General features: G+C 52.5%; 117 protein-coding genes, 1 other RNA gene, 1 riboswitch and 1 other annotated feature (2 of these 120 cut by a window edge). Of the genes, 48 read left to right on the forward strand and 70 right to left on the reverse strand.

Translation table 11 applies throughout. From position 1 onward, the window contains the following. A protein-coding gene (locus tag ACOQPM_RS22520) for a hypothetical protein (protein WP_420630637.1) crosses the window boundary here: on the forward strand, positions 1–126 show its final stretch. It extends 750 nt beyond the left edge of the window; the window shows 126 of its 876 coding nt (coding positions 751–876); its start codon lies off the left edge, out of view; the stop codon is at positions 124–126. Positions 127–184: 58 nt separating this feature from the next. On the opposite strand, the gene ACOQPM_RS22525 is transcribed toward ACOQPM_RS22520, so the two are convergent. Both ACOQPM_RS22525 and ACOQPM_RS22530 read right to left on the reverse strand, forming a co-directional pair. Then, positions 185–1,201: an SAM-dependent methyltransferase gene (locus ACOQPM_RS22525; protein ID WP_420630638.1), complete on the reverse strand. Its 1,017-nt coding sequence runs from the start codon at positions 1,199–1,201 to the stop codon at positions 185–187. Next, positions 1,198–1,878 (reverse strand): histidine phosphatase family protein, encoded by a 681-nt coding sequence (locus tag ACOQPM_RS22530; RefSeq protein WP_420630639.1) that lies wholly within the window; start codon positions 1,876–1,878, stop codon positions 1,198–1,200. The genes ACOQPM_RS22525 and ACOQPM_RS22530 overlap by 4 nt, the downstream gene beginning before the upstream one ends. Positions 1,879–2,100: 222 nt before the next feature. On the opposite strand from ACOQPM_RS22530, the gene ACOQPM_RS22535 reads away from it, so the two are divergent. Beyond that, complete coding sequence (locus tag ACOQPM_RS22535; RefSeq protein WP_420630640.1) at positions 2,101–2,748, forward strand: V4R domain-containing protein; 648 nt, start codon at positions 2,101–2,103, stop codon at positions 2,746–2,748. Between the two features lie 56 nt (positions 2,749–2,804). Here the strand turns inward: ACOQPM_RS22535 and ACOQPM_RS22540 are convergent, their stop codons facing one another. Both ACOQPM_RS22540 and ACOQPM_RS22545 read right to left on the reverse strand, forming a co-directional pair. Then, entirely contained in the window at positions 2,805–2,933 is a 129-nt protein-coding gene (locus ACOQPM_RS22540) for a hypothetical protein (RefSeq protein ID WP_420630641.1), read from the reverse strand. Positions 2,934–2,997: 64 nt separating this feature from the next. Continuing rightward, positions 2,998–3,681: a hypothetical protein gene (locus ACOQPM_RS22545; protein ID WP_420630642.1), complete on the reverse strand. Its 684-nt coding sequence runs from the start codon at positions 3,679–3,681 to the stop codon at positions 2,998–3,000. Positions 3,682–3,905: 224 nt separating this feature from the next. Here ACOQPM_RS22545 and ACOQPM_RS22550 point away from each other — a divergent pair, with 224 nt between their 5' ends. Further along, positions 3,906–4,274: a VOC family protein gene (locus tag ACOQPM_RS22550; protein WP_420630643.1), complete on the forward strand. Its 369-nt coding sequence runs from the start codon at positions 3,906–3,908 to the stop codon at positions 4,272–4,274. 122 nt (positions 4,275–4,396) lie between these two features. Here the strand turns inward: ACOQPM_RS22550 and ACOQPM_RS22555 are convergent, their stop codons facing one another. Genes ACOQPM_RS22555 through ACOQPM_RS22565 form a run of 3 tightly spaced genes read right to left on the reverse strand, consistent with a single transcriptional unit; the run spans position 4,397 to position 7,717 of the window. Further along, on the reverse strand, positions 4,397–5,395 hold the full coding sequence (locus ACOQPM_RS22555; protein ID WP_420630644.1) for a hypothetical protein: 999 nt from the start codon (positions 5,393–5,395) through the stop codon (positions 4,397–4,399). Then, entirely contained in the window at positions 5,392–6,939 is a 1,548-nt protein-coding gene (locus tag ACOQPM_RS22560) for an ABC transporter substrate-binding protein (RefSeq protein WP_420630645.1), read from the reverse strand. Before ACOQPM_RS22560 ends, ACOQPM_RS22555 begins: the two co-directional genes overlap by 4 nt. 4 nt (positions 6,940–6,943) lie before the next feature. Further along, a complete protein-coding gene (locus tag ACOQPM_RS22565) occupies positions 6,944–7,717 on the reverse strand; it encodes a type III pantothenate kinase (RefSeq protein WP_420630646.1) in 774 nt (257 codons plus the stop codon). A 209-nt stretch (positions 7,718–7,926) separates the two neighbouring features. Between ACOQPM_RS22565 and ACOQPM_RS22570 the strand changes: the two genes are divergently transcribed. The 5 genes from ACOQPM_RS22570 (at position 7,927) to ACOQPM_RS22590 (ending at position 11,704) form a co-directional block, all read left to right on the forward strand. Further along, positions 7,927–9,072: a histidine kinase gene (locus ACOQPM_RS22570; protein ID WP_420630647.1), complete on the forward strand. Its 1,146-nt coding sequence runs from the start codon at positions 7,927–7,929 to the stop codon at positions 9,070–9,072. A gap of 81 nt (positions 9,073–9,153) precedes the next feature. After that, positions 9,154–10,458: a hemolysin family protein gene (locus tag ACOQPM_RS22575; RefSeq protein WP_420630648.1), complete on the forward strand. Its 1,305-nt coding sequence runs from the start codon at positions 9,154–9,156 to the stop codon at positions 10,456–10,458. Positions 10,459–10,462: 4 nt separating this feature from the next. Then, positions 10,463–11,113, forward strand: coding sequence for a response regulator (locus tag ACOQPM_RS22580; protein ID WP_420630649.1), 651 nt, complete (start codon positions 10,463–10,465; stop codon positions 11,111–11,113). 89 nt (positions 11,114–11,202) lie between these two features. After that, entirely contained in the window at positions 11,203–11,343 is a 141-nt protein-coding gene (locus tag ACOQPM_RS22585) for a hypothetical protein (protein WP_420630650.1), read from the forward strand. Beyond that, entirely contained in the window at positions 11,294–11,704 is a 411-nt protein-coding gene (locus ACOQPM_RS22590; protein ID WP_420630651.1) for a CARDB domain-containing protein, read from the forward strand. Before ACOQPM_RS22585 ends, ACOQPM_RS22590 begins: the two co-directional genes overlap by 50 nt. Before the next feature lie 34 nt (positions 11,705–11,738). Here the strand turns inward: ACOQPM_RS22590 and ACOQPM_RS22595 are convergent, their stop codons facing one another. Continuing rightward, positions 11,739–12,365, reverse strand: a complete 627-nt coding sequence (locus ACOQPM_RS22595; RefSeq protein ID WP_420630652.1) for a GIY-YIG nuclease family protein — start codon at positions 12,363–12,365, stop codon at positions 11,739–11,741. A gap of 156 nt (positions 12,366–12,521) precedes the next feature. On the opposite strand from ACOQPM_RS22595, the gene ACOQPM_RS22600 reads away from it, so the two are divergent. Continuing rightward, positions 12,522–13,829 (forward strand): MerR family transcriptional regulator, encoded by a 1,308-nt coding sequence (locus ACOQPM_RS22600; protein WP_420630653.1) that lies wholly within the window; start codon positions 12,522–12,524, stop codon positions 13,827–13,829. Here ACOQPM_RS22600 and ACOQPM_RS22605 read toward each other — a convergent pair. The 3 genes from ACOQPM_RS22605 to ACOQPM_RS22615 form a co-directional block, all read right to left on the reverse strand. Next, positions 13,826–14,869: an ABC transporter ATP-binding protein gene (locus ACOQPM_RS22605; protein ID WP_420630654.1), complete on the reverse strand. Its 1,044-nt coding sequence runs from the start codon at positions 14,867–14,869 to the stop codon at positions 13,826–13,828. The two genes, ACOQPM_RS22600 and ACOQPM_RS22605, sit on opposite strands and share 4 nt — an antisense overlap. Positions 14,870–14,958: 89 nt before the next feature. Further along, complete coding sequence (locus tag ACOQPM_RS22610) at positions 14,959–16,023, reverse strand: iron chelate uptake ABC transporter family permease subunit (protein WP_420630655.1); 1,065 nt, start codon at positions 16,021–16,023, stop codon at positions 14,959–14,961. 57 nt (positions 16,024–16,080) lie between these two features. Further along, entirely contained in the window at positions 16,081–17,373 is a 1,293-nt protein-coding gene (locus ACOQPM_RS22615; RefSeq protein WP_420630656.1) for an ABC transporter substrate-binding protein, read from the reverse strand. Between the two features lie 174 nt (positions 17,374–17,547). Beyond that, positions 17,548–17,776, reverse strand: a riboswitch (cobalamin riboswitch). A 154-nt stretch (positions 17,777–17,930) separates the two neighbouring features. On the opposite strand from ACOQPM_RS22615, the gene ACOQPM_RS22620 reads away from it, so the two are divergent. Together ACOQPM_RS22620 and ACOQPM_RS22625 are read left to right on the forward strand one after the other, a co-directional pair. Continuing rightward, complete coding sequence (locus tag ACOQPM_RS22620) at positions 17,931–18,842, forward strand: alpha/beta hydrolase (protein WP_420630657.1); 912 nt, start codon at positions 17,931–17,933, stop codon at positions 18,840–18,842. Positions 18,843–18,845: 3 nt separating this feature from the next. Continuing rightward, complete coding sequence (locus tag ACOQPM_RS22625) at positions 18,846–19,409, forward strand: DUF3267 domain-containing protein (protein WP_420630658.1); 564 nt, start codon at positions 18,846–18,848, stop codon at positions 19,407–19,409. Positions 19,410–19,421: 12 nt separating this feature from the next. Here the strand turns inward: ACOQPM_RS22625 and ACOQPM_RS22630 are convergent, their stop codons facing one another. The 3 genes from ACOQPM_RS22630 to ACOQPM_RS22640 form a co-directional block, all read right to left on the reverse strand. Next, positions 19,422–20,039: a GAF domain-containing protein gene (locus ACOQPM_RS22630; protein WP_420630659.1), complete on the reverse strand. Its 618-nt coding sequence runs from the start codon at positions 20,037–20,039 to the stop codon at positions 19,422–19,424. Between the two features lie 255 nt (positions 20,040–20,294). Beyond that, complete coding sequence (locus tag ACOQPM_RS22635; RefSeq protein WP_420630660.1) at positions 20,295–20,936, reverse strand: deoxynucleoside kinase; 642 nt, start codon at positions 20,934–20,936, stop codon at positions 20,295–20,297. Next, the gene (locus ACOQPM_RS22640) at positions 20,937–21,107 is read right to left on the reverse strand and encodes a hypothetical protein (protein WP_420630661.1); all 171 of its coding nucleotides are present in this window, start codon (positions 21,105–21,107) and stop codon (positions 20,937–20,939) included. Between the two features lie 79 nt (positions 21,108–21,186). Here ACOQPM_RS22640 and ACOQPM_RS22645 point away from each other — a divergent pair, with 79 nt between their 5' ends. The 6 genes from ACOQPM_RS22645 to ACOQPM_RS22670 all read left to right on the forward strand — a co-directional run bounded on the left by ACOQPM_RS22645 (position 21,187) and on the right by ACOQPM_RS22670 (position 27,285). Continuing rightward, the gene (locus tag ACOQPM_RS22645; protein ID WP_420630662.1) at positions 21,187–23,826 is read left to right on the forward strand and encodes a LuxR C-terminal-related transcriptional regulator; all 2,640 of its coding nucleotides are present in this window, start codon (positions 21,187–21,189) and stop codon (positions 23,824–23,826) included. 94 nt (positions 23,827–23,920) lie between these two features. After that, positions 23,921–24,346, forward strand: a complete 426-nt coding sequence (locus tag ACOQPM_RS22650; RefSeq protein WP_420630663.1) for a hypothetical protein — start codon at positions 23,921–23,923, stop codon at positions 24,344–24,346. Positions 24,347–24,592: 246 nt separating this feature from the next. Next, positions 24,593–24,808 (forward strand): hypothetical protein, encoded by a 216-nt coding sequence (locus ACOQPM_RS22655; RefSeq protein ID WP_420630664.1) that lies wholly within the window; start codon positions 24,593–24,595, stop codon positions 24,806–24,808. A gap of 71 nt (positions 24,809–24,879) precedes the next feature. Beyond that, positions 24,880–25,734: an ATP-binding cassette domain-containing protein gene (locus ACOQPM_RS22660; RefSeq protein ID WP_420630665.1), complete on the forward strand. Its 855-nt coding sequence runs from the start codon at positions 24,880–24,882 to the stop codon at positions 25,732–25,734. Continuing rightward, positions 25,731–26,429 (forward strand): ABC transporter permease, encoded by a 699-nt coding sequence (locus ACOQPM_RS22665; RefSeq protein WP_420630666.1) that lies wholly within the window; start codon positions 25,731–25,733, stop codon positions 26,427–26,429. Before ACOQPM_RS22660 ends, ACOQPM_RS22665 begins: the two co-directional genes overlap by 4 nt. Positions 26,430–26,547: 118 nt before the next feature. Continuing rightward, positions 26,548–27,285 carry a hypothetical protein gene (locus ACOQPM_RS22670; protein ID WP_420630667.1) on the forward strand — a complete coding sequence of 246 codons (738 nt, stop codon included), beginning with the start codon at positions 26,548–26,550 and terminating at the stop codon, positions 27,283–27,285. A gap of 115 nt (positions 27,286–27,400) precedes the next feature. Here ACOQPM_RS22670 and add read toward each other — a convergent pair whose 3' ends face one another. The 7 genes from add to ACOQPM_RS22705 form a co-directional block, all read right to left on the reverse strand. Further along, on the reverse strand, positions 27,401–28,474 hold the full coding sequence (add, locus tag ACOQPM_RS22675; RefSeq protein ID WP_420630668.1) for an adenosine deaminase: 1,074 nt from the start codon (positions 28,472–28,474) through the stop codon (positions 27,401–27,403). Then, on the reverse strand, positions 28,471–29,331 hold the full coding sequence (rsmA, locus tag ACOQPM_RS22680) for a 16S rRNA (adenine(1518)-N(6)/adenine(1519)-N(6))-dimethyltransferase RsmA (protein WP_420630669.1): 861 nt from the start codon (positions 29,329–29,331) through the stop codon (positions 28,471–28,473). Before rsmA ends, add begins: the two co-directional genes overlap by 4 nt. A 15-nt stretch (positions 29,332–29,346) precedes the next feature. After that, on the reverse strand, positions 29,347–30,810 hold the full coding sequence (locus ACOQPM_RS22685; RefSeq protein ID WP_420630670.1) for a ubiquitin-like domain-containing protein: 1,464 nt from the start codon (positions 30,808–30,810) through the stop codon (positions 29,347–29,349). A 52-nt stretch (positions 30,811–30,862) separates the two neighbouring features. Continuing rightward, positions 30,863–30,961, reverse strand: an RNA gene (gene ffs, locus ACOQPM_RS22690) — signal recognition particle sRNA small type. A gap of 254 nt (positions 30,962–31,215) precedes the next feature. Beyond that, positions 31,216–31,443: a TlpA family protein disulfide reductase gene (locus tag ACOQPM_RS22695; protein ID WP_420630671.1), complete on the reverse strand. Its 228-nt coding sequence runs from the start codon at positions 31,441–31,443 to the stop codon at positions 31,216–31,218. A 15-nt stretch (positions 31,444–31,458) separates the two neighbouring features. Beyond that, the gene (locus tag ACOQPM_RS22700) at positions 31,459–31,632 is read right to left on the reverse strand and encodes a hypothetical protein (RefSeq protein WP_420630672.1); all 174 of its coding nucleotides are present in this window, start codon (positions 31,630–31,632) and stop codon (positions 31,459–31,461) included. 61 nt (positions 31,633–31,693) lie between these two features. Continuing rightward, entirely contained in the window at positions 31,694–32,905 is a 1,212-nt protein-coding gene (locus ACOQPM_RS22705; protein ID WP_420630673.1) for a DUF7133 domain-containing protein, read from the reverse strand. Positions 32,906–33,135: 230 nt separating this feature from the next. Between ACOQPM_RS22705 and ACOQPM_RS22710 the strand changes: the two genes are divergently transcribed. From ACOQPM_RS22710 to ACOQPM_RS22725, 4 genes are all read left to right on the forward strand, one after another. Next, on the forward strand, positions 33,136–33,858 hold the full coding sequence (locus ACOQPM_RS22710; protein WP_420630674.1) for a response regulator transcription factor: 723 nt from the start codon (positions 33,136–33,138) through the stop codon (positions 33,856–33,858). Positions 33,859–33,863: 5 nt separating this feature from the next. Continuing rightward, the gene (locus tag ACOQPM_RS22715; RefSeq protein ID WP_420630675.1) at positions 33,864–35,132 is read left to right on the forward strand and encodes a sensor histidine kinase; all 1,269 of its coding nucleotides are present in this window, start codon (positions 33,864–33,866) and stop codon (positions 35,130–35,132) included. A gap of 44 nt (positions 35,133–35,176) precedes the next feature. Continuing rightward, a complete protein-coding gene (locus ACOQPM_RS22720) occupies positions 35,177–35,440 on the forward strand; it encodes a hypothetical protein (protein ID WP_420630676.1) in 264 nt (87 codons plus the stop codon). Positions 35,441–35,599: 159 nt separating this feature from the next. After that, positions 35,600–36,283 (forward strand): Crp/Fnr family transcriptional regulator, encoded by a 684-nt coding sequence (locus ACOQPM_RS22725; protein WP_420630677.1) that lies wholly within the window; start codon positions 35,600–35,602, stop codon positions 36,281–36,283. Positions 36,284–36,287: 4 nt separating this feature from the next. Here ACOQPM_RS22725 and ACOQPM_RS22730 read toward each other — a convergent pair whose 3' ends face one another. Then, complete coding sequence (locus ACOQPM_RS22730; RefSeq protein ID WP_420630678.1) at positions 36,288–36,830, reverse strand: PH domain-containing protein; 543 nt, start codon at positions 36,828–36,830, stop codon at positions 36,288–36,290. A 163-nt stretch (positions 36,831–36,993) separates the two neighbouring features. On the opposite strand from ACOQPM_RS22730, the gene ACOQPM_RS22735 reads away from it, so the two are divergent. Continuing rightward, complete coding sequence (locus tag ACOQPM_RS22735) at positions 36,994–37,335, forward strand: FmdB family zinc ribbon protein (protein ID WP_420630679.1); 342 nt, start codon at positions 36,994–36,996, stop codon at positions 37,333–37,335. 53 nt (positions 37,336–37,388) lie between these two features. On the opposite strand, the gene ACOQPM_RS22740 is transcribed toward ACOQPM_RS22735, so the two are convergent. Beyond that, a complete protein-coding gene (locus ACOQPM_RS22740) occupies positions 37,389–37,691 on the reverse strand; it encodes a hypothetical protein (RefSeq protein WP_420630680.1) in 303 nt (100 codons plus the stop codon). Between the two features lie 9 nt (positions 37,692–37,700). After that, entirely contained in the window at positions 37,701–38,330 is a 630-nt protein-coding gene (locus tag ACOQPM_RS22745; protein WP_420630681.1) for an MBL fold metallo-hydrolase, read from the reverse strand. Between the two features lie 55 nt (positions 38,331–38,385). Here ACOQPM_RS22745 and ACOQPM_RS22750 point away from each other — a divergent pair, with 55 nt between their 5' ends. The 6 genes from ACOQPM_RS22750 (at position 38,386) to ACOQPM_RS22775 (ending at position 42,866) form a co-directional block, all read left to right on the forward strand. Continuing rightward, positions 38,386–39,162 carry a hypothetical protein gene (locus ACOQPM_RS22750; RefSeq protein WP_420630682.1) on the forward strand — a complete coding sequence of 259 codons (777 nt, stop codon included), beginning with the start codon at positions 38,386–38,388 and terminating at the stop codon, positions 39,160–39,162. 62 nt (positions 39,163–39,224) lie between these two features. Continuing rightward, positions 39,225–40,073: a MerR family transcriptional regulator gene (locus tag ACOQPM_RS22755; RefSeq protein ID WP_420630683.1), complete on the forward strand. Its 849-nt coding sequence runs from the start codon at positions 39,225–39,227 to the stop codon at positions 40,071–40,073. Between the two features lie 68 nt (positions 40,074–40,141). After that, complete coding sequence (locus ACOQPM_RS22760) at positions 40,142–40,762, forward strand: SRPBCC family protein (protein WP_420630684.1); 621 nt, start codon at positions 40,142–40,144, stop codon at positions 40,760–40,762. A 100-nt stretch (positions 40,763–40,862) separates the two neighbouring features. After that, positions 40,863–41,255 carry a DUF4345 family protein gene (locus ACOQPM_RS22765; RefSeq protein WP_420630685.1) on the forward strand — a complete coding sequence of 131 codons (393 nt, stop codon included), beginning with the start codon at positions 40,863–40,865 and terminating at the stop codon, positions 41,253–41,255. Between the two features lie 166 nt (positions 41,256–41,421). Beyond that, a complete protein-coding gene (locus ACOQPM_RS22770; protein ID WP_420630686.1) occupies positions 41,422–42,282 on the forward strand; it encodes a MerR family transcriptional regulator in 861 nt (286 codons plus the stop codon). Between the two features lie 185 nt (positions 42,283–42,467). After that, complete coding sequence (locus tag ACOQPM_RS22775) at positions 42,468–42,866, forward strand: hypothetical protein (protein WP_420630687.1); 399 nt, start codon at positions 42,468–42,470, stop codon at positions 42,864–42,866. 76 nt (positions 42,867–42,942) lie between these two features. Here ACOQPM_RS22775 and ACOQPM_RS22780 read toward each other — a convergent pair whose 3' ends face one another. The 6 genes from ACOQPM_RS22780 to ACOQPM_RS22805 form a co-directional block, all read right to left on the reverse strand. Continuing rightward, positions 42,943–43,968: a deoxynucleoside kinase gene (locus ACOQPM_RS22780; protein WP_420630688.1), complete on the reverse strand. Its 1,026-nt coding sequence runs from the start codon at positions 43,966–43,968 to the stop codon at positions 42,943–42,945. After that, positions 43,958–44,749: a nucleotidyltransferase family protein gene (locus ACOQPM_RS22785; RefSeq protein WP_420630689.1), complete on the reverse strand. Its 792-nt coding sequence runs from the start codon at positions 44,747–44,749 to the stop codon at positions 43,958–43,960. Before ACOQPM_RS22785 ends, ACOQPM_RS22780 begins: the two co-directional genes overlap by 11 nt. 94 nt (positions 44,750–44,843) lie before the next feature. Then, on the reverse strand, positions 44,844–45,752 hold the full coding sequence (locus ACOQPM_RS22790) for a quinate 5-dehydrogenase (RefSeq protein WP_420630690.1): 909 nt from the start codon (positions 45,750–45,752) through the stop codon (positions 44,844–44,846). Between the two features lie 123 nt (positions 45,753–45,875). Then, complete coding sequence (locus ACOQPM_RS22795; RefSeq protein WP_420630691.1) at positions 45,876–47,465, reverse strand: S8 family serine peptidase; 1,590 nt, start codon at positions 47,463–47,465, stop codon at positions 45,876–45,878. A 30-nt stretch (positions 47,466–47,495) separates the two neighbouring features. Beyond that, complete coding sequence (locus ACOQPM_RS22800) at positions 47,496–48,350, reverse strand: NAD+ synthase (RefSeq protein WP_420630692.1); 855 nt, start codon at positions 48,348–48,350, stop codon at positions 47,496–47,498. A 175-nt stretch (positions 48,351–48,525) separates the two neighbouring features. Beyond that, positions 48,526–49,230 carry an SDR family oxidoreductase gene (locus ACOQPM_RS22805; RefSeq protein ID WP_420630693.1) on the reverse strand — a complete coding sequence of 235 codons (705 nt, stop codon included), beginning with the start codon at positions 49,228–49,230 and terminating at the stop codon, positions 48,526–48,528. A 353-nt stretch (positions 49,231–49,583) separates the two neighbouring features. Between ACOQPM_RS22805 and ACOQPM_RS22810 the strand changes: the two genes are divergently transcribed. Then, positions 49,584–50,981 (forward strand): BCD family MFS transporter, encoded by a 1,398-nt coding sequence (locus tag ACOQPM_RS22810; protein WP_420630694.1) that lies wholly within the window; start codon positions 49,584–49,586, stop codon positions 50,979–50,981. Between the two features lie 2 nt (positions 50,982–50,983). Here ACOQPM_RS22810 and ACOQPM_RS22815 read toward each other — a convergent pair whose 3' ends face one another. The 10 genes from ACOQPM_RS22815 to ACOQPM_RS22860 form a co-directional block, all read right to left on the reverse strand. Then, on the reverse strand, positions 50,984–51,400 hold the full coding sequence (locus tag ACOQPM_RS22815) for a type II toxin-antitoxin system VapC family toxin (protein WP_420630695.1): 417 nt from the start codon (positions 51,398–51,400) through the stop codon (positions 50,984–50,986). Positions 51,401–51,510: 110 nt separating this feature from the next. Then, positions 51,511–51,687, reverse strand: coding sequence for a type II toxin-antitoxin system Phd/YefM family antitoxin (locus ACOQPM_RS22820; RefSeq protein ID WP_420630696.1), 177 nt, complete (start codon positions 51,685–51,687; stop codon positions 51,511–51,513). Between the two features lie 90 nt (positions 51,688–51,777). Next, positions 51,778–52,845 (reverse strand): DNA polymerase IV, encoded by a 1,068-nt coding sequence (gene dinB / locus ACOQPM_RS22825; RefSeq protein WP_420630697.1) that lies wholly within the window; start codon positions 52,843–52,845, stop codon positions 51,778–51,780. A gap of 179 nt (positions 52,846–53,024) precedes the next feature. Beyond that, complete coding sequence (locus ACOQPM_RS22830; RefSeq protein ID WP_420630698.1) at positions 53,025–54,317, reverse strand: hypothetical protein; 1,293 nt, start codon at positions 54,315–54,317, stop codon at positions 53,025–53,027. A gap of 94 nt (positions 54,318–54,411) precedes the next feature. Beyond that, on the reverse strand, positions 54,412–55,515 hold the full coding sequence (locus tag ACOQPM_RS22835; RefSeq protein WP_420630699.1) for a M24 family metallopeptidase: 1,104 nt from the start codon (positions 55,513–55,515) through the stop codon (positions 54,412–54,414). An 87-nt stretch (positions 55,516–55,602) separates the two neighbouring features. Next, positions 55,603–56,103 carry a biotin/lipoyl-containing protein gene (locus tag ACOQPM_RS22840; protein ID WP_420630700.1) on the reverse strand — a complete coding sequence of 167 codons (501 nt, stop codon included), beginning with the start codon at positions 56,101–56,103 and terminating at the stop codon, positions 55,603–55,605. Then, positions 56,100–57,458, reverse strand: a complete 1,359-nt coding sequence (locus ACOQPM_RS22845) for an NfeD family protein (protein WP_420630701.1) — start codon at positions 57,456–57,458, stop codon at positions 56,100–56,102. Before ACOQPM_RS22845 ends, ACOQPM_RS22840 begins: the two co-directional genes overlap by 4 nt. 31 nt (positions 57,459–57,489) lie before the next feature. Beyond that, on the reverse strand, positions 57,490–58,257 hold the full coding sequence (locus ACOQPM_RS22850; RefSeq protein ID WP_420630702.1) for a GNAT family N-acetyltransferase: 768 nt from the start codon (positions 58,255–58,257) through the stop codon (positions 57,490–57,492). A 109-nt stretch (positions 58,258–58,366) separates the two neighbouring features. Further along, a complete protein-coding gene (locus ACOQPM_RS22855; protein ID WP_420630703.1) occupies positions 58,367–58,843 on the reverse strand; it encodes an NUDIX domain-containing protein in 477 nt (158 codons plus the stop codon). Beyond that, positions 58,840–60,096 carry an ATP-binding protein gene (locus tag ACOQPM_RS22860; RefSeq protein ID WP_420630704.1) on the reverse strand — a complete coding sequence of 419 codons (1,257 nt, stop codon included), beginning with the start codon at positions 60,094–60,096 and terminating at the stop codon, positions 58,840–58,842. The genes ACOQPM_RS22855 and ACOQPM_RS22860 overlap by 4 nt, the downstream gene beginning before the upstream one ends. Positions 60,097–60,280: 184 nt before the next feature. Between ACOQPM_RS22860 and hemW the strand changes: the two genes are divergently transcribed. After that, complete coding sequence (hemW, locus tag ACOQPM_RS22865) at positions 60,281–61,456, forward strand: radical SAM family heme chaperone HemW (protein ID WP_420630705.1); 1,176 nt, start codon at positions 60,281–60,283, stop codon at positions 61,454–61,456. Between the two features lie 108 nt (positions 61,457–61,564). Next, a complete protein-coding gene (gene mobA / locus ACOQPM_RS22870; protein ID WP_420630706.1) occupies positions 61,565–62,164 on the forward strand; it encodes a molybdenum cofactor guanylyltransferase in 600 nt (199 codons plus the stop codon). A 42-nt stretch (positions 62,165–62,206) separates the two neighbouring features. Here the strand turns inward: mobA and folD are convergent, their stop codons facing one another. The 5 genes from folD to ACOQPM_RS22895 form a co-directional block, all read right to left on the reverse strand. Next, positions 62,207–63,091: a bifunctional methylenetetrahydrofolate dehydrogenase/methenyltetrahydrofolate cyclohydrolase FolD gene (folD, locus tag ACOQPM_RS22875; RefSeq protein ID WP_420630707.1), complete on the reverse strand. Its 885-nt coding sequence runs from the start codon at positions 63,089–63,091 to the stop codon at positions 62,207–62,209. Between the two features lie 166 nt (positions 63,092–63,257). Next, positions 63,258–63,455: a hypothetical protein gene (locus tag ACOQPM_RS22880; RefSeq protein ID WP_420630708.1), complete on the reverse strand. Its 198-nt coding sequence runs from the start codon at positions 63,453–63,455 to the stop codon at positions 63,258–63,260. 70 nt (positions 63,456–63,525) lie between these two features. Continuing rightward, positions 63,526–63,972 carry a response regulator gene (locus ACOQPM_RS22885; protein WP_420630709.1) on the reverse strand — a complete coding sequence of 149 codons (447 nt, stop codon included), beginning with the start codon at positions 63,970–63,972 and terminating at the stop codon, positions 63,526–63,528. 392 nt (positions 63,973–64,364) lie between these two features. Beyond that, complete coding sequence (locus tag ACOQPM_RS22890) at positions 64,365–65,210, reverse strand: MBL fold metallo-hydrolase (protein ID WP_420630710.1); 846 nt, start codon at positions 65,208–65,210, stop codon at positions 64,365–64,367. Positions 65,211–65,374: 164 nt separating this feature from the next. Further along, positions 65,375–65,785, reverse strand: a complete 411-nt coding sequence (locus ACOQPM_RS22895; protein ID WP_420630711.1) for a response regulator transcription factor — start codon at positions 65,783–65,785, stop codon at positions 65,375–65,377. A 258-nt stretch (positions 65,786–66,043) separates the two neighbouring features. Beyond that, positions 66,044–66,307, forward strand: a binding site (T-box leader). Positions 66,308–66,345: 38 nt separating this feature from the next. On the opposite strand from ACOQPM_RS22895, the gene ACOQPM_RS22900 reads away from it, so the two are divergent. From ACOQPM_RS22900 to ACOQPM_RS22925, 6 genes are all read left to right on the forward strand, one after another. Beyond that, positions 66,346–67,053: an alanyl-tRNA editing protein gene (locus tag ACOQPM_RS22900; RefSeq protein ID WP_420630712.1), complete on the forward strand. Its 708-nt coding sequence runs from the start codon at positions 66,346–66,348 to the stop codon at positions 67,051–67,053. Positions 67,054–67,069: 16 nt separating this feature from the next. Further along, positions 67,070–67,774, forward strand: a complete 705-nt coding sequence (locus tag ACOQPM_RS22905; protein ID WP_420630713.1) for a hypothetical protein — start codon at positions 67,070–67,072, stop codon at positions 67,772–67,774. An 18-nt stretch (positions 67,775–67,792) separates the two neighbouring features. Further along, complete coding sequence (locus ACOQPM_RS22910) at positions 67,793–68,575, forward strand: protein NO VEIN domain-containing protein (RefSeq protein WP_420630714.1); 783 nt, start codon at positions 67,793–67,795, stop codon at positions 68,573–68,575. 158 nt (positions 68,576–68,733) lie between these two features. Continuing rightward, complete coding sequence (locus ACOQPM_RS22915; RefSeq protein ID WP_420630715.1) at positions 68,734–72,147, forward strand: isoleucine--tRNA ligase; 3,414 nt, start codon at positions 68,734–68,736, stop codon at positions 72,145–72,147. Positions 72,148–72,269: 122 nt separating this feature from the next. Beyond that, the gene (locus ACOQPM_RS22920; RefSeq protein WP_420630716.1) at positions 72,270–74,270 is read left to right on the forward strand and encodes an NACHT domain-containing protein; all 2,001 of its coding nucleotides are present in this window, start codon (positions 72,270–72,272) and stop codon (positions 74,268–74,270) included. Positions 74,271–74,324: 54 nt separating this feature from the next. After that, positions 74,325–74,618, forward strand: a complete 294-nt coding sequence (locus ACOQPM_RS22925) for an NACHT C-terminal helical domain 2-containing protein (RefSeq protein ID WP_420630717.1) — start codon at positions 74,325–74,327, stop codon at positions 74,616–74,618. Positions 74,619–74,676: 58 nt separating this feature from the next. On the opposite strand, the gene ACOQPM_RS22930 is transcribed toward ACOQPM_RS22925, so the two are convergent. From ACOQPM_RS22930 to ACOQPM_RS22990, 13 genes are all read right to left on the reverse strand, one after another. Then, positions 74,677–75,768 (reverse strand): transposase, encoded by a 1,092-nt coding sequence (locus ACOQPM_RS22930; RefSeq protein ID WP_420628758.1) that lies wholly within the window; start codon positions 75,766–75,768, stop codon positions 74,677–74,679. Between the two features lie 135 nt (positions 75,769–75,903). Further along, positions 75,904–76,284 carry an endonuclease domain-containing protein gene (locus ACOQPM_RS22935; protein WP_420630718.1) on the reverse strand — a complete coding sequence of 127 codons (381 nt, stop codon included), beginning with the start codon at positions 76,282–76,284 and terminating at the stop codon, positions 75,904–75,906. A 36-nt stretch (positions 76,285–76,320) separates the two neighbouring features. Then, entirely contained in the window at positions 76,321–77,802 is a 1,482-nt protein-coding gene (locus tag ACOQPM_RS22940) for a phytoene desaturase family protein (RefSeq protein WP_420630719.1), read from the reverse strand. A gap of 35 nt (positions 77,803–77,837) precedes the next feature. Continuing rightward, a complete protein-coding gene (locus ACOQPM_RS22945) occupies positions 77,838–78,950 on the reverse strand; it encodes a glycosyltransferase (protein ID WP_420630720.1) in 1,113 nt (370 codons plus the stop codon). 72 nt (positions 78,951–79,022) lie between these two features. Further along, positions 79,023–79,634, reverse strand: a complete 612-nt coding sequence (locus ACOQPM_RS22950) for a glycerol-3-phosphate acyltransferase (protein ID WP_420630721.1) — start codon at positions 79,632–79,634, stop codon at positions 79,023–79,025. A gap of 39 nt (positions 79,635–79,673) precedes the next feature. Beyond that, positions 79,674–80,519, reverse strand: coding sequence for a carotenoid biosynthesis protein (locus tag ACOQPM_RS22955; protein ID WP_420630722.1), 846 nt, complete (start codon positions 80,517–80,519; stop codon positions 79,674–79,676). Next, on the reverse strand, positions 80,519–81,343 hold the full coding sequence (locus ACOQPM_RS22960; protein WP_420630723.1) for a lycopene cyclase domain-containing protein: 825 nt from the start codon (positions 81,341–81,343) through the stop codon (positions 80,519–80,521). The genes ACOQPM_RS22955 and ACOQPM_RS22960 overlap by 1 nt, the downstream gene beginning before the upstream one ends. Positions 81,344–81,515: 172 nt before the next feature. After that, complete coding sequence (gene crtI, locus ACOQPM_RS22965; RefSeq protein WP_420630724.1) at positions 81,516–83,015, reverse strand: phytoene desaturase family protein; 1,500 nt, start codon at positions 83,013–83,015, stop codon at positions 81,516–81,518. 146 nt (positions 83,016–83,161) lie between these two features. Continuing rightward, positions 83,162–84,220: a phytoene/squalene synthase family protein gene (locus tag ACOQPM_RS22970; RefSeq protein WP_420630725.1), complete on the reverse strand. Its 1,059-nt coding sequence runs from the start codon at positions 84,218–84,220 to the stop codon at positions 83,162–83,164. Positions 84,221–84,521: 301 nt separating this feature from the next. Further along, a complete protein-coding gene (locus ACOQPM_RS22975) occupies positions 84,522–86,642 on the reverse strand; it encodes a Tex family protein (protein ID WP_420630726.1) in 2,121 nt (706 codons plus the stop codon). 98 nt (positions 86,643–86,740) lie between these two features. Further along, entirely contained in the window at positions 86,741–87,673 is a 933-nt protein-coding gene (locus ACOQPM_RS22980; protein WP_420630727.1) for an aminoglycoside phosphotransferase family protein, read from the reverse strand. 21 nt (positions 87,674–87,694) lie between these two features. Next, positions 87,695–89,785 carry a Gldg family protein gene (locus tag ACOQPM_RS22985; RefSeq protein ID WP_420630728.1) on the reverse strand — a complete coding sequence of 697 codons (2,091 nt, stop codon included), beginning with the start codon at positions 89,783–89,785 and terminating at the stop codon, positions 87,695–87,697. After that, positions 89,775–90,737, reverse strand: a complete 963-nt coding sequence (locus tag ACOQPM_RS22990; RefSeq protein ID WP_420630729.1) for an ABC transporter ATP-binding protein — start codon at positions 90,735–90,737, stop codon at positions 89,775–89,777. Before ACOQPM_RS22990 ends, ACOQPM_RS22985 begins: the two co-directional genes overlap by 11 nt. Positions 90,738–90,922: 185 nt before the next feature. On the opposite strand from ACOQPM_RS22990, the gene ACOQPM_RS22995 reads away from it, so the two are divergent. The 5 genes from ACOQPM_RS22995 (at position 90,923) to ACOQPM_RS23015 (ending at position 95,329) form a co-directional block, all read left to right on the forward strand. After that, complete coding sequence (locus ACOQPM_RS22995) at positions 90,923–91,702, forward strand: hypothetical protein (RefSeq protein WP_420630730.1); 780 nt, start codon at positions 90,923–90,925, stop codon at positions 91,700–91,702. Between the two features lie 153 nt (positions 91,703–91,855). After that, positions 91,856–92,110, forward strand: coding sequence for a preprotein translocase subunit SecG (gene secG, locus ACOQPM_RS23000; RefSeq protein WP_420630731.1), 255 nt, complete (start codon positions 91,856–91,858; stop codon positions 92,108–92,110). 118 nt (positions 92,111–92,228) lie between these two features. After that, entirely contained in the window at positions 92,229–93,911 is a 1,683-nt protein-coding gene (locus ACOQPM_RS23005) for a peptide ABC transporter substrate-binding protein (RefSeq protein ID WP_420630732.1), read from the forward strand. A gap of 19 nt (positions 93,912–93,930) precedes the next feature. Then, entirely contained in the window at positions 93,931–94,365 is a 435-nt protein-coding gene (locus ACOQPM_RS23010) for a hypothetical protein (RefSeq protein ID WP_420630733.1), read from the forward strand. Further along, positions 94,349–95,329, forward strand: a complete 981-nt coding sequence (locus ACOQPM_RS23015; RefSeq protein WP_420630734.1) for an alpha/beta hydrolase — start codon at positions 94,349–94,351, stop codon at positions 95,327–95,329. The genes ACOQPM_RS23010 and ACOQPM_RS23015 overlap by 17 nt, the downstream gene beginning before the upstream one ends. A gap of 125 nt (positions 95,330–95,454) precedes the next feature. Here ACOQPM_RS23015 and ACOQPM_RS23020 read toward each other — a convergent pair whose 3' ends face one another. The 3 genes from ACOQPM_RS23020 to upp form a co-directional block, all read right to left on the reverse strand. Continuing rightward, positions 95,455–95,631, reverse strand: a complete 177-nt coding sequence (locus tag ACOQPM_RS23020; RefSeq protein ID WP_420630735.1) for a hypothetical protein — start codon at positions 95,629–95,631, stop codon at positions 95,455–95,457. A gap of 139 nt (positions 95,632–95,770) precedes the next feature. Then, positions 95,771–96,919, reverse strand: coding sequence for a glycosyltransferase family 4 protein (locus ACOQPM_RS23025; RefSeq protein WP_420630736.1), 1,149 nt, complete (start codon positions 96,917–96,919; stop codon positions 95,771–95,773). A 40-nt stretch (positions 96,920–96,959) separates the two neighbouring features. Next, on the reverse strand, positions 96,960–97,580 hold the full coding sequence (gene upp, locus ACOQPM_RS23030) for a uracil phosphoribosyltransferase (RefSeq protein ID WP_420630737.1): 621 nt from the start codon (positions 97,578–97,580) through the stop codon (positions 96,960–96,962). A 158-nt stretch (positions 97,581–97,738) separates the two neighbouring features. Here upp and ruvB point away from each other — a divergent pair, with 158 nt between their 5' ends. From ruvB to ACOQPM_RS23055, 5 genes are all read left to right on the forward strand, one after another. Further along, positions 97,739–98,824 carry a Holliday junction branch migration DNA helicase RuvB gene (ruvB, locus tag ACOQPM_RS23035; RefSeq protein ID WP_420630738.1) on the forward strand — a complete coding sequence of 362 codons (1,086 nt, stop codon included), beginning with the start codon at positions 97,739–97,741 and terminating at the stop codon, positions 98,822–98,824. A gap of 2 nt (positions 98,825–98,826) precedes the next feature. After that, positions 98,827–99,054 (forward strand): DUF2905 domain-containing protein, encoded by a 228-nt coding sequence (locus ACOQPM_RS23040; protein WP_420630739.1) that lies wholly within the window; start codon positions 98,827–98,829, stop codon positions 99,052–99,054. A 363-nt stretch (positions 99,055–99,417) separates the two neighbouring features. Next, positions 99,418–100,827 carry a hemolysin family protein gene (locus tag ACOQPM_RS23045; protein WP_420630740.1) on the forward strand — a complete coding sequence of 470 codons (1,410 nt, stop codon included), beginning with the start codon at positions 99,418–99,420 and terminating at the stop codon, positions 100,825–100,827. Continuing rightward, on the forward strand, positions 100,820–102,277 hold the full coding sequence (locus ACOQPM_RS23050; protein WP_420630741.1) for a hemolysin family protein: 1,458 nt from the start codon (positions 100,820–100,822) through the stop codon (positions 102,275–102,277). The genes ACOQPM_RS23045 and ACOQPM_RS23050 overlap by 8 nt, the downstream gene beginning before the upstream one ends. Before the next feature lie 77 nt (positions 102,278–102,354). Then, complete coding sequence (locus ACOQPM_RS23055) at positions 102,355–102,741, forward strand: hypothetical protein (protein WP_420630742.1); 387 nt, start codon at positions 102,355–102,357, stop codon at positions 102,739–102,741. An 80-nt stretch (positions 102,742–102,821) separates the two neighbouring features. Here the strand turns inward: ACOQPM_RS23055 and ACOQPM_RS23060 are convergent, their stop codons facing one another. Next, positions 102,822–104,327: a carboxypeptidase M32 gene (locus ACOQPM_RS23060; RefSeq protein WP_420630743.1), complete on the reverse strand. Its 1,506-nt coding sequence runs from the start codon at positions 104,325–104,327 to the stop codon at positions 102,822–102,824. A 75-nt stretch (positions 104,328–104,402) separates the two neighbouring features. Between ACOQPM_RS23060 and ACOQPM_RS23065 the strand changes: the two genes are divergently transcribed. Continuing rightward, entirely contained in the window at positions 104,403–105,833 is a 1,431-nt protein-coding gene (locus ACOQPM_RS23065) for a cryptochrome/photolyase family protein (RefSeq protein WP_420630744.1), read from the forward strand. 81 nt (positions 105,834–105,914) lie between these two features. Here the strand turns inward: ACOQPM_RS23065 and ACOQPM_RS23070 are convergent, their stop codons facing one another. The 8 genes from ACOQPM_RS23070 to ACOQPM_RS23105 form a co-directional block, all read right to left on the reverse strand. Next, positions 105,915–106,385 (reverse strand): RING finger protein, encoded by a 471-nt coding sequence (locus ACOQPM_RS23070; RefSeq protein WP_420630745.1) that lies wholly within the window; start codon positions 106,383–106,385, stop codon positions 105,915–105,917. A 38-nt stretch (positions 106,386–106,423) separates the two neighbouring features. Then, positions 106,424–106,846, reverse strand: a complete 423-nt coding sequence (locus ACOQPM_RS23075) for an RING finger protein (RefSeq protein ID WP_420630746.1) — start codon at positions 106,844–106,846, stop codon at positions 106,424–106,426. Between the two features lie 81 nt (positions 106,847–106,927). After that, positions 106,928–108,064 (reverse strand): Mov34/MPN/PAD-1 family protein, encoded by a 1,137-nt coding sequence (locus ACOQPM_RS23080; protein ID WP_420630747.1) that lies wholly within the window; start codon positions 108,062–108,064, stop codon positions 106,928–106,930. Positions 108,065–108,125: 61 nt separating this feature from the next. Further along, positions 108,126–109,346 (reverse strand): Mov34/MPN/PAD-1 family protein, encoded by a 1,221-nt coding sequence (locus ACOQPM_RS23085; protein ID WP_420630748.1) that lies wholly within the window; start codon positions 109,344–109,346, stop codon positions 108,126–108,128. After that, positions 109,321–109,854 (reverse strand): ubiquitin-conjugating enzyme E2, encoded by a 534-nt coding sequence (locus ACOQPM_RS23090; RefSeq protein WP_420630749.1) that lies wholly within the window; start codon positions 109,852–109,854, stop codon positions 109,321–109,323. The genes ACOQPM_RS23085 and ACOQPM_RS23090 overlap by 26 nt, the downstream gene beginning before the upstream one ends. Positions 109,855–109,960: 106 nt before the next feature. Continuing rightward, positions 109,961–110,227 carry an EsaB/YukD family protein gene (locus ACOQPM_RS23095; protein ID WP_420630750.1) on the reverse strand — a complete coding sequence of 89 codons (267 nt, stop codon included), beginning with the start codon at positions 110,225–110,227 and terminating at the stop codon, positions 109,961–109,963. A 132-nt stretch (positions 110,228–110,359) separates the two neighbouring features. Next, positions 110,360–111,550: a ThiF family adenylyltransferase gene (locus ACOQPM_RS23100; RefSeq protein ID WP_420630751.1), complete on the reverse strand. Its 1,191-nt coding sequence runs from the start codon at positions 111,548–111,550 to the stop codon at positions 110,360–110,362. A gap of 113 nt (positions 111,551–111,663) precedes the next feature. Then, a protein-coding gene (locus tag ACOQPM_RS23105) for a hypothetical protein (protein WP_420630752.1) crosses the window boundary here: on the reverse strand, positions 111,664–111,945 show its end. Its footprint extends 915 nt past the window's final position; 282 of the gene's 1,197 nt are visible here — the last part of the coding sequence; its start codon lies off the right edge, out of view; the stop codon is at positions 111,664–111,666.

Below are 111,945 nucleotides of genomic sequence, written 5' to 3' on the forward strand. Positions count from 1 at the left end.
CAAATTTTGTTTGTTTCGCTACGTGATGGAAATCGTGAAATTTACATCATGAATTCAGATGGCTCAGAACAGATTAATTTAACAAAGAATTCAGCAGAAGATGACAGGCCTGTTTTTCAACCTTGAAAAAACAAAGAGGTTGTAAGATTTGCAGTGCTTCTTTGCGTTCTTTGCATTGAAAAAGTTAGCCAGATTTTGGTGTTAGATAAACCGTCACTTCGCTGCGGTTGTGGAAAAGTTGACGGGCTCCGGCAATGGTGAATTTTTGTCGCAGGATGTTGAGGCCGTGATCCAGGGCGGATTCGTACCCTTTTTCGGGCAGTTTGAGGGTGATGATGGCCATGCCGTAGGGGTAGAGGTAACGGCCGTATTCCCCCATCAATCGCGCCGAATCCCGTGCATCCAGCCGCATGTCGTTGACAATGATGTCGTAGGTGTCGGGGTAATCTTCTAAATATTCCTCGGCGGTAAGGCGTAGGTGGCGGACGGCTTTGTCTTTTTGCAGGGTGGGGTGGAGCCAGGCGGGATCAACGGCCGTTACATACTGTTCTTTTTGCCGCAATACTCGCGTCCAACCGCCGGGGGCCGCGCCCAAATCGAGTGCACGGCCACGTGGGGGCAGATCAATCTTGAAAATTTCTAATGCCTCCAGCAGCTTAAACTCGGCGCGGCTAATTTGCCCTTTTTCGCGGGCGAAGCGGCGCACGCCACCGGCCCAATCGGACAAATTATTCACCGCCAGCGACAAACCGATGTAGGCCGAATCGCCAGCCAACACAACCGACAAGATTTGGAACGGCCGTCGCACGTCCAGCGGCGCGCCAGAGGCAGCAGCTAGCCCCTCAGAGAGCGGTTTGTTGATGTCGAATGGCTTGATGGGAAGTTTGCCGAGAATGCGGGTTTGGACGGAAAAGGGCCACTCTGGTTCGAGCAGGTGGGTGAAGGTGGTTACGGCCGTTTCTACCACATCATCCAATCCATCTGCTAGCGAAAAAATGGTTTGCACAGGGCAAATGTGCCGCACAAAGATGGGAGGATTTTGTCGCCACAGTTCTGCCAGCGCAAAAAAGTCCCCCGACGCCTGGACTGACCAGATGCCAGGAGCCAGTTCATCCACAATTTGTCCGTTTGCTTTTTTGAGTTCTGCTACAGCCGCAGAAGCAAAGTGGGGATCGGCCGTAGCGATGAGAGAGGGCGTCATGCGTCCTCGCGGGGGCTTTCTGGGCCACGCCCGTCGGTGTGCAGCTGCACATCTACCAAATGCTCCACGCGGCTTTGGTAATACAGTCGCCACGTTTCGCGGGAGGGATGTTCGACATATTCAAAGTGGGTGATGCCTGTGTTTTTGCTCCACACTTCGCACCGTCGCCAGGGGCCAACGTTAAACATGTGGTCAAATGCCAGCTCGATGACGCCGCCATGACAAACAGCCACGACGGTTTCTTCGCGATGTTTTTCCAACATTTCTTCAATAAATTGGCCGATGCGAATGCGAAAGTGCATCATGGATTCACCGTTGGGGCGTTTGGGGGTGATGGTGGAAAACGGCCGTTCGCTGCCCCAAAATGTGCCGTACTCAGGCAAATCATCGCTGGGCCAGGGGGTATGATCTAGTCGGTTATTGCCAATTTCCCGAATGCGGTCGTCGTTGATGATGGGGACGTTGTAGGCGGCTGAGATGGGAGCGGCCGTTTCTTGGGCGCGTTTCATCGTGCTGGCGTACAGCGCATCAATTTTTCTGATTTCTCGTGGTAGCCAGCGTCCCAGGGCGTCTGCCTGGGCCTGCCCCAGATTGGTGAGTCCTTCGTCAGAGTTCCCCCCTTTCCAATCGTGGAGGTTGACATAACTTTGACCGTGACGAATCATGTAGAGGTGCATATTGATAAATTCCTTCTTGTAAAAATGTTCGTGAATTATGCCACAACATGCTCGTTTGCCGTAGCGTTAAGAAAAAGAAATTTGGATGTGGATGGGCAGGGCTTGCTTATTTGTCAATGGTTAGACGGCCGTAATCCACCCATAGACATTCCTGTAATAATCATTATGATTACCTACAAACATAAAGCAGTTTGTGGTTCCAAAAGACTAGGGAGACAAAAAATGAGCGATCTGAAGCGGGTTGACATTCCTATAGAGGCACCTTATGTAAATGCACTGTTTTGGCAAATGCTGCAAGGCGTTGAAGAAGTGCTGGGGGAAAATGGCCTGAACGCAGTGTTGCGGTCAAGCGGTTTGGAAAGATATGTCGGCAATCCTCCTGAAAATAATTTAGAAAGTGGTGTTTTGGCGCGGGAGTATGCGCGTTTAAATGAGGCTATCGAGCAATTTACGGGCCGTGCAGGCAAAGGGATGTTACAGCGCATTGGTCGCGCTTCGTTTCGCTGGGGGATTAAAGAGCAGGCTGCTTTAATGGGATTGGCAAATATTGCCCTAAAAGCGTTGCCGCAGCGGTTACGCAAGCGTGCTATTTTGTTGGGATTACGCAAAGGGTTAATGGATCTGGTTGATTTCGGGCAGGTGGATGTACAAGATCAAGGTGGCGTCATGGTGTATACCGATTATGCCTGTACGATTTGCCACACCAGGCACAGTGATGATCTGTCAATATGTCATCTCTACGTGGGCACGTTGGGCGAAGCGATGGCGTATGCGACGGGTAAGGATTTCCGTGAATTTGAAATTATCGAAACCCATTGCCGGGCGCGGGGACATGATTATTGTCGGTTTGAGATTAGGGATCGGGTGTAGGCACGCTCGGCGAATGTGCTGCTGAGGCATAGCCATTAGAGAAATGGCCAAGATTGTTAGTGAACGGCCGTTAGCACCATTACCCCGTCTTTCACCAGCAAGGCCCCAAACGGATGATCTTCATTGGCGATAGCTTCGTTGGCCAAAGCAATCGCCTGGCGCATGTACAATTCTTCATTTCCCATCGTTGAGACCTCTTCTACGAGCCGCCAGCCTTGATTTGATGCGAGAGCGAACCTGCCCTTTGTATTATTCATTGAGCTTTTCTTGTAATTGCATTATCAGTTTATCGAGATTGTTAGCAATGACGCTTTCTTTATCCCAGTCTTCAATAAAACTTATGACGGATTCCTCACTACTTTGTTCATTTATCTCTTCTAATTCTGCTTTCTGATCTCTTTTTGACATTTTTAGAGAAGTTACAATTGCATCCAGAATATTCGAGCGATATTCATTAGCCCATTGTTCCCCCATAATTCGTTGCAATGCTGGGGTGTTATCAAAGGCTTCAGTAGCTCGTATCTTCAGGTCTTTCAGCCGATGCTCTTCCGTAGAAGGTGGCCGAAACTTCTGAATAAGTACGTTGCGTATCTGCATGAGTAAGTCATGACTTTGAGATAGAATTTCAAAATCTATATCGCGTAGCCTCTTCCCCGGTGTTATCTCTATATTCCCATCTTTAGTTTGGAAAATGAAGCTACTGTCTCCAGCGACAGCGGCTTGTGATCCCTTACCAATAGCGACGCCTTTTACATCGCTGATATTTTCGATAGATGTTTTGTCACCACCAACCTTATCACGCTCAACTGTTTCGCCGCGAAGCCCCAGATCACGTGTATGATCGTCCAACCACTCACCACAAAAGCGGCATTTCATTGCTGCCGTCTTGATTGTCTCGGCACAGAATGGGCATTCTTTAGTATCTGCTATCATTGTTTTCTTTCTATATTCTTAGGCAATCTATCCGATTCATAGGGTAATATCGTAGGCGTTTTTGGGCAAGCAAAACGTAAGTTTTCTTGCTTGATTGTGGGCGAAGCGGCCGTTCATGTCTGTTGCTATCTTTTAATTTTGGATAATCTCCGTATTTTTTTCGGGAAGAGCATATAATACAAAGAACATTCGTTCTGAGACTGAAAGCAAATTGGAGGCATTAAATGAACATAAATGGTTTAGTCGAAATTATTGTGTATGTGGCAGACATGGACGCCCAGGTTCAATTTTATCGGGATGTTTTTGAGCTTGCGGTGATTTATCCCGCCGGACTCGACAGTTACGCAGACCAATATTGGGTGACGCTGGATGCAGGTGGGGTGATCCTGGCGCTGCACGGTGGTGGCCAGGGGCGGCTGGGGGCGGATGCGCCCAAAATTGTGTTTGGCGTGGACGATATTCACGCGGCGCGGGCGGAGTTGGTAGCCAAAGGCGTGCAGGTTGATGAGGTGCGCTCGGCTGCGCCTGGGGTGTGGGTGTGCGACGGCTGTGACCCGGAAGGGAACCCGTTTTCAATTGAAAGCCATGACTGACGAGAATTTTTAGCGTAACTATTCACGTCCCGGAGGTGACAGTCACTTTGTTATGGTCTTCAATTTGCCAAAGCCTCTGAAAAAAGTGACTGTCACCTGTATAGTTACTTTTTAGCAGAAGATTACGGCCGTTGCACCCAGTCTAATAGCTCTAGCAAAAGCTCCGTAGACAGACCTTTAACTTGCTCCATCCGGTGCGGCATCTTGCTGCTTTGCATCAAGGTGGCTAGCTCGTCCTCGTCGCCGCCCAACGGGTTGCCTTGTAGCTGCACCAACGCCAACGGCCGTGGCGCAATATCGCCCACCTGACGATGCAACAAGTAAGTGTACGGATTGCTATTCTGGAAAATATGGCTGGGAGAAAGCCCCACTTGGGCACGACCAATAGCAATCACACCCGCCACCTTGTTCACCTGGCTGGTCCACAGTAACCCTAGCCCTGCTGCCAGCGGCTGCCCAATGATAATTGGCTTGCTGGGCAACATTTGAATGAGAATTTGCAAATCGGCAGCCAGATCATCTGGCTTGAGACGGTGATTGGCGCTAGCGTGGAGCAGGTAGCGCAGCGGGTCTAGCCCATACACATGGTAGCCTGCTTCTGCCAACTCGGTGCAAATTGCGTTATCGCGTCGGCTGAAATTGCCGTAGGTTGAAAGGTAAAGGATTGTGGGGGGCAGCAGCGCGCCTGTGGGGGGGAAATGGTAACTTTCCATCACAGACCCCGCACGAAGCGGCCAGAGGTGGACACGGCCGTTTTCTGAATCCGGCGTACCCAAAAGCCCATAACTAATACGGCCGAATCGCTCCTTGGCCCACTCAGATATGGCATGTAAATCCTGCTTAAAATCATGATCCCCAAGAGGGCCTTCGCTGTCTCCCGTGCCGCGCAAATCGAAGACCAGATGGGCCACTTTGCGTTTGGCTCCGTGAGAGCGCACCTCCTGTCGGGCGCAGGTAATCACGCTCGATTTGGTGAGCGGATATTTTGGCACCCAGACGCGAATGGCGCGTAGCTCCTCATCGGTGAGACCCGTCGGTTTTACAAGGACGCAATCCAGATATAAGTTGTCATCGGTCAGAATGCCAAAAGGTTCTTCTGTGAAGGGCAAGGTAGAAGTCATGGTTCATCAGTCAAGTTTGGAAAAGGGTAGTTTGGAATGAGTTCAATAATGCGATTATACGCCTCTATTATAGAGGTATCGGTAGAGAAATAGCCACTTAACATTTCCTGCAAAACAATGGAGAGTGTCAACTCCTCGTACAGCGTGGTAATTAACTCGCCTTGGCCTTGAGGTAAGCCCCAACGTCCGGTGGTAGCAATGCCATCTCGCAGGCTGGCGACGACATCTTCACCGTACAGGGTGATCAATGTTTGGTTACTGTTTGCCAGCGGTTGGCTGCCCCAGCTATCAATAAAGTGGCGCGGCTCAGATTGTGTCCCCAGGCGCATCGGCACTTTGCGTTCTGGCTCAACCGAGAGCCACTGTTCGTATCCCTCGTTGAACCAGAACGTTGTGAAGAGAACGGCCGTTTCCCTATCTGCCGCACTCGTAATCCCCAGCAAATTAATATTGCCAAACTCCGCCCCGTTGAGCGACGTGACAAAGCCGCTGTTTTGCGCCAAAAAGTTTGGCGTGGCGGCACATTCCGGGCAGCGGGGTGGGGCAGCCGGGTCTAAACCCGCAATTTGCGAGAGCAAGCTGGGTGGCCCCATGATCAGCCCGGTGCGCCCGGCTAGGTAGGCATTGCGGGTGCTGGTATCCGTCTGCACCCCAATCGGGCTGTTTTGGTTGATAATGGTGTAGTAGAAATTGAGTGCCTCGGCGCAGGCTGGTTCTAGCAGCTTTAGTTCGCCTGCTTCATCCACCAACTGGCAGCCATTGGCTAGAGCCATATGCTCAAAAATTTGCTGGGTCGTTACCAGATTGGCCTCGGTTGGCACCACAAAACCGGCAATGAGATTTTCTCGATCCGTCGTGGCTTCGGCGGCAGCGGAGAGGGTGGCGAAGCCGTTTGGCACGGCCAGATTGCGTTGGGCAAACCAGTCGGTGCGGTAGATGATGAGCTGATGGTAGCTGCTGTTGGGTAGTGCGGCTGGCTGCCTCAGGCTGGTTTGCACCAGTGCCAACGCATCCTGGTTGAAGGTTTCTGAACCAAGCTGGGACAATACTTCGGCGTTGGCGTTGACATCAAAAATGCCTTGCTCTGCCCAGCCCACGCTGTACTCCAGCGGGTGCAGAATGATGTCGGGAAGCGTGTCGGAGAGAACGGCCGTATTCACCAAATCAGGCAATATCTGTGGGGAAACCAACACCATCTCCACATCCACGCTGTATTCTGCCGAGAAATCAGCTGCCATCTCGTCCAGCATCGCCTCATGCCCCTCAGACGTCTCATTAACCCAAACGGTGATGGACGGATTGGGTTCTGCCTGAACAGTTTCTGCTTCTGGATTGTTGCCGGGAACGGCCGTTGGCGTCGCCACCGACAAAATGAGCGGCTCCAGGCTAGGCGTGGGCGTGAAGGCTGCTTGGGCTGTGGCGGTTGCTAGACGGGGCGGGTTTGCCAGGCCGCAGGCAGTAATCAGTAAGCAGTAAACGGTAATCAGTAGCAGATTACTCGCCACTTGCCACTTGCCCACTTGCCCACTTAAAAACTTGCTCACCTTATCACCCTTTCACCTTGTCATGAATGACGCGCAAGCCTGTCAACGTTAGCCAGGGGTCAATGTGGTCAAGTACGGCCGTATGCGGTGCCATTAAATCAATTAGCCCACCCGTGCCCAGAATGTGAATCTTTTGCGCGTTGTCGGGATGTTCGGCCTTGAGCCGTGCTACCAACCCCTCGATGAGGGACAGATAGCCAAACACCAGGCCAGACTGCATAGCGTGTACCGTGTTTTTGCCGATGGTTTGCGGCGGGGCTTCTAGCGCCACTTGACTTAGCTTGGCGGCGCGGCGAGCCAAGGCTTCTGCCGCCAGCCCCAGGCCGGGGGCAATTACCCCGCCCAAAAATTCCTGCCGGGCAGAGACCAAATCAAATTTGGTGGCCGTCCCCATATCTATGATGATGCAGGGTGCCTGGAACAGATCAAAGGCAGCTACCGCGTTTACCAAGCGGTCTGCGCCAACGGCCGTCGGCACATCGGCCAAAATGGTGAGACCCATGGGTGTACTTGAATTTACGTTCAGCAGGGGAACATTTAGCTGTTCCTGGCAAATTTGGGCGAAGGTTTGGCTGAGTGCTGGCACGACGCTGGCCATAATTGCTTGCGTAACGGCCGTTAACACCCCCGCCTCCTTTAGCAACATTTTCAAAATAACGCCGTACTCATCGGCCGTTTGGGATGGGTTGGTGAGCAGTCGCCAGGTGTGCTGCCAGGAACGGCCGTTCCACACCCCCAGCGTAATATTTGTGTTGCCAATATCCAGTGCCAATAACATGAGGCAGAATTGTATAGTAGGGGCGAGGCGGTGGCGAATAATGTGTGATATAACGAACGATCTACTCTAGCCACCGCCTCGCCCTAAATTGCGGCAAACAGGGTGAGGCAATCGGAGAAACGGCCGTTTGCTAGATAAAGATCGTGGCCGATTGCCTCGCCCCTACCCGTGGACTTGCCACCCAGGCACTTTCACAGTTAAATACACTCATGTCCATAGATGAACACGCCCGGCAGTTGCAAAGGCGCAACGCCGAGCTTTCCATCATCAATAGCATGGCCCAGGCACTCAACCGCTCAGTTGATTTGGAGCAGACGCTGCGCGCCATTTTGGCACAGGTGGCCGAACTGCTCGATCTGCAAACCGGCTGGGTTTGGCTGCTGCGGGAAGATGACAACCAATCGTATTTAGCGGCTTCCCAAAATTTGCCGCCTGCGCTGGGGCTGCATCCCCACAAAATGGAAGGGAGCTGCTACTGTCTGGATACTTACCGCGACGGCGATTTGGATGGTGCTGCCAACGTGAATGTGGTGGCGTGCAGCCGCCTGAAAAATTTGGTGGATGGCACCGACGGACTGCGTTACCATGCCAGCATCCCCCTGTACGCTCATGGCAAAAAGTTGGGCGTACTCAACGTGGCCAGCACCGATTGGCGGCAGCTCTCCGCCGACGATTTGCAGCTTTTGTACACCATCGGCGACATGCTGGGCATTGCCGTGGAGCGGGCGCGCCTGTTTGAGCGCAGCGCCGAGGTCGGCGCAGTGGAGGAGCGCAACCGGCTAGCGCGGGAAATTCATGATACCTTGGCGCAAGGGTTAACGGCCGTTTCTCTCCAACTAGAATCCGCCGATGCCCTGCTGGAAGCAGAAGCCGATCCGGTACGCATTCGCCAGATGGTGCAGCAAGCATTGGCGCTTACGCGAGCCAATCTGGAAGAAGCACGCCGCTCCGTGTTAGATTTGCGGGCTGCACCGCTAGCTGGGCATACGCTGGTAGAGGCGTTGGCACTGCTGGCGGAAGCCGCCTCCTTGCCAGTTGATTTGCTGGTGACGGGTGGCAACCAGCCGCTACCGCCCCGCGTGGAAACTGGCATTTACCGCATAGCGCAGGAGGCGATTAACAATGCCTGCCAACACGCCCAGGCCAACCAAATCACGGTAAAATTGGTGGCAACCCCGCAAATGGTCACGCTTGCGGTTGAGGACGATGGTCGTGGCTTTGAATTGGAAGATGTAAGCCAAGGTCGGTTTGGGCTTATGGGGTTGAATGAGCGGGTGAAGTTGTTGAACGGCCGTTTCCACATCGAAAGTACGCCCGGACAAGGGACAAAACTAGAGGCTCAAATTCCTTTATGAGACATCAACCTCGCGCAGGCCAGCAAATGAATGAAAATCAGCCAACCTCCCGCAGGTTTGTTCTCGAACACAGGTAGCTAAATGTTAATTGTATTGCTTTTAATTATCGCCAACGGCATCTTTGCGATGGCAGAAATCTCTGTTGTGTCTGCCAAGAAAGCGCGGCTGATTCAGCAAGCCAACGAGGGTAAGCGTGGCGCACAGCAAGCGCTGAATTTGGCCAATGATTCAGGAGATTTCCTTTCGACGGTTCAAATTGGCATTACCCTCATTGGCATTTTGGCAGGCGTGTTTGGTGGCCAAACCATTGCCGCCGATTTGGCTCCCTTACTAGAAGATTTGCCCCTCATCGGCCCGTACAGCCAAAGCGTTAGCCTGGGCATTGTGGTGGTGCTCATCACCTACCTCTCTTTGGTCATTGGCGAGCTAGTGCCCAAGCAAATTGGCCTGAACAATCCAGAACGCATCGCCAGCCTGATGGCTCGGCCGATGAACGTGTTGGCCAAAATGACATCGCCGCTGGTGCGCCTGTTGAGCTTCTCCACCAGAGTGGTGTTGCGCTTATTGCGCGTTAAACCTACCAAGGCACCTCCGGTTACCGTAGAGGAGTTGCAAATATTGGTGCAGCAAGGGGCTGAAAGCGGCGTGATCAACCCCAAAAAGGAGGAAATGGTCGAGCAGGTGCTGCGTCTGGGCGGCCAGCGGGTCAATGCGCTCATGACTGACCGCACCGATATTGTCTGGCTCGATCTGGACGATCCGCTGGAGGTTAACCAGCAAAAAATCATCGAAAGTGGCCATTCACGCTTTCCCGTCTCACGGGATGAGGCGGATAATTTGCTAGGCATCGTATTTGTGAAAGATTTGTTGGCGCAAAGCTTGTCTGGCAAGTCACTTGATCTTGAAGCCGCTATTAAACCGGCGCTTTTTGTTCCAGAGGGGCTACCTGTGCTTGAACTTCTGGATCGATTCAAAGAGGAAAAAGCGCAAATCGCCTTTGTGTTGGATGAGCATGGCGGTGTGGATGGGTTGCTCACCTTTAACGATTTGATCGAAACGATTGTGGGTGACGTGCCGGAACTGCACGATCCGGAAGACCCGACAGCGACCAAGCGTGAAGACGGTACCTGGTTGGTAGATGGCAAGATGTTGATTGATGATTTCAAGATGTTGTTCAATATTGAGGAGATGCCGGAAGAGGACACAAATTATTACCAGACGCTGGGTGGCTTTGTGATGTTCCAGCTAGGGCGCATTCCAAAGGCGGGGGACCGTTTTGAGTGGGATGGCTTTGGTTTTGAGGTGCTGGATATGGATTGGCGACGGGTGGACAAAGTGCTGCTGACGCCTCGCGCCGTTCGGCAGGGTGAAAAAGCAGATGAGTAAGCAGATGAGTAAGCAAATTCGTATCTTTTTGGCAGATGATCATCCGGTGGTGCGGGATGGCTTGGAGGCAATTTTGAGTACGCAGCCAGATTTTGAGATTGTGGGGCAGGCGGGCAACGGCCGTTCCACAATCCAACAGGTCGCCGAGATAAAGCCAGACGTGGTGCTGCTAGACATCGAGATGCCGGAGATGGACGGGGTAGAGACGCTACGCCAGCTTCGCGCCGCCAACCCCAATGAGCGGGTAATCATGTTTACCGCTTTTGACACTGATGAGCGGATTGTAACGGCCGTTCAAGCCGGGGCTCAAGGCTACTTGCTCAAAGGCGCGCCGCGTAACGAGCTGTTCAACGCCATCCGCGTGGTGCATGAGGGCGGCTCGCTGCTGCAACCTATTGTGGCTCACAAGCTGATGCTGCGGGTGGCTCAGCCGCCGGAACCGCCGCTGGAGCAGCTCACCCCCCGCGAGCTAGAGGTGCTGCAAGAGCTGGCGCAGGGCTTACAAAACAAGGAGATTGCTGCCAAGCTCGTCATCAGTGAGCGCACGGTGAAGTTCCACGTAAGTGCAATTTTGAGCAAGCTGAACGTGGGCAACCGCACCGAGGCGGTGACCGTAGCGGCACAGCGAGGATTGATTTCGTTAGACGGCCGTTGAATATGCCTAGATTATTGTAATTTCCAGGGGTAGGGGCGCACACGGAGGTGCGCCCAAAGCGGGCAGACACGGGGGTCTGCCCCTACAAAATGGACAAAAGGAATTTTGGCGATGAAGATGATGCGTTTGAAGAAATTATTGGTTTTTGGTTTGGTGGCTTTTCTTTGCGGATTGATTTTGGTGGCTTGTGGCGAAACACCACCCACCGCAACGGCCGTTCCACCAACTGAACCACCCACCATTCCGCCCACGCTAGCTACCCAGCTGCCAGACCTGGAAATTGGCAGCTACACCGTTACCTACGACGATTGCCCCTGGGGCGGTCCCGGCACCGTGTCTGTGAGTGTAGATAACTTTGGCGTGGGGGATGCTGGCCCATTTGAAGTAACCATCAACAACTCAACCACCAACGTGGATAGCCTCGGGTCACTCGGCGAAACAACCGCCTCGATTAACTTTGACGCTGGCCCAGTGGCTGGCGTTAACGCCGAAGCGGATTCAGCGCAACAAGTGGTGGAAGTGGACGAAACCAACAATAGCTACTCGATTGTCTTCACCCCGCCGCCGCCATGCCCTACGCCGACCCCGTGATAATTGTGAATGAAGCCCTGTTCACAATTCACAATTAAAGTTTTGGTAGTTTGCCTGCTTGCCGGTAGGGAGCCATTTCTGCTTCGGTGAGGGTTTTGCCGCTCGTGTGCCGCCAAATGGTGTGGCTGCCGACTGTTTCACGTACCCAGCCCTGTAAGCTCATGCGGTTGAGCCAGATGCGGTCTTGGGGGGACGTTGTGGGGGAAACGGCCGTGCTGAGCGTCGCCGAAGTAGCCGTGCTTGGCTTGAGCAAAAACAGGGCGGCATGTCCCCGATAGCGGACTGGCAACGGCGTTGGCCTCTCGTTGAAATCCTGATTCAGCACGGGGTGCATGGCCTCAATCATTGCTTTTTCTGCCATGTCCATGTCAAAATGTTGCCACTCTTGCAGGGCAAACAGCGATTTTTGCCGCACAAACGCTGCACAATCCGCCAGCGCATAAAACGCTACCGACCATTCATGTGAAGCGGGCGCATTAAGCTGAATGAGTTGACCCAGCCGGCTCGGCTTTTGCAGATGCTCGCCAAAGCGCGTCGGCACATCCCGCCGCGACTGCCCGACATAAAAAACCAGGTTGGCATCCCGCACCACATAAATCAGATGCCCCAGCGTGTTTGTTGCCTTTTTGGCCAATAGTTGCCCCACCGTGAAATGAATCATAACTTGAATTGTATCTTGCCTCTTCAAAAAACGAAGTCGTTAAGGAAAATAGCCAGTGCCGGGGCAAAAATATTGAATCAAGCCAAAATGTGGACAAAAGCTAAACAATTGTGTTAACATAGCTCCACAAATAAGTCACAAGTTTCAGGAAGCACTATGTCTGCAAATAAACGTATTCCCACATTCAATATGAAAGTTGTTGTTCAAGAAACCGGGCTCAAACCGGATACTTTGCGGGCTTGGGAGCGTCGCTACGGCATGCCAAATCCGCAGCGCACACGCGGGGGACACCGCCTTTACTCTCAGCACGAAATTGAAATGCTCAAATGGCTGGTTGCTCGCCAGGAGGAGGGCATGAGCATTAGCCATGCCGTCGAGCTGTGGCAACAGTTGGAAAAGGATGGTCAAAATCCATTACTGCCGCCTGACAAAGGCACAATAGAACCCGCTTTTCCCCATATTGACGGGGAGCGGGTGAATGATTTGCGTGCTGCTTGGGTTGCTGCGTGTCTGGCGTTTGATGAATATCAGGCGCAACATCTGTTGGCCCGTGCGTTTGCTTTGTTTCCGCTGGAAACAGTTTGCTACCGAGTATTGCAGCAGGGGTTAACCGAGATTGGCAAAGGGTGGTATGAGGGTCGAGTAACGGTGCAGCAGGAGCATTTTGCGTCGGCGTTGGCATTGCGTCAATTAGAGGCATTATTGGCTGCCTTGCCCGCACCCACGAAGAACGGCCGTATCCTTGTTGCCTGCCCCCCTCATGAGCTTCACACTTTCTCCCCCCTCATCATCAGCCTCATGCTGCGCCGCCAGGGGCGGGATGTAGTTTATTTGGGAGCCAACGTGCCGCTAGACCGTATGGAAGCGTCTGTCACCCAAATTAAACCCCTGATGGTTATTATGTCAGCCCAGACCTTAATTACTGCGGCCAACTTGTTGCCAATGGCGCACAAGTTGCAGGAGATGAATATCCCGCTTGCATTTGGCGGTGCCGTTTTTAACCACATTCCCCAACTGGTAACTATTATTCCTGGGCATTTTTTGGGTAAATCTTTAGACCAAGTGCCCCAAGTGGTAGAAGAACTGTTGCAATCCAACCCGCCGATTGGCAAGGTGAAGAAAGCGACGCAGAACTATTTAGATGCCTACCAACGTTTTGTTGCGGCGCGTTCTGCCGTCGAGGCGCGGCTGCACCAGCTACCAGAGCTTTCTAACATGCCAACAGCGTTATTGAACAACACCAACGAAGAGTTTGGCAACAATATTGAGGCGGCTTTGCAATTGGGCGATCTAGCAATGATTCGCTCAAACCTGGACTGGGTAGAAGGGCTGCTGCTCAACAACCATGAACGGCTGACGAAACTATCGCTTTGGGAATATTTGGATGCGTACCATAAGGTAGTGAAGGACGTGATGGATCAACGGGCGGCACCATTGCTGGATTGGTTTGCAAATCTAAATTAAGGATTTTCTGCTGAGACTTTTAGATCATCCACTAAATCGGTAAGGCTGTGGTGGATGACAGTTTGTCGGGATTTGATGAGTTGCCACTCGATACGGCCGTTCCGCACATCCCTCCCATCTCCCAATACCTGAACCCGCATAGCAGCACCATTCGACCCTTCATGCACGGCAAAGCCAACCCGCTCCAACGCCCGCTTCGTCCACACTGCCGACAAACCCTCTCCCACCAAATCAATTTGCCCCGCTTGCTGCATTGCTATCCTGAAAGAGCCAGTCTGCTGGTCAAACTGCACGCCATCTGCCTGAAACGCCGCTTCAAAGCTACCGTTTAGCACCAGCTCCTCTGGCGAACCCACTTGCAGTGCGCTTCCCTTTGGTAACAGCCAAATCTTATCGGCATTCCGCAGAGCCAAATCCAGGTCGTGCGTGGAGAGCAAAATGGCCCGCTGCGAATCGCGGGCGAGTTGGCGCAAAATGTGCATTATCTCCACCCGACGCGGCAGATCCAGGTAGGCTGTTGGCTCATCCAGCAGCATCACCTTTGGTTCCTGGGCCAATGCGCGGGCGATCATAATCTTTTGCCGCTCGCCGTCGCTGAGGGTGTGAATGTGCCGCTGGGCCAACGGTGTGGCTCCTACGGCAGCGATGGCTTGGTTTACGGCCGTTTCATCCACCGCCGTCAATCTCCCCGCCCAATTTGTATACGGGTGCCGCCCCAAAGCCACCAAATCCCACCCGGTCAGCATCCCCGCGTTGATAGGCTCCGTCAGCACCACGCTCAGTTGGCGAGCCAGTTGGCGGGCTGTGAGCTGGTTGAGATTTTGCTGATTGAGGAGGATACGGCCGTGCAGTGGTGTTTGCATGCCTGCCAACGTTCGCATGAGGGTACTTTTGCCCGCCCCATTTGGCCCCAACAGGCAAACCAGCTCCCCAGGTTGCAAACCCACCTCAATTTTTTCCGCCACCACGAATGGCGGCTCATTCCGTTTTGGGTAGCCAATTGCCAAGTTCTCACTGTGCAAAATTGGTTTAGGCATCATTTTTCCTCTACCTCAAGCTACGGATTGCGCGGATTTTGTGAATTGGCTGTTCAAAAATCTGTGCAATCCGTGAAATCTGTGGCTAATTTTTACCCTGCGAAGGACGAGCGCAGATTGCGCTGCCGCAAAATGACCCAGGTGACCACCGGCGCACCAATCAGCGCAGTAACAGCATTAAGTGGCAGGGTGGTTTGGCTACCCGGTAGCTGCGCCAGCAAATCGGCCAGCAGCGCCACAATGCCGCCCAGCAAAATGGTGGCTGGAATGAGCAGCCGGTGGTTCGAGGTGCTAAACAGGCTGCGGCACAGGTGCGGCACGGCCACGCCTACAAAACCAATTGGCCCACAAAAAGCTGTGATTGCCCCGGCCATCAGCGACGCGCTGACCAAAACCGTGAAGCGGGCACGCCGCACAGACAGCCCCAGGCTTTGCGCGTAGGTTTCGCCCAGCAGCAGCGCATTGAGCGGCTTGGCAGACAGCCAGGCGATGATCAAGCCCAGCAGCACCGCTGGTGCCATCACCTGCATCTGCCGCCAGGTGACGCCACCAAAGCTGCCAAAGGTCCAGGCGATATACGCCTGAATGCGCTCGGCGATGCTAAAGTAAAGCAGCACGCTTACCAGGGCGCTGGTGGCATAGCCAAACATCAGTCCGAGGATGAGTAGGGTCATCGTTTCTACGCGGCGAGCTACCGCTAGCACCAAAAAGAGCACCAGTCCCGCACCTAGGCTAGCGGCCACCACAATGCCAAAATCGCTCAGAAGCCCCAGCCCGGCCAGCAAGGTGCTGCCCGTACCCACGGCCAACACCACCAAGGCCACGCCCAGGCTGGCGCCAGAGTTGATGCCCAGCACAAATGGCCCTGCCAACGGATTGCGGAACATGGTTTGCATTTGCAAGCCACTTACGCTTAGGGCTGATCCGGCGAGGACGGCCGTTACCGCCTTAGGCAACCGAAATTTGAGCACAATCGTGGTCCAGGTTTCCCGTTCGGCCGCGCCGCCCAGCAAAATCCGCAAGATTTCATCGAGCGGAATGCGTACCGAACCAACAAACAAACTCAGCAAAAATGCACCCAGCAAAGCCAGCAGCAGCAGGCTCATGGCCCAGTGCTGCCGGTTTTTGGGGGATATGGCCGTTGGATCGTGACGCATACAAAATCCATACACTGTCGGTAGGGGGCAGGTCTTAGGCCTGCCCCTACAAATGAATTACTCTACCAATCGGTAATACACAAATTCGTGGTCTGGCAAAAGCTCAGGATGGAATATCTTGATCAAATCAGCCAGAACCCAGTGCGGATTGGCAGCGGCACTCTCGAAAAAGTCATTGCCGCCAAATTCGTTGGTACGTAAATCGTAGTTGTACACGGTGCCATTTTGGAAGGCAGCAAAATCGGCAAATCGCGCATCGGTGGTTTCTAAATCTGCCAACGAAGAGACAAAACCAAGGTTGATCCAGTAAGTGCCGTCAGCTGCCTGGTCAAAGACTGATTCAAAATCAAGGAATAGCGTGCTGGTAGATTCATCCGCTCCCCAGAGGTAGTTAGCGCCAGCGTTGTTGAGCAGCAGTGCCGTGTAGCTTTGGCCGCCGGGCATGTACCAGGTGCCTTCAAAGGGGGTGTTGGTAAACACAGACGGCCGTTCTTCCACGTTAGCAGTTAAGGCAGCTAACGCTTCATATTCCACCGCCACTTCATCAAACCAGGTGTCGGCTTGGGCTTCTTCATTGTAGAAAACGGCGATGAATTTGCCCCACTCGGCGCGACCCAGGGGCGTGACATCCAGATAGTCGGCATTGAGCACCACCGTCAGCCCCACTTCCTGCAGTTTGGGATGGGTGTCAAAGTCAGCCGAGCCGCTGGCGGAGGTCATGATGACGTGTGGTTCTAGTGCCAGAGCTGCTTCCACATCTACCGTTGCACCGCTGCCAAGCTCTACCAACTCGCCTGCGGCGTATTTTTCTTGCACGGTGGGGTTGTAGGCGTAGCTGGCAAAATCTACGCCAACCAGGCTGTCTAGCAAGCCAAACTGTTCCAAATGGGGCAGGTAGGTGGTGGACATGGAGACAAAGCTGCTGATGGGCACGTCTAGCATCACGGCATCGTCATAGCCAGGGGGATTGGGCGTGCCGCACTGCACCAGCACATACGTAGCGGAATCTTCTGCGCCCAGCCAGGGGGCAGCAACGGTAACAACTTTGTAGTTGTTGAAATATTCAATGATGAACCCGTCGGCGTGGGAAACGGCCGTTTTCTCTGGAAAATAGTCCACTGTTTCATCATAATTTTCCACGCAGCCATCAGTGAGATTGCTGGTAGGGGCTTCAACCATCGGTTCTTCGGTTGATTCCTGTTCTGGTTCTGCCGTTGCTTCTTCGGCTGTACTTGGCTCTTCTGCTGTGGTTGTGTTGTCGGCAGGCGCTTCGCTAGCCGTGCCGCCGCAAGCTGCTAGCAGCAACATCGCCAGCAAAAGCAGTAAAATAAGGGGATTGAACTTTTTCATCTGTTGTCTCCTTTTGGAAAAATGATCTTCTCAGGCACAAGGCAAGCGGCCAGACTCATTACTGTTTTGTGACTTTGACGAACCGGAGGACAACAAAAAAGCTCACCCAGAGGTGAGCTAGTAATGTTGCAATGGCAAAAATCCATAATCACTCGCTTACCTTTGTCCACGAAGGTTACGAGCAAGAAAACAGGCAGGTATTCGGACTTGGTAATTGTAAATTGTGAATAATTAGCCGTTAATTGTTAACTATTCACAATTTACAATTACGTTACCGTTGCGGGACAGTGCCGGACTCCCTGTTTAAATATTATAAACAGGCCACCGGGCTTCCCCTTCACAGCATATTGCTATGTGCGCCGCGCATCCGGGCGTTAGGCGCACCTGAGTTCGTTGCTGGTAGATTGTTAATAGTTTGCCGAGTTGAGCAAACTTGCGCGTATCATACAGTGCATGGATGCTGGCGTCAATGCACCAGAAAGCAGATTTTTCTCTAATTCCACATTCCAATAGTCTCCAGATCGGTCTTTTGGCGCAGATTGGGATAGAATCTCCTGGTGAGTGATGGTTTTCCTGTAGAGTTGCTGTTTGTTGTTCCCCTGCTGATTTTTTACTATTTCTTTCGGCCATATTATGCTGCCTATCTTTTTGTACGCCCCCCGCGCATGAAGATTGCTTACTTCACGCCAACCAATTTAGGGGTTACTTACGAAGATGTGGTGCTGACCAGCCAGGACGGGGTGAAGCTGGCGGGTTGGTATATCCCCTCGCGCAATCAAGCGGCCGTTATTTTGCTGCATGGTCACAGTGGCAACCGACTGGGGGTGGTTCACCAGGCAGAAGCGTTGCTGCAAGCCGGGTACGGCATCCTCATGTACGATTTGCGGGCACACGGCAGCAGCGGCGGGCGGCGTTTTGCCAGGGGCCAATCCAGCGTGGATGATGTGTTGGCGGCCGTTGCTTACCTGAGTAAACGCCCCGATGTGCAGCCAGGAGGCATCGGCGCGATGGGGGTTTCTGTGGGAGGAATGTTTGCACTACAGGCGGCAGCCCAAACGGTAGCGATTCGCGCCGTGGGTGGGGAAGGCACCAGCCCGGCTGTTTTGGCTGATGTTCCCGCACCAACTGCCTGGTGGCGGCAGTTTGCTTATAGGCAGCAGAAATTGTATATGCGCTTTATTTTGCGCTTTGCCCGACAAAAATCATTGCCGTCTAATGCGGCGGCGGCAGCACGTTTGGGGCAACGGCCGTTGCTACTCATCGCAACCGGTGCTGGGGACGAAGCGAAGATGCTGCAAAATTTGGCGGATAAGGTGGAAACGGCCGTCTTTTGGCAAATTCCCGAAGCACGACACGGTCAAGGGTGGCACACCCGCCAGAATGAATACAATCATCGGCTAGTTGCTTTTTTTAATGAAGCACTGTCTCGTCAGGAACAAACTCAAAGTGTGCCGCCAGAAGAAGAATAATCCATGTCTGAAGAGCCAGAAAAAGATGTCGCTTACGATGCCACCGTACCTATGAACTGGGCCAATTTGATGGCTCTTTTGATGCTGCCATTGGCCTTTCTGTTCTTTTGGCTGCCCTATTGGGCAATTTGGCATGTCTGGCCTTTCGCTGCGTTCTTTGATGGTTCGTTAGGGGGCATTAGCACGTTGATTGTGGTATTAGTGGTGAGCGTGGTTGTGCATGAACTGCTGCACGCGGCGGGCTTTTGGCTGGTGGGAGGCGTCCCGTGGCGGCGCATCAAGTTTGGCGTTAGCTGGCAAGGGTTTGCGCCATACGCCCATTGCCGCGATCCGCTGCAAACGACTGCTTACCGCATTTCTGTCGCGTTGCCTGGTTTGTTTTTGGGGGTGCTGCCAGGCTTCGCTGGCGTGGCGGTGCAGCAGCCGCTGCTAGTGATGTGGGCAACGTTAATGTTGCTGGCGGCTGGGGGGGATGCGGCCGTACTGTGGGCAGTGCGCGGTGTGCCTAGCCGAGCCAAAGTGCAGGATCATCCCACGCAAGTTGGTTGCCAGGTGCTGGCCGAGTAAATGCAGCAGCGGTTACTCTTCGCTTAGCAAAACGCTTTCGGCGCGGGCAATTGCAGCCGCAGCTAGCTGTGCGACCACATTGAGCATAAGCAAATCGGGATTAGTGAACTCTTTGCGGTTGCTTTTGTTGAGTGCCTGAATAACGCCCAAAACCCGACCAGAGAAAACAATTGGCACACAGACCAGCGAGCGTGTTTTGAAATGGAACGCTTGGTCCACGCGGGAAGAGAAGCGGGGGTCTGATTGCACATTGGGCACCACAACAGATTCGGCATGTTGGGCAACCCAGCCAGCAATGCCCATGCCCAGCGGAATGCGATGCCCCACAAGTCGCGTGCGTACCGCGCCGTGTACCACCACAAAAGAGAGTTCTTCTGTTTCTTCATCTACCAGCAGCAGGGAACCATCTTCTGCTTGAATACTGTCTAGTGCCGCCTGCAAGATTTGATCTAGCAGGACAAGAATGTCGGTTTCTGGGTGGATGGAGAGAGCCATCTGGTTCAGATTGCCCAAATTGCGTAAGATGAGGCGCAGGCGCACAATTTCTTGCTGCAGCTGCTCATTTTCTTTTTGAAGGCGGATATTTTCTTGTTGGATAAAATGGGCTGTGCCGCGAATTTCCGTGCTCATTTTGACCTCCGAATACTACGCTGTGGTCGCCGACACGGGGAGTCGGACGGTATTGGTCGTTTCACAGCATCGTTTGCCTTGCTCACTTCTGGCCAACCTTAGGACACAATAACTTGTTGCAAAGTATAGCATGGACCTCAGACTGTGTCATACCCGCGCAGGCGGTATCTATCCTGACCGCCAGAGGGGGTTCCCGCATTCGCGGGAATGACAATTGAAAAATGCAAACATAGTGTGTCACATCTAGGCAGGGAGTTAATCTGGGAAGACGACACTTTCCTGGCCAGACAGCTTGTCCTGAATACGCTGTACCACAATGTCTAGATGCTTTGGCTTATTAACGAAATCCAAATCCTGGCTAGGAATCATCAGCACGGGGCAAATATCGAATGAGCGTAGCCAGTCGTCGTAGAAGGTGTCTAGCAGGCTGAGGTAATCGGCGGTGATGCCGCTTTCCATAGCGCGGCCACGCTGCTGAATGCGCTCTAGCAGCACAGGCACAGGTGCTTTTAAATAAAGCAGCAAATCTGGTTTGGGTAGGCCATTAACCACCAAATCGAAGGCGCGGCGGTAAGCATGGTAATCGCGCTCACTGAGGTTGCCCATGTGGTGCAAGGCGCGGGCAAAGATGAAGGCATCTTCAAAAATGCTGCGGTCAGCAATGGCCGATTCTGGGCTGTGGGCGAGTTGCAAATATTGCTCGGCGCGGTGGCCGATGTAGAACACTTGCAAATGGAAGGCCCATTGCCGCATGTCGGCATAAAAATCGGACAAGTATGGATTGTCTATGACGGATTCATAGGCGGTGCGCCAGCCTAGGCGGTCACCGATGCGCTCGGTGAGTGTGGTTTTGCCAGCCCCAATGTTGCCTGCGACGATAACGAGATGTTTACTCATTTAGATAACCCAGGTTCCCAAAATTAGCAGACTGGCAGCTAAAAGCATCAAATAATAGGCCAAATCGCTTAGAATCGGAACGCCTAGAAAGAAGCCAGCCAAACTCAGTAAAAATAAAACAACGGTGACGTTCCAGACGGCGCGTCGGGGGCGGTGCAATTTAATCTTCACGTTTACCTCCATTTTGGGGGCGATTATCTGGCAAATGAGGTGTTGTGCCAAACACGGCCGTCCTGCCTATAATTGCGCTATGTCTGAAACTGGGGTTTTGCTGCACACGAAGCTGTTTATGCCGTCGCTACGGCCGTTTCTCATCCCACGCCCCCATCTTGTAAAAAAACTCAACGACCAACTATGGCTGGCTGGCCGTTTCTTGCGACCTCTCACGCTCATCTCTGCGCCCGCTGGCTTCGGCAAAACCTCACTGGCAGTGGCTTGGCTGGCCCAGCTACCTGCCGGACTGCCGCCAGAATCTGTTGCCTGGCTGTCGCTGGATGAGGCAGACAACGACCCGGCGCGTTTTGCCGCCTACTGGCTGGCAGCGGTGCAGCAAGTGGCTCCTGCGCTGGGTGACGGACTGCTGGCCAGCTTGCCCACGCCGCTGGCGACGCTCCAGCCGTTGGCAACTCAACTGCTAAACCAGCTTGCCCGCCAGAAACAGCCGTTGCTGCTCGTTCTGGATGATTTTCATTTGATTACCAACGATTTGGTGCAAGCGGCCATTGCCCTTTTTGTGGAGCATTTGCCACCCAACACCCACTTGTTGCTTACCAGTCGCGAAGACCCACCGCTGCCGCTGCCCCGCCTCCGGGCGCAACGTCAACTGGTAGAGTTGCGCCAGCGAGAGCTGCAATTTTCTGCCGAAGAAACGGCCGCTTTTTTGCGCCAAACGATGCAGGTAAAGTTGCCAGAAACGGCCGTTTCTACCCTCAATCGCCGTACCGAGGGCTGGGCAGCGGGCTTGCAGCTGGCTGCGCTGGCGTTGGTAAGCGTTGCCGCTGAGGAAGAAGCGTTGGCGGCACGGCTGGCGGATTTTGGTGGCAGCAATCGGTACGTGCTGGACTATTTTATGGCGGAAGTGCTTCAGCAGCAGCCAGATGATCGCCGCACATTTTTGCAGGAAACGGCCGTGCTCAACCGCTTTACCCCCGACCTGGCAGATGCCGTCACTGGGCGAGACGACAGTGCCGACTTGCTGCGCCAACTAGAGCAGGCCAATCTATTTTTGATTCCGCTGGACGGCCGTCGTCGCTGGTACCGCTACCACCGCCTCTTTGCCGATTTGCTTCGTACAGAACTGCCGGAGGCGGCGCAGGCGACCATCCAAAGCCGCGCTGCCTGCTGGTTGGCAGAACAAGATTTTCTGCCAGAAGCCATTGGCTACGCCCTGGCCGCTGATGATTTTGACCTGGCGGCTAAATTTATTAAGCAGGCGGCTCCGGCAGCATTTAAGCAGGGAGAGTTGACTACGCTGCACGCCTGGCTCGCTGCGCTGCCTGCCACCCAGGTGGCGGCAGATGCGGAACTGGCGGCCAACGCGGGTTGGCTGCACTGGCTGATGGGGCAGGGCGACGAGGCGACGCGCTATGCCGCGCTGGCGGCTCAGGCGGGCGGGGGCGCTTTGCCCCGCTTGCTGTCCTTGCAGGCTTGTTTGACCCTGACCCAAACTGCCAGCCAAACGGCCGTTGCCCAGGTGCAGGCCGTGCTTGATCAGCTAGATGCGTCTGAGCAATTTTTCCGCAACATGGTGTTGCTCATTTTGGCAGAAGCGCAAAATACCCAGGGGGATGTGGCTGGCTCGGTGGCGACGCTGCATCAGGCAGTGGCAGCAGGTCGCGCCAGCCACGATCCGTTTATGACGGTGGGGGCAACGGTGAATTTGGCACAAGCGTTGAACGCGCAGGCTCTCCGGCGCGAAGCGGAGCGGCTGTGCCGTGATTTGATTGCTGAGCTGCAGGGCAGTCAGTCGCCGCCGCCGATGATTGGGCTGGCGTTGGCAATGTTGGGGGAGCTGGTTTACCAGAAAAATGAATTGGTTGAGGCCGAGCAACTCATTCAGCAGGGCATTATGGCTGTTGAGCCGCTGGCACTGCTGGGGGCGGATATTTCGGCGCAGTTGGCTTTGGCGCGGCTGCGGCAGGCGCAAGGAGCAGGAGCGGAAGCGCGCCACATTTTGGCCGAGGTGCAGCAGCGGCTGCGCCAGGCTCGGTTTGATGCCTACACGCCGATGCTGGCGGCGGTGGAGGCAGAGCTTTTGCTGCGGCAGGGGGCGGTTGAACCGGTGGAACGATGGGCGGAAACGGCCGTTGCTACGCTCAACAAGGTCAACATTTATCAGCAGGAATTGGATTTGTTGGTGCTGGCGCGGCTGCGGCTGACGCAGAGCCAACCGGCAGAGGCCCTGGATTTTCTAGAACAGCTTACCCGACGGGTGCGGCAAACCGGGCGCAAGTTGGTGCAGATGCACGGGGCATTGCTGCAAGCACAGGTGCATCATCAGCTTGGGCAAGAGGAGCAGGCAGAGGTGGCTTTGGTGACGGCTGTTCGCCTGGCGGCCCCCGAAAATTACCGACGGCTGTTTTTGGACGAAGGCGAGCGCCTCATTGCCTTGCTCCCCACGGTGCGCCAGGTGGCTCCCAACTTTGTAGATGCCGTTTTGGCGGAATTTGGGCAGGGCCATGCAACCCAGCCGCTGCTGGAGCCATTGAGTGAACGAGAGTTGGAGGTGTTGCGGTTGGTGGCAGACGGCCGTTCCAATCGGGAAATTGCTGAGCAACTGTTTGTGACGGTGGGGACGGTGAAAAAGCATCTCAACAATGTGTTCGGCAAGCTGGGCGTGGCACGCCGCACTGAAGCAGTGGCAAAGGCTCGGGCGTTGGATCTGCTATAAAATTAAAAGTTACGCACCGCTTTAGAAGTTCAACTTTTTCAAAAAGTTGGACTTCTTCCGTCGTGAGATTTACCTTTCAAATAAAAGGATTTCGATGAAAAATTTGTTTCGTTTTAACTTGATTTGGCTGCCAATCCTGCTGGTGCTGTTCACTGGTGTTGGCTGTGGTGCCGGGAGCAATGCGCCTGACCCTACACAACCGGAAACGGCCGTAGAATCGGAAGAATCTGAATATATTTTAGGCAAGTGGGAAGTGAATGACGGTATTTTTGGCCACAAGATTTTCGATTTTCAGGCGGACGGCCGTTTGCAAATTGATGACGTTGAGACTGGTGAAATCATCGAGATGCGCTATCAGTTTGTGACCGACACCTCGTTATTGTTGACAGGCTATGACGAATTCAGCGGCTCGGCAACGATTGCTTTTTTCGCTGACAAGATGGATTTAACGATCACTTTGGATGGCAATATCTTTGCCGAACTGTACGTCTTTACGCGGGTGCCCGAAGGCGTCAGATAATTTTTACCCCGAATCAACCCCCAAAATTCACCTTTGGATGAATGACGGCCGTAGGTGAACGGCCGTATCATATTCCCATCTTCACGCTCAAGAAGATAATGAAACCTCATTGTGTAGGGCGAATTTCGTTTTGCATGACGTGGCAAAAGCCACAATCAAAAATTGGACGCAGATAAACGCGGATGAACGCAGATTTTTTCATAATTCATCCTTCACAATTCATAAATTTTTACTGGAGAAACCATTGTGATTGTCACCGATGTTGTCAGATACCAAATTCGGGTGCGGGGGCGGCTGGATGGTGTCAGATTGGCGCGGTATGCGGCCGTATCGGTGTGTTATGTAAACAATGAGACGGTGATTACGGCCGTGTTGGCTGACCAAAGCGCCCTCTACGGCTTCCTCAACCGCCTGCGCGATTTGGGCGTGACGCTCCTCTCTGTGCAACTTGAAGAAAATTAGCCACGGATTGCAGGATTTTACGGATTAAAAATCTGCGTAAATCCGCGAAATCCGCGGCAAAGGGAAAAATCATGATTCGTGTAGCCAATTTGAGTTTTACCTATGCTGGCAGCCAGAAAACGGCCGTTCGCAACCTCAACTTCCGCGTAGCCAAAGGCGAAATCTTTGGCTTCCTGGGGCCTAGCGGCGCGGGTAAATCCACCACGCAAAAGATTTTGAACGGGCTGCTGCGCGGGTTTGCAGGGGAGGTAACGGTGCTGGAACGGCCGTTAACCAGTTGGGGCTCCGATTATTACGAACAGATTGGCGTCTCCTTCGAACTGCCCAACCATTACCTAAAGCTCACCGCCACTGAAAACCTCACCTACTACGCGGCACTGTATGAAGCAGAAACGCGCTCGCCAGAAGAACTTTTGGCGCTGGTGGGGCTGGAAAATGACGGCGATTTGCTGGTGGGACAATATTCCAAAGGGATGAAAAATCGCCTCAGCGTGGCGCGGGCGCTGCTGCACAGCCCACAGCTTCTCTTTTTGGATGAGCCCACAGCCGGATTAGACCCGGTGAATGCGCGGCGCATCAAGGAGCTAATCCGGCAGCAGCAGGCGGCTGGCACCACGATTTTCCTGACCACCCACGACATGAACGTGGCCGGTGAGCTGTGTGACCGGGTGGCGTTCATTGTGGAAGGCGAAATCAAGCTGATTGACGCGCCGGATGCGCTGCGCTTGCAGTACGGCCGTCCGCAGGTGCAGGTTGGGTTTCAGCAAAATGGGCATGTGGCTCAGGCAGAGTTTGCGCTGGCAGGGCTGGCCGAGAACGGCCGTTTCCAGCAGTTGCTGCGTGAGGGCAGCATCAAAACGATGCACACGCAGGAGGCGACGCTCGAAGAGATTTTCATCGAGGTCACCGGGAGGCAGTTGGCATGACACGTTTGCAAACGGCCGTGCGCTGGGAGATGCGCTTGCAATTCCGGCACGGTTTTTACTACGCGGCGGCGTTCATCGCCGTCATCATGACAATTGTGCTGTGGCAATTTCCCCGTGCTGAACTGCCAACTATTTTGCCCCTGTTTGTGCTGGGCAACATGACCATCGGCACATTTTACTTTTTGGCTGGGTTGGTTTTGCTGGAAAAGGGGGATGGCGTGCTGGAAGGGCTCATCGTCTCGCCGCTGCGCCAAAGCGAATATTTGGCCGCAAAGGTGATTAGCCTGACTTTGTTGACGCTAATGGAGAATGTGGTGATTGTAACGGCCGTTTACGGTCTCAACTATAACCTTCTGCTGCTCCTGCTGGGTTTGGGGCTGATGGCCAGCTTCAACGTGCTGTTTGGCTTTATTGCCGTGGCCCGCTACGACAGCATCAACCGCTTCCTCATGCCCTCCGTACTTATAACGATGGCCCTGACGCTGCCGCTGCTGGATTATCTGGGGCTGTGGCACTCGCCGCTGCTTTACCTGCATCCGGTGCAGGCCACGCTGCTGCTGCTCAAGGGAGCGTTCCAGCCCATTGCTGGTTGGCAAATGGTGTACGGCGTGCTGTACGCGGCGCTGTGGATTGGCTTGCTGTTCAAATTTAGCCAGCGCATCTTTTATCGGTTTATTATTGTGAAGCAAGCGTGATCGTGATTTAAACCTGTCAGGTTTACGAAGTAGATTGCTCGAGGAGTAGCTGTGTTAGGCAAAACTTTTTGCAAACAAGGTAGCTCCAAAACCTGACAGGTTTTTAGGAGATGTGGTTATGAAAGGAACGGCCGTATTCAAAGCCCTCGGCCCCATTGATGTGCGAAACGTGGGACGCGATGAGATGCTGCGCTGGATGGTTTTTATCCCTCTGCTGCTTGCTCTGCTGGCACGCTTTGGTTGGCCCTGGCTGGTGACTGAACTACAAGCACACGCCCAGTTCGATTTGTCGCCTTACGTGGTGATGCTGATGAGCTATCTGGTGATTGGTGCGCCCGCCGTGTTTGGCGTTGTTATTGGCTTTTTACTGCTAGACGAGCGGGACGAGGGCAGCCTGATTGCCCTGCAAGTAACCCCGCTTTCACTAAACAACTACATGGCTTACCGTCTGGGAATGCCTGTTTTGCTGACTGTGCTGCTTTTAATCATTTCCCTGCCGCTCGCGGGGGTGACGCGTTTTGCCTTTTGGGAACTGCTGCTGTTGGGCTTTGTCGCCGCGCCATTGGCTCCGCTGCTGGCCATTTTTATGGCAGCATTTGCCAACAACAAAGTGCAAGGCTTTGCCCTGATGAAAGGCGCAGGCATCTTTTTTGTGGTGCCGTTTGCAGCCTACTTTATTGGGGGAAATTGGCAGTGGCTGTTTGGATTGCTGCCCACTTATTGGCCGCCCAAGCTCTACTGGATGATCGAAGCGGGTGAATCAGGTATTTGGCCAGTGGCGCTGGTGGGGTTTGTTTACCAACTGCTGTGGATTTTCGCCCTCAACCGCCGCTTTAACCGCATTTTGCATCAATGATTTGACACGCATTTGAGATTAATCGCTGCTAAAAAAGCGGAACACGGAGTTTCACGGAGAAAGCGCAGAGACTCACAGAGAAAAAGAGACTGTTTACTGATTACGGATGACTGACCTACCGATTCTCACGCACCCAGGCGTCAAATTCACGCAGCAGGCGTTCTTTCACTTCTGTTTCCACACCAGCGGCGATGAAGGCGTTGCGGGCGATGCGGGCTAATCCAGCGGTGCTGTAGCCAAACTCGCGGGCGAGGATATTGTATTCTTCCACTAGATTGGTGTTGAATTGCGGTGGGTCGTCGCTGTTGATGGTGATAAACAGGCCGCGATCATCTAGCTGACGGACGGGGTGGGCAGCTAGGCTGGGGAATATGTTTAGGCAAATGTTGCTGGTGATATTCACTTCTAAGGGGATTTGCTGTACTTTGAGGGTGGCTAGCAACGCAGGGTCTTCGATGGCGCGTACGCCGTGCCCAATGCGGTCTGCCTGTAAAGCCCTAAGGCTGCCCCAGATGCTTTCTGGCCCCACTGTTTCCCCGGCGTGGGGCACGCTGAGTAAGCCAGCCGCTTTTGCTTTTTCAAAGGCGTGGGCGAAGCGTTCGGGCGGGTAGCCTACTTCATAGCCTCCTAAACCAAAGCCCACGACGCCCCCACTTTTCTTGCCTTCCAGGGCGTATGCTAATGTTTTTTCGGCGGGGGTAGGGTTGTAGCTGCCGTCTTCATTGTCGGTGAGGTTGCGGGCAACATCAAACACCCAGCGCATCTCCACACCGAACGCTTCTTTGGCTTTGACACGGCCGTTTTCCAGCCCCCGGTACAGTTCAGCAAAATCTAGCCCTTTGTTTTGGTAATCTGTGTGAGTGTAGGGGGTAACGGTGATTTCGCGGTAGCGGATATTCTGCGCGGCCATGTCGGCCCCGTTTTCGTACACAATCAGGGCAAAATCATCGGCCGAACGGATTAAATCCTGAATGGTGAGATAAATTTCTACGAAGTGGGGGAAGTCAGTAAACGTAAACCAGCGACGCAGACCTTCTTCGGTGTCGCTGGGCAGGGTGCCGACTTTGTTGTGCCTTTTGGCCAGCTCCAGCACGGTTTTGGGTTGGATAGAGCCTTCCAGGTGAATGTGAATCTCCGCCTTGGGCATCTGCTGGATAAAGTTGGTCAATTTGTCGGAGAGTTGAGTCATAAATTTAGGGTTTGGTAAATGGCGAGCCATTCGGTTAAGGTTAGCGTTTCGGCGCGACGACGGCCGTCTACTTCTGCGGCCTGTAACAGAGCCGAAACCTCGTCTTGATTATACCCCAATTGGCGCAGATTGTTTTTTAACTGTTTCCGTTTTTGACTGAAACCGGCCTTCACAATTGTGAAGAATTTCTTTTCTTCGGCAAAGGGGATCTGTGGTTCTGGGAACAAGGTCAGGCGCAGTACGGCCGAATCCACATCGGGGCGGGGCCAAAAAGCGCCTGCTTTAATGGTGCTAATCAGTTCTGGCGTGCCGTAAAGCTGGGTGCTGATGGCAAGCAGGCTCATTTTTGGGGGAACGGCCGTTATCCGCTCGGCCACCTCTTTTTGCACGGTCATGACGACGCTGGCTGGTTTTTGTTTGGCAGAAAGCAGATGGCGCAAAATGGCTCCGGTGATGTAGTACGGGACATTGGCTACCACTTTGTAAGGTTGGTCAAACAGGGCATCCAGATTTTGCTCTAAAATGTCGCCATGAATGATGTGGACATTCTCAAAGTAGGCCAGTTCGGTTTGCAGGATGGGTAGGAAGCGCTGGTCTAGCTCAACGGCCGTTACGGAAGCGGCCGTTCGCGCCAGAAACCGCGTTAGGCTACCCAGCCCCGGCCCTATCTCCAGCACTGGCTCAAAAGGTGTCAGCTCTGCTGCCTCCACAATCCGCGCCAGCACGTTTTCATCGAACAAAAAGTTTTGCCCCAGGCTCTTTTTTGGCTCAATTTGGTAGCGGGTGAGGAGTTGTTTGGGGTGCATGGTGAGTAACTGAGTAATTGGTAATTGAGCGACCACTAAAAAATCACCCAATTACTAATCACATGTCTATGGCAGTGCCGTCGGTAGCAAGTAGTTAATATCTTCTGGTGGCGGCACGGGAGTAAGATAATACACATCCACATAGCCAGACCAGGCGACGTACTCATCTTCATCGTAGCCCAGATCGATCCAACGGCCGCGCACGCCGCCGCCTGTATCCCCCGCAAACCCCACGCCATAGCCGGGCACGTACACCTCAGAGCGGAAAGGCACCACGCTGCGATCTATGGCCACAATGCCGGTGCCAGCAGGCAGGCCGCTGGCAGTGATGCCATATTGCGGATGGTCTGGCGGCTTGCCGGAACTGGCGGCCGTGTACGACGTGACGCGCATCCGCACCACACGCCAATATTCCAGCGGGCCTTGCGGCGTGTTCACCGTGCGGATGGTGATCTTTGTGCCGTAGCCGATAACCTGATTGACCGGCTGCTGGGCGACCCATTCACCATCTACCGTTTGGCTCACTTCCACGCCATTTTCATAGCGCACCCGCACCCGCTGCCGCAAAATACCGGGCTGGCCGACGCTAACGACGGCCGTTGTGTCCAAATCTAGCTGGTCAGACGCTTGCCACAGGGTTTGGTAGGGAATCGGTTCATCCACCAGGCGAAAATCTTCCGTCACGCGGATCACCTGGATGGTGTCGTTGGCTTTCAGCGGCGTGTCTGGGCCAGGGACGGTGTAATCGAACCCCACCAGGCCAATACCTGCCTCGGCCAGCACGTCTAAAACGTTGCTGTGGTGGCTGCGAATTTGGGTGATACGGCCGTCCACAGAAATAGTTAGCGGGAAGGAGCGGCGTACCTGGATGCTCATGTTGGGCTGCAGCCATGCGCCCAAGGGCGGCTCCACGCCGTCGCTACCGTACACGTCAATGCCCGCTTCTGCCAATGCCTCGCCAACGGTTTGAACGGCCGTGCGGAGCGTTTGCTGGTTTGCGCCATCTAAAATGGTGACGGTGACAAAACGGCCGATTTCCAGCGTTTGGGGCAGGGGCGTTTGGTCTAGCATGGCAAAAGAAACGGGCTGATCATCAGCAATAAGCTGATCGGTGCGCTGGGGCAGCAGCCCAAATTCGGCCAAAAATGCGCCCAGGGTGGGCTGGCGCGTCCAGTAGGTTTGCGTGCCTGCTTCAGAACGGACAGTAATTGGCTGGGCGCGGATAATTTGGATGGCGGTTTGGGAAACGGCCGTTTCTTCCAAACTTGGCAGTACCAAATCTTCCGGACGAATTTCCAGCCCGACGGCAGCTAGGACTTCACTGACTGTGGCGTGCCGTCCAGTAACTGTTTGTGGCGGTTGGTCATCTATGTAGATGGTGTAGGTTTCTTGCGTGGCAGCATATCCGGCCGCAATGACACCGCCCAACGCCAGCAAAATTACCAGCCCAACAAGTAACCGTTTTCCGCCTGTCAAAAAAGCACCCATCATAAAAAAAGAGATTGGAGGGCGACCATTGTGAATCTCCAATCTCTAATCTCCAAATTATGCACATAATCATAATTATGTACATGAGACCGATGACCACCAGGTGATCCTGGGCACCCGAAAGTGTTGCCTTAGCGCTGCTTCCTTCCGGACCTGACGCGGTTCGACAGCTTTCGCCGCCAGGGACCCAATGATCACCGGTCTCATGCACACAAATTTTTAACCAACAGTCGGGATCGTAACAAATCTGTTGGGGAAGGGCAAACTCATCGGTTTGGCGGTTCATTCTGCCAAAATTTATATAAAATAGGACTTATCTAGTCGCTCTGGCCGGTTTCCTAACCGAGCCAGGCAGGTGGCACGGCTGCACATGTATGTGCCGACGCCGGCCACAGCTCGCAAATTGCGGAAGACCAATAAAAATGAACCGCCAAACAGTTAGAAATGCTAATTTTCCAAAACAGTGGCGAAGGTTTGTTCAAAGAAGGCGGCGTCCGTGTAGCCAAGCCACTCTTCGATCACATCACCGTTTGCATCAATCAACAAAAAGTGGGGCTGGTAGCGGAAGCCATACTGCTGCTTTAGCTCGGCAGATTCCGGATCATCAATGTTGACGGGTACAAATTCAATTTGCGTGCCATATTCAGTTGCTAGCTCATTCACGATGGGCTTCATTCGTTGGCAGGTCGGTCACCAGTCTGCATAAAATTCAATGAGCTGCGGTTTAGCCGCCACAGATTGCACATCGGCTTCGTTTTCTGTGGCGGTGTTTGGCTGTGCGGGCACGGCCGTTTCTGCCCCACCACATCCCACCGCCAGCAAAAGCAGCAAGAGCGTTCCTAATAAACTCAAAATTCTTCGCATAATCATCTCCTTTGAAAATTATGAATTAGGAAGGATGAATTATGAAATACTTGACAACTTGTCAATTCCCATAACTAATCCTGTAAATCACACTATTTAGATAATCTCCTACGTAAATAGCACCGTCTGGCCCTATGATGAGCGGCAGCGGGCGAGCCTCTGGCCATTGGGCAAACCAGCTTACGCTGCCTTCATAGCTTTCGCCGGATGGCGAAAGCTGCACACGGACAATGCCTGTGGGGACGCCATCGGTTAAAAATGTGCCAAAGATAGCAACGAAGGCGTCGTTTTGGTATTCAGCGGGGAATTGGTTGGCGGCGTAAAAGTCCAGCCCGTTGGCAGAGGCGTGGGGATCGAAGAAGGCAACGGCCGTTTCTGTCCCGACACAATCATCCCCTTCGCCATCATTCCAGCAGCCCGGCCAGCCATAATCACTGCCCACGATGATGTGGTTTAGCTCTTCCAATGGATTGCCCAGGCCGAGATCGTCACGGCCGTTGTCGGTGGCAAACAGATCGCCTGTGACGGGATGGAAGGCCAAGTCGTAGGGGTTTCGCAGGCCAGTGGCGATGATTTCGCTCTCGCCTGTATCTACGTTGAAGCGCATGATGGTGGCACTGCGGCTGTCGGCCTCAACGCAGACATCGCAGGTGGAGCCAACGCCCATGTACAGCCAGCCATCGGCCCCAAATTTGAGGTTGTCGTTTTGATGCAGCCCGGTGGGGATGCCGCTGACAACTGTTTCGCGCAGGTCAGCCACATCATCCCCGTTTTCGTCGCGCAGCAGGGTGATTTGGCCGTTGCTGCTTACATAGACGTCGTTGGTGCTGGGGCGCAGGGTGATGCCCAGCGGGATGTTAAAGCCGCTGGCGAATAGCTGGTCGCTGTCGGAACGGCCGTCACCATCTAAATCGGCCAAAATATGCACCGTACCATCAAAGGAGGTAACAAACAGCCGCCCAGAGGCATCAAAGGTGAGACCTGTCGGGCGGTAAATGTCGGCAAATTTGATGAAGCTGAAGCCGGGCGGCACGGTTGCGCCGGGTATATCAATGATGCTAACGGGGGTGGGGGCTGGTTCGGTGGGTACGGCCGTATCCGTCACGGTTGGTTCTGGCGGTAAGTTTGTGGCGGGAACGACTGTGCCTTCTGCAATGGTGCTGCGGGTTGGTGTGGGGTTGGGAACGGCCGTGAGGGTCGGTGGCGCTTCGCCAGTTTCGCTATTGGAGCAGGCAGCCACCGTCAGCAAAAAGGCCAAGAAAAAAATGGTCAATCGAATGTGTCCTCGCCGCAAAATCATACTCTCAGGGTTATTTTGTTCGACTGAGTCAAGTTGGCAAGCAATCATCCAGTCGGCATAATATCTAAACTGTAGAATAACAGATCGGTTCGACAAATGCGCGCCTGGTTTCTTACAAAAGCATTAACCGCTCATGCCCTCAGTGGCCTGTAAGAGTGTCGTAATAAATTTGGGTTAAAAAATTAGGTAGGAGTACATACATAATGACGCTTAATCAATCATTTAGCGACTATGGCGATATTTTGGTGGTGGATGATGAAGCTTCCGTTGTGGAAGTGGTGGCTCTCTACCTGAAGCGAGAAGGGTTTACGGTGCGCGTGGCGCGAGACGGCCGTTCCGCCCTAAACGCCATTCGTGACCAACTGCCTGCTTTGGTGGTGTTAGACCTGATGTTGCCAGAAATTGACGGCCTGGAAATTGTGCGCCGTTTGCGAGACGATGCGGGCTCTGACGTGCCCGTCATTATGCTAACTGCCCGGCGGCAAGAAACCGACCGTATTTACGGCCTGGAACTGGGTGCTGATGATTACGTGACCAAACCGTTTTCCCCGGCAGAGCTTGTTTCTCGTGTGAAGGCCGTCTTGCGGCGGACGCGGGGTAGCAACGGGAATGAGAAGGGAGAACGGCCGTTGCAGTACAACCAGCTCTCTATTGACCCCAAAACGCGCATTGTCACCGTGCGCGGCGAGACCATTGATCTCACCGCTACCGAGTTTAATCTGCTCTGGTTTATGGTTAGCCATCCCCGCCAAGTGTTTAAGCGCGACCAGCTACTTGAAAACGTGTGGGGATTTTCGGAGTACGTTGATCCCAGCACAGTTACCGTTCACATTCGCCGCTTACGCGAAAAAATTGAAGTCGATCCCAGCGATCCATCTCACCTACTCACGGTTTGGGGCGTTGGCTATAAATTTGATCCCGGATAAATCAGATGGTAAACAGCATTCCCCAAAATAATTACGCCGATGCCCTCAGCCGCGCTCCCTGGCGCATTTTTGCAGTGGGCATTGTGGCGGCACTGGCGGTGGTGGCCATCCTCATGGCGGCGCTCATGCAGGCTCCTGTGCAGGAAATTACTACCCTCATGTATTGGTTGAGCATCTCTTCCCTCATTTCGCTGGCGCTTGGGTACATTTTGTACCGGCGTGGGTTGGCGCGGTCTCCTTCATTGAGTCTGACACTGGTGCTAACGTATGGCTGGGCTGGTTTGCTGACGCTGGCCAACGTCTGGCTCATGTCTGAGCAAATGTTTTTTAGCAAAGATCATGATCTAATTTTAAGCGGCATTTTGCTGCTGTTTGCGGCGATTATTGCCACCACCTTTGGCATTTTTGTGGCCGCCAGCGTCACGGATGGCTTGCGCCAGCTGGCACGCACCGCACAGCAAATTGCCGAGGGCAATCTGAAAGCGCGGGTCTCCATTTCCGGGCGGGATGAGGTGGCGATGGTTGGCAGCACCTTCAACGAGATGGCAGCCCAACTTCAGCAGACGGCGCAGGAGCGAGAAGAGCTAGAGCAAATGCGTAAAGACCTCATCGCCTGGACGTCGCACGATTTACGCACGCCGCTCACCAGCATTCGCGCCATGATCGAGGCACTGCACGACGGCGTGGTGGATGATCCAGAAACGGTGACGCGCTACTACAAAACGATTCGCAGCGACATTATTGCGTTGAACGACATCATTGATGATCTGTTTGAGCTGGCACAGCTAGATGCAGGCGGTTTAAGTATGCAGATGGCCGATCATGCGCTGGGTGATTTGGTGTCTGACACATTGGAGATGTTCCAGGCACTAGCGCTGGAACATGAGGTGACACTGCGCGGTACGGTTGCCCCGGACTTAGGCTTGGTGCGGATGTGTGCGCCTAAAATTGGTCGGGTCATTGCCAATTTGGTGAACAATGCGCTGCGCTACACGCCTGCCGGTGGGACGGTAGTGGTTACGGCCGTGCGCCAAAAAAGTGAAGTCATCGTCACCGTACAAGATTCTGGCTCTGGCTTTGCCAAACAAGATTTGGAGCGCGTGTTTGAGCAATTTTACCGTGGCGAACAGGCGCGAAGCCGGGCGGAGGGCATCGGGGCGGGCCTGGGTTTGGCCATTGCGAAGGGAATTGTGACAGCCCACAACGGCCGTATCTGGGCAGAAAATGCACCTGAGGGCGGGGCTATCGTAGGGTTTAGCTTGCCAGATGTGTAACTGGGGTTACGTAAACGGCCGTTTGCCCATGTTACGATGCCTGCATGGCACACACACTCACCGTTTACATCTCTGATGATTGCTGGTCTTGTGAAGAGACGCAGCGCATTTTGGCAGACGTCATGCCTCATTTTCCAGACCTGCTGCTGCGCTGTGTAGACACCCAGGAGGAGCCAATGCCAGATGGCGTTTTCGCCGTTCCCACATACCTTCTTGATGGGAAGGTAATCTCGTTAGGGAACCCAACTAGAGAATCATTGCGGCGGCGGTTGGCGGCTTTGTTTGTGGTAAACGGTGAGATGGGGTAAGAACGGCCGTTTCCAAACCATCAACCAAAATAAAAGAAAACATAAGCAAAAGGCGTAACTATCAGGTGACAGTCACCTCGATCAGAAGTTTGCTACATCGAGGCCGTTTTTAGGTGACTGTCACCTCTGGGACTGAACGCTTATCAAAAGGTCAAAAAGATGCCCCAACTAAACAGTGCAAAGGTAGATTATCTTTCCAACATTCAGGTATTTCGTGACTTAACCCCCAACGAGCTAGCACAAATGGATCGGCAAGTAACCATGTCCACCTGCAAGCCCGGCAAGATTTTTTACATGCCAGAAGACAGTGGCGAAGTGCTATTTTTGCTCAAAAAGGGGCGCGTGCAGCTTTACCGCATTGCGCCGAATGGCAAGAAATTGGTTGTCGCCACGCTTGGCCCTGGCGCAATCTTTGGCGAAATGTCATTGGTGGGGCAGGGGATGCACAATACCTTTGCTGAATCGGTTGATGAGTGCGTACTGTGCGTGATGAGCCGCTCAGACGTAGAGCGGCTGGTGCAAGAAAAGCCGGAGGTGGCGTTTCGCTTTGTAGAAGCGTTGGGGAATCGTCTAACGCAACTGGAAGCACATCTTGAAGATATTGCATTCAAAAGCATTCCCACACGGCTGGCAGCGTTGTTGCTCAAGCTGCAGGAAGAACAAGGCGGGCGGCAAACTGTCACCGGCTACACCCACCAGGATTTAAGCGAGATGCTTGGCACTTACCGCGAAACCGTTACCCAGACCTTAAACGACCTCAAAGCCGACGGACTTATCAGCATTGCCCGCAAGCAGGTAGTGCTGAAGGATATGCCCCGCCTGCGGCAGCTTGCCGACGCTTAACCGTCTACATCTCTTCCCGGTAGCTAAAGTTGTGCCGCTTGCGGGCATTGAGTACGGCGCGGCGCAGGATTTCATAAACGCCGCTGGGGTTTTGCACGTTTCGTAGCACAATTTCGGGGTGGCTGGGGTCGTGGCTGCGAATGGTGATGTCGCCAATTTTCAGCATACGCTCGCCAAAGGTTTGGCTGTGGTCAATGTCCTGCACGCGAATGAGCTCCACATTTTCGTGTGTTTTGCCCAGCAAACCAGAGGTAATTTTGATGCGTTCGTTGGTGACGGTGTAGTAAAACACAAGTGAGAGCAACGGCCGTCCTTGCCAAAGTATCTCCTCACCAAATTCGTCATCATCCTCATCGGCCTGTTGTGGGGACATTTTTAGATTGGACACATCCAGCTCACTATCAATTTCTAGCAGAGCAGATTCTGTGACTAGCTCTACGAACGAATTCAATGTTTCTTTATCGAGAGCCGACAGGTCTAATTCGGTCTGAGCCACAGCTTGCCACACACGGGCTTTAATACGGGCTTGTGCTTCTTTTATTGTCATGGGAGTCTCCCTTAAAATTGGGTGATTGTGCTAATAAAAAATTAACAAAATGGTTGTAGCATAGTCGCCGTCTGGTTGTCAAATGAGAGAACGGCCGTTAAAATAAAAAGTCGCCCGGATTTTGACAAATTAAGAAAAAATTAGCTTGCTGGAAGAAAGAAAAATGCCAACTTATACGTACCGATGCAATCATTGTGAATACCAATTTGATATTAAGCAGCGCATGTCTGATGATCCTTTGGCAGACTGCCCGAAATGTGAAACGGACAGTTCCCTACGCAAAGTGATGAATTCTGTGGGGATTGTGTTTAAGGGGAGCGGCTTTTACGTGACCGATAGTCGGGGCAAGAAGAGTTCTGCTAAGCCATCGGCCAATGGCGCAACAAGCGAAAATGGTAGCACCGCGCCAGCAGACAAAAAAGCGAAAGAGGGTAGCGACAGCAAAGCCAGCGATACGGCCGCTACTACCGAGAGTAAAAAGAAAAGTGAGAAAACGGCCGTTTAGTCAACAAAAAAAGCCCGCTCTCATCGGCGGGCTTTTTGTTTGCCAAAATTGCGTTAGACTTGAAAGCCAGCAGTCGCAGATATTACTTTCTGACTGAAATTTTCTACAAAGCCTTGCAGCTTGTCACTGAGCTGGTTCCAGCCAGGACTTGCTAACGCTGTCTGCATCTTTTCTGTGGAGCTGGCAATACCGGTGGCTAATTTTTGCTCACAATCGCCATATTGTGTATACCAGACCTGTATATCATCAATGCCCAATTTATTGAGTCCTGGGATAAATTCATGAACCAGAAATTCAAAATATTCAGACTCGGTTTCAGGACGCACATCCCAGCGCATTAAAATTTTTGCACCCATGCTCCCTCCCTATATTTTTGGCTTCAGGATGACAGTTTCTGTTTCTTCTGGCAAATTTGAGAGCGAAATCTTCAAACTATCTTCTTCAGTGGGGTCAGTAACACCCATTTCTTTTAGAAACCGGTCAATTTCTTCCAGCTCCAGCTTGAGACCAGGCAGTTTGTAGTGCATAGGTATCACAATGTTTGGTTCTAGCATCGAGACGAGCTCTGACGCTTGGGCAGCATTGAGACTATTGCCACCCCCTACAGGCAGCAGCAAAACGCTCACCTCTTCCAAAGCTTCGATTTCTGTCTGGGAGGGAACTCTGTCCAAATCGCCCAGATGAGCCACTTTGAGGCCAGCATAATCGAAGAGAAAGATGACGTTGCTGTTGGCGTGGGCAGCGCTTTTGGTGATGATGCCAGTGATGAACACATTGCCAATTTCATATTCGCCAGGCCCGTTCAGCTTATGTTGCGTCCCGCTAACGGCCGCACCATAATTATGCCCTTGTGCATCATGGCTCACCGTTACAACATCTGCCTTCAGCTTTAGGCCGGGCAGCCCCAATTTGCCATTGTACGGGTCTGTGACCACCGAGGCGTGTTTGCGTTCAGTTAAGCGAAAACAGCTTAATCCATACCAGGTAATTTCCATAAAAAATAATCTCCTTGCAAGCTGCAATTATACCTGATTATTACCCAACCGGATAATGCGACAACCTGAATTTATGTGCCAATTTCGTGTTTTAGAGATGAATGGAGGAACGGTGCGGGGGGAACGGCCGTTTGCCACCACACTGCTTCAATTTCATTTGCCAATTACCCAGGCTGGCTATGCCAATGCCCAGATTGACGACTGTGTTGGCCGCCGCAAGGCATACCCGTGGCGACCAGGAACGCAGCTAACCTTGCGTGCCCGCTTCTCGCATGAGGCAAACGAATTGGTGGGAACGGCCGGATTTGGTTTCTGGAACGCGCCGTTTGGCGACCCGACGGTGCCCTGGCCTATGTTGCCGCAAGCCACTTGGTTCTTCTTTGGCTCGCCGCCCAACGATTTGCCGCTGGCGCAATCTGAGCCAGGGCGAGGCTGGTTTGCCGCCACGCTGGATGCCACAACCTGGCGAGCTATCAGCCTGATTCCTCTGGCTCCCCCAGTTCTGCTGCTCAACCAATTTTCCAGCCTGCGCCGCAAAATCTGGCCATGGGTGCAAAAAAAGCTGCAAATTTCTTTTCAGCCCATCGCCGAACCGATGACAGAGTGGCGAGATTATCAGTTGAATTGGAGAAAAATTGGCTGTGACTTTTTGGTAAACGGCCGTCTCATCCACCAAACGCCATTTAGTCCGCGTGGGCCACTGGGGTTCGTTTGCTGGATGGATAATCAATATATGGTGGCGACGGCAAACGGCCGTTTCCGTTGGGGAACTTTGCCAATTGAAACAAGCCAATGGCTAGAGGTAGAGAATTTGAAAATCGAGCAATTTTGAAATTGGCTCTTGACTCTCCAGCCACGGGAGACTTTATACTCAATCGCAATGAGGTGAAAGCAATGTTTAGAATTGGTGAATTTAGCAGAATTGCCCAAACAACCGTTAAACAACTCCGTTATTACGATGAGATAGGGTTATTTCAACCAGAACATATCGATCGGTTTACTGGCTACCGCTACTATCGCGCAGCCCAATTGCCTGACCTGAATCGCATTCTTGCCATGAAGGATTTAGGGCTCACGCTGGAGCAAATTAAGCGGCTGGTTGCTGACGATGTTTCGGCCGATGAAATTCGCGGCATGTTGTCACTCAAAAAGGCGCAGGTCGAGCAGGAACTGCATCAACAGATTGAACGCCTGCATCATATCGAGGCCAGGCTGCGCCAGGTTGAGCAAGAAGGTGAAATGGCTGTAGATGATATTGTGCTAAAGGAGTTGCCGCCACAACCTTTTTTTAGCTTTCGGGAAACATTGCCGCATATTCGCAAGTCGCAACTATATCTCAAGGAGATGAAAAAACTGCTGCCAAGTCGTCTTCCCAAAAAAGCGTTAAGTCACTTCGCAGCCGTTTATCATTCTCAAGCGTTTGAGCTAGAAAGCGTTGATATTGAGATTGGTTTTCTGCTCAACGAGGGTGTGGATGAAGCCGTTCAGTTACGCAGCGGGCCTGAACTGACCATGAATATTTTGCCCCGTGTGGAAACGGCCGCTTGTGCCGTCCGCGTTGGTACATTGCCAGACGGGTACGAGAGTTACGCCAATATGGGGCGCTGGATGGAAGCCAATGGCTATGAAATGGCAGGCAATGTGCGAGAAGTATTTATTGTGCCGCCAAACCCGGAGCGGGTTGAAGAAACCGTGTGTGAAATTCAGCTGCCGGTTACTTTGATGGAACGGCCGTTGACATAAAGTCCAACTAATTTCAATAAATTAAATACGCTCTTTACAAACATCAATTCAGTTTGGAGGGGCTCGCTATGCTTGATGCAGCCTTGCCCGGGTTAGGCAACCAAGCAAATCACAAGAAGATTCTTAAATTATGCAAAACCGCCTTGGTGCGATTTGCTCAAGTAAAAGCGGGAGAGGTGACTCTTCTTATTTTCAAGAATTTCCCCGCTTTTACACGAATAAGGAAGAAAATCATGCAAATTACAAGAGCAACAACCGTAAATGTTTCAGCCGACAAAGTTTGGAAAATTCTCGGCACCGATTTCAACAACATCAGCGAATGGGCAAGCGTTGTGCTGGATTCAGAGGCGATTCCCGATATGCCTACAGGCAGCGGACGCATATGCAACGTCAAAGGCATCGGCAACACGTTGGAGAAGCTCACGTCTTTCGATGATGATCAACGTAAGTTTTCGTTCACCTTTGAAAATTCAAAGATTCCATTTTTCGTGAGAAAGATTGAAAACACCTGGAGCGTTACCCCAAAGGGGTCTGACCAGGCAACGGTTCAGGTGAATGCAGACGTCAATTTGATGCCTGTCTTTAGGCAATTGATGGGCGGCATGATGAGTAGACAACTTGGCAAAGGTGCTGAAAGTTTGCTTGGTGAATTGAAACATTTTGCCGAGAACGATAAGCCAAAAGCGTAATGTGCGAAAGGTTTATGCTGAGACGGGAAAGGTTGTTGCGTGCACGGCCGTTTCAGTTCAAACAAGCTCATATAACAAAACAAATTAAGGAGAAAAAATCATGAGAAATGCAGCACGAGGTTTAGCCGGGCTAGTTGCCCTCCTGTTCTTAATTTTTGGTGTTCGGTACATGTTTTTGCCCGCTGGTTTAATGGAAAGTGGCGGGCTCGAGGCAGTTAGCTCATTGGGTCTAGCAAATGTGCGTGCCTTAATTGGGGGCGCGTTTCTAACCTTTGGCATCCTGCTCATCATGCACACCGTTATCAGCCAGCAAACTGGCGCACTGCGCTTCACCATCCTGTTTTTGCTTCTGTCCATTGTTGGCCGAATTGTCAGCCTCATCGCCGATGGTTCCAACGGCGGAGTCGTGCGTAACATGATTCCCGCAATTATCCTGTTTGTTGTTAGCATTGCCTCGCTGATGATGTTCCTAAGAAGCGAAACCAGCGAATAAGTTCCTGCGTTTTTAGAAAATGCAAATAGGGGGTCTACTGTTCTGGGTTCCCATTGGCGCTAGCTTACGGTTTTTATCTTCTCAGGAAGCATAAATTAGGATGGATATTGAGTATTGACTCTCTGGCTACCAGAGACTTTATAATTGAGCGTAATGAGGTGAAGATATGTTTAGAATTGGCGAATTCAGCAGAATTGCCCAAACGACTATCATACAGTTACGGCATTACGATCAAATAGGTTTATTTCAGCCCGAATATATCGATCAATTTACAGGCTACCGCTATTATCGTGCAACTCAGCTACCCGATCTCAACCGCATTTTGGCAATGAAAGATTTAGGGTTGACATTAGAGCAGATAAAACAACTGGTTCAGGAAAAGGTATCGGTTGATGAACTTCGTGGTATGTTGACCTTAAAGAAGGCGCAGGTGGAGCAAGAGTTAAGCGAGACGGTTGCAACCCTGCGTCTTATTGACGCCCGACTGAGTCAGATTGAGCGGGAAGGGGGCATGTCCCACGATGATGTTGTAATCAAAGAGATTCCGGCGCAACCTTTTTTTGGATTTCGAGCAGTTCTGCCTGATACGCGCAAAGTTGGGAAGATTACTGGCGAAATGAGGAGGCTCTTGCCAAGCCGTGTTTCAAAAAAGAAGCTGGGGTATTTTACGGCCGTTTTCCATGCAAATGCCTTTCTTTACGAAAATGTTGATGTAGAAATGGGTTTTTTGCTCAACGATGCCTTGGATATGACATTGCCATTGAGCAGCGGTTATGAGCTCATTCCGCGAATATTGCCCCGCGTTGAGATGGCTGCCTGTGTCGTGCGCGTAGGTGGTCCAGATAAAGCAGTTGCCAGTTACGCCAATGTGGGGCGGTGGATCGAAGCAAACGGTTACCACATGGGAAATCCGGTACGAGAAATGTTTATCGTCCCACCATCACCGGGTAAGTTTGAAGAAACAGTTTGTGAAATCCAGATACCTGTATCCTTTGAGCCAGGTATCTTAGACAAAATCACAAATTAATTCACACGCTACAAAGTCATAGAATCAAATAACACAGCGCAAATATAAATTTGTACAGAGCCCAATTCGCTTTGGAGGTTGAGCCTATGCTAAATCCAATAGCTTAAAACTGAGTCCAGGTAAAGAGTGTCAGTGGAATTTGGCTTCCCTGATAAAAATTTATAGAAGAATTGAAGGAGATAAAAATGAGAATTAAAGTACCTACATTTGTTATAGTTATTACGTTCTTAACCGGATTAATTGCCACAGTGCTTGGCTTATGGGCTTGGTTTTCCCCCGACTCGTTTTCTGCCCCCTCCGGCGTTGGCGCGCCCACACACTCGATTTTGTCTTGGGGGGCACGTGAGCTAGCAATGGCTTTGTCCTCGTGGATTGCCATCTTTATGATTAAGGATGCCCGTGCTTATGCGGTTGCTTTAGGCAGCGCGCTGTTGCGTGAATCGTTGGACTTTATAGATGCCTTCCGCATTGCAGACACGCCAGCCCGCCTATTTATTATTGTGGGCGTATCTGTCATTTTGCACGCTATTGCCCTCTTCCTGACGTTTAGAGCCATTCAACAACATAAAACAGAAAACCCATAATTTACCTCATCTAGAGTGAAAATTTGGCAACCAAAGCCCTCGGCCTCATTTTGAGGCTGAGCGTTTTGCCGAGCCCTCATCCCCGAACAGGTAATGTCCGCTCTTTCGGCCAGCTACGGCCGATATTCTTCTGCATCTTTTCCAGGTAGGCTTTTTCCAGATCGATGCCAGTGTAGTTAGCCAGCTTGAGGGTGTAGGCCAGCAAGTCGGCCAGCTCGTTGCGAAGCTTGGCGCGGTGGCTCTCGATGGCAAGCTGATGGGCTTCTTTGGCAGAACGGCCGTCTGCCACCAAACGCTTGCCATCCCCCCAAATTTTCACCAACTCTTTGGCAATCTCCCCCATCTCCTCCGTGAGCAGGATGTAGTTGAAGAAGAGATCGGGATCGAAGCCTTTGCGGCTGTCTAGCTGGCGGTGGAAGGTTTGGAAGTCGGGTAGACGGCCGTTTTGCAGCAACGTAAGCGGCATGTCGGCAGGTGGGCGGCTGGGGGCTTGCTCCGCCAACGTTTTTTCGATGAGATCAGCCACATGGTCGAGGTCGTCCAGGTTGGAGAGGTAATCTAGGCTGTTGACGTTGATGGTGAGGACGGCCGTATCTTGCACATTGCTCAACCAGGCTTCGTACGCCGCCGCCAGTTGGCTAATATAGTTTGGATCCATGTCCCGTTCATACGGCCGATCCCGCAGGGCAATGCGCCGCATAATCACGTCGTGGTCAGCTTGCAGGTAAACAATGAGGTCTGGTTTTGGGATTTTTTCACCGAGGGCGGCATGGACACGGCCGTACATCGCCAGCTCGTCATCCTTCAAATTGAGCCAGGCAAACAGCTCATCTTTAGCAAAAGTATAATCAGAAAACAACATCCCCTTTTGCAACGCTTGTGGCACGGCCTCGTGCTGTTGGTGGTAGCGACTGAGTAAGAAAAATAGCTGCGTTTGGAACGCTAAACTATCCCGATCCTGGTAAAAACCCGCCAAAAACGGATTCTCTTCAAACACTTCCAGCAAAACGCTGGCATTTTCAAACTTACTTTGCAGCAGGCGGGTCAGTGTGGTTTTACCCACGCCAATGACCCCTTCAATAGCAACAAATTTATGATTCATAGATTTCTCTTGATTTAATATCGGCTCGTAGCAGTTCAACTTGGGCTGGTTTGTCGGCGTCCATGGCAATTTCGGCGTGTGGATTAAGCATTACCCGACACGGCCGTCCCGTAATGCGGAAAGCGGCATCCTCAATATCGGCAAAGCTGAGTTGGCTCAGCAAAAATTTGAATAAAAAGCGGAAGCCCACCACGCGGGCAAGCTGCCAGGCGTGCTTGCGGGCATTGGTCAACGCTTCCCAAACGTCTCGGTTGGTGTCTGATAGATCGGCCTGGATGAGTGTTAAGTCGCCGCCAGCTATCAACCCATCCTTTAGCTTGACATAAGTGCGGTTGGAATTGGGGAAGCGGGCTTCCAGCGTTGGTTTATCTACAAAGTTATACACCATGCCCTTGTCGTAAGGGGCACAGTTTTCAATGAAATCATCCACAATTTCTGGGGTGAGGGTGGGGATGTCGGCAGAGCTAACCATCACCAGATTGGTTTCTGGGTAGAGTTCACGCATTTTGGCAATGCCCCCCAGTGCGTTTTTGAGCATACTGCCGTAATCTGGCGTGTGGTTGACAGGGCGTTGAAAAGTCATACCCAGATCATCCCCCAGCCCGACGACAACAACCTCGCCGATGCTTTGGGAGCTTTGCAGGGCATCCACGACGCGCTCTAGCATGGTACGGCCGTTCATATCCAACAGCGCCTTGCTTTTGCCTTGTGTCATTTCATACAGTGGGTCGTCTGGCTCTGGTAATCCCCCGGCCAGCACGACGCAGTTAATGGTTGTCACTCGGTTATTGTCTCCTCTAGAAATTAGCCACGGATTTCGCGGATTATATGGATTATTTTTAATCTGCGAAATCTGTGTAATCTGTGGATTTTATTTACTCGATTGCATCCAGACTGTGGACGGTTGGTTTTAGATTAAGTTCGGCCAGCATTTCGTTCAGTTCAGCGTTGGTGAGGGGGCGATTTTTGCCAGCAACGGCCGTTAATGCTGCTTCCATCATGTTGGTGCCAAAGGAACGGCCGTCCAGAACAGGCGTCGTCGTTAAAACATGGGTCACCCCCCGCTGCTTAAACATTTGCATATCCTTCGGCGTGGTTGTATTGGTTACAATCACCTTGCCGCTTAAATTTTCCGGCATATGTTGCTTGATGTAATGACAATCCCCTCCAATGACGGTTGCCCATTCATACCATTTGGTGAATTTGGGAATAATCTGGTCTTGCTTGTCGCCCGTAGGGTAAAGTACGCTGATGGGCAGCTTGGTGGCGGGGGCTGCCAGTAGCTTGGCTACCCGCTGGAAAGTGCTAAATTTACGAATGGCAACAGGAATACCCAGGGCAAACATCAAATCGCCATAGGCAATTTCGTAGCCTTGCTGCACAAACGATCTGGTCATGCCGTAGCGGTCAATGGCGGCCGTGAGCAGCGCGCGCCCTTGCGCGTAGCCAGCGCCCAGCTTAGCCACGAGCGTTTGGGCGGCATGGGCTTCCAGCGTGTTTTTAAGGCCGCTGCCGTCTACAATGGGCGTTTGCTTCACGCCCTGAATCAATTTGTGGGCAGCGGAGATGTTCCACGTTTTTTCCTCCATCTTGATCCATAAATCAATGCCGCCGACACCCAGGCAATCGACCTGTCCATCCAGCTCGGTAAAAAGGGCGGTGGCTTTGGCGATGTCGCCATCGGTGCCGCGCCGCTCTACGCTGACGCGCTGGCCGAGTAGCTCAATTTCTACCTTTTTGTCTCGTTCGGAACTGCCTAAACTGACACTGACGGCCCGTTTCATTATTTCCCTTCCATAAAGATAAGGGCGAGGCAATCGAATGGGAGGGTGTTTGCTTTGGGCAGGTTAGGGTCGATTGCCTCGCCCCTACCGCAAATTTTTTCTTCCCGACGAGATTTTACCGGATTATTCGTTGGCGGAAAATGGCAGGTACGTTTTGTGGATGAATTGTTGAAGGATGGGGGCGAGGGCGTCGATACGGCCGTAGCCATACACATGATTCGGCACATCAGTTGGCCCATCGCCACCACAGCCTTGTGAGCTTGTTAGGGGAACGGCCGTACCCCGCAAAATTGCTTCAATCCCGTCCACATCCCCTGCTAAACTGGGATTGGCCGAGATGAGCAAGGCCACCAGCCCTGCCACGTGCGGCGCAGCCATGCTCGTACCGGAATTGAGCCCGTAACTGCCAAGTTCGACACGGATTGTAGAGCTTATACTCAATCCTGGAGCAACGATGTCTGGTTTTAACCCTCCATCGAAGTCAGACGGGCCTCGACTGCTAAAGCTGGCGATGTTGTCTCCACTATCCGTTGCCCCCACGGTAAACGAGGCTGGGTAAGTCGCTGCCGGATCGTCCACCGTGCCGCAGCCAGGGCCACTGTTACCCGCAGAATGCACCGTGACGATGCCTGCCGCCCGGACGTTATTGACCACGCTTTCCAAAGTAGCTGCCGAACAGCCTTCGCTGGATGGGCAGCCCCACGAATTGTTAATGACGTGCGGTGCCATGGCCGGATCACCGTCTGTCATGGGGTCGCCGCCGATGGGGTAAGGTGCCACAAACCATTCATAGCATTCTGTGTAGCTGGCAGGTGTGCCGTTGCCGATTTCCATGTTGCGGCAGCCGATCCATTTTGCGCCGGGAGCTACACCGATGGCGTTAACGGCATCATTTGGCCAGCCCTCTGCAGTCGATGCCAAATCGTTGCCGACCATTGTGCCCATCGTGTGTGTGCCGTGGCTGCTGCCAAAATCGTCGCACGGCTCTGGTGAATCAACACCGCAAATATTAGCAAAATTCAGTGTGTGGATGGCGTCGTGCCAGTTGTAATCGTGGTTGGCGGTGTTGCCGTCCCAGCCGCGATATTGGTTGATGAGCGCGGGATGATCCCAATCATAGCCCGTATCTTGCCCGCCGATAACCACACCTTGCCCGGTAAAACCCGCACTCCAGGCCAAATCGGCTCCGATGTGGCTGATGTTCCATTCAACAGCATTCGTAGCCGTTGTGTTAAAGCCAAACTCATTTTCCGGCGGCAAAACATCCAGCGCCACCTGGGGGTTGGCGTACAGCATGGCCACGTCGCTGCGCTGGGCAATGGTGGTAAGGATTTCAGGGTTGCTGCGTACCCAGACCATATTTGTAATCCAAAACGGCCGTACATCATCCACCCCCAATTCATCCAGCTGCGCTAAAAGAGGGGCTTGCGTTTGTTGGGCAACGGCCGTTAGCTGCTCATACACAAACGTCCCTTTAGCCAGCTTCCCTTCAAGCTCCGCCACCGCCGATAAATCTGCCTGCACGGCCATCTGCACCAAAAACTCAACCTCAGTAGCCTCGTTTTCAGCTATGCCCGATTGGGACTCTGCAAGCAAAAAAGGATCGATTTTCCCCCAAAAATCTGGCTCGGCTCCTGCTTGCCCAACAAAAAACGCCAAAAATATTGCCCCAAAGACAATTTTCAGCCCCCGCACAACCCAATCAGTAACCATTAAAAATTCACCATTTACCATTTACAATTATCACGTTCCCCAATCCCGCAAATACCGAAAATCGTGCGTAATGGAGCGGTCGCTGATTTTGGGGATGATGGGCATAGTGCGTTTGTATTGGCTTCGCTGCACCATCTTTAGCACGCGCTGCACAAACGGCCGTTCAAATCCCGCTGCCACCGCTTCATCTTCTGAATATCGCTCATCGAGCATCAGGTAGAGGAGTTGGTCTACCGTTTTATAGCTGAAGCCAAAATCATCCTCATCCGTTTGGCCGGGGATGAGATCGGCGGAGGGGGCTTTGTCAATAATCACGTCTGGCACCCTCAGGGCGCGGGAAAGCTGCCGCACCTGCGTCTTGTACAGATCGCCAATCGGGTTCACGGCGGAGGCCAAATCGCCATAAATAGTGCCGTAGCCCAGCATCAGCTCCGTTTTGTTGCTGGTGCCGATGACCAACGCGCTTTCCCGCTGGGAGCGGTCAAAAATGACCGTCATACGGGCGCGAGCCATCACGTTCCCCTTGCGGTGGGCATTCATCGCTGGCGAGGCGTCGGCCAACGCTTCTACCATGCCGGTAATCTCCACCGTCTCGCTGCGGATGCCCAGTGCTTCGATCACCAAATCTGCGTGAGCCAAACTTTCTGCGGAGGATGCTTGGTGCGGCAGACGCAAGGCTAGCACGTTTTCTGGCCCCAATGCTTTTGCCACCAAGTAGCAGGAAAGTGCCGAATCAATGCCGCCAGACAGCCCCAACACTGCCTTTTGGAAGCCCGTCTTGCCGATTTCGTTTTCCAAAAATTTCACCAGCACCAGCTCGGCCACTTTAGTATCAATTTGTAGTTTTCTGAGGAATTGGTTGGTTACGGCCGTTTCTACCATCATTTTTTCCTAAATTTGCCACAGAGGATACAGAGAGTTATGAGGCGTTCTCTAAAATCTCTGCAACCAGACTACAAAAGTCTTGGGCCTAATGGTGTTAATTCTAGAGAATATAAGACTTTTGTAGTCTTCACTGCGAATTTCTCTTATCCCTCTGTGGTCTCTGTGGCCAAAAAATCTAAACCGATCGGGTGATGCCACCGTCTACGCGGATGTTTTGGCCGATGATGTAGCCAGCCCCTTCGGAGAGCAAAAAGCGCACCGTTTGGCCAATCTCCGCCACTTTGCCATAGCGGCCCAGCGGAATGCGCTGGGTGATTGTCTCACTCTCTGGGTAGCTGTCTATAAAGCCAGGCAGCACGTTGTTCATGCGGATGCCCTGGCTAGCATACTGGTCGGCGTACAGCTTGGTGAAGCTGGCTAAGGCCGCCCTCAGGGAAGCGCTCACTGGAAAGCTGGCGCTTGGCTCAAAAGTGGCAAAGGTGGAGATGTTGACGATAGCACCACCGCCTTGCTCAATCATAATCGGTGTCACCAAGCGCGCCATGCGTACCACGTTGAGCATCACCATCTCTAGCCCGGCGTGCCAATCCGCATCCGGGATTTCTAGCAGCTTGCCTTTGGGTGGGTGGCCTGTGTTGTTGACAACGGCATCTATACGGCCGTATCGCTCCATCGCTCCTTCCACCAACGCTTGCAGATCAGCCGGGTTGGTTACTGAGCCACGCATGCCAAAGCCACCAAGCTCTTCAGCTAGCGTCTCTGCGCCCCCTGAGTGGGAAAGCAAAGCGAGATTGTAGCCTGCCTCAGCTAGGGCACGGGCAATGGCGGCTCCCATGCCTTTGCCAGCGGCGGTAATGATGGCTGTTTTGTGTGTGGTCATCTGTAGCTCCTGTGAAAATTATGAGAAATCTGGAAAGTGACTAAATTCGAGGTGACAGTCACTTCGAGCGGGGCAATATCCAGGCAAAACAAAAAAGTGACTGTCACCTGTGCCCCGGGGATAATCACTCCCAAAATCTGTAAATTCAAATTGTGACACAATTGCCTAAATCTGCAATCTAGAAATTTCTGTAAATCGTAAGCGTTGAGCCCTAGAGGTGACAGTCACCTAAAAAGGGTCTCATTGTAGCAAACCTCTCTAATCAAGGTGACTGTCACCTGAATCGTTACTGTAAATCTGTGCAAATCTATAGAATTATTGCCAAAATTATGCAGTTTGCTATAGTTTTTTGCATGTCTAAGCCAAACCAGCTTACCTTTAGCATTTGGCGGCTGCTCCGCCTGAGCAGCTTCCAAATCGGCTCCGCTATGGGAGACATCCTCGTTACCAGCATTTGGAACCGAATGATGATCTCGCAATTTGGCATTCCGGCAACGCCGGTGAGCCTGCTGATTGCGCTACGCTACTTGCTGTCGCCGTTGAGTTTGTGGGCGGGGTATCGGTCTGATACACGGCCGTTTCTCGGCATGAGGCGTACATCTTACATTTGGCTGGGGCGAGGGCTGATGGTGCTCTCGTTGCCGCTGCTGGGCTGGAGCTTGATGCGCTTTGCGGCCGTTCACGAGCTAGGCAGCAATTTTGATTGGCTGGGCTGGGTGCTGGCCAGCTGTTCGTCGCTGCTGTATGGCGTTGGTACGCTCATTTCTGGCAGTCCGTATCTGGCGCTAGTGCGCGACTCCGCGCCGAAGGCTCGCCAGGGTCTGGCCATCAGCACCGCAGAAACCATCCTCATCATCTTTTTTGCCATTGTGGGCATTACCTTCAGCGAATGGATGAAAACATATGATCCCCTGATTTTTTGGGAGATGATTCTGGCAACGATGATCATCGGCGGCTTCTTTTGGGTTTTTTCCATTTGGGGCGTTGAAAAGTCGCTTCGCCGCCAAAAAGGAATCAGTCTGGCAGAGGAGTTGGCGGCTGTTGAACGGCGGCGGAACCAAAGCAGCCTCCGAGCAACTATTGGGCGGATTTGGCAGGATAAGCGCACCCGCCGCTTTTTCTTCTTCTTGTCGCTGGCGACCTTTGCAGCTTGGGCGCAGGATGCTATTTTAGAGCCGTTTGGCGCAGAACTGTTCGATTTACCCCTGTCGCGGACGACGCGGTTCAACAGCTACTGGCAGTCGGCAACGGTGCTAACGTTGGTTGGGGGCGCGTATTTGTGGCGCAAACGGCCGCCTGAACAGCAGCGTCGCATTGCTAGCGGCGGCTTGGTGACAATGGGCGTGGGGATGGTTTTGTTGGCGGGCACGGCCGTTTTCCAGCAAGTGCGGCTCATCGAAATCTCCCTGTTCATTTTTGGGGCGGGCTTTGGCGTCTATACCTTTGGCGGTCTCAGCCTCATGGCGGTCATGTCTTCAGACAAAGAAGCCGGGGCCTATTTGGGTTTGTGGACTATCTCAGTGGTGGTGTTCAAGGGATTAGGGACGTTTGCAGGCGGTGCGCTGCGTGACTTCTTTTTGCTCGGCTTGGGTCTTGGAGAGGGTTTGGGCTACGGGCTGATCTTTTTGCTGGAGGGGGTGGGATTGCTGACGGCCGTCTTCATCCTGACCCGCGTGGATGTGCTGGGCTTTGCCCGCGACATGGGCCGCATTCTCAACCGCACCGACGCGCAGATTGCCAGCGCCGATTAGCATCATTCAAACCAGTTTTCTATTTCCATATCAGAAAATTTTGCAAAATCGGCTACATTACGCGTGACCAGAATCAAATCATTCACCGCTGCGACCGCGGCCATTTGCCCGTCTGGATAGGATGGGGGCAGCCCTTCTCTAGACAATCGCGCACGTTCTTGAGCAAACCAGGTTGCCGCCCTGGTGTCATACGGCAGTATCGGCACTTCCGTACGGAGCATCGTCAAATATTGCTCCAGAGCAATCCGTTTGCGCGATTCGGTCATTCTAAGCACCCTAAATAACAGTTCATGCCAGCTTGTCGTGGCAATTGCTACCGTATCTTCAGCGTTTTCAATACGTTCAACAACAAAGGGGTTTGGCGATTTGCGAACAGGTTCTGAAAGGATGTTGGTGTCGAGAAGATATTTTATTGCCATGGATCGCTATCGGGTGCCGGAGTTTGGTCACGCACATTACCCCAAATCTCATCGGGGTTCATATCCAGTTCAGAAATGTTCCATTTTTGCCGCCATTCCTTGTAGGCTGATCAAAAATCTCGCTTTGACTGGTTGGCTAGCAAACGGCCGTACTCCTCAGCGGAGAGGATGACAGCCACTGGTTGACCGCGCCGTGTTACTTGAACTGGTTGTTTACTTTCTTCCGCATCCCGAACTAGAGCGGCAAACTGGTTGCGGGCTTCAGCAATTGAATAGGTTGTTGCCATCTCACCACTCCTTTATAGCCATCTTTATGGCTGTTTTACACAGAAGTTAGATTGCATGTCAATGGGAAACGGTTTCCTTTGTGTGAAAGTCTACTCTAGGAATTTGAAGCCAAGCTGACGCACTTGGGGAGCCTCAATTTTGCTGATGCCAACGCCCAGCAAGCGCATCTTTTGGCCGGGGGGCCAATGCTCTTCCCAAATTGCTTCGGCAATGGCATAGATCGTCTCCGCATCGTCAATGCCCACCTCCAGCGACCGCTGCCGAGTGAAGGTGGTGAAGTCTGCCCAGCGAAACTTCACGGTAACGGTGTGAGCAACTAAATTGCGCTTTTGCAGCGATTGGGCGACGCGCTCCGCCATCTTTTTTAGCTGCTGCCGCAGCCGCGCCGGGTCGTTTACATCTTGATTAAAGGTCCACTCCTGGCTAATGCTTTTGGCCATGCCCCGCTCTGCTTTGACGGAACGGCCGTCCACCCCCCGCGCCCTCTCCTTTAACGATGCTCCCTGGCTGCCCAGCACCCCTTGCAGCAGCCCTAAATCTGCCAGTGCTAGCTGCTCGCAGGTGTGGATGTTGAGCTTGGCTAACTTTTCGGCCGTGCGGGGGCCAATGCCGTGAATGGCGCGAGTGGGCATCGGGGCTAAAAAGGCAGCTTCATCCCCTGGCAGCACTACCGTAAACCCTTCCGGTTTTTCATGGTCAGAGGCCACTTTGGCAACGAGTTTGCTACTGGCCAACCCCACTGAGCAGGGCAGATGGCTCTCTGCCTTTACCTTCGTTTTAATCTCTGCCGCCTTCGCCTCTGGGTCATCCCACGCCGACAAATCGACATACGCTTCGTCCACGCTCATCTGCTCGACGGGGCCGTACGCATCCAAAATGGCCATCACCTGCCGCGAACTGCTGTGAATGCGCTCCCAGTTGGCGGGGGCAATTTTGAGTTCGGGGCAAAGGCGAAAGGCCGTACTCATCGGCATGGCGGAGCGTACCCCTAGTTTACGTGCTTCATAGCTGGCAGAGGCCACCACCCCGCGCTGGTCTGGCTGGCCGCCGATTGCTAACGGCCGTTCCTCATCCTCCGGGTGATCCAAAATATGCACATTGACATAAAATGCGTCCATGTCCAGGTGCAAAATGGCTCGGGGCCATTTCTTTGCCACAGAGGGCACAGAGGTTTTTGAGATGGAGGTTGATTTCTCTTGAGTTTTGGTTTGCTCAGACTCTTTTTGAGCGGAATCGTCCTTTTGAGAACTGGACGCAGGGGGCGCAGAGGTTTGGGAATTCGAACTCAACTCCTCATTTTCCTCTGTGTTCTCTGTGGCTTTCTTAAAATTTTCGCTCATGGCGCGTAATTCTCCGGCTCAATGGGAGCCTGAGCAGGTGGCTGGGGTGCGCTGAAATAGGTTTGCAGGCTCAACTGCGTCAGAGGAATGATGAGCTGCTGGGCTTCATTAGCAATTTCGCCAAAGTTGCCGCCCAAAAACCAGATAGCTGCCCCTTTCACCTCTGGGTACGGAGCATACAGCCGCGCTGCCCATTCAATGTCGCGCAGTGCTTGCTCCGGCGGCGGCACCGTCTCATACGTCCAGCCCCACTCGGTAATGAGCACCGTGGGGCGGGGGATGCCCAGCCCGTCGGCCACCTGGAACAGCGTCTGGAAGCGTCCCAGCTTGTACGGATATTCATGGCCGATGTCGTCTACCAAATAGCTGTATTCATGCAGGGCGATGGCCAGCCTGTTGGGATTGTTGCCCGCCAGCCGCAAAAAGGCAACCATGCTTGGCGTTTGCCAATCTTCTGGCTCCGGCTCGCCAGAGGCCCAGCCAAAGGCCGCCCAGCGGAAGCCATCGTTCAGTGCCAGTTCAGCCGTTTTTAGCGCAAACTGCCCCAGCCACTCCGCCACGTTTTTATCCACCTCGTTTATCGTTTCCAGCCAAACCAGGTTAGGGTCTAGCTCTGGCGGGAAGGCATCGCGGTGCATTTGCCAATGGAGGTCGGCCGCTTGCTCCGGCGGCAGGCTGTAGTTGGGGACGTTCCAGTCGTAATCGGAGCCACCCAGCGAGGCGCGGCGGTAAACCAGCACGTGCGGCACGCCGCTTTGCCGCATGATTTCTTGCGCCACAAAGAGCGGCTGGGCGTTGTCCACGCTTTTGAGGAAGAAGGGAATGCCCGCCGCGTCCAGAGCGTGCATCCAGGCTTCCAACCCCTCGCTATTGCCGCCGATGCCGGTGTGGAAACCAATTTTTACGGGAGCCAGCGTTAATCCCTGGGCGGCGAGTTCATTGCGAACGGCCGTAAAGTCCACCGTGGGGATGGGCGTGGGCGAAGGAACGGCCGTGTTGGTGGGGGGGAGCGGCGTGGCCGTGGCCGCCTCATCCCCGCCAACGAGCGGTAGAAAAATCTCACTGCCTTCACCGTCCAGCGTGGCGGCGGGTGGCGGGGTAAAAATAAGCGTGGTGGTGGGGCTGCCTGCGGGATATGGTTCTGTTTGGGGTGGGGTTGCTGTTGGCAGTGGGTATCCCGCTGGCGATGGCGTGATTTGGCTGAGGGCAGGCGGCTGCGGCGTGGCTGTGGGGGTTGGTGGTGATTGGCAGGCGGAGACGGCCGTTACCCACAACAAACTAATTAGCAATCGCAGGATTAGCCCCCTCCCTAGCTCTCCCCCTCTCAGAGGGAGGGAAAAAACTCCCTCTCCCTTTAAGGGAGAGGGTCGGGGTGAGGGTAAATTATCCAACCGTAATCAACTCTCGCGTCATCGTCGTGAGGCTGCGGTGGCCGTCTGGGGTAATGACGATGTTGTCTTCAATGCGAACGCCAGCGCGACCTGGCAGATAGATGCCCGGCTCCACGGTAAACACATTGCCCGCCACCAGCGGCTCGGTATTGGCTTCCATCATGTAGGGTGGCTCATGCCCTTCCACGCCCAGGCCATGCCCGGTGCGGTGGATGAAGTAGTCGCCGTAGCCAGCATCGTCAATCACTTCGCGGGCGGCGCGGTCTACGTCTTGCCCCGTTGCGCCAGGGCGCGAGGCCAGCACCCCCTGCTGGTTCGCCAGCTTTACCGTTTCGTAAACGTGGCGCAGTTCCGCATCAATGGCACCTACAGCAAAGGTGCGGGTAATGTCCGATGGATAATCATCCACCAAACAGCCCCAATCTATGACCAGAAGATCGCCTTCTTGCAACGGCCGTTCCGTGGGCGTGGCGTGGGGTGAAGCCCCGTTGGGGCCGCCAGAAACGATGGGGCCAAAGAAAATGCCGTCGGCACCTTCGTTTAGCTGAAGCTGGGTGAGCATGGCGGCAATTTGCTTCTCCGTCATGCCAATCTCAATTTGCGGAATGAGTCGCTCCATGGCTCGTTCTGCCACGCCGATGGCCCGCTCTATCGCCGCGATTTCTTTGGCATCCTTCACGGCGCGTAGAGCCATCAGGATGGGTTCGGCGTGGGTGGTGGTAAGGCCAGGTGCGTATCGCTTGAGCAGCTCCAGCTCCAGCACGCGCATATGCAGTGCCTCTACGCCCAGCAAATAGTCAGACAGCTCCAGATGGGCACACGCTTGCTGGAAGGCTGCCGTGTACCCTTCGTCGTCGCTCCAGCCAAAGATGCGCTCCTCTGGGATGCCCGCAGCGCGCGCTTTCATCGCTTCTAGACCAGGAATGACGATGGCGGGTTCGTCGTCGGCGGGGAAGAAGAGCACAATCGGCCGTTCGCTAACGTGGGAGTGGATGCCGCTGAGGTAGGCCATGTTGGGGCCAGGCACCAGGGCAATGCCATCTACGCCATGTGCCAGGATTTGGTGGGTGAGTTTGTCGAGGCGGTTTTGGTTCATGTGGTCGGTTCCTTAAAAAATTAGCCACGGATTACGCGGATTTGCCGGATTAAAAACTAAAATCCGCGTAATCCGTAGCAGAAATTCTTACGATCCATCCAGTTCGATAAGGGGGACGCCTGCCTGGACGGATTCGCCTTTGGTGCAGTGGATGGCAGTGACGGTGCCGCTGGTGGGTGCCTGGATGGGGATAATCATTTTCATGGATTCCAGCAGGATAAGCTTGTCGCCTTCTTGCACTTGCTCCCCCTCGCTCACCAAAATATCGGCCACGACGGCGGGGATGGTGGCGGCAAGGGAAGCGTCGTGGCTGGCTGCGCCACCGCCGCGCGGCAAAACGCGTTCGTACTGGTGGGTACGGCCGTTTACCCACAACATCCGCTTGGTTCCATCCTTATGCCCCACCAGCCGCCACTGTTGCCGAGAGCCATCGGGCAGGGTGCGTTCTAGTAAGATGCCATCTTCGTTTTGAGCCATCAGTTGGAAAACGGCCGTTTCTCCATCCAGCTCCACCCGAATTTCTGACCCCAGTCGGTTGGCTTGGACGGTTTTTTCCTTGTTGTTTTGGCGTAGGATAAATTGTGTCATGAGGCGGGCTGCTCCAGAGCGGCCGTATCAGCGACGGGTTCAACTTGCAACTTCATCCCCTCCATTTGGTTCACACGCACCTCGTTCCCAAATTCAATAGGTTGGCTGGCAGTGGCTTGCCAAATTTCGCCTTTGAGCATGATGGTGCCTCGGTAGAGGCTGCCGGCTTCATCAAACGTGTCTCGCGCAGTGCCAATTTGGCCTACCATGCCTTGCTGCCCGGTAATTGGCTGCCGCCGTTGGGCACGGATGGCAAAGGTGAGGATGAAAATGAAGAAAGCGGCCGTTCCGATGGCAATGGCAATGGCGGCGGGAATGGAGAGGCGCACAAATTCCGGCGTGCCGGAGTTGAACAGCACCAGCAGCCCTGCGATGAGCGTAATGGTGCCAGTAACAGCCAGCGCGCCGTTGGTGGGCGTGGCCACTTCTAAGGCCAGCAGCACAAAGGCCAGAATAATCAGCCCCATGCCCAGCCAGTTGACGGGTAGCTGCCCCAGACCAAACAGGCCAATCCCCAAAAAGAGGACGCCGATAAAGCCCGCCACCCAGCCGCCGGGGTTAGAAATTTCGATGATGATAGCCTGAACGCCAATAGCCATCAAAATGGAGACCAGCACTGGGTTGGTGAGGGCTAGCAGCAGATTTTCGATGAAGGTGAGGGGGATGGAGGTTTGGGTGGAAACGGCCGTGTTCAACACCATCTCTTCACCATTGACGATGACGGTACGGCCGTCTAATTCAGCCAGCAACGCTTCCGGCGAGTCGGCGATGGCGTCAATAAAACCAGCTTCTAGCGCCTCGTTGGCACTCACTGCGCGGGCATCCTCAATCATTGCTTCGGCTAGGGCAACCGCCTCTGAGCCACGCCGCTCCGTCAAACCGCGCATCATCGCCTTCATATCCTCCACCACTTTGCGGAACGCGGTATCGCCAATGTCAGAGCCATCTGAGTTGATGGGAGAAGCCGCACCGATAACCGTTTCGGGAGCCATGCCTGCGGCGTGAGCAGCGGCCGTAAGTACTGCCCCTGCCGAGGCTGCCTGTGCCCCACGCGGCCCGATGTACATGATGATCGGAATCTCCGAAGCGCGGAAAAGCTGCACAATCTCACTTGTAATGATTACATCGCCACCGGGCGTGTCCATGATGATCAGCACGAAATCTGCCCCAGATTCAACCGCGTCTTCTAGCCCCCGCTCAAAATAAGTGTGCATTACCCCAAAAACGGGCCCATCAAATTCCAGCACCGCGACTTCACTATTTTGAGCCAATGCAACATTGACCTGCCAAAAACACATAGTGAAAAGAGAAAGAAATGCCAAAATCGATAAGTAGTAAGAATATCGTTTATTCATAAAAGTACTCAACAGTTCACAACAACGATAGCTAAAAAGTTACGCGCAATAGCCGTGTTTGTGAATACATGCCGGCACGTTCCAAAGTTTTCTTGGACAAGTGATTGTAATACCAACAGCCTGCTATTGGTTGCAAACCTTGCTGGTGGCACGCATTAATGAGCAGAGTGACGATAGCCGTTCCAGCACCTTTTTTGCGGAATCGTTCAATGACAAACATGCCAAGGCTGGCTGTTTTGTCTAGCAAATTGCTTTTTTCTAAAAAGCCAAAACCAACACATGCTCCATTTAACTGTACCAAAAATAGCTCCTGACTTTGAATATGCTTGGGAATGTCGCCAAAAAAATCGCCTGAACCGTCTTTGATTAGCGCGACGTCTTGCTCTTTTGCTAAAGTTAGTTTGTAGTCGGTGGGCTTGTGCTCGTTTGCAGATGGTGTGGCAAAGAAATAGGCATGCCTGTTCAACTGTTGGTATTCATCTAACGCATGCGATAGAAAGAATTCATCACAAGTGGGCACAAACGCAGCTTGCACCTCTTCTAGCTTCTTGATTTTGGCGAAAATGTCTTGCCCATAATGCCGAAATGTTGGCAGCAGTGAGTATTGGGTAACGAGGCTACCTTTATGAATTGATGTAAACCCAGCATATTCCCCTGACAGAAAAATTTGGTAATGTGCTGATTCCAGAATATGACCTTCAAAAAAAGAATCAACAGCCGAAGGCAAAGAAATAAGATGCTGCTTTAGAGCATCGCTAACAGTATTAAAGTCGCTTGGCCTAAAAGAAATCTTCAACATTTATTTTTTTCATTGCAAAGAGTTCAGAACGGGGAAAGAATCTGTTCCAAGCTCATCAGCTCTTAGCGTTTATTTTTGGATAGATTAAGTCGTCATGCTGCTTAAAGGTTCATGAAATTTTTTGATTTTCTAAATAAGCGACCTGACCATGATCATACTGCTGCCAGGCTGCCAAGACACGTGTTTTTAATGAACTTGTCATGGCTTTCGGCAAATCATCGCAGCTGAAAAAGGCGAATTCGCTTAATTCTGCGGCTGGCAGCTTAATTTCATTGATTTCCGTATCGTGAAGCACACCCCCATCAAAAACAAACATTAAGGATTCCGTTTTGGGGCCGACCCGGCTGCTGTAGTCAATGACCAACAGTGCTCCAGGTACCCGGTTTAGCCCAAGCTCCTCGAACACCTCACGTTGGCAACATTGTTTTGGCGATTCGTTTTCTTCTACCACGCCGCCAGGAATTTCCCAGCCAGGTTTGTATGTTGGTTTTACCAGAAGAACTTCTTGCTTTTCGTTAAAGAATAAGCAGCCTGCGCCCATTCGCTTTTTTGGTAGCGTGTCGTAGAAATCGGGATTGGCGGTCATAGCAGTCCGGTTGGGGGGAGTTCCAAACGCAGAGCGATGATAAATTCGCTGCCTTCCTTGTTGCTGCTTTCGGCCCAGATACGGCCGTCGTGCAGTTCCACTAGCTCTTTGGCAATAGAAAGCCCTAGCCCCATCCCCTCGTGCTGGCGGCGCAGGGGGGATTCCACCTGGTAAAATCGCTTGAAGATGCGCTCTAACTGGTCTTCTGGCACGCCAATGCCGCTGTCTTTGATGCGGAACCACGCTTCGCGCCCCTGGCGTTCTACCTTGATTTCAATGCGCCCACTCCTTGGCGTAAATTTGACGGCGTTGTTGAGCAGGTTGCCAATGATCACTTCCATCACGTCTTCGTCTACCACCACAAGCAGCTTGTCATTTGGCAGGTTAACATGAACGGTCTGCTCTTTAGCAACGGCCGTTTCGTCTCGTTCCAGGTTCATATTGCGAACCAATGTTATCAGGTCTGCCCGCGTGCGCGTGAGTGAGGTTGTGCCAGCATCCACATAGCGCAAATTGAGCATATCTTGGATGAGGGTGCGTAAGTGAACGGCCGCTTGCAACACATTGTCGAACTGCGCCGTCATTTCTGGCCCGGCCTCGTCTCGTAAAAAGGAAACGTAGCCCAAAATGACAGACAGCGGGGTGCGAAGCTCATGCGAGGCGATGGCGATGAAGTCCGTTTTTAGCTGATCCAGCTCGTTGAGTTCGGCATTGGCCTGCTGTAGCTCGGTGAACAGGCGGGCTTGCTCCACTGCCACCCCCGCAATATCGGCCAAAATTGAGAGCGTTTCAAAATCCTGCACAGAAAAATCGCCCCCGCCTCGTTTATTAAGCGCTTCCAGCACGCCCATCGGTTCCTGCCCTACATTGTGCATGGGCACGCCCAAAATGGAGCGCGTGCGGAAGGCAATCGCGTCATCCACATTTTGGTTCCAGCGTGGATCTTTCGACACATCTTTAATGTACATGGGCTTATTCTGGGTGAGAATGGCCCCGGCGATGGAGTCATCTAGCGACACCGCCATGTCTGCCATCTCTGGCGGTACTTCATTGGACGATGCCTTAAAGTGAAGCTGCTGTGTTTTGGGGTCCAGCAACAAAATGGAGGCGGCTTCAGCCTGTGTGAGTTCGGCGGCTTCGGAGATGATACGCGAGAGAAGATGACTTAAATTGGTGGTGGCATTAAGTACGCGGCTGATCTCAACCAGGCGAGCCATTCGTTCGGCGTTTAATTTGGGACGCTGTGTTTTCATAATATTTCCTTCCGCAAGGGATGAAGATTACAGCCTGTTTCTCCAGTTGTCTTTGTGGATATGATACGGTATGCTGAGTGCTTAGACAAGCGGGGGGAGGGGAGATTGGAGACTGGAGAGTGGAGATTACCAATCTCTAATCTCCAGCCCCTAATCTCCCAAAAATTGAGAGAAAACGAACAATATGACTGCAACCAGTATCAGCCTCTACCTGCATATTCCCTTTTGCAAACATCGCTGTGCGTATTGCGATTTCAACACGTACACCAGTCTACTGGACTTGCGCGAGGCGTATGCTGAAGGGTTGGTGACGGAACTGGCGCAGGTAGCGGGGGAGGCACGATGGCCAGCGCACACCATCTTTTTTGGTGGCGGTACGCCGTCGTTGATGTCGCCTGCCTCGCTGGGGCGCATTTTGGATGGGGTGCGGGCATACTTTGCGCTAGCGGCTGACGCTGAAGTGACGATGGAGGCAAATCCGGGAACGGTGGATTTGGATTATCTAACGGCCGTTCACCAAGCAGGAATCAATCGGATCAGTTTTGGCGTACAGAGTGTGATTCCGTCTGAGTTGGCACTGCTGGAGCGGGAACATGATTTTGCGACGGTAGTTGAGGCTGTGCAGATGGCGCGGCAGGCTGGATTAGACAATTTTAATTTGGATCTGATCTATGGTATGCCGGGGCAAACGCTGCCAAGCTGGGAACAAAGTTTGCGAGCCGTGCTGGATTTAGATCCCGCTCATCTTAGTCTCTATTGCCTGACAATTGAGCCGGGGACGCCAATGCAGCGATGGTTGCTGAACGGCCGTATCCAGCCTCCAGACCCCGACCTCGCTGCTGACCAATACGAGTTGGCCTGCGCTTTGCTGGCGGAACATGGTTACGACCATTACGAAATTTCTAACTGGGCCAAACCGGGCAAGGCGTGTGAGCATAACCTGACGTACTGGCGCAATGGCGACTATTTAGGGCTGGGTGCAGGCGCGCACGGCCACGCCGCCGGGGTGCGCTACCATATTGTGAAACAGCCGCGCGTTTACCTGCGTCGCTTACAGGAATCTACTGTGCCGGGCTATCCGTTGTCTACGGCCGTTGCCGAGAGCCACGCCGTTAGCCGCAATGAAGCAATTTCCGACACGATAATGACCCAACTGCGCTTACTCAACGAAGGGCTGGATTTGGCCGCCTTTGAAGCCAAATTTGGGCAGTCGGTGGCCGAAATTTATGACGGTACGCTCGATCAGATGCTGGCGTGGGAGCTGGTTGGGGTGCAAGACGGCCGTCTCCGCCTAACGCAAAAAGGGTGGTTTCTGAGCAACCAAGTCTTTTACCGATTCATGTTGGATGAAGCATCGTAATCGGTAATCTGTAGGGGAGAGGCAGGTGGGAAAAACCTGTGCAAAGCAACGAAACTCCAAACCACCTGCCTCTCCCTCGTCTCTTCTTCAAAAAACAAAAGGTAAATCATGGCAAACAAATTAACGGTGGCCATCATGGCAGGGGGTAAAAGTAGCCGTATGGGAAAGGATAAATCGTTTGTGCTGTTTAACGGCCGTCCCATGATCGAAATTGCGCTGGAAACCGTAGCTGGTTTAGGCGATGAAACCCTGCTCATCACTAACAAGCCGGGTGCGTACGCCCATTTCAATTTGCCGATGGTGTCTGATATTTATCCAGATCATGGGCCGCTGGGGGGAATTTATACGGCCGTCCACGCCGCCACGTACCCCCACACCGTCGTCGTTGCCTGCGACATGCCTTGGCTCAATCGCTCACTGCTAGAATACATGATCACCCTGCGGGAAACGGCCGATGTTATCGTGCCGCGCTGGGAGAAGTTCCCAGAGCCGCTCCATGCCATCTACAGCAAAGCGTGTTTGCCTGCCATCGAGGCCAAGCTCAAAGAAAAGCGTCTAAAAATTACCGGATTTTTTGGTCAGGTGATCGTGCGATTTGTAGAGCGGGGAGAGATTGAGCAGTTTGATGCGAACGGCCGTTCCTTCGCCAACATCAACTCGCCAGAGGACTTAGAGGGAGCCAGTGATCAGTTTTCAGTAAATCAGTAGGTCAGTGTCTTGCGACTGACCTACTAATTACCGACCTACTAATTACTGTTTTGCTACTGCAATTTCCGCTGCACGGAATGTATTTCTCATTAACATAGCAATGGTCATCGGGCCGACGCCGCCGGGGACAGGGGTAATCGCGCCAGCCACCTCGGCCGCGCTGTCGTATTCCACGTCGCCTACCAGTCGGTAGCCACGTTCCCGCGTATCGTCATCTACGCGATTGATGCCTACGTCAATGACAGCCACGCCCGGCTTCAGCATATCCCCCTTGATCATCTCTGCCCAGCCAATGGCGGCCACCACAATATCCGCCCGCTTGAGGTGTTCATTCAAATCTTTGGTGCGGCTGTGGCAAATGGTGACGGTGGCATTTGCTTTTTGCAGCAGCATAGCCATTGGCAGCCCCACAATATTAGACCGCCCCACAATGACCGCCTCGGCACCGCTGGTTTCTACGCCGGCGTCTGCCAAGAGCTCCATACAGCCAGCAGGCGTGCAGGGAATAAACAGTGGGTCGCGCCCTTTCATGGCCAAACGACCGATATTCACGGGATGAAAGCCGTCAACATCTTTTTCCAGGTCAATACTGTTAAGAACCGCTTCTTCATCAATATGCTTGGGCAGGGGGAGCTGCACCAAAATGCCGTTGATTTCTGGATCGGCATTGAGCTTGGAAACAAGTGATTCTACTTCTTCCTGAGAAGCATCGGCGGGCAGCTTGTGCCCCACAGAGCGAATGCCCAGCCGCTCACACATCCGTTGTTTGCTCCGCACGTAGGTTGCCGAGGCGGGGTCTTCGCCAACCAGCACGGTTGCCAAGCCGGGGGTGTAATTATGCTTCTCTTTCATTTCGGCCACGGCCGCAGCCACTTCGTCTCTTACTCTGGCGGCAACTTTTTTTCCATCAATGATTTTTGCTGACATATTGAAATCCTTTTGAGTTGGTGGGTAAACGGCCGTTGTCAAAGAGAGGTAGATGGTAAACGGCCGTTTACAGAATAGTGAGAAAACAAAAAAGGCCTCCTAAGATTGGAGACCTTGCCAATTATAAATATCGAAACAACACTGACATCCAACAAAACACGAATAGCTACTTTGGCAGCATCTCAGTGCTTAAAAATTTGTCCAGCCAGATGGCTACAGCACATCCCAACGATAGTGCAGTAAAGAATGTGTAATAAACGCCATACTCTTCCAGCGTTGTGCCAATAAGCTGCACAACGATAACCGTGAGGCCAAAGCCGACCAACAAAGAAACAACACCTATACCTAATCGCTTTAACAGCATAATTATCTGCCTCCGAAAAATCTTGTGTTTTTTATCACAAAGTAGGCAAATCGGCAACGCGAAAGTGAGTTCAAGTTGCCTCTACCGAGCCAGGATCAGACACATCTTCATCAAATGGAATCAAGGCGTCTTGAACGTGCTGAGTCAACTCTTCTGGGGAAATTGGCTTGGTTAAATAGACGGTTGCCCCAGCGCGTAAGCCTTTGTTAATACTGTCCAAATCAGTTTTTGCACTTAACATAATGACAGGTAATTCGGCTGTGGCTGCCTCGCTGCGAATCTTTTCACAAACAGTAAAACCGTCCATGCCAGGCATCATCACATCAAGCAAAACGACATCGGGTTGGTTTTTACGTACTTTGTCCAAAGCGTCGTACCCATCTTCCGCTTCAGAAACATGAAAGCCTGCACGAACAAGCATTAGCCGCAGCAAGGTGCGCGCCATTGGCTCATCATCAACAATGAGCACAGATTGGTGAATGCTGTCGCCGGGAGCGGCTGTGAATTGTCTCGCCAAAATGAATACCTGCGTATCAACCAAACTGTAATTGTGATTGCAGGGCGTACCTGCTATTGGTTGCCTAATTATTGTAAACCATTCTGATTTTCCGGCAAAGACATTCAAGCCCAAATTTGAATACATCAATTGCTAAGTAGCCGTTCGGAAATAACTTAGTGGTTTCGGACCAACGGCTACCTTAAGTCTATTCACCAATGCTGCATTTTTTGCGAATGGGCACGAAATATTTAAGCATTTCTAGCAACAAACTCATGTTACACAGCGTAGATTTCAAAAGTCTCGTATCTCTCTGGCAAATAGCGGAACTACCTGCAAGACTTTTGAAATCTTTTCACTGGAAGTGTGTAAACCAGTAACAAAGTGGTTTTTTCAAGGCAAACGGAGTGGAATCAATCCGGCAGATCCTCTAGAGGTAGTGAAATTGTTAACCCTTCACGCGCTAAAATTGTTTTGGGGAAGACAGTGCGTGCTTGAACCAGAATATCGTCTAAATCATCATCAGAAAGGTCAGGCGAGTAGTGAAACAGTGCCAGGCATTTGACTCTTGCTTCGATAGCAGCTTGTACAGCCTCTTGCCAGGCCGAATGTCCGTATTCGTTGAACTTCTTCCGCTCCTCGATAGTGGAAAAATGAGAATCGTGCACTAGAAGATCTGCCCCCTCTGCCAGGCGCAAAAGGTTTGGATCGAAACCATCATCATAATGCGTGACATCGCTGCAATAAACAAATACATGCCCATTGTCTTCAATGCGAAAACCAAGGCAGCCACCGGGATGGTTAAGATCAGACGCCGTTACCCGTGTGTTATCTCCAATGATGATGGTTTCACCATCCTGAATTTCTTTTACGATGAGATCCGCCGGCAAAGATTTATAGGCAAAGGGCAGGTAGGGTTCGATGAATTGTCCTGCCATTGTTTCTTCTAGCTGTTTGTCAACACGCCGTTTGCCAACGAGTACAAAGCGGTTGTTACGGCCGAATATGGGCGCAAAAAATGGAAAGCCTTGAATGTGATCCCAATGGGTGTGGCTAATGAGAATGTTGCCGATGATGCGGTCAGGATTGTTTTTTACAAGTGCTTTGCCCAAACGTCGAATACCAGACCCGGCATCAATAATAATTAGCTGTTGGTCAGATGTTCTTAACTCGACACACGAGGTATTGCCGCCGACTCGAATTGTTTCTGGTCCTGGGGTGGGGATTGTGCCCCGGACACCCCAAAATCGTATCTGCAAGATTGCCCCTTTGTTAAGCGAATAATAGATTTTCCTGACGGAATCGGATGGAGTATATCAAAAATTGATAGAGAGCGATATATAGGTCCCGTAAATTTGCAGAATAAAAAAGGCTCACTTGCATGGCAGGTGAGCCTGATGAAAGCTAAATATTGGCGTTTGAGTTAGGAACTTATTTCCTGCTGAGTTTGCGCTTTGCTGCTGATGACACGTTCAACGCTATCTAAAAGTTCTTGAGGGCCAAACGGTTTGGTGATGTAATCATCAACACGGGCAATATGCAAACCCAAAACGCGGTCAATGCTTTGGGCTTTGGCAGTCACCACAATTACTGGGATGTCACGCATTTCCTCAGAGGCTTTCATCTTTTGGTACACTTCCCAGCCATCCATTTCTGGCATCATGAGATCGAGCAAAACGAGGTCTGGTTGTATTTCACTTATTTTGGACAAGCCTTCGTGTCCACCTACGGCACCGGTGACGTCAAACTTGTTGCGACCCAAAATGAGCTTCACCAGTTCAATCATTTCTAGTTCGTCTTCGATGCAAACTACTTTTTTGGTTTCGTCTGCCATTACAATTTTCCTCAGTTAAGTGTGACTATCTAAAGAGTATCACAAGCAAGATAGGTTGTCTACATATTATTCTTGCTGGCAATGTTACATTTGACCTACCGCATTGCCGTTGCCTGTCTTTGGACAAGGTGCTGCTTGGGCAGTGTACTGGAATCTGTTTTCATGATCCATATGATTTGAGTAAGGGGTTCAGCTTTGTTGGACGATTTTTTGACAGTAAACGGCCGTTTTGGCATAATCTTACTCACTTAAAAACAGAAACAAGCGTTGATGGAGACGAGTAGCTTGGTAAGCTGGTTTAGCGAACCTGAGGTGGTGGAAGTCAGGTACAGATGAGCAAGTGAAAATCCCTCCGGAGCTTCTGACTGAACGGCCGAGTGCTGGCACAAGTAGGCTCAGACGGATTCGTCCCACGTTAGCGGGATTGCAGCCATTCTTAGGTGGTTGGTTGAGTGTCTGGCGTATAATCATACGTTAGGAACTTGGGTGGTACCGCGGAGACAATGCGCCTTCGTCCCAAAAGTGGGATGAAGGCGTTTTTTTTATGTCTGGAGGACACAATGGCAGAGTTGCTCTATTTGACGGATGCGTATGTGCAAACTTTTGAGGCGATAGTTACGGCCGTTACCGACGACGGCCTGGTGCTGGATAAAACCGCTTTTTACCCCGGCGGTGGCGGCCAACCGTGCGATTTTGGCACGTTGACTGCTGACGAGCAGCGTTGGGATGTGACGAAAGTAAAGCGGGTGAGCGGCCAAATTGTGCATTTTGTGGCTGGCGAGAAGCCTGGGGTTGGCACGGCCGTTACTGGTCAACTCGATTGGGATCGCCGCTACAAACTGATGCGTACCCACACAGCAATGCACATTTTGTGCGGCGTCATTTGGCGGGATTACGGCGCATCGGTGACGGGCGGCAATATGGATCCGCTGAAAGGGCGCATGGATTTTGAGTTTGAGACGATGCGGCAGGAGTTGGTGGCTGAAATTGAAACGGCCGTAAACGCCGAAGTCGCCGCCGCCCGTGATACCCGTGTACAAATTTTGCCGCGCGAGAAAGCATTCCAGATTCCCGACCTAATTCGCACCAAGATCAACCTGTTGCCAGAGGGAATTAAAGAAGTTCGCACAGTGGAACTGATAGGGCTTGATTTGCAGGCAGATGGCGGCACGCATGTAAAAAACACGAGCGAAGTCGGCCGTATGCGCATCACCGATTACAAAAGCAAGGGCAAGATCAATAAGCGCATCTACGTGGAACTGGAATAATCCGCAGATAAAAATTATGAGATTTATTGTTAAAGAGCAAGATTACGAGAAACCAATTGGTGCCGGCCTGTTGCGGTACGAACTGGATGGCGTGCCTACGGGTGCTATGGAGCAGTGGCGGTTAACCGAAGCCGCCGATGGTTATGAAGTGCTGCGTGTGGATTTGGATGCGCGGGAAGCAGCCTCCGGGCATTCGTATTTATACCATTTGGTGCGGCGGACAGACGGTGCGCCGGAGCGGTTAGCCTACCGTTTTTGGGGCAGTGGCTTGCACGGCAAGCTGCAAATTGAGGGCACGCTGCTCTTTTCAGAGACAAATATTACGGGGACGCGGGCGGTAAACGGCCGTACCTACCACGAAGACCTTAACATCGAACCCGGCACGCTCTTCTGGTTTCCTTCGGCGATTGGGCTGGGGTTGGTTCTGCAAGCGAAGAAGGTGGCGGGGAATACGGCCGTAACCCTCAACGGCAAAATTGGCGGCGAAGACACATTGGCCATGCAGCAGGTCTCGGTAGACGTGGATTTCTTGATTACCGACACCAAACCGATGGAGGTTGCTGGCAAAACGCTTGAGACCGTGCCAACAATGGTGCGCTGGAACGACAACCAACGCATCGTTATCCGCGACCAAAATTATTGGCCCGTCGCCATGCAGCGACCCAACTTTGCTGATGGTAAACTGCTTTTGGCAACAGAAACGCGATACATTTGGTATTAAATTTTCAGGAAATTACCAATGGCTTTTCCAAAATATAGTGAAATCCAGATTCCTCTTCTCATTGAGATAAAGAAACGAGGCGGAAGCGTTAGACCCTCGGCTCAGGATAAACAGGGCCGTACGGTTTATAAAGCATTAGCTGATTATTTCGATTTGGGAGACATAGAAAGAGCAATACTAGTAAAAGAGGGTTCTCACGATCTTAAATGGAATAATATGGTCAGGTGGGCTAGGAATGACCTGAGAAAATTAAACTATATTGATGGTTCCAAAGATGGTGTTTGGACTTTATCCGAACAGGGTGAGGAGTTTCTTAGGAGTACTCTTCAACAGGAAATAGAAGAAGGCAATTCCGAAACTGAGTATGTAATCTCACCAAGAGAATTTGCAGTTGTACAAGAGAAAAATCTAGAGATTGGTGAGCTTGGAGAGGAGTTTGTACTTGAGACTGAGCGCAAAAATCTTTTGTTCAACAGCAAGCCTGCACTAGCAAAAAAGGTAAAACAAATCTCGAAAGAAAATGTTGCTGCTGGCTACGATATATTATCTTTTGATACCGAAGGTAGAGAAAAATATATCGAGGTAAAGACAAGTCGAGGTAATCGAAAAACTTTTGAACTTACGCGAAATGAGCGGGAAAAGGCTAGAGAACTAGGTGACTCTTATTGGCTTTATAAAGTTACGGATGTTGAAACAGAGCCGAAATTAGAAATGTTTCAAAACCCAAGTCAATTAATCGAAAATGGAGTTTTTGTCTTAAGGGCAACAACTTGGCAGGTGATGTTAGGTGAAAAATCATAGTAACAATTTCCATAATGAAATAAATTTATTGTCTAAGCGAATTACTGGCCCCGACACGGCCGTTTCCCACCACATCCCTGCCACACCGTTGTCGGGTATCCAATGACCATTCAAAATTAATTATTCACGATTCACAATTATCAACCGGAGTAAACATCATGTCTTTCAAAGACGTTTCCAACAAAGTCAACTTTGTGGAACTAGAACAAGAAATTCTCAACTTTTGGCAAGAAACCGATGCCTTTAACGAGCTACGCCGCCTGCGGGCGGGCAGTGGCAAGCGGTTTAGCTTCATCGACGGCCCCATCACCGCCAACAACCCGATGGGCGTGCACCACGCCTGGGGCCGCACCTACAAAGATTTGTACCAGCGGTACCATGCCATGCAGGGCAAAAACCTGCGCTGGCAAAACGGTTTCGACTGCCAGGGGCTGTGGGTCGAGGTGGAGGTGGAAAAAGAGCTGGGCTTCAAAACTAAGCGAGACATCGAGGCGTTTGGCCTGGAAAAGTTTGTCAAGCTGTGTAAGGCGCGGGTGCTGCATTATGCGGCCGTTCAAACTGAACAATCAATCCGGCTGGGGTATTGGATGGATTGGAACAGCCCGGATGAACTGCGTCGCCTCAGTGCCCTCATGAAGGACGACCCGCTTCAAGAAACTATCATCCAGGGCCCGAACGGGCCCATCAGCGGTACGGTGGAGCAGCTTGTGGGTATGTTGGGTTTGCCAGAGGTGGGTGGTTCTTACTTCACCTTCAGCAACGAAAATAATTACATGATCTGGCGATTTTTGAAGATGTGCCGTGACAACGGCTGGCTGTACAAAGGCACGGACGTGATGCCCTGGTGCGCCCGCTGCGGCACCGGCATCAGCCAACACGAAATCGTCACCGATGGCTACTTTGAAGTGACGCATGATTCCGTGTTTGTGAAATTTCCCATCGTGAGCAAGACATCCGTTTTCTTTGAGAAAACGGATGTCTCTCAAGAAGCACTGCTGGTTTGGACGACGACGCCGTGGACGCTCACGAGTAACGTAGCAGCGGCCGTTGGCCCCGAACTAGATTACGTCAAAGTGCAGCACGAAGATGGCTGGACCTATTATTTGGCCGAAGAAGCTGCCAAAAACACGCTCATCGGTAAATATGAAGTAGTAGGCAAGCTGAAAGGTGAAGAACTAGTCGGCTGGGAATATCGTGGCCCGTTTGATGAGCTGCCAGCGGCGATGGGTGCGTTTGCCGAGGCGGGTTACACCCATCGCGTCATCACCTGGAAAGAGGTGGGCGCAGATGAAGGGACGGGCATCGTCCACATCGCGCCCGGCTGCGGGGCGGAGGACTTCCAGTTAAGCAAGGAGCACGATCTGCCCATTATCGCGCCATTGAACGAAAGTGGCGTCTACATCGCCGGATTTGATTGGCTAACCGGCCAACATTCGCAAGAAGTGGCTGAGGCCATCTTTGAGAATTTGCGCGAGAAGGGCGTGTATTACCGCAAGCAGCGGTATGCCCACCGCTACCCACACTGCTGGCGCTGCGGCACGGAGCTAGTTTATCGCTTGGTAGATGAATGGTTCATCAGTATGGGCGAGCTGTACGACAAGCCGCGCGAAGAGGTGACTGAAGCTGAAAAGAAAGCGAGTTTGCGCTACCAAATCATGGATCGCGTGGACAAAATCAACTGGTATCCCAGCTTTGGCTATGACCGGGAGATGGATTGGCTGCGTAACATGCACGACTGGATGATCTCCAAGAAGCGGTATTGGGGCTTGGCACTGCCCATCTGGGAGTGTGAGGAATGCAGTCACTTTACGGTTGTTGGCGATGAGGATGAGCTGGAAGAGCGTGCTGTGGAAGGCTGGGAAAAGTTTGAAGGGCACACGCCGCATCGGCCGTACATCGACGAAGTAAAGATCGCTTGCGAGAAATGTGGCGGCAAAGTGAGCCGCATCAAGGACGTGGGCAATCCGTGGCTGGATGCGGGTATCGTGGCGTTTAGCACGTTAGGCTATCGGCACCATCCCGATTTGTGGGAAAAGTGGTATCCAGCCGACTGGATCAGCGAATCGTTCCCCGGCCAGTTCCGCAACTGGTTTTATAGCCTGCTGGCGCAAAGCACCGTTTTAGGTGACGAGTCGCCGTTTTTGAATTTGTTTGGTTACTCAACGCTTTTGGCCGAAGACGGCCGTGAGATGCACAAATCTTGGGGCAACTCCATCGAGTTCAATGAGGCGGCTGACCAGATGGGTGCGGACACGATGCGCTGGCTGTACGCAAGCTGCAAGCCGGAGCAGAATTTGCGCTTTGGTTTCAATCGTGGTGATGAAACGCGCCGCCGTTTTCTCATTCCGCTGTGGAATGTTTATTCGTTCCTGGTGTCTTACGCCAAGCTGGATGGCTGGGAACCGTCGGTGCAAGATTTTATGGACAATACGCCGTCTTCCAATGCGGCGAATGCCCAGTTGGATGCGTGGATTAAAGAAAGGGTGGATGAAACGGCCGTTTCCGTCCGCAACTCTCTCAACAAGTATGACGCCGAAAGAGCCACCCAAACATTGGAAGCGTTGCTGGATGACCTAAGTAACTGGTACGTGCGCCGCAGCCGCCGCCGCTTCTGGAAAAGCGAAGCCGACGCGGACAAAAACGCTGCGTATCGCACGCTGTATCAGGTGATGGTCAAATTTATCCGCCTGTTGGCACCTTTTGTGCCTTTCACCACCGAGGTGATGTACCAAAATTTGGTGCGGAACGTAGATGCCAATGCGCCGGTGAGTGTACACCACACGCTTTACCCCAATGCAGATGCAGCTTCGCTCGACCGCCGCCTGCTGGACAAGATGGGACTAGCCATCACCACCGCCAGCCTCGGCCGTTCGGCACGTAGCTCCGAGGACATCAAGCTGCGGCAGCCGCTGGCGAAGGCGCGGGTGAATGTGGGCAGTCAGCAGGCGCAGGATGATTTGCAGGAGTTGGCTGATGTACTGGCCGAGGAGATCAACGTCAAGGAAATTGAGGTGGTTTCTGAGGTGGGCGAGTTGGTGAATTACAAGCTGATGCCCAATAATCGCGTGCTGGGGCCGAAGTTTGGCAAGAATTTCCCCAAGGTGCGGCAAGCGCTGATGGCGCTCGACCCAGCCGAGGCGGCGCGTACCTTGCAAGCTGGCGACTCACTCACCGTCGAAGTAGCTGGTGAAATGGTGAGCCTGGATGATGAGGATGTGTTGGTGCAGACGGAATCAAGGGGTGGAACGGCCGTTGCCTCTGACAAAGGCGTGACCGTAGCAGTAGACACCGAACTGACGCCCGCTCTCGTCCAAGAAGGCTATGCCCGCGACGTGGTGCGCCAGGTCAACAACATGCGTAAAGACGCCGGTCTGGAAATCTCCGACCGAATCGCGCTGAGTTACCAGGGCGCATCTAGCGATGTCGCCGCTGCGCTGACCAACTTTGCCGAGTATGTGCAGCAAGAAACGCTCACCGTCAACCTGCAATCTGGTCCAATGAGCGACGCTTTGTACAGCCAAACCGTATCCATCGGCGACCAGGATGTAACGTTAGAACTGCGAAAAGCATAAATTCAACGTAGGGGCGCGGGGGCGCGACGCGACGCGCCCCTACAAACCCCGCACAAACAAACAGAATTTGGTATCATTCTTCCATTGCCAGCACATTGAAATGGCCTTGTTTGGAGGATTTGATGCCGAAAACGATTCCCCCAGAAATTCAAACATCGATAACCCAAGCTGTAAATTGGCTTTGGGAAAAATATGGTCAATCATCTTATGACCAATCGAACGATTTTCAAGTTTCAATTTATCAATTGCTGGAACAACATTTCGATTTGTCTGACCTGTACGACCTCTGTTTCAAACTCAGTATCGATTTTGAAAACCTCAATGGACAAAATAAGCGGGATAAAGCCCGTGAAATTGTTTCATATTGTCAGCGGCACGATCTCCTCCAAGAGTTAAGAACATCTCTTGCTGAACTTCGACCCAAAATAGCCTGGCCTGAGGCTGATACACCTTCATCAACCGATAAATCTTACAAAGCGACCTGGCGTGATGGTGTTGAAAAGTATTATAAAAGCTTGTTTGTTCAGGTTGGCTTTGTGCGTATTTTGGGGCGAATGGAGTCTGAGCCGCTGGAAAATGTGTTCACGCATGTGAATGTGATGGACAAGCTGACCGCTGAACAGCGGTACAACATTGCCAAACTGAAAGAGGAATTTGACCCGCGTGACTTTTCACGGATGGAGCGGGTGCGGCGCGTGGCGGGGGATGATGCTGTGGCTGAATTCCCTAAGCTGTTTATTTTGGGGAAGCCTGGATCTGGTAAAACAACTTTTCTTAAGCATACCGCGCTGCGAGCCATCAAGCATGAAATCAAAAAGGTGCCGCTGTTTGTGCCCCTGAAAGAGCTGTCTGATTCCGGGATGGGTATCGTGGAGTTTATGATCCACCAGCTGAATGTACACCGTTTTCCAGAACCAAAGATATTTTTGACGCGACTGCTCGAAAATGGGGATGGGTTGGTGCTGTTTGATGGGTTGGATGAAGTGAATTTAGAAGACAATAATCGTTCAGAAATGATTAAGCAAATCAATGACTTTGTTTATCGTTATAGCGACTGCCCCACGCTGATAACTTGCCGAATCGCGGCTACTGATTACAGCTTTACCCAATTTGAATACGTGGAAATGGCTGATTTTGATGCCAAACAGATGGCAAACTACATTGATTTGTGGTTTGTAGGCGACGACGTAAAGCGTGACAGTTTTAAGAAAGCATTGCTGGAAGATGACAATTACAAGCCAGTGCGGGAGCTAGCGCAGGTGCCGCTGCTGCTGGCGCTGCTTTGTTTGGTTTACGAGGAGCGGAATGAAATCCCGCCAGAGCGCAGCGAAATTTATGAAGAGGTGATGCGCGCTTTGCTGAGCAAGTGGGACGCCAGCCGAAACATTCGCCGAGATGATGTGTACCAGCAGCTTTCTTTAGGGCGAAAGCAGAAGATGTTGGCCGCTATTGCGGCTAAAACATTTGAGCAAGGGGACTATTATCTCCGAGAAAAAGAAGTGGTGCGGTTGATTGATGGCTATTTGGCGGGTATGCCGGGGTTGGAAGAGCCTGATGCTGAGCTGGTTTTGCAATCTTTGGAAGCGCAGCACGGCATTTTTATAGAGAGGGCACGGGGCATTCACTCATTTAGCCATTTGACGCTGCAGGAATATTTTACGGCACGATATATAGTTGACAATGAGAGTCGGGGAACGGTTGAGCGTCTAATGAACCATGTGGGGGATGCTCGATGGAACGAAGTATTTCTAATGGTGGCAAGTATGCTGGAAGATGCTACCGAATTCGGTGAGCAGTTTATAGTTGCTGTCAATCAGTTTATAGTGCGTGATGAACATTTAACCAAACAAGTATATTCGGTCGCGGAAAGTAGTGGGGCAAAACGAGTAGGCAATAGACCTGCTGCCAGCCGATCTTTTTTGCATTCTATTGTCCGCAATCCTGACTTTGATTTCACTCTGAAGCAGAGTGACGATTCTCTCATTCTTAAACCTCTCCACGATGTCGTTGATCGCACTCTCGCTTTTTCCCTCGACCATAATCTTGCGATTGATTTTATGCTCAACTTTCATATCAAAGTCATCTGTGATTTTGATTTCCCGTCTGCCCGCTCCGATGCTTAGGCCCTTGCCCTTCATGTTGCTGAACGGCGGCAACTTCTGGATCTGAAATCTGCTTTGAAAGTTTTGGCCTTGCCTGATGAGTCGACGCCAATCCAAGTAAAGCGTGAGTTTGATAAAAAACTTGCTTCTATTCTGGGCCAATATCGAGATCAGTGGGATCCGTTTCGCTTGCTAGCTGTTAAACGAGATGAGGGGTTTCCACTGAAGTGCTTTTCCGAGGAACAAATGGAGGCCTGGGCGGATTATTTACAGGCAAATCTGCTGCTGGTGCGCTGTTTGCAAGTAGCGTATGTGCCCAATCGTCAGGCGTTAGAAGATAAGATTTTACTGCCGCCGGATATGTGGTAAACCTCACCCCAGCCCTCCCCTTGCGGGGGCTGAGGGGAGGACACCTTTTCAGGCAAGCCTAGGGTCGGGCAAGAATTGTAAATTGTAAATTGATAAAATGGTTATGTCTCAAAACAAACTCAAAGAAGAATTGAAGCCCCTCTTTGAACAAACTCCAATGACGACGTATACGGCCGTCTGCATGACGCTGCATTGGTTGAGCAAGACCTTGCGAAACCGCAACGCTTCCCAAAGCAAGCGACCAAGCATAGGCGACCACCAGGAGAACAAGCAGACGATCCATATGGTCTGGATGACTAATCCGACTGTCTGCCCAATGCCAGCCACCGCTTTTGAGGTCGCGGAAACTTTGCTCCTGCCAATTGCGGTTGGCATACTCAAAGCCAGTCAGCGTAGTGTCATTGGTTACCAACGCCCATGCTTGGTCATAGCCTGCGCTCCAAATCGCATGTGCGGTTGCTGGCAACCGGCCGCGCTGCTTGAAAGCGAGTCCATCAGCCGACCACTGTTGACCAGCCTGTACCATGTTGGCAATGGCAAAATCGCCTGCCTCGGTGCAGATTTTGGTCATGCTGGTAACGCGAAACAGATAGCACCAACCCAAGCTGGCCACAGCCTGACACAAATCAGGAGATGTCCCAATCCCTCGGTCAGCCAACACCACGACGTTTCTGTCTGCTGCAATGCCCTTCTTGACAGTTTGCAACAGGGCTGTGACCATGCCAACTTGCCCCTCGGCTGGGTACTGGTCATGATTGTTGGCAATATAACAACGCCAGGCCAGAGGGATACAACGTCCTTCCCAGGCAGCGCCAACCACCATGGCAGCCAAGCGGTCTTGCAACTTTGTCTCATCCACCAGCAGATAAAGCTTGCCTGGTGGCAACTGGCTGACAATCCAGGCTGTCCATTGGCTGAAGAAGGCTTGCAGAGGAAAACGTTTGTTGTCCAGAAAACGTCGCAAGCGACGGGCACAACTTTCGACCCTCTCGCCTGTAGCAACCTGGCGGGCAATCTGTTGCTGTTGGCAGCTTTCTGCTCGCATGATGCCCAGGCTAAACAAGCCGACGTTATCGACTTGCCAGCTATTGAGACAAGGCAATTGGCTGGCGATTGTTTGATTCCATTGATAAAGTACTGGATAGCTCATTTTGGCCTCCTTCTGACGTTTTGGAACACATCAGAATTGTCCTTGATGAGCTATTCTTTTTTCAACCCTCTAAACATGTCCTCCCCTCAGCCCTGGTAGGGGAGGGCTAGGGTGGGGGTCGATTTTCCAACAACCCTAATCTTCCCCCAGCAAAGATACATCCCCATCACAAACAGCCAAGATCGTTTCTAAAACAGCCTCGGTTTGCTGCAAAATAGTGACGTTGGCGAAGCGCAGCACGCGGTAACTTTCTTCCTCCAGCCATTGGGTACGTTCACGGTCTGCTTTTTCCTGAAAGGCATAAATGTCTCCATCAGCCTCGACAACCAGTTTTTTCTCCACACAGCAAAAATCAACAATGTACGGGCCAATGGGATGCTGGCGGCGAAATTTGTAGCCGCCTAGCTGCTTGCGCCTGAGGCGTGACCAGAGGTGCTTTTCTGCTTTGGTGGGTTCATGCCGCATTTTGCGGGCGAAGTAGGTTAGGGGTGGGGGGATGCGGTGGTTCTTGGGCATAGGGAATTATACCAAAACCCACCTCCTCCCTAGCCCTCAGCCCTCAATGGGGGAGGGAACCATGCCCTCAAGAACAAGTTGGGCGGCGACCTTGCCGGAGAGGGTGACCATGGGGACGCCGCCGCCAGGATGGGTGGTGCCGCCTGCGAAGTAGAGTCCTTTGATTTGCTTTGAGCGGTTATGCGGCCGTTTAAAAGCAGCCCATCGTGAGTTGGGTGATGCACCATACAGGGCACCCCGCCACGCACCACTCCCTGCGGCCAAATCATGCGGCGTCAAAATTTGTTCGGTAACGATGTGGTCGCGCACGTCGAAGCCAAAGTTGGCGATTTTTTGCAGGACGAGATCGCGGTAGCTTTGCTGATTGGTGTGCCAATCGTACTGATCATCAAGCGGCGGCGCGTTGACAAGGACAAACCAATTTTCGCCGCCGTCGGGGGCGTGTTCGGGGTCGGTTTTGCTGGTGATGGCGATGTAGATGGTGGGGTCGGCAGGCGGTTGGCCTTGCTGGAAGATGGCGTTGAACTCGGCGGGGTAGTCGGGGGAGAAGAGGATGTTGTGATGGGCGAGTTTGGGGAATTGTTTGTTGATGCCAAGCAGAAGGATGAAGCCGGAGCAGGAGGAGTCGAATTGTGAATTGCGAATTGTGGATTGTGAATTTTTAAGTAAGTGCTTTTGCGTCGTGGTGACGTCTAGGTTGCTGACAACGGCCGTTCCCGACACTTTTCCCCCATTTTTGAGGATGAGGTGGGAGAAACGGCCGTTTTCCACACAAATTTCCTGCACGCCACAGTTGGTATGAATCGTTACGCCCAGTTCGCGGGCGAGGATGGCCATCGCTTGAGCAATGACATAAATGCCGCCGCGTGGATACCAGACGCCGCCAGATAGCTCCACATGGGCGATAACGTTAAGCGTGGCCGGAGCCAAATAGGGACTACCGCCGACGTAGGTGGCAAAGCGACCCAAAAGCTGCCGCAGCTCCGGCGACTGAACATGCGATTCAATCGCTTTTTGCATCGTACGCAGGCCGTCAATTTTGAACCAGTCGGGGAAAGGCACACGCAAAAAGCTGCGCCACGTGGGCGGCTTGTCGTAGATGAAGACCGGGCCGGTGATGCGGTGAATCTGCTTCGCGTAGTGTAGATATTTCTTATAGCCAGCGACATCCTGAGGGGCGATTTGGCGGATTTGCTCAGCCATCTGCGCTGGGTCTTCTTTGGCGTCCAGGATGGTACCGTCTGGGTAAAAGTAGCGGGTGAGCGGATCGACGGGTTCTAGCGACAGGTAATCTTCCAGGCGGCGGCCAGCGCTGACAAACAACTCTTCAAAGACGTGCCGCATGGTGATGACCGAGGGGCCAATGTCCCAGCGGAAGCCATCGGCCACAATTTGACCCATTTTGCCGCCGACTTGCCCGTTTTTTTCGTAAATGGTGACGCGCTGTCCAGCGGCTGCTAGCCGAATGGCTGTGCTAAGTCCACCGATGCCTGCGCCAATGATCAAAATTTCGTTCATAAACAATATTTTGAGATTGGAGATTGGGCTAATCTCTAATCTCCAGTCTCCAATCTCCTTCCTTTCCACTCCGCTGTACCCTGCCGCTGCCACTGGATTGATTGAAAAGCGATGCAGGTCATCAGCAAGACGGAGACGGGCATGAGCAGGGCATCGAGGGGGCGTTGGTGGGTGAAAACGGCCGTTCCGCCCCTTAAAACCACCCCAGCCAGCCCCAAAACCAGCGGCCACACAGCCAGCGTGGCCGCAAACCAAAGCCACGGAACTAGAAAAACAAGCCAGTGAAACACCGTCGAGAGCAGCAAAAAAGGAATGCTGCCGCCGTGCCCAGCCAAGATATTTTTGGAAAATCCTGCCCGCACTTCAGGCCAGTTTTGGTACATGCGGCAGCCCACCAGCCGATTCCCATCTGCCATTCGCAACCGCAGGTTGTGGGATTTGATTGTTTTGGCCAATGCCACATCCTCGATGACGTTGTTGTGAACGGCCGTATGCCCCCCAATTTTCTCGTATGCCTCTCGCCGAAACAGGAGGCATTGTCCGTTGGCAGCGGCAAAGGCGGGGAGATTGGTGTAATGTACGGGCAAGATGGGCAAGTAACATAAAATGGCAAAGCTCATCAGCGGGACGACGAGCCGTTCAGGCCAGCTTTCGGTTTGCTGGGTGGGCCAGACGGTGAGTAGATCGGCTTGTTCGGTTTGGGCGAGGGTAAGTAGTGCTGCCAGCGCATTTGGCTGCCAGCCTACGTCGGCATCCGCGAAGAGCAGGTAATCGCCCGTAGCGGCTTGGCTTAGCTGGTGGCACGCCCAATTTTTCCCCAACCAGCCGGATGGCAGCGGCGTGCCAGAAATTAGTCGGAACCGTGCATCATCAGCAGCGGCCTGGGTGGCAATTTTGCCCGTACCGTCGTCTGATTGGTCGTCCAGCAGGATGAGTTCAAAATTGGTGGCGGTTTGTTTCAGCAGGGCGCGAATGGTTTGGCCAATCACGGCCGCTTCATTCCGCGCAGGTATCAAAATGGATAGTTTGGGCTGCGCGGCGGGTTGGGCGGCTTTGAGGCGCGGGAAGAGGAGGATGTTGGAAACGGCCGTCATTCCCAAAATCAGTAAAGCAAATGAAATGAATCCCCCAAGAATCGTTGAAAGCATATCTTTTTTATCAGCAGATTTCGCAGATTGAACAGATTTTTAATTCGTTGAATCTGCGGAATCTTTGAATTTTTATCTTAATTTTTCTTTTGGTTTATTGTGGCGTAGAGACGGCCGTTCCGCCAAATCGGCGCGGTGGTTCCAGGCGAGCAGCAGCGTTTGCCCCGCCCACACACCTAGCAGCACTGGATCATCAAACCAAATGAGCAAGGCTGCCAACATGCCCACCAATGCCAACATCAAAGCCCAGCCGGATGGCATGATGAGCAGGGTCAAGATAACAAGCAGCGGGACGGCAATGACCGGCATCATCCAAAGGGTGATGCCAATCCAAACACCGAAGGCAGCGGCAATCGCTTTGCCCCCGCGCCAGTTCAAAAAGGGTGAAAAAGTGTGACCCAGCGGAGGTGCTAGCGAGATTGGTACAATTGCCCAGCCGCTGACGCCAAAAATGTGCACGGCCAACCCCAGCGGCAGTGCACCTTTGCTGATGTCTAGCATGAGCGCCAAGGCAAAGGGAAGTGGTCCGCCCGCTCGCAAAACATTGGTTGCGCCTGGATTTTTGTCGCCAAATTGGCGAATGTCTTTGCCCAGCAGCAGCTTGCCAACCCAAACGGAAAAAGGCAGCGAGCCGAGCAAAAAGCCAAAAAAGGTCCAAAGTAGCGTGGGGAGGAGTTGGTTCATTTAAAAGTTTGCAAGTATGCAGGTGTGCAAGTGAACTGCTTACTGAATACCGATTACCGAATACTGTTTACTGAACACCGATCGCCAACCTAGCCAGACAAAAATGCCCATCACCACGCCACCAACGAGGGCAGGGCCAGCCAATCCCCAGAAGAAGAGCAGGCCGAATGTTTCTAAAAACCAGGTGATGGTGTAGATGATGAGCAGGGGCAAGATGGGTAGTTTTTTGGGTTGAATGAGTGCGGTGAGCAAGACGGCCGTTCCCAACCAGCCCGCATAATTACTCCACGGAATGCCAAAGTAGCCACCAGGATCGTCCCATGCCCACAATCCCCAGGCGACCATTTGCGGATCGAGAAAGAGGTCCCAGGCAGTCAGTGCCAATCCGGCAAGCAGTGGGTACAGCCAACGATTGGTCGCCCATTTTGCAGATAGCTGTTTTTGGATGAGATGGGCGACTGCCCAGGCGGCGGGCAGCATCATAAACCAGGCAAAGGGAATAAGGACGGGCACGTGGGCAATTTGGGGCTGCATGAGGTCGGTGTAGCTGTAGCCGCCAAAGGGAAATCCGGTGGTAGAGCCAAGCCATTCTACAAATAATGTCAGTGCGGCGATGAGAACGGCCGTTCCCACCGTTTTTTGCCAGCCCCACCGCTCACGCAGGATGAAGAATACGGCCGTTGCCTGCAAAAACACGCCCAACGACAGCCCAAAAGGCACAATACCATCTCCCCAAATCCATTTCATGATGGGCAGGCTGATCATGGCCAGCATCCAGGTTATGATGAGGAAGGTTAGGAAAGATGGTGAATCAGTCATCAGTGAGCGGTAAACAGTTATCGGTAGAATTGGTGTTGTTTTTTCGCTATTCACTTGGTCACGCATCACGTTTTACGTTTCACGGCCCGTAAACTCCGCGAATTCCCCAAGAGCCTCATTGTTTTGATTTGCTCTAGTCGAGTTTGGCTCTCAGCCGCTAAAAAGAGCGTCATGCCAAAAACAACCAAAATGTTGGTGATCAGGAAAAATAGAAACTCTTCGAAGGGCAAAATGCCGCCGAGATACCAGTTGATTGTTTGTGCCGGATCAATCGTCCAAATGCCGTCCAAAATAGCCAGAGCGTCAGCGCCGGCCAGGAACAGGGTGGGGGGAATTAGCCCTAGCAGCACAATTTTCCGATGTTGCCACAAAATATCGCCGCCGTACCAAATTTGCAGCATGATGGGCAGCAATGCCCACGCTAAAATGAGCGCCAGGTAGGTGCCGGGTGCCCAGCCTGTAACCAAGATACCAACCATCACCAGCCAGAGAACGGTTAAAATGGTGAGCGTGGTGTGCCGGAAACGGTCGTTCTCCCAACCACTCTCCACCACATCCGGCTGACGCCGTAGCCAAAACAGCAGCCATAGCCCCGTCATAATCGGCTGCATCAGGAAAAATGTATACTCTTCGATAGGGACATAGCCAAACAGAATGCCAGTTACTTTGGCCGAGTCGTACCACCAGACAGAGGTGGCGACTAGATAGTTGTCCCAAGGCGTTGTGTAAAGCAGTGCCATCGCCAAGTGGAGCCCCAAAATGGCCCAGGGCGAATAGCTGCCAAACCGTTTGGGCATCTGGCGACCCTGACGGGCATCTAGCCAGGTAAGCCAAAGCAAAATTATAATGGGTATGCCTAGAAACAGGCCGAGAAATCCGAAGTAAGTCATATTTATCCGTTATCGGTAATCCGTGAACCGTAATCGGTAAGCAACTATACAGGTGCTGCGGCCGGTCTCCAGACCGCGCCGCCCGGTGGCACGGTGAGGACACCGGCCACAGCCAGAGAGACCTGAATAGTTACATCGGTAAATGGTTTGTTGACCGTTCACTGATTACCGTTTACTGAACACCGATATGTGTACCCATAATTAAATCTTCGGCAATTTTGCTGGAGGAAAGCACACCGGGCAAACCTGCGCCGGGGTGGGTGCCTGCGCCGACAAAGTAGAGGTTGTCAATATCTTCTGAGCGGTTGTGCGGACGGAACCAGGCAGATTGGGTCAGGATGGGTTCGACTGAAAATGCAGAGCCCATGTGGCTGTTCAGCGTCCCTTTAAAGTGCAAGGGATCGATGGTGTGTTCGGTGACGAGGTTTTCTTGCAAATCTGGAATGTAATTTTCTTCTAAAAACTGCATGATGGCGTCGCGGTACGGTTTGGCGGCTGTAGTCCAATCAATGCCAGACCCAAGATGCGGCACGGGGGAGAGGACGTAGAATCCTTCGTGCCCTTCGGGCGCAATGCTGGGGTCGGTGAGGGTGGGCATGTGCAGGTAAAGTGAAAAATCGTCGGCAAGGGCTTTATTTTTGAAGATGTCTTGCAGCAGCCCTTTGTATCGCTCGCTGAGAATGATATTGTGATGAGCCAAACGGCCGTCATTGTACCGTTTCTTGGTGCCAAAGTAGATGACGAAAAGCGACATGCTGTACCGCGTCAAATTTTTGTAGCGGAAGTCGGAGTTGCGAAGACTGCGGTGCTTTTTGTTGATTAGGCTTGTGTAGGTAAAGGCGACATCTGCATTGGAGATGACGTGGTCAGCTTTGTGAACAGTGCCATCTTTGAGACGAATGCCTTTGGCATGGCGATTTTCTACAATTATTTCGTCTACTTCGGTGTTGAGGTGGAAACGGCCGTTTAGCTCCTCAATCAATCTGCCTAACGCCCGCACCAACGCCCCGGTGCCACCCATCACATAATGCACACCCCATTCCCGTTCCAGGTAATGGATCATGGCATAAATGGAGGTGGTATCAAAAGGATTGCCGCCCACCAAAAGCGGGTGGAAGGAAAAGCAGCGGCGCAGGAAGTCGTTTTCAATAAATTGAGAGGCGTATTTGTATACCGTTTTGTGCGACTGTAGGCGCAACAAATCTGGCACCACGCGAATCATGTCGCTGACGGATAGGAAAGGTTTGTCAGCCAGTTCTACAAACCCTTTTTCAAAGATAGCTTTGGTAGTAGCTATGAACCGCTGGTATCCTTCGCGGTCAGCCCGGTTCCACTGCTCAATTTGGTCGAGGATGAACTTTTCGTCGTTGTTGTAGTCGAGGGAACGGCCGTTATGGTCAAAAATGCGGTAAAAAGGGTCACAAGGCACAAACTGGACGTACTCTTCCCGCTTGCGCCCCGCCAGTTCAAAAATGTCGTCAAACATAAACGGAGCCGTGATCACCGTCGGGCCAGCATCAAACTTAAACCCATCTTGCTCAAATACGTAAGCACGACCGCCCGGTTGATCTAATTTCTCAAAAATTTCGACTTGGTACCCTTGCGCTGCCAAGCGTGCTGCTGCGCCAAGGCCTCCAAAGCCACTGCCAATAATAATTACTTTTTCTTTCATCTTGTCTCGTTTCTGGGGGCAAAGTCCCAGGTTAATGTATTTTTCTGTATTTATTTCGAAAGCTAAAGTGTCATTCCCGCGCAGGCGGGAGCCCAAAGGTGTGGATTCCCGCCTGCGCGAGAGTGACAAGCAAAGGTTATGATTGTTTATCCTTGGGGCACTGCGTAAAGGTTTTCTGCTTCGAGTGGTGCATCGTGGGAGCAGGCAACCAAGGCGGGTTGGGTGTGGACAGGCTCATCCACTAAATTCAGATACTGGTTGGTTTTGGCTCGCCACCAGATTCCGGGCAAGTCGCGCAATTTTTCTTGCTTGGTGGTGTAGGCACGACGATTAAATATATCGTAATCATGTTCTTCGATGTCGTCCAGAATGGCGCGATACAGTTCAGCAGCGGCGGCAATGGCAAAACGGCCGCTCCTCCCCAACATGGCCACACCGGGCAACGCTTCGGCATATAGCTGCCGTGCCCGCCGAATTTGGAAGCGCATAAAAGCACGCCAGCGATGGTCAATCGTCCCGGCGGCAATGTCTGATTCGTCCAGGTTAAACATGCGTAGCTCTTCAAGGGGGAGGTAGAGACGGCCGTTTGCCCAATCTTCCTGCACGTCTCGCAAAATGTTGGTAAGCTGCAAGGCAACGCCCAGCTTAATGGCGTATGGAATTGCCCTGCTGCCCTCGTACCCCACAATGTGCATGGCCATCAGCCCCACTGTAGAAGCCACACCGTAGCAATATTGTGCCAGTTCGCTAAACGTTTCATACCGTGCGTGCATCAGGTCAGAGGTCACGCCATCTAGGAGCTGCTCGGCATAACGACGGGGAATGTTGAAGTTGGCTCTAGTGTCTGCCCAGGCAAGTGCCACCAAATTATAGATTGGCGGATGATTTGCTAAACTTTCTTGCCGCCACTGCAAAATGCGCTGATGCTGATTATTTATCTCTTTGTCTACCAAATCGTCGCTGACGCGGCAAAAGGCATACAGGGCGCGGGCAGCGCGACGCTGTGCTTTGGGCAGCAAGCCAGAAGCCAGGTAGAAAGTACGGCTGTGCTGTTTGGTGATGGCGGCACAATGTGCATAGGCTTGAGCAAGATGTTCCCGGCCGTCGTAGACTGGTTCATTGATACTGTCGTGGTCAAGTGCATGATGAGCCAGCCGCAGTAAGCGTGTCTCCCAAACGACAGGTTCCAAGGTTTCTAATGCCATCTTCTCCTCCTCTGGATTTTCTCAAATTAGCAAGTTAAGTCTAGGTATTGTTCAGTTTTATGAATGTATTAATTGTTGAACTTGAAGAGAATAATAGTGGATTAAAGTCGAATTGTCAAAATATTATCTATATTTTGTACATATTTTGACAAAGATGGGTTAAGAGGGGGGACGGATTTTCTTTACAACTTTGTCGCCGCGATGACCGCCCGCACGAGGGCGCTTCGCGCCCGACTACAGCTACACTTAACGATTTTTGTAAAGATGGTTTTATTCAGAATGACCTATGACGAGGATTTGTTTATTTTGCCCAACCCAGGCCAATACGGCCGCGTTCTTCGTCAATGGATTTGATGGAGATTGTTAGCACATCGCCAACGTTGAGGGTTTGGCTGCGGGGAATTTGGCTACGATGCAGCAAGCCATCTTGCTTCACGCCAATGTCTATGAATGCGCCAAAATCCACCACATTGCGAACGGTTCCTCTGAGCTGCATTCCCGGAGTCAGGTCGTTAAGGGAAAGGACATCGCTACGCAGAATTGGTTTGGGCAAATCTTCGCGGGGGTCGCGGCCAGGGCGTATGAGCTGTTCTAAAATGTCTATGAGCGTGGGGATGCCTGTGTTGAGCTGGTTGGCAAGTTCGGCGACGGGGGGGAGCTTGGCCAGCACGGCCGTTCTTTCATTTGGCGGCGTGCTGGGGCTGAGTTTTGCTTTTTTGAGGACGGCCGTCGCCACACCGTAACTTTCAGGGTGAATGGCGCTGGCATCCAGTGGATTGTTGCCATCCCGCACGCGCAAAAAGCCAGCCGACTGCTCAAACGCTTTGGGGCCGAGGCTGGGAACTTTTTTGAGGGTGATGCGATTGGGGAAACGGCCGTTTGCCCCCCGGTAGGCCACAATGTTTTCTGCCAGCTTGGGACCAATGCCCGCTACGTGCGTGAGCAAAGCGGGGGAAGCGGTGTTCACGTCTACGCCCACCTGGTTTACCACCGATTCCACCACCCCGGCCAGCGATTCCGATAACTGCTTTTGGTTCACATCATGCTGGTACAGCCCCACGCCAACAGACTTGGGATCAATTTTCACCAGTTCGGCCAGCGGATCCTGGGCGCGGCGAGCAATGGAAACTGCGCCGCGCAGCGTCACGTCAAGTTCCGGCAGCTCTGCTTTGGCCAGCGGGCTGGCGCTGTACACGCTGGCACCCGCCTCGTTGACGATGAGGTAATGCACATCGTCTAGCTGCCGGGTCAGTTCGGCCACAAGCTGCTCAGTTTCGCGGGAAGCAGTGCCGTTGCCGATGGTGATCAGACTGATTTGGTGGGTTTTTACCAAGGTGGCGAGCGTTTTTAACGCCTCATCTCGTCGTTTTTGTGGCTGGTGGGGGTAGATGGTGGTTGTTTGCAAAACCTTGCCCGTACCGTCCACCACGGCCACCTTGCAGCCGGTGCGGTAGGCGGGGTCAATGCCCATGACGGTATGGCCTGCCAGCGGCGGCTGGGTGAGCAGGCCGCGCATATTGTCGGCAAATACCTGGATGGCGTGGGCTTCCGCCTGTTCAGTGAGGCTGCGGCGTACATCTCGCTCGATGGCTGGGATGAGGAGCCGTTTGGCGGCGTCTTCCATGGCAAGTTGAAGCTGTTCGGCCAGCGGTGAGCGGCGGTTGGGGCGGTATTGACTGCGTATGGCCAAAATCCAGTCTCGTTCCGCAATGTCTACGCTGACGCGCAAGATTTTTTCTGCTTCGCCCCGATTGAGTGCCAAAATTTGATGCGGCCGTACCCGATCAATCCGCAAAGAAAAGTCGTAATACAGTTTGTAGACGGCGCGTTCGTCGCTGGCGTTTTTCACTTTTTGGCTTTGCAGCAGGCCAAACTGGAACGTTTTGTCACGCAGGATTTGGCGCACTTGGGGCGTGTCGCTGACTGTTTCGGCTACGATGTCTCGCGCGCCTGCCAAGGCGTCTTCGGCCGTGGGAACATCTTCGTTGATGAAGGGGGCGGCAATTTGAACGGCCGTTTGCCTATTCACGAACTGGGCCAAAATGAACTCTGCCAATGGCTCCAACCCCCGCTCACGGGCGATCATGGCGCGGGTACGCCGTTTGGGTTTGTAGGGCTGGTACAAATCCTCTAGCTCCGTTAGGGTGGTGGCGGCGTGAATCGCTTTTTCTAACTCCGGCGTTAGCTTTTCCTGGCTAGAAATTGATTCCAGGATGGTGCTCCGACGTTCATTTAGGCCGCGTAATTTAGTGAGCTGGTCACTAATTTGGCGGATTTGCTCTTCGTCCAGGCTGCCAGTCGCTTCTTTACGGTAGCGGGCAATGAAAGGGATGGTGTTGCCGTCGTCGAGCAGGGTGATAACGGCCGTTGCCTGCCCAGGTTTTACATTTAGTTTTTGTGCAATTTGGTTTTCGTAACTCATTAAATCATTTCATCCGGAAAAAAGCTGGTTTCGGTTAAAGTCATCCTGTCGGAGTCAGTTGGTTGGGCTGGCCATGCCTGGGCGCGTGCCAAGTATCGCTACAGTTGAATATTAGTCGGAATGCGGTTTGGTTGCCAGTTGTGCACAGAATGGCCTGCTTCGGCATAGCTAACACCAGCGTTGAGCAAACCTAACAGCCAAAAAAGTGGAAAAAGCAGCAAGTAATATTGAATGCGCTCATTGAAATAAGGATCAGTTTGTAAACGCGCGGCCGTATACGGCCGTAAAAAAGCATCCCATTCTTCATCCGTTAACAAATCTTCCTGGTTGGGGTGCGTTAGCAAATCGGCCACGTCGCGGGCTGGGTCGCGCAAGCCACAATCTTCCCAATCCACCAGAGCCAGACGGCCGTCCGGGCGTTGTATCACATTGGCAAAGCGCGGATCAGAGCGGCAAAAGAGCAGTGGCGGGTCTGGTAGTTGGGAGAATTCAGACAGTATTTTAGGTAGCCGCGCTAGCAAGGCTTGGCAATGTGGGACGCTTTCCAACCCTGGCGAGTAGTTCCCAGCGGCCCATGCTTCGTAATTTTTGAGATAGTTGTTGAACATGGCCGACACGTCTTGCATGGTGCGCTCCATCCCCCGCGACAGCCAGAGGCCATCAGTTGGTACCTCGTTGAGGGTGAGCCACAAATCAGCCAGTTGTTGGAGTTGGACGGCCGTAGGCGGCATACGATCCCACATTTCCCCTGCTAAAAATTCATAAACGACGACAGGACCGAGGGCAGGGTCGTAGAAAACGGGCTGCGGGGCGACATCGAGCGGCGACAGAAGTTGTAGTGCCTCAAACTCTCTGCGTGGAGCTTCCGAGAGTTCGTCTGTTTTGAGGTAATGCTTGGCGATGTAGTGACGGCCGTTTTGCCACACATCAAACAGTTGGTTGCTTTGAAAACTCAGCGGCGTCCGCTCCCGAATCGTTGCACCAATGCCCAATGCCTGCGAAACAATGTATGCTACAACTGACTTTCCCATTTACATCACCTCTTCACCCGTTCACCCGCCCTGGCGTGTGTACCAAACCCACACACCAACCAACGCAAGCAGACCTGGCATCAGGAAGATGCTGACGAGTTGCAGCAGGGTTAGCTGGCTTTGCGTGATTGTTACCTGGCGGGGAATCGTCTCGCGGGCGGAAAGCTGTATTGAAACCACATCATCTACCAGCCAGTTGGCGGCATTTTCAAAAAGGAAGCTGTTGCCGCCTTGCTGGATGAAGCTGTTGCTAAGGAAATCGGTATCGCCGAAGACGACGAGGCGCGCGCCGTTAGTGGTGTTGAGCGCACTGAGGGCGACGGTGAGGCTGCCTGTGGCGTCTGCTTCGTCTGGAGCTACTTCGCCAGCCGCAATCATCTGCTCGAAGTTGGTTTCGCCCCAAGCCAGGTTGCTGGTGGTGATGAGATGGACGGCCGTAACCCCCGCCGGAATTTCTGCTTCAATCGAACGCGCCACGTTAAAAATGGTGCCAAACTGTTCTAAATCTTGGGTGATGGGGCTGTTGCCATATTGCGCCCCCACAAACGTGAGGCCAATGGTTTGCCCCGCCTGGGCTAGCGATGCGTCAATGATGAGGTCGTTGCGGAGGGTGATGCCCCAGCTTGCTTGCAGCCAGGCCAGCAAACCATCGTTTTCGGCAGCAATGCGCCCTTCGGTGTCTAGCGCGTCGCGGGCGAGGAAGAACGCACCGCCCCCGTCTACGTAGCGGGTCAGTGCCTCAAGTTCTGCAGCGGCCAGGGGTGCTTGCTGGTCAATCAGGAAAACCGCGCTGGCATCGGCCGGAACTTCTCCTTCGACAAAAAGATTAAGCGATTGGACGGTGAAACCAGATTCTTGTAGGAGGGTTACGGCCGTTCCCATCCCCTCTGCCCCAAAATCTTGCCAATCCCGCTGGCCGTGTCCCGTCAAAAAGTAGGCGGTCTTGACAGTCGGGTTAAGCGTTCGCACCAGCGCGGTGTGCAAATCCCGGTCGGTGAGGGTAGAGGCTTTGGCAAAGCTGCCGTCGCTGCGGGTGAACACCAGCGTTCCGGCAAAGGTGAGATCGTACTGTTCGGCCAGCAGTGGATTTTCGTTGGGATCAACAAATTCGTAGCTGAGTTGGTCAGTGTACGCCTGCATCGTTTGCAGGGAGGTTTCAGCTTCGCTACGCTGAAAGGCGGTTTCGGAGGTGTAAAAGCCAAGGACATGAATCGGTTCGTTAAGCCGTTGCAGTAATTCAACCGTTTCTGGCAGGGGGGTGAAGGCGTTGTTGGCGGTGGCGTCGTACCGCCAGTTGGGGTTTTGGTGGGCGATAACATAGAGCAGGGTGAAGACGGCCGTCGCCCCCACCAATTGCCACCAGTCCCCAGCCGTAAGCCGTCCCCGTTTGCCTTTGAGGATGAGGGTGGTTGTTAGGAGGAAAACGGCCGTCACCGCCACAAAATAAATCACATCCTTTACCAGCAGCACACCGCGAGAAAAATTGTCTTGATGGTTGATCAGTGCAAGTTCGTTGAGGAGGGTGACGGCCGTCTCCCCCAAGGCAAACGACTGTGCCGGAATGAGTAAGAGGTAAAGCAGTAGCGTGATGCCCAGCGCCACAATGAAGGCCACAATCTGGTTTTCTGACAGAGCCGAAGCCAATAGGCCAATACTCAGTAGCGCCGCGCCGAAGAACAGGACGCCCAGGTATGCCGTCCAAATGGGGCCGGGGTCTGGATTGCCAAAAATAAAGAGGATGAGTGGGAAGATAAGCGTTAGGGCAGCGGTGAGCAGGTAAAAAAGGAAGCCTGCCAGGAATTTACCAAGCACCACTTCACCGTCCCGCAAGGGCAGGGTGAGCAGCAGTTCTAGTGTGCCGCTGCGCTGTTCTTCGGATAGCAAGCGCATGGTGAGGGCGGGCATGGCAAACAGGTAGAGGAAGGTGAATAGACCAAGTACGCTCTGCACGTCTAGCGGCAGCGCACCGGGCTGAGTTGCATGGATGAACAGTTCTGAGGAAAAGATGTAGCCCGTCAGTGCCAGCAGCACCACGCCAAAAATGTATGCCATTGGCTGCACAAAAATCGCGTCCAGCTCGCGCCGAGCTACCTGCCAGGCGTTATGCAGCATTGGCCACCTCAGAGGCAGTGGTTTGGGCTTCCTGGAGTTTTTGCAGGAAGAGGGTTTCCAGGCTGAGCTGCCTGGTTTTGAGTTCTAGCAAGCCCCAGCCGTGGGAAACGGCCGTTTCTGCCACCGTCTGCCGCGTTTTATCCTGCCCATCGAAGGTAAGTAAGAATTGGTTGGGGCTGTTGGAGGAAACGGCCGTAACGCCCACAATATCTTGCAAAATATTTTGCGTTTGCTCGGTTGGATGCGCGAGTTCTAGCGCAAGTTGGGTGTTGCCCTGTTTTATTTGGTTCATGGGCAGGTCGGCGTAGATACGGCCGTTCATCAACAAAATCACCCGGCTACAAATTTGCTCCACTTCTGCCAGAATGTGGGTACTCAGCAGCACCGTGCGCTGGCGGCCCGCGTTGGCAATAAGCTGGCGAATCTCCACAATTTGGGCGGGGTCAAGGCCAATCGTTGGCTCGTCCAAAATAAGCACGTCTGGGTCGTGCAGCAACGCCTGCGCCAACCCCACTCGCTGCCGCATTCCCTTGGACAGCCTGCCAATGACGCTCCCTGCTCGTTCCAGCAAGCCAACCGCTTCCAAGATGTCATCCACACGCTCCCACACGTCATCCAGCCGTCGTACCTTGCCCACAAAGTGCAGATAATCTTCAACGGTCATTTCTGGGTAGAGCGGCACGGTTTCTGGCAGGTAGCCCAGCTTTCGCCGCGCCTGCAAACTCTCTTTGATAGTATGATGTCCAGCGATGGCTGCCCCCCCGGCACTGGGTGGCAGATAGCCCGTGAGCAGGCGCATGGTGGTTGTTTTGCCCGCGCCGTTTGGCCCCAGCAGCCCCACAATCTCCCCCGCTTTGCAAGAGAAGGTGAGGTTGGAAACGGCCGTAACCGTCCCAAACCGCTTGGTTAAATTTTGGGCTTTGATCATGATAGGCTGATCTGATTCATTCATCCGTTCTGCTACCCATTTTGGTTTGATTGCGTGAAGCAAATCATACTCAACTTTGCGCTACTGAAAAGCCCACTAGCAGCGTAATCAGCAGAAATTAGCCATTTGTTCATCCAGTTGGACGGATAAGGTAATTTCTGGCAGAATTTGCAAGATAACCGGACGCGCTTGGCAGCAGGGAGTTTTGAATGACGAGCAACTCAATCATTAATATTTTGTCCAGCTTAATCATTGGTATTTTGTCCAGTATAATTGCCGCAATCCTCATTGCATTATGGCAGCTTCGAGAGTTTTTCTTGCCATATTTACTTTGCCAAACATTTTTTCGTAACAAACTCCTTCGAATTTCGTTGGCAACTGTCCTGTATTTGCGTGATGAAAATGATCGATATTTATTAGTCAGGATGCGGCGAAGACCTGAATGGTTTGGGCCGTTGGGCGGTGTTATCAAATATTATCCATCTGCCCAGCTTGAAGAAAAATTTGAGTTTCAAAGATATTCTGGACAAAGTGATTTAAGTGATGATTTACGTGGTCGGTTGCCCGGCCGTCATTTTGTCAAATTTATGCGATGGTTTCGCTCGTATAAAGATCGGGAAGTGGAGTCTGTGACGCGAGAACTCATTGAAGAGCTTAAAGAAATCGGGTTGGAGGATTTGGCAGAATCAATTCAAGCGTTGCCCCTCTCTCTTGTGCGTCGAGCACAAGGTGGTATTCAGCGGGTATCAAGCAAGGAAGATTTTTATCAGTTTCGATATATTGAAGTGTATAAACTAGATCAAACAAACGAGTACGGCCGTACATTGACCGAAAATCTTTTTGCTGCTTCTCAACACAATGCCGAACTCATCACGGTAACAGCCGATGAAATAAAACGCCGACGGGCTCGTACCGGTGAAGCTATTGGCGTTCATTCTGGCTATCTAATTGGTCGTGAAAGGACTGGCCCCGAACCTCCACCATTTTAGGAATAAGTATTTTGTTAGATAAGGGGATTTGAGTATTAAACAGGCGTCTCAAATTCGACGCACCCTCGTCTGACTGATATAATCCTCGCTTGGTTTTTGGAAGATGAAGCAGGTGGCACAAGCCACCTGAAACTCAACATAGAGGAAAATTAAATGGAATTGCAACGATTTGCACTCTACTTTGGGATTGCTGAGATCATTCTGGCGATTGCTTTGACAGCTCTTGTTTTAATTCAAACCAAAGGATCGGACCTCGGTGGCTTTTTAGGCGGTAGCGGCGACACCAGTGGCAGCTTCCGCACGCGTCGTGGTGTAGAGGCTACCATGCACAAGGTGACAATTGCCTGTGCGATTGCTTTCTTTGTTTGTACTGTTTTTGCATTTTTAGCTTGGGGTCAAGCTACATAAATGTCATTGTGTAATTAGGCAATTTGTAAATGCCCAATTACGCAATTGTCCAATTACTTTTTACCAAAAAACGTGAACCGTCGGCCACTTTAGGCTTGCGCTTCACGTTTTATTGTTTATGAAGCTTCATTTGCGCTGGCAACTGTTACTGGCTTTGGTAGGATTTGGCCTCATTTTGGCCATTCTTTCCTTTCAAGTGCAATCGGCGGGGCTGTGTACCACGCGCGTTCCGTCGGCAGGAGGGGTGTTTGCTGAGGGGATGGTGGGTGCGCCGCAGCGACTTAATCCACTGTTGAGCGATGGCTTTCCAGTTGATCGGGAATTGACAAGCTTACTGTTTGATGGCCTGGTTCAGTACGATCATGCCGGGCGCTTCATTCCTGCCTTGGCAGAAAGCTGGACGGTGAGTGAAGACGGCCGTACCCTCCAATTCATCCTCCGTAACGACCTTCTTTGGCACGATGGGCAACCCATCACCACGGTCGACGTCGCTTTTAGCTACGGCCTGTTGCAAAATGATGCCTTTCCGGCAGCAGCAGCTATCAAAGCGCTGTGGCAGACCGTTGCCATCAACGTCATTGATGAGCGCGCGATTGAATTTGTGCTGGCAGAGCCGTATTCACCATTTCTGGAAGCGGCCACGCGGGGAATCGTACCTGCTCACCTGTTGCAGAATGTGCCACCCGCTGAGCTGGCGACGCACAGCTTTAACCAGCAGCCAGTGGGCAGCGGCCCATGGCAGGTGGCTCCCGCGCAAGATTGGGCGACCACCCGCAGCCTGCGCCTGACGCCCAACCCGCTGGACTGGCGCGAGGGAACCCAAATCCCCGTGCTAGAGTTCCGTTTTTACCCAGACGAGGAAAGTTTGCTCACTGCTTTTGCCAATGGGGATATTCAGGCGATCAATTCGGTGTCTGATGCGCTGCTGCCGCAGGTAACGGCCGTTTCCCACGCCCGCCTCTTCACCACCGTTGCCCCCCGCTACACCCAGCTCATCTTCAACCAGAGCGAAACTGGCTTTGCTCCGCTGCAACTGGCGGAAGTGCGACAAGGTTTGGCGGCAGCAATCAATCGGAACCAGCTAATTGACCGTGCCCTAAATGGCCAGGGTGTGCCGCTAACTGGCCCCTATTTGCCCGATTCCTGGGCCAATAATCAGGCCATCTTTGCCGAAGCGGGGGTAAACACGGCCAATGCCGATGCGCTATTAAACAGTGCGGGCTGGACATTGCCAGAAGGCAGCGTCATTCGTCAGGCAGATGGTGAAACGTTCAGGCTGCGGCTGTTGGCTTTGGATACGGCCGTACACCAGCAAATGGCGCAAGAGGTAGCGGCACAGTGGGCAGTTTTAGGTGTGGAAGTTGTGGTGGAAACGGCCGTTTCCGTCACTGAATTGCGTCAGAAGCTGGCGGCGCGTGATTTTGATGTAGCTCTAGTAGACATCACCCCGTCCATTGACCCCGATCTGTACGATTTTTGGAGCCAGGAAGCAATTATTCGCGGACAAAACTATGGTGGCTGGAACAATCGCCGAGCCAGCGAGGCATTGGAAGCCGGGCGGCAGGTGTGGGGGATGGGTGAACGACGGCCGTCTTACAACACCTTCCTCAGTATTTACGCTGACCAGGTGCCCGCTGTGACGCTGTACCAGCATGTGTACACCTACGCCCTCAGCAGCGAAGTAAACCAGGCCGAAGTTGGCCCTATTTACGAACCGCGCGACCGCTACCAAACCTTTGCCAACTGGTTCCTGCTCTACCGCGATGTAGATATCGCCTGCCAAACCGAAGAATCAACCTAACTTGCACACAGGAAACATTATGAGTCGAATAGTTCACGTAGACAGCCCCACAAAAATTCGTAACCGCCACATGCGTAGCATTGCCGAGATGCTGCGCCAGCTCATGCAAAAGCCGCAAATGGATGCCGAAGCAAAGGATATGGCCGCCATGATCACCCTGCTGCTCTGGCAAATTGCCGACGGCGTAGAGAAATCGGCCCAAGCCTGGGAGAAGCGAGATTACTGGATGAAGGCGGAGCGATTTATGCGTGACTGGAAATGGACGGCCGAAATTGCCGCCAATCTAGAAGATGTAATTCGCAATGATGCCTGGGACTTGGTGCCAGAGCTGATGGCCGACTTGTACCCAAATTTCAGTAGCATCCAAATTAAAACGATGACGCGCAAAGCGTCTTTGTGGCAGGGAGCCTACAAAAAATTGCTCGACTTTCCGCCACGTGAATATCCTTGGTAACGGCCGTATGCTCCCTTCCAGGCTCACTATCGGTCTTTTTTTGCTGATTGTGTGCCTGACTGCGTGTGCTTCGGCCGTACCCCCAGCGAATCCCGCGCCGACGGTGCCCTACACCCCAAAACCGTCGCCTACCAGCACTGCTACCCCCACAGCTTTGCCTACACTGCCGCCACCTACGGCCGTGCCATCACCATCCACACCGACGCCAACCCCATGTGCCGTCCCCGGCCGCATGGAAATTGGCAGCTACCCCAGCGTTACGGCTGGGCAGATGAACTACCGCATTTATTTGCCACCTTGCTACGGGCTAGACGGCCGTACCTATCCCACCCTCTACTTGCTTGGCGGCAACAACCACACGGATGCTATCTGGGACGACTTGGGCGTGGATGAGGTGGCCGAAACGGGCATTTTGGCGAAACAGTGGCCGCCCTTGCTCATTGTGTTGCCAGATGGCGGCTGGATTGCCAATAACAGTTCCGGAGGCCCAGGCTCTTATGAAAGCGTGATTATGAATGATTTAATTCCATACATCGAGCAAACTTACTGTGCCTGGGGCGATCCGTCTGGGCGAGCGATTGGTGGTTTGTCTCGTGGTGGCTACTGGGCGTTGGAGATTGCCTTTCGCTTTCCAGACCTGTTTGCCAGCGCAGGGGGACACAGTGCAGCCCTGCTAGACCAGTACGCCTGGCCAGCCGTCAATCCGCAATACACGGGTCTCAGCCAAAATTTGGGCGATTTGCGTATCTATTTTGACATTGGCGCAGACGATTACGTAATCAACAACATTCGGCAGCTCCATTTGGATATGGAAACGGCCGTTCCTCCAATTCCACACACCTGGGTTCTCAACGAAGGCCGCCATGAGGAAGCCTATTGGCAAACACACATCCCAGATTATCTAGCTTGGTACAGCGAGCCGTGGCCCTTAGATAGAACGAAATACCCAACGTGTTTCCAATAAGTAGCCGCAGTTTCTTACTGTGTTCTGGAGGCGCGGAAAGAATCCGCGGCTACAAATGATTTGTGCTGGGATCAAAAAAAGCCTAGCAATTTGCCAGGCTTTTAATTTCTGTTTGGAGATGTTGCTTATTTGGCCGCTTCTAGCTTTTGGCTAATCAGCAGTTCTAGCGAATTGGTTTGGCTACTGGCTTTTGTGCGGCGAAGCACCACCCGTAGCTTTTCAATTTGACGCGATAGTGTTTGGTTTGTTGGGTTCATTTGTGCGAACTGGGAGTTGAATTTTGATGCGCGATTTTTTTTCATTCTTACTTCCTTTACTTTACTTACCTTCAATTACTTCCGCTTCCAGTACTTTAGTACTTTGGAACTATACAGAGTGTACCTGACAAATTCTGTTACAGTGTAATTCCCTCGCCGGACTGTCTGTAAAGTTGTTTATAGTTTACTCTTCTGCATTCAGTGCTGGCAACGGCCGTTTTGTCCGGTTTGTGAGCCAGGCCAGCAGAATGAGTACGGCCGTTGCCAGCAGCAACCATAGACCAATTTTAAGCAAACGACTTGGTACAAAAATAGCCACCAAGCCAAAGGCAACGGCCGTTGCATAATACCCCAGCACAATGCTCCGTACCGGCAAGCCACCATCCAAAAGGCGAAAATGTAAGTGCCGTCGGTCTCCCTGAAACGGATGCCTCCCCCGACGTAGACGGGCCACAATCAGCCAGGCCACGTCTAAAATGGGGACAGCCATTACCAACAGCGCAGTAGACAGCTTGGCAGGCGCTAAAATGGAGAGCGTGGACAAATTGTAGCCGAGCAGCCAGGCACCTGTAGTGCCTAAAAAAATGGAGGCGGGGGCAAAGTTGAAGATTAAGAAGCCAACCAGCGCGCCAGCTAGAGCCAGAGGAAAGAGCGTGACGGGGCTTAGCCCAGTAAGTTGGTAGCTATGTAAAGCAAACAGGAGCGCGGCAATCGTGCCTACGCCTCCGGCCAATCCGTCCAGCCCATCCAGAAAGTTTACGGCGTTAATCATCCCCACGACCCAAAATAGCGAGACGATGGTGACGAGAAACGGCCGTATCACTACAATATTCGGGTCAACATCATCCATCCGAAAAAAGAGTGACACCAGACTGCCCTGCCAAAAATCAGCGGTGGGCAGCGGATTGGTAAACCGCTCGATGAAGATGATGTGGCTCATGGCGATGACGGCGGCCACAATTTGGAAAGCAAATTGCCAGCGGGGAGGTAAATCCAGGCGATCGTCCAGGAACGCGCCCCCAAAAATAACCAGACTGCCCAGCACCACGCCACGCAGCCTCAGCGCATCGTTGGAGCCAGCCTCGGGGGGAACCAGCAAATAAATTAGAACAATCCCCACCAGAAAACCCAGCATGATGGGCACACCGCCTAGCTTGGCGATCATGCCGCTGTGCTGGCGGCGTCCCCCCGGCGTGGCCACAATCCCCCAACTATGGGCTAATTTGCGGATGGGTGGGGTGGTGAGAACGGCCGTTACCAACCCCACTCCGAAAATTAATAAGAAGATCATTTGGTCATGATTTTCGGTAATCGGTAAATCTTTTTCAGCCACCGATTACTGATAACTGACAACCGATCACGGATTACTGATATTACCCTGTGCCAAACTGGCGATCGCCCGCGTCACCCAAACCGGGGACGATGAAGCCAATGTCGTTAAGATGAGAATCAATCTGGGCAATGTGGATGGGTACGTCTGGATGTGCTTCTTGCAGGGCGGCAATGCCTTCTGGCGTGGCCAGCAAGCCCACAAACTTGATTCGCTGTGCTCCCCACTTTTTCAAAATATCTACTGTGGCAATAGCAGAGCCACCGGTAGCCAACATCGGGTCTAGCACCAGGCACACCTGCACGGTGGGGAAGGTGGGCAGCTTGTTGTAGTAAGAAACTGGCTGGAGCGTTTCTTCATCCCGGTAAAGGCCAATGTGCCACACCTCGGCACCGGGCATCATCTCCCAGATGCCATCCACCATGCCCAGCCCAGCCCGCAAAATGGGAATGAGGCCGATCTTTTCGCTTAAATCTTGCCCTGCGGCCGTACCCATCGGTGTCTCTACTTCAATATCGCTGGTTTTCAGATCGGCCGTGGCTTCGTAGCAGAGCAGCATGGCCACTTCCCGAATCAGTTCGCGGAACTTTTTTGGCTTGGTGGCAAGGTGACGCATCAGCGTTAGTTTGTGCTTGACCAGCGGATGTTTTGACTCAAAAACCATTCCTCTTCTCCTTCATAAAAGTGGCTAGTGGCTGGTTGCTAGATGCTCGTAGCGCATGCAAACCACAAGCCACCAACCACGAACCCCCAACAACATTTCATTTCATCCTCAGTTATCGTATAATCCCACGCATACAGTTTGTTGGCAACCGACGATTTATGAACGATAACGCATCAAGCAAAAGAACAATTTCCCCAGGCAAGAAGCGTGAAGACGGCCGTCTCGCTGGCCTCATGCGCCCCCAACAGTTAGATGATTTCACGGGACAAGAGCGGCTCAAAGCCAATCTGACGATTCTGATTGAAGCGGCAAAAGCGCGGCAAGAATCGCTAGATCACGTTCTGTTTCACGGCCCACCTGGGCTGGGCAAAACGACGCTAGCACACGTCGTGGCTAACGAAATGAATGTCAATATTCGCATCACGGCTGGGCCAGCCATCGAGCGAACTGGTGATTTGGCTGCCATTCTCACCAATATGCGTGCCGGTGACATTTTGTTTATTGATGAAGTTCACCGATTGGGTCGCGCTGTGGAAGAGATTTTGTACCCGGCGATGGAAGATTTTGTGCTAGATATTGTGGTGGGCAAGGGGCCAGGTGCCAAAAATGTGCGGCTGAAGCTGCCCAAATTTACTGTCATCGGGGCCACAACGCGGCTGGCGTTGCTAACTGCGCCGCTGCGGGCCAGATTTGGCGCGCTTTACCGCATGGATTTTTACGAGCAGGCAGCAATCGAGACGATTGTGACGCGGGGCGCAGGTATTTTGCGGGTGCCCATCGAGGCAGCAGGCGCAACGGAGATTGCCCTCCGATCACGAGGGACGCCTCGTGTGGCGCTACGGCTACTGCGTCGCGTGCGCGATTATGCCGAGGTGCGGGCTACGGGGGAAATTACGGAGGAAACGGCCGTTGCCGCCCTCGATCTGCTAGAAATTGACAATCTTGGCCTGGACGATCTGGATCGCCGCGTGCTGCGTGCCATCATCGAAAAGTTTGGTGGCGGACCGGTGGGTTTGGACACCATCGGTGCTTCCATCAGTGAAGAGTCAGATACGATTATGGATGTGGTGGAGCCGTATTTGCTGCAGTTGGGCTTTTTAGAGCGCACGGCGCGCGGGCGCATAGCCACCCCGCACGCCTATGCCCATCTGGACGTGCCGCTACCGCAGCACCACGTTCCTGCCAAGCCCAACCAGCCTAGCCTGTTTGCCCCGTCCAGTGAACCAGATGAGGATGATGAATAGGTATGGTGGAATTCGGCCGTTTGCTCTTGATTATTGGTGGCACCATTGCCTTGGCTGGCATTTTGGTGCTCATCGCTGCTAAAACTTTCCCGTGGCTGGGCAACCTGCCTGGCGACTTTGAAATCGAGGGCGAGAATTACCGCATCTACTTTCCCCTAGCCACCATGATTCTGGTGAGCATTTTGGGTACTGTGCTGCTCAATATCGTCATACGTATCTTTAATCGCTAAACTATTGCTTGTTTGACCATTCACCCCCCCTGTTTTATAATTTTTGGCAGCATATTTCCGAGACAATTTTGATGCAATCAACAATTCGTGTAGATAATTCCACAAGTCAAAATATTTGGCTGCCAAGCTGGATATTCGTAAAGAATCAATCCAACTCATTTCAGTTTGCCTGGTTGCTGTGTCGGATATGTATGAGGGGGCCCCGTTGACCGACTCGATGTCTGAGCCGCCTGACCCTCCTCACCCAGTTTCCCCTGTGTGTTTGAGCAATTCATTATTGGTAGCCCACTTCTTGAAGTGGGCAGCCCGCCCTGAGAGGTGGGCATTTGTCATGTCTGGTGTTAGTGCCAGCAAAAATAGCTGATGTTCTTAACGATTCTTTCAATAGTGGCCGTTGTGGCCATCATGATTTTCTTCAATGCACTTTACGTAGCGGCCGAATTTGCCACGGTATCCTCTAGGCGGACGCGCGTTAGCCAAATGGCCGGGCAGGGCAACCGCATGGCCCAACTGCTGCTGCCCATTATGCAAGACAGCAAAAAGCTGGATACGTATGTGGCAACCTGCCAGATTGGTATCACCATTTCTTCATTGGTGGTGGGGGCTTACGGCCAAAGCGTGATTGCCCAACTGCTCATCGAGCCATTTACCCGTTTGCTCACGGCGTTGGAGCCAAGCTTAGCGACCATTGGCATAGAATCTACGGCGGGGTGGGCAGAACCGGCGGCGACTTCAATTTCTGTAACGCTTGTTTTGATTTTGATTACCATTTTGCAGGTGATTATGGGGGAGCTATTCCCCAAATCGGTTGCCATCCAGTACCCGGAAACAGTGGCGATGGCGGTAACGATTCCCATGCGGATTACCCAGTTTGTGATTACCTACACGGGGTTGATAGCCTTGTTTAATGGGAGTGGAAATATATTATTGCGCTTGATGGGACGGCCGATGAAAGAGAAAAGCGGCCACGCACATTCCCCAGAAGAAATTGAGCTGCTGGTTACAGAGAGCCACGAACAGGATTTGCTCAGTGATGAAGAGCGAATTCTGCTGCGGAACACCTTTCGCTTGCGAGACCTAACCGCCAAACAGGTGATGCTGCACCGTACCAAACTTATTGCTGCCCCCACGAGCAGCAGTGTGACAGAGTTAATGAAAATTGCGTTGGATGCTGGGTTCTCCCGCATTCCGCTTTACAAAGAATCAATAGATGACATTATCGGCTTTGTGCATGTGAAGGATTTGTTCCGCTTGCATAATCAGCAAAGCGAAGAACTGAGTTCTATTTTGCGCGAGGTTGTTTTTGTGCCAGAAACGATGCCCGTTTCTGATTTGTGGAAGCGGTTGAACAGCCGCAGAAAATATTTGGCCATTGTGTTTGATGAATATGGCGGCACGGTGGGGTTGATTACCTTCGAGGATCTCATCGAAGAGATTTTTGGGGAGTTGCAAGACGAATTTGACAATGAAACGGCTTTGATAGCGAAAGATAAGGACGGCCGTATCTACCTGCGCGGTGATTTGCTGGTAACCGACGTCAACGAATATCTGGAGTTGCACCTGCCAGAAGAAAATGCAGATACGTTGGGCGGGCTTGTATTTAGTGGGCTTCGTCGTCCACCTCAGGTGGGAGATACCGTCGCCTTCGACAAAGTGACCATTCGCGTTGAGGGCATGGACGACACCAGCGTCTCAGAAGTGTCGTTGAAGCTGCCTGTCTCACAAAGCACCGAGGAACCTTTCATTGAGTGGGAGGTGGCCGACCATGACTAAATATTTGCTGTTGGCAATTTCTCTACCAGGCGTTGGCGTTATCGCTTCTGCGGCAGCGGCGGAAGCAACAGGCTCGGCCATTGGCACCTTATTGGTAGCGCTGGTTGTCATTATTTTGCTGGTGCTGCTCAACGGCCTGTTTGTAATGGCCGAATTTGCCATTATTGGTGTGCGCCCCACCCAGCTAGAGCAGATGGTGGATGAAGGCGAAAGCAAAGCACAAAGCGTGCTGGATACCGTTGAATCTCGTCAAAAGCAAGACCAATACATTGCCACTGCCCAGTTAGGTATTACCATTGCTTCGCTTGGTTTAGCTATGTATGGGGAGCCACAAATTGCCCATTTTATTGAGCCATATTTAGAAAATTTATGGTTTGAACCTTCGCATGAGCTGGTTGGAACGATTGGCTACCTAATTGCGCTGGGCTTGCTCACGTATTTGCATGTCGTGATTGGTGAGATGGTGCCAAAATCTTTGGCTTTGTCTGATGCCCCACGTATGGCACTTTTGCTCAATACGCCAATGGCAATTGCCCGCTGGATTTTGAATTATCCCGTGACAATTTTAAACCGCGTAGGTATTGCCATGCTCAGGTTGTTCCGCATTCCGCCTGCGGAGGGACATGATCGGGTGCTATCGCCGGAGGAATTGGAGCTAATTGTGACTGAAAGTACGGAGGGTGGGCTGCTGAATGAAGAAGAGCAGGAGATGATTCTGAACATCTTCGATTTCAGCGATAGGACTGTCTCTCAGGTGATGACGCCGCGCACAAAGGTGGAGGCGATTCCGCTGGATGTGTCGCGCCAGGAGATTTTGAGCATTGTAACTGAGAGTCGCCACAGCCGCTTTCCGGTTTATGAAGGGGACCGAGACCACATTGTGGGCATTTTGCACCTGAAAGATTTGGTGAAGCAAACTCTGCGCCCGGAGAGTCGTTTCGATTTGCGCTTGGTGTTGCGTACCGCACCGGCCGTGCCAGAGGATTTGCCAGTGCCTACGCTTTTGGCTGCGTTCAAGCGGCAAAAGCTGCATATGGCCATTGTGCTGGATGAGTTTGGTGGCATGGATGGCATTGTTACGCTGGAAGATTTGGTTGAAGAGGTTGTAGGCGAAGTGCGGGACGAGTTTGATCAGGAGAAGGAGCCTTATCTTGAGCTTGGCCCTGGCGTTATTGAGGCCGAGGGTGAATATCTGGTGGATGATTTTGATGATGGCTTTTGGGGCGAAGAAGAGGATTTGCCGGATGTGGAAACGGTGGGTGGATTGGTCATTTCTAAATTGGGACGGCCGCCTGCCGTGGGGGATGAAGTTGTTTACAATGAAAGAATACAAATTCGTGTGTTAGCAGTGGAGGGGCGAGCAGTGTCACGGGTGTTGGTGGAGTTTCCTGACCCGAACAAGCGGGTTGAAGCGGAAGAGGATACGGTCGTTCCCCCCGAAAATGATTGAGATAAAGAAAACAACGATTCAGGCAACTGTCATGCCTGCCTTCGCAGGCATGACATGCGAGAAATAAGGAGTAATTAGTGGAGATTGTTCGTACCATTCATGGCGAAGTTCGCTGGCTTGTTGCCCTCATTGCCATTGTTGTGATTGTTAAATTTGCTTTGGGCTTAATACAAAAGGCTGAATACAAAGAGCTTGACCGCCGACTCATGTCTGTTTTGGTGATCCTGATTGACATCAACTTGCTCATGGGGCTAATTTTGCTCTTTAATCGCGGTTTTGATCGCGTAGCGGTGGAGCATGCTACCACGATGATCATTGCGCTCGTATTAGCACATAGCAATGCCGCCTGGCGCAAATCGGAGGATAGTGCCAAGAAGTTCCGCAATAACCTGATTGTAGTTGTTCTGGTGTTGGCGCTGGTGTTTGTGGGCGTCATGCGGATTCGGGGAACCTTTTTCGTCTAAAAATCGGTGCCGGACACGGGGCAAACGGTTTTACCTGCCCTAATATTTCTGGCCCCGTGCCCTGGCATCGAATACTCACTCTAAAGTTCGTAAATCTGGCTAAATTTTTGGGTTACGTAGCGCATGAACGATTCATGCGTGAGCGGACTGCCCGTTGCTTTTTGTACCAGTTCAGCGGGGGTGAATTTACGGCCGTACTGATGAATATTCTCCCCTAGCCAAGCAACCAAAGCTGTGGTCTTGCCCTGTGCCATTTCTTCGGCGATGGTGGGGTTTTGGGAAACGGCCGTTTCATAAAACTGCGCCGCATATAGATTGCCCAAAGCATAGGTAGGAAAGTAACCAAACATAGGTCTTGACCAATGCACGTCTTGCAAGCAGCCTTCTGAATCCGTTTTGGGAACCACACCAAGCAGTTCTTGCATCTTGTCGTTCCAAGCCGTTGGTAAATCTGCTATCGCTAAATCGCCGTTGAGCATGGCCTGCTCCAGCTCAAAGCGCAAAATGATGTGGAAATTGTAGGTCAACTCATCCGCTTCTACGCGAATGAAGGACGGCTGTACTTTGTTAATCGCTTTGTAAAAAGCGACAACATCATGGTTGCCTAGCTGTTCTGGAAAGAGGGACTGCAATTTGGGGTAATGCGCCTGCCAAAAGCTCAGGCTGCGCCCCACAATGTTTTCAATCATGCGGGATTGGGATTCGTGGATGCCGCTGGACGTGCCCCGCGCTAGCGGTGTGCGTGCCAGGTCTGGGTGCGTGCCCTGCTCGTAGATGGCGTGTCCCGATTCATGTAGGGTGCCAAACAGAGATGGATTGAGAAAATCTGGGTACCAGCGCGTCGTGATCCGAGCATCATTGCGGCTGAAGCTGGTGGCAAATGGATGCACCACCGTCCCTAAATGTCCTCGGCTGAAGTCATACCCCACCGCGTCGGCAATGTAGCGAGCAAACTTTTTCTGCTTATCAATGGGAAATGGTTGGTGGACGATGCTGTCCTCTAGGGTTGCGCCTCGTTCATCAATGGCTCGGCGCAGCGGAATCAATTCTTCTTTTACGGCGTTGAAGATGGCTCGAACTTCGGCCGTTTTCATGCCGTGCTCAAATTGATCTAACAGCGGATCATATTTTTCATCCTCGTAGCCATACAGTTCGGCCATTTCTTGCACTAGCTTAACAACTTCTGCAAGATGCGGCTGGAAATGAGCAAAATCATTGTTTTCACGCGCTTCCACCCAGGCTGGGTGTGCCTTGCCGCTTACTTCACTCACGCGGCGCACAAATTCTGCTGGCAGCAGCCGCGCTTCTTTATAATTGCGTTGCAGCAGGCGAATTAGGCCGGCTTCGTTGCTGTCGTAGGGGGCATCTTGGAGATCAGCCGCTGCTTTCTCAATTAGCTCACCCATCTCATCACTTGTAAACATGGCGTGGTTCAGACGGCGCAGCGTGGTTAATTGCTGGATGCGGGCTTCGGTGCCAGCCTTTGGCATGTTGGTTTCTTTGTCCCAGCCTAGCACTGCCATTGCCTTGCCAATATCATGAATTTCATACACTTTTTGTAATAAAGTCTGGTAATTTTCGCTCATTGAGTCTATCCTTTCTAGGCAAAATGTGAACAAAATAGCGTGACCTAGTATCTCTTAAAGTGAGTATCATTCAAAATGAAAACGGCCGTTTGGTGGATTCGACGTGATTTGCGCCTGCGTGACAACCAGGCACTGGCAGCGGCAATTAACGCTGCAGCTCAGGTGCTACCACTGTTTATCATTGACCCCTTTTTTGAGAATTCTGCCTATGTAGGCGAGAAACGATACGCTTTTTTGTGGGCAGGCTTGCGGCAACTGGATGCCGATTTGCACCTGCGCGGTAGCCAATTGATTGTGCGCTACGGCCGTCCCCAACAAATCCTCTCAAAAATCATGGCAGAAAGTAGTGCAGAAGCGATCTTTGCTGAAGAAGATTTCACTGGTTACGCTCGCCGCCGTGATGCCCAAATTGGTGAATCGTTGCCGCTCACGCTAACGCCGGGCATTGTGGTGCACCCTCCTGGTACGGTTCTCAAGCAAAATGACGATCCGTACATCGTGTTTACCCCGTTTAAGAAGAAGGCGTGGTTGGCACGGCCGTTGCCCCAAGCATCTGATATTTTGCCTGCACCAGACAGAATCAATTCGCCCAAAGCCATCCAATCAGACGACTTGCCAACCAAACCAGAGTTGCCAGCAGAAATGCCATTCGAACCTGGGGAAACGGAGGCGCAACGTCGTCTACAAACGTTTGCCCAGGCCACTATTGATCGGTATGCTGCGGAACGCAACATCGTTTCGGTGGATGGGACGTCGCAGCTATCACCCTACTTGCGTTTTGGGATGCTGTCGGCGCGGCAGGCAGTGGTAACGGCCGTTTCCTGTTTACAAAACGCGCCAACCAAAGAAGCCCGCAAAGGAGCCGACACCTGGCTCAGTGAGCTTATTTGGCGCGAATTTTACGTGCACATTTTGCATCACTTTCCGCATGTGCTCCAGCGCAGCTTCCGTGCAGAATATGACCACATCGTTTGGCGCAATGAAGAGGATGAATTTGTGGCGTGGTGTAACGGCCGTACCGGCTACCCACTTGTAGATGCGGCTATGCGCCAGCTTACCAGCAGCGGCTGGATGCACAACCGCGCTCGCATGGTCGTTGCCTCATTTCTAGTGAAGGATTTGCTGATTGATTGGCGTTGGGGAGAGAAATTCTTCATGCAGCATCTGGTAGACGGCGATCCTGCGGCAAACAATGGCGGCTGGCAGTGGACTGCCGGCACTGGCACGGACGCTGCGCCTTACTTCCGCATCTTCAACCCAACCTCCCAGGCCATAAAGTTTGATCCCAGCGGCGAATATATCCGCCGCTGGCTGCCCGAACTGGCAGACGTGCCTAACGACTACATCCACGAACCGTGGAAAATGCCCCCGCTCGTACAAAAAGGTGCCAACTGCCAAATTGGGAGCGATTATCCTCAACCTATCGTAGACCACCACGAAGCACGAGACTGGACGCTGGCCGCCTACAAACACGCCCGCGAAGCTGACCTCTGGCAAGATGCTTAGGTTTTTTTGCCACAGAGAACAGAGAGAATAAAGAGATATTTTGTCTTCGTGATTCTCCATGCCTTCTCTGTGTTCCGTTTTTCAGATCAGCCAAAGTACAATTTGAGGTAAGATGGCTCCGGCTTCGGGGACGCGATAATGCCAGCCCAGCACCTCTAGCATGATATAATCCGCAATCGCCCACAGCCCAAAGCAGCCAATCGAAAAGAAGATGATGGCAATGGCAATGCCAACAAGCAGGCAGCCCTGCCCGCAGCCAAAACGGCGGGCGGTGCGTTGGAGACGGTTTGGTTCAGTGGGTAGTGGCTGGTCGTCGGTTGCTTCTGGGGATGGCTCCGGTTCTGTAGGCTCTGGTGCCTCAATTTCGCCATGCCCACTACAGCCGTAGGCGGCACATTTGCTGCCGTTGGCTCGCCAGCAGTGCGTATGGTGGCGGCTGCTATCTTCTGGGCAAATCACCACCTCATCGCCGGGGGCAAACGGATTTTTGCAAAGCGAGCACTCTTCGCCCAAAAAGGGAGATTGCTTGGTGATGGTAACGGGGGAGAGCATGGGGGATTGGAAATTGGAGATTTAACCTCCAATCTTTTTTAGCCGATTTTAATTTGATCCAGGAGCCACCTGAACAACCGTTGTAGCAAGCTAGGACGGCGTAACTGTTCTACTTCGCGCCGCTGTTGGTCTTTTAGGCGCTTGGTTTGGCTGGAACGGCCGTTTGCCGATGGCCGTGGCAAATCTGTATATTTAATGCTCAGTACGGGGTTGGTCGGCACGCCGTGAACCCTGAACTTGTCATGCCCACAGCCCAACACGGCACATTTGCCGCCGCCCAGTTCCCAACACGTTTTGTGGTACAAGGTACCGCATTTGCCACACAGCACCGGCTGTAAATCCCGGTCATCCACAAACTTCTCTACCGGATTGGCACAAATGGGGCAATGCAGGCTGAGCTGGTTGGCTGCCTCAATGTCGTTATTCGTGATGGTGAGGGGGGGCAATTCTTGTTCGTCCATTTTGTGCATTATAGCAGTAATCGGTGAACGGTAAACCGTTATCGGTTACTGAATCACCGATTACTGAACACTGAATACCGATTACCAGGAGCTTGCTGCCCAATCCGGCCAATGAAAGCTGTGCCGGGCAACTTCGGTTTTCTTCCGGTTCCAGCTAAAAAAGCCGCTGGTTTGGGCGCGCGGGTCTAGCACGTAGGCTACGTGCCAAATCTGCGTAAAAAAGTTTTGGTGAATAAATAAATCCATCCCCGATAAAAATATGCCGAAGCCGGGATGGGTATGATACCAGCCGACGATAACGGCCGTTTCATCTGGATACCGTTCGTGCAGCTTGTCTGTCATGTAGCGCCAGCTTTCTGGCGTGTACGTTACGCTGGCCCCGTGCATCACCGTGTATTTGGCAATGATGGTGTCCAGGATGTGAACGCGGTAACGGCCGTCTGGCTGTTTTTCTGGGCGAGGCCCAATGAGCACGCCCGCTACCTCGCGGTTGAGGCTGCTGAGGGCGTGGGCCTGGGCAGCACGCAAGGCTGGCTCTTCAATGGTGATGTCTACCGCTGCTGGTGTGGGATCGCCTACGGGCAGATACCGTCCGGCAAGCCGCACTCGCGCCCGGCTGGGGGCAATCACCGCACTGCTCTCGGCAGGGTCCGGTTGGGCTTCTACTTCTTCATGTACTGGCTCTGGCTCAGAAACAATGATGTTGTCTACGTCATCCGCTGGCTCAACGGGTGGACTTGATGACTCATCCTCCGGTTCCGGCTCTGTTTCGGTGGGAACGGCCGTTTCTGCCACATTTTCTTCAGCAGCGTCATCGGATTCGGCAGGTTCGGTTTCAGCAGGTGCAGCTTCTTCGGCTTCTTCTGCCTCCACGATGGCAGGTACGGCCGTTTCCACAACCATCTGGGCCAGCCACTCGCGTGAGGGGGCAACTGGTTCGCCTTCTGCATCTACCACGTCCATCGCCATCTTCACGTCGCTGTCTTTAGCTAGCTCGGCCAGCCTGATTTCACGGTATGTTTGCCACACTTCCGCTTCTATCTGGTCGGCAAACTGTTGCAGTTCGGCCAGCGTGCATTCGTGCAGCGTTTTATAGCTGCCTCCCACAGAAACCAGTTCGGTTGGGGTGAGGCGGATATTGGCGGATACGGCCGTATCCTGCCCCGGCAAATGAATTTGAATTATCGCCACGTAATGGGCCGTTGTTGATTCAGTCATAAAAAATTTAGTAAATAGTTGTTAGTGGTTAGTAGCTAGTTGAATTGTTAGCAACCAGCAACTAGCCGCCAGCCACCAACTCAACAGCGATTTGACAGTTGGCAACGTTAGGGAGGGGGATATTTTGGCGATCGACGGCCGTTAAGCGCAGGTCGTATAGGCCTAAGGGCAGCTCGCTGGTGTCCCACTGGGTTAGCAAGCCCAGATCTGTTTGGCGACGCTGCACGCCTGCTAATTGCCAAACCTCCCCCCCAGCGGGTCGGAATTCAACTTGATATCGAGTAGCCTCTGGCAAAACGGCCGTGCCAAAAATTGCCACATCTTGCCCACCCTGTGCTGTTCCTGTGGTGGTGGGTGCCAGAATGCGTAAGGCTTCGTTGGGGCAAACGGCCGCATTCAGCGACGTTTCATCGGCTAGCCCGACGATGACGCTTTCCAGGCTATTGATCTGCCGATTGAGCGCGACCACCCAGCCAAAAAGCAAAAAAAACCCAATGACAAAGCCCAAAATGCCCAAAGTGGTTGCATTAGACAATGCCAACGGCCGTTCCTGCCCGTAAGCAGCGCGCAACATGCCGCTTTCTTGCTGACGCTCCTCGTAAGAGGCATAGAATTCTTCGGTTTCGCGTGTGTGCCACACTTCGGTTTGGGCTACACGCCAGGGGGCGACGGGCGTCTCTTGCACGTCTAGTTGCTCAAAATAGCCAGGGATGGGCGTGAGCTCCCCATCTTGCCAGCCAAAGTAGCTGGCTGTATTGCCCAATGGATCAACCACCAGCCCCACATGCCACGGTAACGTGAAAGCGGCCGTATGCACCACTACATCATCGCTGGAGTAAAAAACACCCAGCCCCGGATGCGTATGGAACCAGCCCACAATCTCCAAATTGGGATATGTTTTGGCGCGTTCGTTGTGGATTTGGCTCCAGGCATCGGCAGTGAAGGTGAAATGGATTGGCCCGTGGTCGTCGTTGCGGGCGGGCAGGGCGGCCATGACCTCTACCCAAAGCTGCTCGCCGTCACGGTAGGCGTGGCCCAACAGCACGCCGCCCAACTCTGAGCGTAAATTGCTAACGCTGTGCGCCCGAATTTGGCTGAGTGCCTGCTGATGGTGAGCAACGATCACTTGATTCTCGGCAGGCTGTTGGCCATGTAGGTAGGCGTTGCTAGTCAGGTTGGCTAACGGCCGTTCTGGTAAGCTGTCAATTTCTGGCTGGCCAATCATGGGTTCGGGAGTTGTGGCGGTAGAACGGCCGTTAAAGGATGTTGATGCCGAGTTCATCCGATTCTTCCTCCCCAAGCACAATCAAGTCCTCCAGCGATTGCCCTTTTAAGCTACGCCGGTCAATGGGGAAAATTTGCTTGTGTCGCAGCGCCCAGGCAGCCGCCTTCGAGTTCATCGGGTCTTTGGGATCGAAGTTCTTGTATTGGATCATCTCGCCTAGCGTCAGCAGCAGCTCATCCAACGTTTTGGCAGGCCACCACGCCCCAATACACACCGCCCCTGTTACGTGGATGTTGGGGTGGAAGATGGGCGTTTTCCACTTGAGCTGCGGCTGCTTCAGCGGGTACTCCGCATGGAGATAAACCGTCACCTCATGCTTTTCCCGCAGCAGCGGCTTCCCCGCGGAATTGATTTTCTCCACACCTTTACAAGTAAACTGGATCAAATATTTCTCCACGGGATCGCCATCTGTATTAAGAATGTGGATAAATTCGCTGCGATTCACCAGCGCCCGAATCTGTTTGTAATCGTTTCGTAGTCTGGTTTCACGAATATCAAAGGACATTGTTTCCTCAAAAGAATGCAAAAAGCGGAAGGATGAAGTAAGAAATGCCCCACCTTCTCGCTTCTCACTGAATACTATTTACTGGATACCGGTCACCGTCTACCGATTAACCGGCCGTAACTTCGGGGAACAGGCTCAGAATATCGTCTTCGACCACGCCAGCATCGGCCAATGATTCATCTTCACTTAGCCGCTTGCCAGAGGAACGATGATCCAGGCGATAGGTGATGGGATTCGCGCCCTGGCTGGTCGGTAAGCCCATTTTGCTTACCAGTGCAGGGATCAACCGCCGCATTGGTACGTCGTCTGGGAGTTCTACCGGGGTTTTCTTGGAACCGGTAGGATCGTAGATAATTGTTTTTATGCTTGCCATTTTATGATAGCCTCCATTCGTTTTGGTTGAATTGCTTCTTGAACCACTCGCTTGAATTTAGAGTGGGTTAGGTTCAAATCAACTAGGTAATACACTTTCTAATACGCAGTTTGCCTTTTCCAGTTGCACGGTTCAGTCAAACTTTAAAAATGTCTCTTTATCGCCCGTTAGCTCCAGGTAAATACTTTCCTTTTTGCTAACGCTGCGGGCGCGGATGATGCCTAAGGGCGGTACGTCCATCTCTGCCAATATGCGGTTCAGGAACTCTTCGCTGCCGTCTACACGGTGGGTCATGCTCATTTCTCGCCGCCCGCCGCAGTTGGGGCAGGCGGATTCATTTTCGTACAGTCGCGCCATTTTACGGAAGATAGGAAACTCTTCGCCACAGTCGAGGCAGTGCATGGTAGTCACGATTTCACCGTCGAATTCCAGCACGGCATCATCGGCCAGCTGCTCTCTAGCGATAGTTAGTAATTCAGCGAGCGTGGTGGAAACGGCCGTAGCCCCATCCAGTGCTACAATTGGCTCCAACATCGCATGGCTCATACAGCTTTCTTTAACTGGGTATTCCGTGGTGTAGATGTCGTTAGTCAGGCCGTTGATCATCACCGCTTTGCCCGGCTGCACTTCCATGTCGTGGATGAGCTTTAAGGCTTCCTGCGTCTGCATCGCAGCTACAATCGAGGCGCTGGTCGGTGTGGTCGGAACCTTGCCCTGCAAAATGTTTTGCCGCGCCAGCAGCGGGCAGGAGTAGCGCAGATTGATAATTTGGTAATCCAGGTCGGTAAGGGTGCATTCATAGCATGCGCCCTGGCCGGGCCAGAATACGCGCACAATGCCCATCAGCTCTTGAATAGCCCCATCCACCCACGGCCGATTTATTTGCCAGCTAAAGCGATTGATGGAAAGTCGCGCCTCCCGGTTGTCTAGGCAGCCAACAATGGCGTCTACGTGGCGAAACACGCCCAGACCCATCTCAAAGTTGATATTGCCGTGCCACGTTTTCACGTTGACGTCCGGGTTTAGTTCTTTCACACGTTCAGCAGCGGCATCTACCTTGCGGCGGCCACGATCTGAAGCGCGGAACAGCACAGAGCGGCTGAGATTGCTGTCTTCGATGGTGTCGAAATCGGCAATAATGATATTGCCAATGCCCATGAGGGCTAAATTTTTGAGTACCTCATTACCGAGTGCCCCTGCACCGACTACCAGGATGGTGGCGTTACGTACCACCTCCTGCTGCCACCAGCTAATGTAGCCAAAGGTATGGTAGCGGTCGCTATCGGGGTCAGTAATGACGATTGTTTCAGGTGTTTCAGACATAGTTCAATTTACAATTTTTGAACACGAATGGAACGAATTGGGCAAATGACACGAATGAGTACAGCTTATTTTATTCATGAAATTCGCTTTTTCGTCAAATTCGTGATTTATTTTTAGGACAAACGCCGGAAAAAGGGCAGCTTGAATTCAGTTCTATCTACGTTTAGCGTGACCGATTTGCGCTCTACTTCGCCGCCCAGGTCACGGGGCCAAGTCACGTCTACATCGTAGGTGAGACCGGAGTGAACGCGCACCGGTAGCTCGCACAAGAAAACGCCATCGCGGTTGGTGGTGCCTGCTACATGGGCTTTGATGCCCTGGCAGCGCACCTGCACCTGAATGCCGTACAGTCCCGGGCCATCCTGCACATCCTGCACAATGACGCGCAGCTTGGT

Origin of the sequence: Candidatus Leptofilum sp. (assembly GCF_965223525.1) — a bacterium.
Lineage (GTDB): Bacteria > Chloroflexota > Anaerolineae > Promineifilales > Promineifilaceae > Leptofilum.

What these genes read in the sequence shown, in the direction of transcription:
- ACOQPM_RS22525 (WP_420630638.1), bottom strand. Translation starts at nt 1,201, where the DNA reads ATGACGCCCTCTCTCATCGCTACGGCCGATCCCCACTTTGCTTCTGCG.
- ACOQPM_RS22530 (WP_420630639.1), bottom strand. Translation starts at nt 1,878, where the DNA reads ATGCACCTCTACATGATTCGTCACGGTCAAAGTTATGTCAACCTCCAC.
- ACOQPM_RS22535 (WP_420630640.1), top strand. Translation starts at nt 2,101, where the DNA reads ATGAGCGATCTGAAGCGGGTTGACATTCCTATAGAGGCACCTTATGTA.
- ACOQPM_RS22540 (WP_420630641.1), bottom strand. Translation starts at nt 2,933, where the DNA reads ATGGGAAATGAAGAATTGTACATGCGCCAGGCGATTGCTTTGGCCAAC.
- ACOQPM_RS22545 (WP_420630642.1), bottom strand. Translation starts at nt 3,681, where the DNA reads ATGATAGCAGATACTAAAGAATGCCCATTCTGTGCCGAGACAATCAAG.
- ACOQPM_RS22550 (WP_420630643.1), top strand. Translation starts at nt 3,906, where the DNA reads ATGAACATAAATGGTTTAGTCGAAATTATTGTGTATGTGGCAGACATG.
- ACOQPM_RS22555 (WP_420630644.1), bottom strand. Translation starts at nt 5,395, where the DNA reads ATGACTTCTACCTTGCCCTTCACAGAAGAACCTTTTGGCATTCTGACC.
- ACOQPM_RS22565 (WP_420630646.1), bottom strand. Translation starts at nt 7,717, where the DNA reads ATGTTATTGGCACTGGATATTGGCAACACAAATATTACGCTGGGGGTG.
- ACOQPM_RS22570 (WP_420630647.1), top strand. Translation starts at nt 7,927, where the DNA reads ATGTCCATAGATGAACACGCCCGGCAGTTGCAAAGGCGCAACGCCGAG.
- ACOQPM_RS22575 (WP_420630648.1), top strand. Translation starts at nt 9,154, where the DNA reads ATGTTAATTGTATTGCTTTTAATTATCGCCAACGGCATCTTTGCGATG.
- ACOQPM_RS22580 (WP_420630649.1), top strand. Translation starts at nt 10,463, where the DNA reads ATGAGTAAGCAAATTCGTATCTTTTTGGCAGATGATCATCCGGTGGTG.
- ACOQPM_RS22585 (WP_420630650.1), top strand. Translation starts at nt 11,203, where the DNA reads ATGGACAAAAGGAATTTTGGCGATGAAGATGATGCGTTTGAAGAAATT.
- ACOQPM_RS22595 (WP_420630652.1), bottom strand. Translation starts at nt 12,365, where the DNA reads ATGATTCATTTCACGGTGGGGCAACTATTGGCCAAAAAGGCAACAAAC.
- ACOQPM_RS22600 (WP_420630653.1), top strand. Translation starts at nt 12,522, where the DNA reads ATGTCTGCAAATAAACGTATTCCCACATTCAATATGAAAGTTGTTGTT.
- ACOQPM_RS22605 (WP_420630654.1), bottom strand. Translation starts at nt 14,869, where the DNA reads ATGATGCCTAAACCAATTTTGCACAGTGAGAACTTGGCAATTGGCTAC.
- ACOQPM_RS22610 (WP_420630655.1), bottom strand. Translation starts at nt 16,023, where the DNA reads ATGCGTCACGATCCAACGGCCATATCCCCCAAAAACCGGCAGCACTGG.
- ACOQPM_RS22615 (WP_420630656.1), bottom strand. Translation starts at nt 17,373, where the DNA reads ATGAAAAAGTTCAATCCCCTTATTTTACTGCTTTTGCTGGCGATGTTG.
- ACOQPM_RS22625 (WP_420630658.1), top strand. Translation starts at nt 18,846, where the DNA reads ATGTCTGAAGAGCCAGAAAAAGATGTCGCTTACGATGCCACCGTACCT.
- ACOQPM_RS22630 (WP_420630659.1), bottom strand. Translation starts at nt 20,039, where the DNA reads ATGAGCACGGAAATTCGCGGCACAGCCCATTTTATCCAACAAGAAAAT.
- ACOQPM_RS22635 (WP_420630660.1), bottom strand. Translation starts at nt 20,936, where the DNA reads ATGAGTAAACATCTCGTTATCGTCGCAGGCAACATTGGGGCTGGCAAA.
- ACOQPM_RS22645 (WP_420630662.1), top strand. Translation starts at nt 21,187, where the DNA reads ATGTCTGAAACTGGGGTTTTGCTGCACACGAAGCTGTTTATGCCGTCG.
- ACOQPM_RS22650 (WP_420630663.1), top strand. Translation starts at nt 23,921, where the DNA reads ATGAAAAATTTGTTTCGTTTTAACTTGATTTGGCTGCCAATCCTGCTG.
- ACOQPM_RS22660 (WP_420630665.1), top strand. Translation starts at nt 24,880, where the DNA reads ATGATTCGTGTAGCCAATTTGAGTTTTACCTATGCTGGCAGCCAGAAA.
- ACOQPM_RS22665 (WP_420630666.1), top strand. Translation starts at nt 25,731, where the DNA reads ATGACACGTTTGCAAACGGCCGTGCGCTGGGAGATGCGCTTGCAATTC.
- ACOQPM_RS22670 (WP_420630667.1), top strand. Translation starts at nt 26,548, where the DNA reads ATGAAAGGAACGGCCGTATTCAAAGCCCTCGGCCCCATTGATGTGCGA.
- add (WP_420630668.1), bottom strand. Translation starts at nt 28,474, where the DNA reads ATGACTCAACTCTCCGACAAATTGACCAACTTTATCCAGCAGATGCCC.
- ACOQPM_RS22695 (WP_420630671.1), bottom strand. Translation starts at nt 31,443, where the DNA reads ATGAAGCCCATCGTGAATGAGCTAGCAACTGAATATGGCACGCAAATT.
- ACOQPM_RS22700 (WP_420630672.1), bottom strand. Translation starts at nt 31,632, where the DNA reads ATGCGAAGAATTTTGAGTTTATTAGGAACGCTCTTGCTGCTTTTGCTG.
- ACOQPM_RS22710 (WP_420630674.1), top strand. Translation starts at nt 33,136, where the DNA reads ATGACGCTTAATCAATCATTTAGCGACTATGGCGATATTTTGGTGGTG.
- ACOQPM_RS22715 (WP_420630675.1), top strand. Translation starts at nt 33,864, where the DNA reads ATGGTAAACAGCATTCCCCAAAATAATTACGCCGATGCCCTCAGCCGC.
- ACOQPM_RS22720 (WP_420630676.1), top strand. Translation starts at nt 35,177, where the DNA reads ATGGCACACACACTCACCGTTTACATCTCTGATGATTGCTGGTCTTGT.
- ACOQPM_RS22725 (WP_420630677.1), top strand. Translation starts at nt 35,600, where the DNA reads ATGCCCCAACTAAACAGTGCAAAGGTAGATTATCTTTCCAACATTCAG.
- ACOQPM_RS22730 (WP_420630678.1), bottom strand. Translation starts at nt 36,830, where the DNA reads ATGACAATAAAAGAAGCACAAGCCCGTATTAAAGCCCGTGTGTGGCAA.
- ACOQPM_RS22735 (WP_420630679.1), top strand. Translation starts at nt 36,994, where the DNA reads ATGCCAACTTATACGTACCGATGCAATCATTGTGAATACCAATTTGAT.
- ACOQPM_RS22740 (WP_420630680.1), bottom strand. Translation starts at nt 37,691, where the DNA reads ATGGGTGCAAAAATTTTAATGCGCTGGGATGTGCGTCCTGAAACCGAG.
- ACOQPM_RS22745 (WP_420630681.1), bottom strand. Translation starts at nt 38,330, where the DNA reads ATGGAAATTACCTGGTATGGATTAAGCTGTTTTCGCTTAACTGAACGC.
- ACOQPM_RS22750 (WP_420630682.1), top strand. Translation starts at nt 38,386, where the DNA reads ATGCGACAACCTGAATTTATGTGCCAATTTCGTGTTTTAGAGATGAAT.
- ACOQPM_RS22755 (WP_420630683.1), top strand. Translation starts at nt 39,225, where the DNA reads ATGTTTAGAATTGGTGAATTTAGCAGAATTGCCCAAACAACCGTTAAA.
- ACOQPM_RS22760 (WP_420630684.1), top strand. Translation starts at nt 40,142, where the DNA reads ATGCTTGATGCAGCCTTGCCCGGGTTAGGCAACCAAGCAAATCACAAG.
- ACOQPM_RS22765 (WP_420630685.1), top strand. Translation starts at nt 40,863, where the DNA reads ATGAGAAATGCAGCACGAGGTTTAGCCGGGCTAGTTGCCCTCCTGTTC.
- ACOQPM_RS22770 (WP_420630686.1), top strand. Translation starts at nt 41,422, where the DNA reads ATGTTTAGAATTGGCGAATTCAGCAGAATTGCCCAAACGACTATCATA.
- ACOQPM_RS22775 (WP_420630687.1), top strand. Translation starts at nt 42,468, where the DNA reads ATGAGAATTAAAGTACCTACATTTGTTATAGTTATTACGTTCTTAACC.
- ACOQPM_RS22780 (WP_420630688.1), bottom strand. Translation starts at nt 43,968, where the DNA reads ATGAATCATAAATTTGTTGCTATTGAAGGGGTCATTGGCGTGGGTAAA.
- ACOQPM_RS22790 (WP_420630690.1), bottom strand. Translation starts at nt 45,752, where the DNA reads ATGAAACGGGCCGTCAGTGTCAGTTTAGGCAGTTCCGAACGAGACAAA.
- ACOQPM_RS22795 (WP_420630691.1), bottom strand. Translation starts at nt 47,465, where the DNA reads ATGGTTACTGATTGGGTTGTGCGGGGGCTGAAAATTGTCTTTGGGGCA.
- ACOQPM_RS22800 (WP_420630692.1), bottom strand. Translation starts at nt 48,350, where the DNA reads ATGATGGTAGAAACGGCCGTAACCAACCAATTCCTCAGAAAACTACAA.
- ACOQPM_RS22805 (WP_420630693.1), bottom strand. Translation starts at nt 49,230, where the DNA reads ATGACCACACACAAAACAGCCATCATTACCGCCGCTGGCAAAGGCATG.
- ACOQPM_RS22810 (WP_420630694.1), top strand. Translation starts at nt 49,584, where the DNA reads ATGTCTAAGCCAAACCAGCTTACCTTTAGCATTTGGCGGCTGCTCCGC.
- ACOQPM_RS22815 (WP_420630695.1), bottom strand. Translation starts at nt 51,400, where the DNA reads ATGGCAATAAAATATCTTCTCGACACCAACATCCTTTCAGAACCTGTT.
- ACOQPM_RS22820 (WP_420630696.1), bottom strand. Translation starts at nt 51,687, where the DNA reads ATGGCAACAACCTATTCAATTGCTGAAGCCCGCAACCAGTTTGCCGCT.
- ACOQPM_RS22835 (WP_420630699.1), bottom strand. Translation starts at nt 55,515, where the DNA reads ATGAACCAAAACCGCCTCGACAAACTCACCCACCAAATCCTGGCACAT.
- ACOQPM_RS22840 (WP_420630700.1), bottom strand. Translation starts at nt 56,103, where the DNA reads ATGACACAATTTATCCTACGCCAAAACAACAAGGAAAAAACCGTCCAA.
- ACOQPM_RS22845 (WP_420630701.1), bottom strand. Translation starts at nt 57,458, where the DNA reads ATGAATAAACGATATTCTTACTACTTATCGATTTTGGCATTTCTTTCT.
- ACOQPM_RS22850 (WP_420630702.1), bottom strand. Translation starts at nt 58,257, where the DNA reads ATGTTGAAGATTTCTTTTAGGCCAAGCGACTTTAATACTGTTAGCGAT.
- ACOQPM_RS22855 (WP_420630703.1), bottom strand. Translation starts at nt 58,843, where the DNA reads ATGACCGCCAATCCCGATTTCTACGACACGCTACCAAAAAAGCGAATG.
- ACOQPM_RS22860 (WP_420630704.1), bottom strand. Translation starts at nt 60,096, where the DNA reads ATGAAAACACAGCGTCCCAAATTAAACGCCGAACGAATGGCTCGCCTG.
- hemW (WP_420630705.1), top strand. Translation starts at nt 60,281, where the DNA reads ATGACTGCAACCAGTATCAGCCTCTACCTGCATATTCCCTTTTGCAAA.
- mobA (WP_420630706.1), top strand. Translation starts at nt 61,565, where the DNA reads ATGGCAAACAAATTAACGGTGGCCATCATGGCAGGGGGTAAAAGTAGC.
- folD (WP_420630707.1), bottom strand. Translation starts at nt 63,091, where the DNA reads ATGTCAGCAAAAATCATTGATGGAAAAAAAGTTGCCGCCAGAGTAAGA.
- ACOQPM_RS22880 (WP_420630708.1), bottom strand. Translation starts at nt 63,455, where the DNA reads ATGCTGTTAAAGCGATTAGGTATAGGTGTTGTTTCTTTGTTGGTCGGC.
- ACOQPM_RS22895 (WP_420630711.1), bottom strand. Translation starts at nt 65,785, where the DNA reads ATGGCAGACGAAACCAAAAAAGTAGTTTGCATCGAAGACGAACTAGAA.
- ACOQPM_RS22900 (WP_420630712.1), top strand. Translation starts at nt 66,346, where the DNA reads ATGGCAGAGTTGCTCTATTTGACGGATGCGTATGTGCAAACTTTTGAG.
- ACOQPM_RS22905 (WP_420630713.1), top strand. Translation starts at nt 67,070, where the DNA reads ATGAGATTTATTGTTAAAGAGCAAGATTACGAGAAACCAATTGGTGCC.
- ACOQPM_RS22910 (WP_420630714.1), top strand. Translation starts at nt 67,793, where the DNA reads ATGGCTTTTCCAAAATATAGTGAAATCCAGATTCCTCTTCTCATTGAG.
- ACOQPM_RS22915 (WP_420630715.1), top strand. Translation starts at nt 68,734, where the DNA reads ATGTCTTTCAAAGACGTTTCCAACAAAGTCAACTTTGTGGAACTAGAA.
- ACOQPM_RS22920 (WP_420630716.1), top strand. Translation starts at nt 72,270, where the DNA reads ATGCCGAAAACGATTCCCCCAGAAATTCAAACATCGATAACCCAAGCT.
- ACOQPM_RS22930 (WP_420628758.1), bottom strand. Translation starts at nt 75,768, where the DNA reads ATGAGCTATCCAGTACTTTATCAATGGAATCAAACAATCGCCAGCCAA.
- ACOQPM_RS22935 (WP_420630718.1), bottom strand. Translation starts at nt 76,284, where the DNA reads ATGCCCAAGAACCACCGCATCCCCCCACCCCTAACCTACTTCGCCCGC.
- ACOQPM_RS22940 (WP_420630719.1), bottom strand. Translation starts at nt 77,802, where the DNA reads ATGAACGAAATTTTGATCATTGGCGCAGGCATCGGTGGACTTAGCACA.
- ACOQPM_RS22945 (WP_420630720.1), bottom strand. Translation starts at nt 78,950, where the DNA reads ATGCTTTCAACGATTCTTGGGGGATTCATTTCATTTGCTTTACTGATT.
- ACOQPM_RS22950 (WP_420630721.1), bottom strand. Translation starts at nt 79,634, where the DNA reads ATGAACCAACTCCTCCCCACGCTACTTTGGACCTTTTTTGGCTTTTTG.
- ACOQPM_RS22955 (WP_420630722.1), bottom strand. Translation starts at nt 80,519, where the DNA reads ATGCGTGACCAAGTGAATAGCGAAAAAACAACACCAATTCTACCGATA.
- ACOQPM_RS22960 (WP_420630723.1), bottom strand. Translation starts at nt 81,343, where the DNA reads ATGACTTACTTCGGATTTCTCGGCCTGTTTCTAGGCATACCCATTATA.
- crtI (WP_420630724.1), bottom strand. Translation starts at nt 83,015, where the DNA reads ATGAAAGAAAAAGTAATTATTATTGGCAGTGGCTTTGGAGGCCTTGGC.
- ACOQPM_RS22970 (WP_420630725.1), bottom strand. Translation starts at nt 84,220, where the DNA reads ATGGCATTAGAAACCTTGGAACCTGTCGTTTGGGAGACACGCTTACTG.
- ACOQPM_RS22975 (WP_420630726.1), bottom strand. Translation starts at nt 86,642, where the DNA reads ATGAGTTACGAAAACCAAATTGCACAAAAACTAAATGTAAAACCTGGG.
- ACOQPM_RS22980 (WP_420630727.1), bottom strand. Translation starts at nt 87,673, where the DNA reads ATGGGAAAGTCAGTTGTAGCATACATTGTTTCGCAGGCATTGGGCATT.
- ACOQPM_RS22985 (WP_420630728.1), bottom strand. Translation starts at nt 89,785, where the DNA reads ATGCTGCATAACGCCTGGCAGGTAGCTCGGCGCGAGCTGGACGCGATT.
- ACOQPM_RS22990 (WP_420630729.1), bottom strand. Translation starts at nt 90,737, where the DNA reads ATGAATGAATCAGATCAGCCTATCATGATCAAAGCCCAAAATTTAACC.
- ACOQPM_RS22995 (WP_420630730.1), top strand. Translation starts at nt 90,923, where the DNA reads ATGACGAGCAACTCAATCATTAATATTTTGTCCAGCTTAATCATTGGT.
- secG (WP_420630731.1), top strand. Translation starts at nt 91,856, where the DNA reads ATGGAATTGCAACGATTTGCACTCTACTTTGGGATTGCTGAGATCATT.
- ACOQPM_RS23005 (WP_420630732.1), top strand. Translation starts at nt 92,229, where the DNA reads ATGAAGCTTCATTTGCGCTGGCAACTGTTACTGGCTTTGGTAGGATTT.
- ACOQPM_RS23010 (WP_420630733.1), top strand. Translation starts at nt 93,931, where the DNA reads ATGAGTCGAATAGTTCACGTAGACAGCCCCACAAAAATTCGTAACCGC.
- ACOQPM_RS23020 (WP_420630735.1), bottom strand. Translation starts at nt 95,631, where the DNA reads ATGAAAAAAAATCGCGCATCAAAATTCAACTCCCAGTTCGCACAAATG.
- upp (WP_420630737.1), bottom strand. Translation starts at nt 97,580, where the DNA reads ATGGTTTTTGAGTCAAAACATCCGCTGGTCAAGCACAAACTAACGCTG.
- ruvB (WP_420630738.1), top strand. Translation starts at nt 97,739, where the DNA reads ATGAACGATAACGCATCAAGCAAAAGAACAATTTCCCCAGGCAAGAAG.
- ACOQPM_RS23040 (WP_420630739.1), top strand. Translation starts at nt 98,827, where the DNA reads ATGGTGGAATTCGGCCGTTTGCTCTTGATTATTGGTGGCACCATTGCC.
- ACOQPM_RS23045 (WP_420630740.1), top strand. Translation starts at nt 99,418, where the DNA reads ATGTTCTTAACGATTCTTTCAATAGTGGCCGTTGTGGCCATCATGATT.
- ACOQPM_RS23050 (WP_420630741.1), top strand. Translation starts at nt 100,820, where the DNA reads ATGACTAAATATTTGCTGTTGGCAATTTCTCTACCAGGCGTTGGCGTT.
- ACOQPM_RS23060 (WP_420630743.1), bottom strand. Translation starts at nt 104,327, where the DNA reads ATGAGCGAAAATTACCAGACTTTATTACAAAAAGTGTATGAAATTCAT.
- ACOQPM_RS23065 (WP_420630744.1), top strand. Translation starts at nt 104,403, where the DNA reads ATGAAAACGGCCGTTTGGTGGATTCGACGTGATTTGCGCCTGCGTGAC.
- ACOQPM_RS23070 (WP_420630745.1), bottom strand. Translation starts at nt 106,385, where the DNA reads ATGCTCTCCCCCGTTACCATCACCAAGCAATCTCCCTTTTTGGGCGAA.
- ACOQPM_RS23075 (WP_420630746.1), bottom strand. Translation starts at nt 106,846, where the DNA reads ATGGACGAACAAGAATTGCCCCCCCTCACCATCACGAATAACGACATT.
- ACOQPM_RS23080 (WP_420630747.1), bottom strand. Translation starts at nt 108,064, where the DNA reads ATGACTGAATCAACAACGGCCCATTACGTGGCGATAATTCAAATTCAT.
- ACOQPM_RS23085 (WP_420630748.1), bottom strand. Translation starts at nt 109,346, where the DNA reads ATGAACTCGGCATCAACATCCTTTAACGGCCGTTCTACCGCCACAACT.
- ACOQPM_RS23090 (WP_420630749.1), bottom strand. Translation starts at nt 109,854, where the DNA reads ATGTCCTTTGATATTCGTGAAACCAGACTACGAAACGATTACAAACAG.
- ACOQPM_RS23095 (WP_420630750.1), bottom strand. Translation starts at nt 110,227, where the DNA reads ATGGCAAGCATAAAAACAATTATCTACGATCCTACCGGTTCCAAGAAA.
- ACOQPM_RS23100 (WP_420630751.1), bottom strand. Translation starts at nt 111,550, where the DNA reads ATGTCTGAAACACCTGAAACAATCGTCATTACTGACCCCGATAGCGAC.